Origin of the sequence: Rhizobium bangladeshense (genome assembly GCF_001662075.1) — a bacterium.
GTDB classification, from domain to species: Bacteria; Pseudomonadota; Alphaproteobacteria; order Rhizobiales; family Rhizobiaceae; genus Rhizobium; species Rhizobium bangladeshense_B.
In genome coordinates, this window is record NZ_LYPL01000020.1 from 1 (window position 1) to 99,946 (window position 99,946).

Below are 99,946 nucleotides of genomic sequence, written 5' to 3' on the forward strand. Positions count from 1 at the left end.
CTGGTGCGCGCCAATCTCATGCACCGCCGCAGGATCGACCGCCTGCTGCAACCCACCGCCACTCCGCCACACCATCTCCACCAGATGAGCCTCCAATGGTGACGAATTTAAACCGGACAGCAGTGGCCTTGTGCCGAGGATCTGCTACCCTGTTGCAGATGCTCGGGACAAGGCCGAGCATGACGAAAGAGGAGTGGCCGACTTTATCAGCAGTCTGGGAACGCCAGCTCCGCGTTCCCCTTTCGCGAGCGATCGACTACTTGCCGCCGGCCTTCAATCAGGCATTCATTTCGGCGATCTCGGCCTCCTGCGCCTTGATCACGGCTTCGGCGAGCTTGCGGATTTCCGGATCCTTGCCGTATTGAAGCTCGATCTTTGCCATGTCGATCGCGCCCTGATGGTGCGGGATCATGCCGCGGACGAAATCCACATCGGCGTCGCCGCTATATTCGATCATCATATCCTTATGCATCTTGGCATTCGCCTTAATGAAGGCGTGGCTTGCCGCGTCGTGACTGTCCATCGGCTTGCTCATATCCGTTGGCTTGTCGCGGTCTGGTGTCTCACCATGCGGCCATGACCTTATGCTCGATCCGGTAATCACGGCTCTTCTCGCCGAGCGGCGCGACCGGCCATGTCCAGATGGCCTTCGCCGGCGGCGGCGAAACGCCGTGCAGCAGGTCGGCCTCCTCATGCGTCCTGCCGTTGCGCTCGATGACGGCATAGGCGATGTCGGTCACCAGGCAATGGCGGCAGGCTAGACCCGAAAGGCCGGTCAGATGCGCCGAGATCAGCCTTTCGACTGTATCGGCAGGCATGCGGCCGTCCTCGGCTTCGTAGCGCCGTTTCACGCCCCGGCCGATCTGCGACAGGAGGTTGGCCGAAACCACGAAATCGAGATAGGGCACCGAGCGCAGGAAGCCGAGCGGTTCGGGCTCTCTGCCGGCGGCCAGATCGTCATAGCCGGAAAGATCGCGCTCGATCAGCCGGATATTGCGATAGGCTTTGGCCGACAGCCACAGGCGCACCGAGGCGAGATGAACGAGGTCGACCAGAATGACGGTGTCGAAATCGCGGGCCAGCGCCTCGATCGGTACGTCGCGCAGCAGGCCGGAGCCGAGCACGACGGCTGTCCGCTTCTGCCTGAGATCGGCCGTCGCCGCACGGATCGCATTCCGGCTCATCTCTTCATGTTCGGCCCATTCGGCGGCACATCGCCCGGCCCGCGACCAGAGATTGACGGAATAGCGGACGAACTTTCGATGCGGCTTGTCGGTCAGCGGCCATGTCGCGGCATAGAGAAGCGCTTCAGCGATCATGATGCATATCCCGCATTTCGGATGGATACCCTCGTTCAATCGATTCTGGCCGCGACATCAAGACCCCTGCGCCCTTGCCGCTCCCCGTCCAATCCGCTAGGACACCGCCACTGTCACAGCCAGCGGAAATCCCGGAAATGAACGACAAGCAGAAGAAACCGCAAAAGCTTAAGGCCCGCCTGCCGCGCGGCTTCGTCGACCGGGCGGCCGGCGATATCCGCGCCGTCAACGAGATGACGGCAAAGATCCGGGAAGTCTATGAGCATTACGGTTTCGACCCCGTGGAAACGCCGCTGTTCGAATATACCGATGCGCTCGGCAAGTTCCTGCCCGATAGCGACCGGCCGAACGAGGGCGTTTTCTCGCTGCAGGATGACGACGAGCAGTGGATGTCGCTGCGTTACGACCTGACGGCGCCGCTTGCCCGCCATGTCGCCGAGAATTTCAACGAGATCCAGCTTCCCTATCGCACCTATCGCGCCGGTTACGTCTTCCGCAACGAGAAGCCGGGCCCCGGCCGTTTTCGCCAATTCATGCAGTTCGATGCCGATACGGTCGGCGCGCCGGGCGTTCAGGCCGATGCCGAAATGTGCATGATGATGGCCGATACGCTGGAGGCCCTCGGCATCAGGCGCGGCGACTACGTCATCCGTGTCAACAACCGCAAGGTTCTGGACGGCGTGCTCGAGGCGATCGGCCTCGGCGGCGACGACAAGGCCGGCCAGCGGCTCAACGTGCTGCGCGCCATCGACAAGCTCGACAAGTTCGGCCCCGAAGGTGTCGCCCTGCTGCTCGGCCCCGGCCGCAAGGATGAATCCGGCGACTTCACCAAGGGCGCCGGCCTCGATCAGGCGCAGATCGACAAGGTGCTGTTCTTCGTCGGCATCGAGGACTATGCCGAAAGTGCTGCCCAGCTCGCCGAACTCGTTGCCGGAACGTCGAAGGGCGGCGAAGGCGTTGAAGAACTGAATTTCATCGGCGCGCTGGTTAAGAGCGCCGGCTATCAGTCAGACCGCATCAAGATCGATCCGTCGGTCGTGCGCGGCCTCGAATATTATACCGGCCCGGTCTATGAGGCCGAGCTCAGCTTCGACGTCACCAACGAGAAGGGCGAGAAGGTCGTCTTCGGCTCGGTCGGCGGCGGCGGCCGTTATGATGGCCTGGTCTCGCGTTTCATGGGCCAGCCGGTTCCGGCGACGGGCTTTTCGATCGGCGTCTCCAGGCTTATGACGGCGCTGAAGAACCTCGGCAAGCTCGGCGCCAGCGAGGTGATCGAGCCGGTGCTGGTGACCGTCATGGACGGCGATGTCGAGGCGATGGGCCGCTATCAGAAGATGACGCAGGAACTGCGCGCCGCCGGCATCCGCGCCGAGATGTTCCAGGGCAACTGGAAGAAGTTCGGCAACCAGTTGAAATATGCCGACCGCCGCGGCTGCCCCGTCGCCATCATCCAGGGCGGCGACGAACGCGCAACCGGCGTCGTGCAGATCAAGGACCTGATCGAGGGCAAACGGCTGTCCGGCGAGATCGAGGACAATGCCAGCTGGCGCGAAGCCCGTGTGGCGCAGGAGACGGTCCCGGAGGCCGACCTTGTGGTCAAGGTGAGGGAAATCCTTGCCGCGCAGGCGGAGGATCGGAAGAGGGCTGGCAATGCGCAATAGTCCCCTCCCCAACCCCTCCCCACAGGGGGGAGGGGCATTACGTGGCGCCGCTGTGCCTAACTCAACGTTCGCTTCAATGACGGCGCTCTCGATTTGCATCGACCCTGGCCGCGGGTTAGTCCCTCTCCCCTGTGGGGAGGGGTTGGGGAGGGGACTTTTCCCGGGAGCGACACAATGCCTCTGATCAACCTCCCCGAATTTGCCACCGACCTGCTCGCCGAATTCGACGCCCGCAAGGCCGAGCGCATCGACACGCCGGTCATTCAGCCGGCCGAGCCGTTCCTCGATATCGCCGGCGAGGATCTGCGCCGCCGTATCTTCATGACCGAGAGTGAAACCGGCGCCAGCCTCTGCCTGCGTCCCGAATTCACCATTCCGGTCTGTCTGCGCCACATCGAGACTGCGACCGGCACGCCGAAGCGTTACGCCTATCTCGGCGAGGTCTTCCGCCAGCGCCGCGACGGCGCCAATGAATTCTACCAGGCCGGTATCGAGGATCTCGGCGATATCAACATACCGGGCGCCGATGCCCGCGCCATCGGCGATGCCACCGGCATTCTCGCTCGCCTGCTGCCGGGTCGCCGCCTGTCGGTGACGCTCGGCGACCAGGCGGTGTTCGAGGCGGTCGTTCAGGCGCTCGGCCTGCCGCTCGGCTGGCAGAAGCGGCTGATCCATGCCTTCGGCAACATGACGCAGCTGGAAGCGCTGCTGGCCGGTCTCGTCAGCCCGCAATTCGTCACGGGGCTGGACGACGATATCGCAAAGCTTGTCGCATCAGGCGACGAGCAGGCGCTGGTCGCCCATCTCGAGCAGGAGATGCAGGCGACTGGCTATTCGACCAATGCCAGCCGCTCGCCGCTGGAGATTGCCCGGCGGCTCAAGGAAAAGCTCATTCTGTCTGAGACGCGCCTCGACGACGCCGCCTTCCACGTGCTGGAAGAGTTTTTGTCGCTCGACGTCCCGCTCGTCAATGCGTCGGCGGCGCTGGCCGGTTTTGCCGATGCAGCCGGCCTGAAGCTTGGCAATGCGCTCTCCCGCTTCAACGGCCGCGTCGGCGCCCTTGCCGATGCCGGCGTCGATCTCTCCTGTCTCGACTATCGCGCCGCCTTCGGACGGCCGCTCGATTATTACACCGGTCTCGTCTTCGAGGTGACGGTAGAGGGATCGAGCGCGGTTCTGGCCGGCGGCGGCCGCTTCGATAAGCTCCTGACCTTCCTCGGCGCAACCGATCGCATTCCGGCCGTCGGCTTTTCCTTCTGGCTCGACCGCATCGAAACCGAAAGGGCAGCGGCATGACCATCACCATCGCGCTTCCCTCCAAGGGCCGGATGAAGGACGATGCCTCGGCGATCTTCGAGCGGGCCGGCATGCCGATAACGGCCGTCGGCAACGACCGCTCCTATCGCGGCCGCGTGGAAGGCTGGGACGATGTCGAAGTGGCCTTCCTTTCGGCCTCCGAAATCTCCCGCGAGCTTGGCAACGGCACCGTCGATTTCGGCGTCACCGGCGAGGATCTGATGCGGGAAGGTTTTGCTGAAGTCGACAAACGCGTCGAATTCTGTGCCCGCCTCGGCTTCGGCCAGGCGGATGTCGTCGTCGCGGTGCCGGAGATCTGGCTGGATGTCGAGACCATGGCCGATCTCGGCGACGTCGCCGCCGATTTCCGCGTCCGCCACGGCCGGCGGCTGGCTATCGCCACCAAATATTGGCGCCTCACCCAGCAGTTCTTTTCGAGCCAGCACGGCATCCAGCTTTATCGCATCGTCGAGAGCCTCGGCGCCACCGAGGGCGCGCCGGCCTCCGGCTCGGCCGATATCATCGTCGATATCACCTCCACCGGTTCGACCCTGCGCGCCAACCATCTGAAGGTGCTCCAGGACGGCGTCATCCTCCATTCACAGGCCTGCCTGGTGCGCGCCCGCAAGGAAAGCCATGCCGACGAACCCGTCGTGCAGGCAATTGTCGAAGCGGTGCGCGCCGCTCTCTGATTGCAATGGTCAAGACACAAGAAACCCGCCGTCAATTCAATGACGGCGGGTTCTGCATGTCTGGGAGGATATCTGCTGGATCAGGCAGCCGCATAGGCGCCGCGGCGGGCGTCAATCGAATAGGCACCGGCACCGACGGTGGCGAGCAAGATGTACGCGCCGGCAAGCGTGATGTTCTTCATGACCATGATCTGGTTGAGAATATTCACGAGTTCCGCGCCACTTGCGTAGGGCAGATGGAAGGCAACGGCCGTGAAGACACAGAAGCCCGCGAGCAGCCAGCCGGCAATGCGGACCTGGAAGCCTGTGAGAACCGCAAGGCCGGCGAGCAGTTCGAAAAGGCCTGCGACATAAGCCAGCAGAGTTGCTGCCGGCAGGCCGGCACCGGCGATCATGCCCGCAGTACCGGCAGGATCGGTTAGCTTCATGAAGCCGGAAAGGACGAACATGAAAGATAGGAGAATGCGGGCAATCAGGATAAAGGCGTTCGACATGGATGTTGCTCCGTTGAATGACTCTGGAGATCTTGGTGCCCCCGGACACGCTGTGGATCTCTGATATCCCTATCTCGCCTATTTCCTTCGTTATGCAAAGGTAGACGGAAGGGGACACTTCGTTCAATAATATGAAACGACGCCCTCGCTTGCTTTTCCAGAGCCTCGTCTCCTATGGTCGGCGCCCAACATGGAGACTCAGATGGCAGATCTGTCCGCTTTTCCGATCACGAGGCGATGGCCGGCGAAAAATCCCGACGTCATCCAGCTCTATTCGCTGCAGACGCCGAACGGGGTAAAGGTGTCGGTTGCCCTCGAGGAACTCGGCCTCGCCTATGAGCCGCATTATATTTCCTTCGACGCCAACGAGCAGAAATCACCCGAATTCGAATCTCTCAATCCCAACGGCCGCATTCCGGCAATCATCGATCCGAACGGGCCGGACGGCAAACCGATCGGGCTATTCGAATCCGGCGCCATCCTGCTTTATCTCGCGGAAAAGACCGGCAGGCTCATTCCTGAGAATGCCGCCGGCCGCTATGAATGCATTCAGTGGGTGTTTTTCCAGATGGCCGGCATCGGCCCGATGTTCGGTCAGTTCGGCCATTTCTACAAATCCGCCGCCGACAAGGTCGCCAACAATTCCTATCCGGTGGAGCGCTATCGAGACGAATCCAAACGGCTGCTCGGCGTGCTCGAAGGCCCGTCAGTGGATCATGGGCGATCAGTATACGATCGCCGACATCACCACCTTCACCTGGGTCCGAGGCGCCGATATCTTCTATGGCGGCCGCGAGGAGCTCGACTATGCGAGTTTCCCCGCCGTTTCCGATTGGCTGGAACGCTGCATCGCCCGCCCGGGCAGCGCCAGGGGGCTGAATATTCCAGTCAAGCCGGAGTAGCTGACGGTTCCGGAAAGCGCAAAGGCCGCTCTCGGGAGCGGCCTCAACATATGACAACCCTAGGCTTCCCCCGCCCAACTTTATCCTCGGCCTTGTGCCGAGGATCTTGTGCCCTGTCGGCCGAGGCAGATAGTCGGGACAAGTCCAAGTATGACGAAAGAGAATGGCCGGCTTTTCAGCGGTCTGACCGCTTTCCGCGGAGACCGTTATTTCGCCCGCCTGCCTCTATTGCCGGTTAGTAATCTGCCTCGCGCCTTCGAGCTTGAAGCGCGGAAAGACGAAGACGCCGGCCATGCTGCCGCTGTATTTCTCTTCGAGCCCGTTCGACTCGCCCATGCAGAAAAGCGGCTGGCGCAAGCCGTTCGGCATGATGATCGTCGTCGAAAAGCAGAAGGAGGAGCAATGTGTTGCCGCCTGTTCGAACAGTTCCAGCACGCGACTGCGATCTCCGGAATCGTAGCATCGTATCAGGTTCAGCAGTCCGCATTCCTCCGCAGAGAGGCCGTGCAGCATGGCGCTCCACTTGCCGAGACGGAGCACGCCGCTCGACAGATCCCCTGTCCAGCTTTCTGAAACGGAAAACTGCGCCAGCATCTCGTGCTGTTGATTGTTGTCGTTCATCGAGCCGGGCAGCAACGGCACGGCTGCATTGGCTTTGGCAATCTTGAACACGGGCGTTCCCTCGTTCGCATGCGGCTCCTCCGCCGCACGCTCGGCAAACACTAGACACAGGCTTATGCAGCAGCGGGCATAATGCCCGCGCCCATACCGGCGACATTGCCGCGGCCATCCGAGCCTCCGAACCGGAGCCCTTCGAAACCGACTATTCTGGCATCGCCTTCCCGCGCTCGTCTGACAGCGAAAATGATCGCCGGGCGCGCTTCAATTGCAGCCCGGATTTATAGGAGCTTTTGCACAAACGGCAACGGCTTTTTAAGGGGCGTTCGCATCGAGATCTCTTCGACGGAGATGTCGGCGTCCCCGCGCTGCTTGGCGAGAATGGAGGCCGGGAGCTCAATTTTCGGCGCTTTTCCCCCGTTTCGCCCCACTTGGCGGGAGATATATCGCCGCAAGACGACGATCGCCCGCATGTTACGTCGAGAGAAAAACAAGCAGCGGCGCAAGCCTCGCGAAAGCTTGGCCCGCCGGCACATACGATGCACGGCACAAAATCGCGCGCAATGGATCGAATCGTTTCGAGCAAAGCCTAAGGCAAAGAAAAAGGGCGACCCGAGGGCCGCCCTTCCTGTTCCGGATGCCGGAATGAGTGCAGGCTTTCGCCTATCACATCATGTCCATTCCGCCAGTTCAGCGCGCTTGACGCGCTAAACCATCTTAGATGATGGGCGGATTCATGGACGATGCTGTGAAAGGCCGTTGGCCTATCACATCATGTCCATTCCGCCCATGCCGCCCATGCCGCCCGGCATTGCCGGAGCGTCCTTCTTCGGCAGCTCGGCGATCATGGCTTCGGTGGTGATCAGCAGCGATGCGACGGAAGCGGCATCCTGCAGGGCGGTGCGAACGACCTTGACCGGGTCGATGATGCCCATGCCGATCATGTCGCCATATTCGCCGGTCTGGGCGTTGTAACCCCAGTTGTCCTGATCCTTGTCGAGGATCTTGCCGACAACGATCGAGGCTTCGTCGCCTGCGTTCTCAGCGATCTGGCGGGCCGGAGCCTGCAGCGCGCGGCGAACGATGTTGACGCCGGCTTCCTGGTCGTCGTTGATACCCTTGGAGGTGATCTTGACGGAGGAGCGCAGCAGGGCAACGCCGCCGCCCGGTACGATGCCTTCCTGAACGGCAGCGCGCGTCGCGTTGAGGGCGTCGTCGATGCGGTCCTTCTTTTCCTTGACTTCGACTTCCGTCGAGCCGCCGACGCGGATGACGGCAACGCCGCCTGCGAGCTTGGCCAGACGTTCCTGCAGCTTCTCGCGGTCGTAGTCGGAGGTGGTTTCTTCGATCTGGGCCTTGATCTGGGCAACACGGCCTTCGATGTCGGACTTGGCGCCCGAACCGTCGACGATCGTGGTGTTTTCCTTGGAGATCGAAACCTTCTTGGCACGGCCGAGCATGTCGAGCGTGACGCTCTCGAGCTTGATGCCGAGGTCTTCGGAGATGACGGTGCCGCCCGTCAGGATGGCGATGTCTTCGAGCATGGCCTTGCGGCGGTCGCCGAAGCCAGGAGCCTTGACGGCAGCAATCTTCAGGCCGCCGCGCAGCTTGTTGACGACGAGCGTTGCAAGGGCTTCGCCTTCGACGTCTTCAGCGATGATGAGGAGCGGCTTGCCGGTCTGGACGACGGCTTCGAGAACCGGGAGCATCGACTGCAGGTTCGAGAGCTTCTTCTCGTGGAGGAGAATGAAGACGTCTTCGAGGTCGGCAACCATCTTTTCCGGGTTGGTGACGAAGTAGGGGCTGAGGTAGCCGCGGTCGAACTGCATGCCTTCGACGACTTCGAGTTCGGTCTCGGCGGTCTTGGCTTCTTCAACCGTGATAACGCCTTCGTTGCCGACCTTCTGCATGGCTTCGGCAATGTCGAGACCAACCTGGCGCTCGCCGTTTGCCGAGATCGTGCCGACCTGTGCGACTTCTTCCGAGGTGTTGATCTTCTTGGCCTTGGCCTGGAGATCCTTGACGACTTCGGCGACGGCGAGATCGATGCCGCGCTTCAGGTCCATCGGGTTCATGCCGGCGGCAACGGCCTTGGCGCCTTCGCGAACGATCGCCTGGGCCAGAACGGTTGCAGTCGTGGTGCCGTCGCCGGCGATGTCGTTGGTCTTCGAAGCAACTTCGCGGACCATCTGGGCGCCCATGTTTTCGAACTTGTCTTCGAGTTCGATTTCCTTGGCGACCGAAACGCCGTCCTTGGTGATGCGCGGCGCGCCGAAGGACTTGTCGATGATGACGTTGCGACCCTTCGGGCCGAGCGTGACCTTGACTGCATCGGCGAGAATGTCGACGCCGCGCAGCATCTTTTCGCGCGCGGTGCGGCCAAACTTGATTTCTTTAGCTGCCATGTTTGTGACTCCTGAATTCGATTTGTTCGGGCAAGGCCCGTCAGTCATTTCGGGAAAGCGGATCGGCCAATCAGCCGATGATGCCCATGATGTCGGCTTCCTTCATGATCAGAAGGTCTTCGCCGTTGATCTTGACTTCGGTGCCGGACCACTTGCCGAACAGCACGCGGTCGCCAGCCTTGACGTCGAGTGCGACGACCTTGCCGGACTCGTCACGAGCGCCGGAACCGACGGCGACGATTTCGCCTTCCTGCGGCTTTTCCTTGGCGGTGTCGGGAATGATGATCCCGCCCTTGGTCTTCTCTTCGGACTCGACGCGACGAACGACGACGCGGTCGTGAAGCGGACGGAAATTGGTGCTTGCCATTGTCTAATCCCTCGATCGAATGACATTCGCAGGCCGGAGCGGCCCACATGGATAGGTGCTAGCACTCCCTTGCGGTGAGTGCTAGCGACGTGCATTTAGGGATGGCTCCGAAAGGAGTCAATGAGAGCAATCACGAATTTTTGTGCCGGAATTGTGAAGAGACCGGAGAAATGCCGGAGATTTCGGCCGAACCCTCCGTGGCGGCCGCCGGATTGTCGTGACAAGGCTTTGCGGTGGCCGATGACGAAGAAAATGCCTTGCCATCCTCCTGCGCCTTTGCAATGTCACCGGTGACTGCAGCAACTCGGGATATTGGAATGGCCAAGCGGATAGAAACCTTCTCTGAGATCACGGATCGCTATGATGTGGTGCTCTGTGATGTCTGGGGCGTCGTTCACAATGGAGTCGATCCGTTCCCCAAGGCTGCCGCGGCCCTTCAGGCCGCCCGCGAGAGCGGCCTCGCCGTCGTCCTCATCACCAACTCGCCGCGGCTTTCCTGGCAGGTCGTCGACCAGTTGCGTCATATCGGCGTGCCCGACGACGCCTATGACCGGATCGTTACCTCGGGCGACGTCACGCGCGGGCTGATTTCCGAGGGGCCGAAGACGGTCTTTCTGCTCGGGCCCGAGCGCGACAAGGCGCTTCTCGAAGGCATCGGCGTCGAGCGGGTGCCGGCCGGCGAGGCGCAATCGCTCGTCTGCACCGGCTTTTTCGACGATGAGACCGAGAAGCCCGAGGATTACACCGACATGCTCCTGGATTTTCAGGCGCGCGCAGTGCCGATGATCTGCGCCAATCCCGACCTCGTCGTCGAGCGCGGCCACCGCATCATTCCCTGCGCCGGCGCCATGGCCGCCTATTACGAGCAGCTCGGCGGCAAGACCCGCATCGCCGGCAAACCGCACCGGCCGATCTACGAGGCGACGCTGGCGGCCGCCCGCGAACTTCGCGGCGATTTCTCCGCCGGGCGCGTGCTGGCGATCGGCGACGGCATGCCGACCGATGTCCGCGGCGCCTTGAATTTTGGCCTCGACCTTCTCTACATCAGCGGCGGGATCCACGCCAAGGAATACACCTTGAACGGCGAAACCGACGAGGCAATCCTCAACGCCTATCTCGAACGGGAAAACGCCGCGCCGAAGTGGTGGATGCCGCGCCTTGCATAAAGAGAAGCCAGCCGATGACCGTCTTCCACCGCAATGAAACCCGCGAGCCCTTGCCCGCCCATCTCAAGGGCGGGGTGATCGCCATCGGCAATTTCGACGGTGTGCATCGCGGTCATCAATCGGTGCTGAACCGCGCGCTTGAGATCGCCAGGGCGCGCGGCATTCCCGCCTTAGTGCTGACCTTCGAGCCGCATCCGCGCACGGTCTTCCGGCCGCAGACGCCGGTGTTTCGCTTGACACCCGCGCCGCTCAAGGCCCGCATCCTGGAAACGCTGGGGTTCAACGCCGTCATCGAATATCCCTTCGACTACGAATTCTCGCAGCGCTCGGCTGATGACTTCATCCATTCGGTCCTGAAGGATTGGCTCGGCGCCTCCGAAGTCGTCACCGGCTTCGATTTCCATTTCGGCCGCAACCGCGAAGGCGGCCCCGCCTTCCTGATGAATGCCGGCCAGACCTACGGATTCGGCGTCACCCTGATCGATGCCTTTCGCGACGAAAATGCCGATGTCGTCTCGTCGAGCCATATCCGCACGCTGTTGAAAGAGGGCGATGTCAGCGAAGTCGCCGGCATGCTGGGTTACCGCTATACGGTGGAAGCCGAGGTGATCGACGGCGAAAAGCTCGGCCGGCAGCTTGGCTTTCCCACCGCCAACATGCGCCTGCCGCCGGAGGCCGAACTTGCCGCCGGCATCTACGCCGTCCGCTTCCGCCGCCAGGACGGAACGCTTCATGACGCCGTCGCCAGCTACGGCCGCCGCCCGACGGTGACGGAAAACGGCGCGCCGCTGCTCGAAACCTATCTTTTCGACTTCAGCGGCGACCTCTACGGACAGCGCTGCGCCGTCTCCTTCTTCGGCTATATTAGACCGGAGCTGAAATTCGATGGCCTCGATCCGCTCGTCGCCCAGATCAAGCGCGACGAGGAGGAGGCGAGGGCGCTGCTGGCGGGTGTCAAGCCGCTCGGCGAACTCGACCGGAAGCTTTGCTTTTCCTGAGGTCGTGGTCAGCGCGGCGTGCTTCGAGTGCAAAAACCTCGGCGCCCCGGCGATCGCATCGCAGAATTCTTCTCTTCCTTTTCCGCCGAAAAACGCCTATGAACCGGCCCGATGAGAAAATTTCGGCTGGCGATCACGATGCGAATTATCGGCCCGGCCTTCCGCGCGCGCTAAGCGGCCGGGAGGTCCGGGTTTTCGGCGCTTGGATACAAGCGCTTCCGTCACCAGCTTTTTCATACCCGTTGCGCCCCTTTCTGGGCCGCCAGAAACGATTGTCCCGATATGACCGACACAGCCGAAAAAATCGATTACTCGAAGACCCTCTATCTGCCCGAAACCGATTTCCCGATGCGCGCCGGCCTGCCGCAGAAGGAGCCGGAGCTCGTCAAGCGCTGGCAGGAGATGGATCTCTACAGGAAACTGCGCGCCTCTGCCGCCGGCCGCGAAAAATTCGTCCTGCATGACGGCCCGCCCTATGCCAACGGCAACATCCATATCGGCCACGCGCTGAACAAGATCCTCAAGGACGTCATCAACCGTTCGTTCCAGATGCGCGGCTATGACGCCAACTACGTGCCCGGCTGGGATTGCCACGGCCTGCCGATCGAATGGAAGATCGAGGAGGAGAACTACCGCGCCAAGGGCAAGGCCAAGCCGGATCTCAAGGAGCCGGCGGCGATGATCGAGTTCCGCCGCGAGTGCCGCGCCTATGCCGAAAAATGGATCAAGGTCCAGGGCGACGAGTTCCAGCGTCTCGGCATCGTCGGCGATTTCGACAACCCGTATCTGACGATGAATTTTCACGCGGAGAGCCGCATCGCCGGCGAGCTGTTGAAGATCGCCGCAAGCGGCCAGCTCTATCGCGGCTCCAAGCCGATCATGTGGTCGGTGGTCGAGCGCACCGCGCTTGCCGAAGCCGAGGTCGAGTATCACGACTATGAGAGCGACACGATCTGGGTGAAGTTCCCGGTCGGGAAAGGTCCCGACGGCGTCAACGATGCCTCCGTCGTCATCTGGACGACCACGCCCTGGACGATCCCCGGCAACCGGGCGATCGCCTATTCCTCGCGCGTTGCCTACGGTCTTTACGAAGTCACTGCTGCCGAAAATGATTTTGGCCCGCGTCCGGGCGAGAAGCTGATCTTTGCCGATCAGCTGGCCGAGGAATCCTTTGCCAAGGCGAAGCTGCAGTACAAGCGTCTTGCCGATGTTACGGCTGCCGATCTCGCTGGCATCACCTGCGCGCATCCGCTCAAGGGTCTGGGAGACGGCTACGAATTTGCCGTGCCGTTGCTCGAAGGCGACCATGTCACCGACGATGCCGGTACGGGCTTCGTTCATACCGCTCCCAGCCACGGCCGCGAAGACTTCGACGTCTGGATGGCGCATGCCCGTGAAATCGAGGCGCGCGGCATCGAGACCAAGATCCCGTTCCCGGTCGACGACGGCGGCTTCTACACATCGGATGCGCCGGGCCTCGAAGGCGGACGCGTCATCGACGACAACGGCAAGAAGGGCGATGCCAATGACCGCGTCATCAAGGCGCTGATCGAGCGCAGCGCGCTCTTTGCCCGCGGCCGTCTGAAGCACCAGTATCCGCATTCCTGGCGCTCCAAGAAGCCGGTGATCTTCCGCAACACGCCGCAGTGGTTCGTCTATATGGACAAGACGCTGCCGGATGGAACGACGCTGCGCAGCCGTGCGCTCACCGCGATCGACGACACCCGCTTCGTGCCGGCCGCCGGCCAGAACCGCCTGCGCGCCATGATCGAGCAGCGTCCGGACTGGGTGCTTTCCCGTCAGCGCGCCTGGGGCGTGCCGATCTGCGTCTTCGTCGATGAGCACGGCGCCGTGCTGCAGGACGAGGCCGTCAACCGGCGCATCCTCGATGCCTTCGACGCCGAAGGCGCCGACGCCTGGTTTGCCGAAGGCGCCAAGGAGCGCTTCCTCGGCAATGAGCATGACCCGGCCAAGTGGTCGCAGGTCATGGATATCCTCGACGTCTGGTTCGATTCGGGTTCGACGCACACCTTCACGCTGGAGGACCGCCCGGACCTGAAGTGGCCGGCCGACCTCTATCTCGAGGGCTCCGATCAGCACCGCGGCTGGTTCCATTCCTCGCTCTTGGAATCGGCTGCCACCCGCGGCCGTGCCCCTTACGACGCCGTCCTCACCCATGGCTTCACCATGGACGAGAAGGGCGAGAAGATGTCGAAGTCGAAGGGCAACGTCACTGCTCCGCAGGAGGTGATGAAGGACGCCGGCGCCGACATCCTGCGCCTCTGGGTGATGACCTCGGACTATGCCGACGACCTGCGCGTCGGCAAGACGATCATTCAGACCAATGTCGACGCCTATCGCAAGCTGCGCAACACCATCCGCTGGATGCTCGGCACGCTTGCCCATGACAAGGGCGAGGAGATCGCGCTTGCCGATCTGCCGGAGCTGGAGCAGCTGATGCTGCATCGGCTTGCCGAGCTCGATCAGCTGGTGCGTGAAAATTACGACGCGTTCGACTTCAAGAAGATCGCCCGCGCATTGATCGATTTCGCCAATGTCGAGCTTTCGGCCTTCTATTTCGATGTCCGCAAGGATGCGCTCTATTGCGACGCGCCGTCGAGCCTGCGCCGGCGCGCCAGCCTGCACGTCATCCGCCAGATCTTCGATTGCATGGTGACCTGGCTTGCCCCGATGCTGCCCTTCACCACCGAGGAGGCCTGGCTGTCGCGCAATCCGTCCGCCTTTTCCGTGCATCTGGAGCAGTTTGCCCCTGTTTCCAGGGAATGGCGCAACGATGCCCTGGCCGAGAAGTGGAAGAAAATCCGCGCCGTGCGTTCGGTGGTAACAGGCGCGCTGGAAATCGAGCGCAAGGACAAGCGCATCGGCTCCTCGCTGGAAGCGGCGCCCGTCGTCCACATCGCCGATGCCGAGCTTCGCAAGGCGCTCGAGGGACAGGACTTTAGCGAGGTCTGCATCACCTCGGGCATCACCATCAAGGCGGATACCGGTCCAGCCGACGCCTTCCGCCTGACCGAAGTGCCTGAAGTCGCAGTCGTGCCGAAGCTTGCCGAAGGTGTCAAATGCGCGCGTTCCTGGCGCATCACCACCGATGTCGGCTCCGATCCTGATTATCCCGACGTCTCGGCGCGCGACGCTGCGGCATTGCGCGAACTCGGCATCCGCGCCTGAAGATATTTGCCGGGTGAATTGCCTTTATGGCATTCATCCGGTAAAAGCTGCCTGAAAATGGCCGGATTTTTGCGTCAGGGGGACGGTTGTCCGGTTGGGCAACGATTGCACCGGTGGCTGGAAGGGTTTTCATGTTCGCAACGCATTGGTTCCGTATGGGCGCCTGCCTGTCTGTTGTAGTGGCGGGATGCTCCCTGGTCTCCAGTTGCGCCAGCAGCCCGACCTACGGCACCGACAAGACCGCCATGGAGCAGTTGACCGACGACCTCGGCCAGTCCGTGTCGCTGACCGGGCCGGATCCGAAGAACAAGGGCGTCAAGTACACGCCGCGCCCGACGCTGGTGCTGCCGGCTGAGGGGCAGAGGGCGACCCTCGTTCAACCGCAGCAGACGGTTGCCAACAAGGACAATCCGCAATGGCTTGAATCGCCGGAGGAAACCCGCGCCCGCCTCGTTTCCGAGGCCGACGCGAACTCCGACAATCCGAACTACCGCTCGCCGCTCGCCAGCTCGGCCATCGAAGGCGGCCGGCGCACGACGGAAGCGCAGACCCAGGCCTATCGCGAGGCCCGCGCCCTGCAGAAGGGTTCCTACGTCGATCAGCGCCGCTATATTTCCGACCCGCCGCCCGGTTACCGCACGGTCGATGACCCGGCAAAGCTCGAGGATGTCGGCGAGCCCGAGCTCAAGAAGCAGAAGAAGCGCAAGAAGGAAGCGGCAATCGCCAACAGCGGCAAGCAGTGGTGGAACTTCCTGCAATAGCGGCTTGTCCAAGCGCATAGGCGCCGCCCCAGGAGATCGGTGAGGGCAGCCCCTCATCCGGCTGCCGCCACCTTCTCCCCGCGCGCGGGGCGAAGGGGATATGCCGCAAGCTCTCGGTCCCCGCACTAACGAAGGCCGAAGATGACGCGTGCCGCGGATTACGGCGCCTCTCTCTTTTGCGAAAAGAACGTTCGTAAAATCTCGGCCGACTGAACCTCGTTGAAGCCGGAATAGACCTCCGGGGCGTGGTGGCAGGTCGGCTGCGCATAGAATCGTACGCCATTGTCGACGGCGCCGCCCTTCGGGTCCTCGGCGCCGTAATAGAGCCTGCGGACACGCGCAAACGAGATGGCTGCGGCGCACATGGTGCAAGGCTCCAGCGTCACATAGAGATCGGCGCCGGCAAGGCGCTCCTGCCCGAGCGCTTCGCAAGCGAGCCGGATTGCGGCGATTTCGGCATGAGCGGTGACGTCATTGAGCTCGCGCGTGCGGTTTCCCGAGCGTGAAACCGCAATATCGTCGATGACGACCACAGCGCCGATCGGCACTTCGCCGCGTTCGCCGGCAGCACGCGCCTCTTCGAGCGCCATCTCCATGAAACGATTTGTCTTCACGATCGCAAGAATTTCCACTTAACCGCAGATGCATGACCTGATAGACAGGCCCAAAAGGCAGGCAAACAACAAATGACACCCAAAGACAAGCCAAAACGCCCGGGCGCAAAGCCCTTTTCACGCGACGCCGGGGCCAAGGCCGGCCCGAAAGCGGGCGGCGCGAAGCCGGCAAAGGCTGCAGCCGCGCGCCCGGCCGCGGCCGAAACCGACGGCGAGGCCAAGGCCGAACGCATTTCCAAGGTGATGGCGCGCGCCGGCGTCGCCTCCCGCCGCGACATCGAACGCATGATCATGGAAGGCCGCGTGACGCTGAACGGCAAGGTTCTCGAAACCCCCGTCGTCAACGTCACGCTTGCCGACCGGATCGAGGTCGACGGCGTGCCGATCCGCGGCATCGAGCGCACCAGGCTGTGGCTCTATCACAAGCCGGCCGGTCTCGTGACCACCAATGCCGATCCGGAAGGCCGCGCGACCGTCTTCGACAATCTGCCGGAAGAACTGCCGCGCGTCATGTCGATCGGCCGTCTCGATATCAACACCGAAGGCCTGCTGCTGCTCACCAATGACGGCGGTCTTGCCCGGGCCCTGGAACTGCCGGCGACCGGCTGGCTGAGACGTTACCGCGTCCGTGCCCATGGCGAGATCGATCAGGAAGCGCTCGACAAGCTCAAGGACGGTATTGCCGTCGACGGCGTGCTTTACGGTTCGATCGAGGCGACGCTCGATCGCACGCAAGGCTCGAATGTCTGGATCACCATGGGCCTTCGCGAGGGCAAGAACCGCGAAATCAAGAACGTGCTCGGCGCGCTCGGTCTCGACGTCAATCGCCTGATCCGCATTTCCTACGGCCCGTTCCAGCTCGGCGACTTGCCGGAAGGCCATGTCATCGAAGTGCGCGGACGCACGCTGCGCGACCAGCTCGGCCCGCGCCTCATCGAGGAAGCCAAGGCGAATTTCGACGCGCCGATCTATAACGCCCCGGCCGTTGCCGCCGAGGAAGAGGCTGAGGCCGCGGCACCCGAGAAACGTGAGCGGCCGCGCCGGGACGAGGATAAACGCGAAAGGGCGCTGAGCCGCCTCGACACCAAGCGGGACGACCGCCGCGGCGCGGGGCGCAGAGATGACGATCGCCGCGATGGCGGCCGCCGGGATGAGGAGAAGCCGAAGCGGCCTCAGCCGCTCGGCCAGCGCCGCAGCGCCAATGTCTGGATGGCGCCCGGCGCCCGGCCGCTCGGCGAGAAGGCGGCGGCCAAGGCTGCCAAGAATGCGCAGACTGCGCGCCGGCGCGGCGAGCAGGCACCGGCAAAGAGCGCTGCTTTGGATCGCATTGAGGATCGTCCGCGCACGCCGATCAACCGCGTGCGCGAAGAGGACGGCGAATGGATCCGCTCGAGCGAGCAGCCCCGCCGCAAGGATGAGGGCGAAGGCTTCGGCCGCAAGCGCTCTTTCGGGGATCGTCCGGCCCGCGAAGAACGTGGTTTCGGCGAGCGTCCTTCGCGCGGCGATCGGCCCTTCGGCGACAAGCCGCGTGGTGATCGCAGGCCGCGTGCCGATGGCGACGAGCGTCCGCGTGCCGCCAGGGCGTCCGCCGGTGAGGGCCGTTCGGAACGTCCGCGCGGCGAGCGCCCGTTCGGAAATCGGCCTTCACGCGGCGACCGGCCTTTCGGCGACAAGTCGCGGGGCGAGCGCAGGCCGCGCGAAGAGGATGGCGAACGCCCGCGGACAGCCAGAAGTTTTGCCGGCGAAGGGCGCTCCGAGCGTCCGCGTGGCGAACGGCCTTTCGCCGACAAGCCGGCGGGCGGTAAGCCTGGGGGCGACAAACCGCGCGGCAAGGGCTTCGGCGCCAAGCCCGGCGGGTCGAAGAGTTTTTCCGGCAAGCCGAAGGGCGCCAAGCCGGGGAGTGACAGGCCGCGCGGTGACAGGCCTGCGGGCGGCCCGTCCAGAGGTGGTGCTAGAGGAAAGGGAATGACGCGCGGTGCGGATCGTCGGCGGTGAGTTTCGCGGACGGCCTCTCGCCGTGCCAAAATCCAACGATATCCGGCCGACTGCCGACCGGACGCGCGAGAGCCTGTTCAATATATTGAGCCATGCTTATCCGGAATGCGTCGACGGCACCCGGATCCTCGATCTTTTCGCCGGAACCGGCGCCGTCGGCCTCGAAGCCGTGTCGCGCGGCTGTCGCCATGCGCTCTTCGTCGAAAACAGTGTCGAGGGCAGGGCGCTGCTCTGGGAAAACATCGACGCACTCGGCCTGCACGGCCGCACGCGCATCCTGCGCCGCGATGCGACCGATCTCGGCAGCGTCGGCAATCTCGAAGCCTTCGACGTGCTGTTTGCCGATCCGCCCTATGGCAAGGGGCTCGGCGAAAAGGCGATGGCGGCGGCGGCCCAGGGTGGTTGGCTCAGGCCAGGCGCGATTGCGGTGCTCGAAGAACGCGCCGATATTGTCGTTTCCGTGCATCCTTCCTATGTTTTCCTCGAGGACCGCATCTTTGGCGACACGAGGGTGCATTTCTTCCGGTATCAGCCGCAATAAGCGGGGGCGGGGCGTGCAGCAGGCAGAATTCATCAGCCCGAAACTGCCTGCGATCAGCGACCTTCCGACGGTCGCGGTCGCTTTCGGCGGCGGCGGCGCACGCGGACTTGCCCACATCCATATCATCGAGACGCTCGACGAACTCGGCATCCGCCCGGTGGCGATATCGGGCTCGTCGATGGGGGCGATCATGGGGGCCGGCATGGCCGCCGGCATGTCGGGCGCCGAAATCCGCGAACATGCGCTGACGACAGTCGGCAACAAGACGGCGGTCGTCGCCCGCATCTGGGGCCTGAGGCCGACGACGGTACGTGATGCCGTGGCCAAGGGCATCCGCATCGGCCAGTTCAATCTGGAGCGGATCCTCAAGGCTTTCCTGCCGGCCGAATTGCCGGCCCGCTTCGAAGATCTGCTGGTGCCGATGAAGGTCATCACCACCGATTATTACGGGCAGAACGAGGTCGTCATCGATGACGGCGAGCTGTTTCCGGCGCTCGCCGCCTCATCCGCCATCCCCGCCGTCTTCATGCCGGTGCGCCTGCGCGGCCGGGTGATGATCGACGGCGGCATCAGCAATCCGGTGCCCTATGAACCCCTGATGGATCTTGCCGATATCATCGTCGGCATCGATGTCGTCGGCGCGCCGGAGGGCGACGGCACCCATATTCCGAACCGCATGGAGAGCATCTTCGGCTCCGGCCAGTTGATGATGCAGACGGCGATCTCGCTGAAGCTGAAGCTCTGCCAGCCGCACATCTTCCTGCGTCCGGCGGTCGGCCGCACCGGCGTGATGGATTTCCTCAAGGCCCGCGACGTGCTGGCCATGTCGGTCGGCGTCAAGGACGAGCTGAAAATCGCCCTCGACCGGGAAATCGAAGCGCGGCTGAAGCGCTAAAGCATTATTGGGCGTGGCCTTCATGGCCGCCGCCCGCGCCGTTCGATGCTTCGTTCATCATCATGACGGTGCCCTCGAAGCTTGAGAGCAGTGCAAGTGTGGAGGGATCGATGTTCGCCTCGGCATCCCGCAGTTTCGCAGCCAGCGCAGCCGCGTCATTCGCCGAAAGCCCGATTTTCTGCAGCGTACCGGCATCCTTCAGGCTGTCGCCGCTGCAGAGATAGATGCTCCAGCCGTGATGCGTCTTTTTCAACAGGGCGCGTCCGCCACGTCCGTCCTGCCGCCAGCCGACGATCGCCCAATCGGCCTGAACGGCGACGACCGGCGTGAGCTTGAGGGGCTTGTCCGCCGTTTCGAACATCAGCTTCAGCCTTGCCGGGATGACCTGCTGCGGATCGTCGTCTGCGGACGCCACGGATGCGAGCAGGAAGCAGGCAAGAAGGGCAATGATGGTCTTCATCTCGTGGTCTCCTTCAGGCGAGAACGCGTTTCAACACGGGCACGAAGCGCACGACGATCTGGTCGAAGGCGATCATGACGACAATGGCAAGCCCGCTCATCGGGAAGGCGACGGCGAAGATTGCGGTAATCACCCACAGGCCGTAGTAGACCGAGCGCCTTGGCGGCATGGGTGGCACGCCGAGCCGGCCCGCCGGGCGCCGTTTCCACCACATGACGATTGCTGTTACGCAGCTGAGCACAATGGCGAGGCAGGTTGCGAGCATCAGCAACTGGTTAAGCCGGCCCCATTCCTGTCCCTGGTGGACATTGATACCCCATTCGATCGCCTTGCCGAGGAACGGATATTGGTTGAAGCCGATATCGATCAGCGGTTTGCCGGAATATTGGTCGATATGGATGGTCCGCTCGTCGGCGAGATCGTCGGGATAGAGCGAGGCGGTATAGACGCCGGTTTCGTCGGAGGGGATCGCCATGTCGAAACCCGGTGCCATGCCCAGCCGCTTGGCGATCTCCACAGCTCTGTCGAGGCCAATCGGCTTGGCCGATTGCGCTGCGGCGATATCGGAAAGCGGAACCGGCGCCTTCTCGACGATCCAGCCGCTCTTCGGCAGGATGTCCTCGGTGACTTTCTGCGACTTCGGCACGTCGTCCCAGAGCTGGACGGGATAGCCGAGGCCCTGTTCGGTCAGCCAGGCATTGGCATTCGCGCCCCAATAGCCCGACCATGGCATGCCTGTGATTGCCAGGAAGAAGATCAGCAGGCCGGCAAAAGCTCCTGTCACCGCATGCAGGTCACGCCAGAAAACCCGGCGGCCCGGCGTTCCCCGGACGCTGACGACACCGCCCGTCTGACGGCGCGGCCACCAGAGATAGATGCCGGTCGCGACCAGCACCATGGCAAAGCCGCCGGCAATCTCGGTCAGCCGGTTCGCCGCCTTGCCAAAATAGGCGAGGCTGTGGATGCGCTTGACGACATAATTGAACTCGGCGGTCGATCCGACCACATCGAGCACCTTGCCCTCATAGGGATTGACGAAGGCCAGCATCGCACCGGGCTCGCCGGAGAGGGTGACGATGGCCGATCGTTCGGGTCCGGCCGGGTCCTTGTAGGAGGTCGCCGTCGAGCCCGGCACGGCGGCAGCGGCGATCTCAGCAACCCGCTCCGCCGGCAGCGCCTGGCCGGCCGGCTGGACAATGTAGCGGTGGGCGAAGACGGTGCTGTTGATCTCGTCCTTGAAGAGATAAAGCGATCCGGTCACGGCCAGATTGAGCATGAAGGGAATGGCGAGAAGCCCGGCAAAGAAATGCCAGCGCCAGATGGCGCGGTAGAGCGAAACGCCGCTGGCGGCGTGCTGCACCGGTTCGGCGGCAGTAATGGTCGACATGAGAAGGGATCCGTATCCACGGGCGACTGCTGGAGCGCAGCTCGGCCGGCGTTGAAAGGCGTGTTGCGGCGCCTGCCACAACACGGAGTTCAGGCAGGGATCGGATCGGAAGGGGGCGCGCGCGGGCCGGTATTGGGCGGAAAGAGCTGGCGATGGAAGGCCTCGGCCCGGATCGGCAATTCGACCGCAACCGCAAAGCCCATCGGCGCGCCGGCCACATCCGTCGGCGCCGGCAGCAGCGTGGAGGCGCCGATCCGGCAGGCTTCGCAGCCATGCGAATGCGCCTTGTCGTGCTTGCCGGTGCCGGAGTTGTCGGTGCCAGACTCATCCGTGACGGTGACGCAAAGCGTCGGCAGGGTCCCGTCCGGAAGTGCGTATTGAGCGAGCTCGGCCGGATCGAACGTGCCTGCGGCTGAGGCGGGCGCTTGATGGGCGAGCCCGACGAAGACAAGCGCGACGGCGCACAGGATGCGCAGTGCCCATTGTTCGATGTGTTTCGTCCGCCTGACCAAATTTCCCTCTCGGATCGCGCCGATTGCCCGCTTGATAAACGCCGCCCTGCTGACAATCAATGCGTCACTTTTGCGGGCCAGCTCGTTGGACGGTCCGGACAAGACGGGGTCAGGCATCGGCCGTTGCGTCCGCGGTGCCCTCCAACGGATCGTCCTCGAAAGGATCGGCGGCGCGTTTCGGTTTGACCAGCGGTTCGGGGCGCACCGGGTGGGAAAACAGCATGTCGCGCCCGGCCTGCAGCCCTTCGGAGACCTGCAGGGCAAGCCGCGCCTCGTCGCGCTTGCGAATATCCTCGCCGATCTCATAGGCGTCGATCTCGGAGACGCCGAGCGCCTCCAGCGTCCGCCGTCCGAAGAGCAGGCCCGATTCCAGCGTTTCGCGCAGTTCGTAATCGACGCCCTTGTTGCGCAGCTCGATCGAATGGATGCGGTCGTAGGAGCGCACGTAGAGCCTTGTGTGCGGATAGTCGGCCTGCACCAGTTCCACCACCTTGTCGGTGATCTCCTTCTTCTGCGTGCAGACGAGCACGATCTTTGCCCGGTCGATGCCGGCCGAGCGCAGCACATCCTTGCGCATGCCGTCGCCGAAATAGATGCGGAAGCCGAAGGAGGAGGCCTGGCGGATGCGGTCGGCGGAAAAATCGATGACGGTGACGCTGCGCCCGCCGGCAAGCAGGATCTGGGCGGCGATCTGGCCGAAACGCGAGAAGCCGACCATCAGCACGTCGGCGCCCGCACCCTCGAAATCCTCGTCCAGCTCCTCCTGTGCGTCGCCGCTGAGCAGCCGCTTCGAAAGTGCCGCTCCGATCGGTGTCAGCGCCATCGAGAGCGTGACGACCGCCACCAGCAGCGATGCGGTGCTCGTCGACATCAGCCCGGCCGCTCCCGCCGTTGTGAACAGCACGAAGCCGAATTCGCCGCCCTGCGGCAGCAGGAAGGCAATGCGGATCGCGTCATCGTGCGGCGAGCCGGAGATCCGGCAAAGCCCGTAGATGATGGTCGCTTTGACCGTCATCACGATCGGTACGGCGACGATGACGAAGAGCGCGTTGTCGAAGAGAACGTCGAGCTCCAGCGACAGGCCGACGGCGATGAAGAAGATGGCGAGCAGTACGCCGCGGAACGGCTCGATATCGGCCTCCAGCTCGTGCCGGTAGGAAGATTCGGCCAGCATCACGCCGGAGAGAAAGGCGCCCATCGCCATTGAAAGTCCGGCAAGCTGCATCAGGCTTGCCGATCCCATGACGACGAAGAGGGCGGCCGCGATCATTGCCTCTCGCGCGCCGGTGCGGGCGATGACCTGGAAGAGCGGCGTCAGCAGGTAGCGCCCGGCGACGACCATCGCCGCGACCGCGCCGACGGCCACCGCGAAATCGGTCAGCGGTGCGTTGCTGCTTTTGCCGCTGCCGTCGAGAACGGTGATCAGCGCTAAGAGCGGCACGATTGCCAGGTCCTGGAACAAGAGCATCGAGAATGAACGCTGCCCGTATCTCGTATTGACGTCGCCGTCGCCCTCGAGGATCTGCATGGCGAAGGCGGTCGATGACAGCGCCAGGCCGAAGCCGGCGACGATGCTGCCGCGCCAGTCGAGCACTTCAGAAAACCAGGCAAGCGCGGTCAGCGCCAGCCCCGTCACCACCACCTGCGCCGTGCCGAGGCCGAAAATGTCGCGCCGCATCTGCCAGAGGCGGCTGGGCTTCAATTCCAGCCCGATGATGAACAGCAGGAAGACGACGCCGAGCTCGGCTACGCCGAGGATCTGTTCGCCATCGGTAATGCCGTGGAAAACAGGACCGATGACGATGCCGGCGGCGAGATAGCCGAGGACGGTGCCGAGTCCGAGCTGCTTGAAGATCGGAGCGGCGACCACCGCACCGCCGAGCAGCAGGATCGTTTCGGAAAAAAGGGCGTTGGGCGCTGACATGCTGACAATTTCTTTCAGATGGCGGAAGCATGCAGGCAGTCCCGATAAAGAATCGGCGGCGGCGGCCTTGATGCTTGGGAGAGTGCACAATAAATGGAAGCCGAAGGAAAGGCCAAATCATGTCCTCTGAAATCGATTCCTCGACACTTCTTTCCCGCGCAAGTCAATTGATCGATCTGGCAAGGAAGGCAGGGGCCGACGCCGCCGACGCCGTCGTCGTTCGCTCGCGGTCGCAATCGGTCAGCGTTCGTCTTGGCAAGGTCGAGGGAACGGAATCCTCCGAAAGCGACGATTTTTCCCTGCGCGTCTTCATCGGCAAACGCGTCGCCAGCGTTTCGGCCAATCCGGGCTTCGATCTGCAGGCGCTTGCCGAACGCGCCGTCGCCATGGCCAGGGTTTCCCCGGAGGATCCCTTCGCCTGCCTCGCCGATGAGGCGAGCCTTGCGAAATCCTATCCCGACCTGCAATTGTTCGATGCCACCGAGGTGTCCTCCGAGATGCTGCGCGAGGCAGCCCTTGCCGCCGAGGCGGCCGCCCTTGCGGTCAAGGGTGTGACCAATTCCTCCGGCGCCGGCGCATCCGCCGGCATGGGCGGCCTTGTTCTTGCCACCTCGCACGGTTTTGCGGGCAGTTACATGGGCTCCCGTTTCGGCCATTCCGTCAGCGTCATCGCAGGCGAAGGCACCGGCATGGAACGCGACTATGATTTCGACACCCGCCTTTATTATGCCGAGCTCGACGACCCCGCCGACATCGGCCGCCGTGCCGGCGAACGGGTGGTGAAGCGGATCAATCCGCGCCAGGTGCCGACCGGCAAGAACGTCACCGTCATCTTCGATCCGCGTATCGCCCGCGGCTTCGTCGGCCATATCGCCGGCGCGATCAACGGTGCCGCCGTCGCCCGCAAGACCAGCTTCCTGCGCGACAGGATGGGTCAGCAGGTGCTGAAGTCGGGCCTGTCGATCACCGACGATCCGCTGATCGTGCGTGGCCCCGCCTCGCGACCCTTCGACGGCGAGGGTGTGTCCGGCGAGCGGCTGGTGATGATCGAAGACGGTGTTCTGAAGCACTGGTTCCTTTCGACCTCGACCGGCCGCGAGCTCGGACTTCAAACCAATGGCCGCGGCGTGCGCGGCGGCACCGCCGTTTCGCCGTCCTCCACCAACCTCGCCCTCGAACCCGGCGACATCTCGCCGGAGGAACTGATCCGCAGCGTCGGCAGCGGCTTTTACGTTACCGAATTGATCGGCCACGGCGTCAACATGATCACCGGCGAATATAGCCGCGGCGCCACCGGCTTCTGGATCGAGAACGGCGAACTCACCTTCCCGGTGTCCGAGGTGACGATCGCCTCGAACCTCAAGGACATGTTCATGCGCCTGACGCCGGCAAACGACATCGACCGCAAGTTCGGCGTCGCCGCACCCACCTTCGCCATCGAAGGCATGACGCTCGCAGGGCAGTGAAAAAGGACAGTGAAAAAGGGCAGAAGGAAACGATTGACGCGATGAGCGATAGGGAAAAGCTCCGCTGGCAGGGCGATCTCGCCTTGATCGCCGAGGCTGCGAGGGAGGCCGGCGCGGTCGCCTTCGGCTTCTTCAACCAGTCTCCCGAGGTCTGGTGGAAGAATGACGATCGCTCTCCCGTCAGCGCCGCCGATTTCGCCGCCAACAAGACGCTGGAATCGATCCTGCGCAAGGCGCGGCCGGATTATGGCTGGTTGTCTGAAGAAACCGACGACGATGCCGATCGCCTGGGGCTCGAGACGCTGTTCATCATCGATCCGATCGACGGCACGCGCGCCTTCCTCGGCGGGCAGAAGGTCTGGTGCGTCAGCGTCGCGGTCGTGCATGCCGGCCGCCCGGTCGCCGGCGTGCTCTACGCCCCGGCGCTTGAAGAACTTTACGAAGCCGTCGAGGGCGGCCCGGCGCTGAAGAACGGCGTACCCATCACCGTTTCGGCCGCCTTGCCGGAGGAGATGCGCCGGCTGGCAATCGGCGAAGATCTGTTGAAGACCTTTCCACCGGCGTTTCGCGAACGGGTGAGGCGTGAGAAATACATTCCCTCGCTTGCCTATCGCATTGCCATGGTGGCGGACGGGCGGCTCGACGGCACGTTCGTCAAGGGCAATTCGCATGATTGGGACCTTGCCGCCGCCGATCTGATCCTGGCCTGCGCCGGCGGCTGCCTCGTCGACCTCGACGGAAATCCGATCGTCTACAATCGCGCCGAAGTTACCCACAAGGTGCTGTGTGCGGCGCCGGCGCCGCGCATCGATGAGTTCCTCGCAGCCTTTGCCGGGCGACGAGACAGTTGACGTTTCCGTCAAAATCCCGCAGATGGGGTGGCGGAGGAGAATGGGCAGAAAGAGAACAAGAAAATGACTGAGTCCGGTGACAAGAAGCAGCTTTTGCATCTCGTTTTTGGCGGCGAACTGGAAAGCCTCGATGACGTCCAGTTCCGTGACCTGAAGGGTCTCGATATCGTCGGCATCTTTCCCGATTATGCCACGGCACTGACGGCCTGGAAGGCGAAGGCTCAGCAGACGGTCGACAATGCGCATATGCGCTATTTCATTGTCCACATGCATCGTTTGCTCGATCCGCAGGAAAAGGCTGGCGGCCACTGACCTCGGCCATCGATTCTGCGCCAAGTGCCGGCGGCCGCCATCGGTCGCGCCGGGCTTCGTGTATCGGCCGTCCGTTGATCCGGATCGTTTGACGCATTCTGAACAAATTAATCGGCCATTTCGGCCGCAACGATAATCAGGGAATGGGTTTGATGTCGATCGTCTTGGATCGGAGGTTGGCGCAATGAGCTCCCGGATGGCGCGTTTCGGTCTGAGCGCATATCGTCTGGCGGGAACCGTAGCCTCTCCTGTCGTCGGCCTTTATATCACCTACCGCACGGCCAAGGGCAAGGAAGACCGCGCGCGCCGCCTGGAACGCTTCGGCTATCCGAGCGCCAACCGGCCGCAGGGCCCGCTCGTCTGGTTTCACGCCGCAAGTGTGGGCGAAACCAATGCCGTCATTCCGCTGATCCGCGAAATCCGCCGCCGCGACATCCACGTCATCCTGACGACCGGCACCATCACCTCGGCCAGGCTCGCCGCCGAGCGCCTCGGCGATGAAGCGATCCATCAATATGTGCCGCTCGACCTGAAACCGTCGGTCAGCCGATTTCTCGATTATTGGCAGCCCGACTGCGCCATCATCGCCGAATCCGAGATCTGGCCGGCAACCGTGCTGGAACTCGGCCGCCGCCGCATTCCGCAGATCCTGATCAATGCCCGCATGTCGGACCGCTCCTTTGCCCGCTGGCGCCGCCGCCCATCGATTGCCGAAGCCCTGTTCGAAAATCTCGCCCTTGTCATCGCCCAGTCGGATATCGATGCCGAGCGTTTCCGCGATCTTGGCGCCGTTCCCGTCATCACCTCGGGCAATCTCAAGGTCGATACCGACGCTCCGCCCTATGACAGCGCCGTCCTCGCCCGCTACAAGAAGCAGATCGGCGATCGTAGGACCTGGGCCGCGATTTCGACCTTCGACGGCGAGGAGAATGCCGCCGGCATCGTCCATCGCGCCCTGAAGGAACGTGATCGCCAGTTGACGATCATCGTGCCGCGCCATCCCGAACGCAGCGACGAGATCGAGGCGGCTCTGGTCAAGCAGGGCCTCAAGGTTGCCCGCCGCACCCGCGACGACGTCCTGTCGGCGGATGTCGATATTTTCCTCGGCGATACGATCGGTGAAATGGGCCTTTATCTTCGCCTGACGGAGATTGCCTTCGTCGGCCGTTCGCTGTTTGCCGAAGGCGGGCAGAACCCGCTGGAGCCGGCCATGCTTGGCTGCGCCATCCTCTCCGGCGGGAATGTGCAGAATTTCCGCGAGGCCTATCAGAAGCTCGCCCGCAGCGGCAGCGCCCGCATGGTGCGCGATACCGAAATGCTGGCCAAGGGCGTGCATTACCTTTTGATCAACGACGACGCCCGCCGCAAGATGATCGAAGCCGGCATCGCCACCGTGCACGAGATGCGCGGCGCGCTCACGGCGACGGTGAAGGGGCTGGAACCCTATATCAATCCGCTGACGGTCAAGGCGCGCCTGCTGCCCAAAGCCGTCGCCCAGCTCTGAGGAGGCGCGATGTCGGGCCCGGCTTGTATCAAAGGCATCCTCTTCGACAAGGACGGCACGCTGCTCGATTATGACGAGAGCTGGTTGCCGGTCAATCGCGAGCTTGCCCGCATCGCCGCCAAGGGCGATCCGCTTCTCGCAGACCGGTTGCTCTTGGCTTGCGGCATGGATCCTCGGACCGGCCACATCGTTCCCGACAGCCTGCTCGCTGCCGGCAATACCCGCCAGATTGCCGAGGGGCTCGTCGCCGCCGGTTCGATGGTCGATGTCGGCGAACTGACGACCCGCCTCGACGATCTCTTTTCCGGCGCTGCCGAATTTTCCGTGCCGGTGACCGACCTCGCCGGCTTCTTCGCCAGGCTGCACCAGCGTGGCTTCAAGCTCGGCGTCGCCTCCAGCGACAATGAACGCTCGATCCGCCAGACGGCCGAACGCTTCGGTTTTGCCGGTTACGTCGATTACATCGCCGGCTATGACAGCGGCTTCGGCGTCAAGCCGGAACCCGGCATGGTGCTCGGCTTCTGCGCCGCGACCGGCCTTTTGCCGGAAGAGGTTGCGATCGTCGGCGACAACAATCATGATCTGCACATGGGCCTGAATGCCGGGACGGGGCTCAGGATCGCGGTGCTGACCGGCACCGGCTCGCGGGCTTCGCTTGCCGCCGCCGCCGACCATGTGCTCGACGATATCACCGCCATCGAGACATTACTGCCGGACCTGCAGCCGGCCTAACGCGTCGCGATCTTGGCAAGGACTTGCATTTTCACCGGTTTTGGCTTCTCAATCCGGCCGGTCGAAAAGCAAGGGGCCGGTTCTGAAGCCGGGCAGGGGAGCGGGACGGCAAGATGATATCCGAAGCGCCGCCGTTCTGGTGGAGGAAAGCCGATTGGCGGGCCTGGATGCTGGCGCCGCTTTCCTTTCTCTACGGCCGTGTCGCCGGCTACCGCATGGCCCATGCGCGCCGCGCCTCCGTTTCCGTTCCCGTCATCTGCGTCGGCAATTTCACCGTCGGCGGCGCCGGCAAGACGCCGACGGCGCTGACGATCGCCCGCGCAGCCAAGGCGAAAGGCCTGAAGCCCGGCTTTCTCAGCCGGGGCTACGGCGGCTCGCTCGACGTGACGACGGTGGTCGATCCTCATCATCACCGGGCCGTCGCCGTCGGCGATGAGCCGCTGCTGCTTGCCCAGGAGGCGTTGACGGTGATATCCCGGCGGCGCATCGAGGGGGCTCGGCGCCTGGTCGCGGAAGGCGCTGACCTCATCATCATGGATGACGGTTTCCAGAGCGCCCGGCTGGCGATCGACTATGCCCTGCTCGTCATCGATGCGACGCGCGGCCTCGGCAACGGCCATATCGTGCCGGCCGGCCCGGTCCGCGCCCCGATCGGCCAGCAGCTGCGCTCGGCGACAGCTTTGCTGAAGGTCGGCGGCGGCCATGCCGCCGACAGGATCGTGCGCATGGCGGCGCGCGCGGCAAAGCCTTATTTCACCGCATCGCTCAAGGTGCGCGGCGACGATAGGCTCGCCGGCATCAGGGTGCTGGCCTTTGCCGGCATCGCCGACCCCGGCAAATTCTTCCGCACCGTCGAATCGCGCGGCGCCGAGATCGCCGTCGCCAAGACCTTCGGCGACCACGAGCACCTGACCGAGGACGAGATCGGCGATATCCTGACGACCGCCGAGCGCCAGGATCTTCTCATCGTCACCACCTCGAAGGATTTCGTCCGCCTCGCCGGCCATCACGGCAAGGCGGCGGACTTGGTACAAAAGTGCCGGGTGATCGAGGTCGATATGGTCTTCGACGATCACCTCGCACCCAGCCTGATCATCGACCGGGCGATCATTGCCTGCCGCGAGCGCCGTCTGCGGGAGATGAAACCCGGCTGAACCGCTGTAACGAGTGCTGCAAACGTGGCGAAGTTCCTTACGATCCTCTGAGCGGCGGCGACGTCACGCGATCGAGCGGAGTAACGTTTCGCGGGCGGAGGTCAGATGCGCGCGGCAAGCCTGATCGATCGAGGCGAGGTTGCGGCTTTCGAGGGCGTCGATCAGTGCGAGATGCTCCCGGATGGCGACCTCATTGCGCGTCCGCTCATCGCGCTTGTTCCACTGATAGTGATAGTGGAAGACGATGGCGATCACGTCCTGGAAGCTTTCGATAAACCGGTTTGGCGCGACCGCCGCAATGAGCCGATGGAATCGGCTGTCGAGCTCCGAGAAATCCTGAAAACGGGCGTCGATATCCGCGAGCAGCTCCAAATGTGCCGCCCGCATGGCACTCACCTGCTTCCAGATGGGCGAGCCATCGGGCAGGGTCGCGAACAATCGTGCGGAGCGCATTTCGAACATCTCCCTGATCTCGAACAATTCGAGCGCGAAATTCGCGGTGAAACCTTTGAAAACCCAGCCTGCATTCTGGCGTTTCTCGATCAGCCCATATTTCTGGAATCGATTGAGAAACTCACGCACGATCGTTGTTGCGACCCCGAATTTCCTCGCGAGTTCCGCCTCATTGATCTCGGTGCCGGGACAGGCATTGTCGCGCAGCATCCACTCCATAAAGCTCGTCTCGACCTGTTCCGAACTAGCTAAGGTCTGTTCCTTCGGAAAGCGCTCTATCTGCTGCGGGTGCTCACGGATGATCCGCCTGTGCGCTTCAGATACGATGACCCCACGAGCGGATATGCTCGCCAGCACCTTCCGCACCGTCGTTCTGCTCACGCCAAGCTGGGCGCGCAGTACGTTTTCGGACGGCAGTTCCGCTCCAAGATCGAGCGCCCGAAGGACATCGATCATTTCGTTGAAGGCCCGCTTGAAGGTCGTATCAGTTCTCATGATTCAATCCCAGGTATGATTATCTATCTATAAAAAACAAGTTGACGTACGTGTATCGTATGTTTCTTATGTATAAAAAACTGGGGAGGCTAGGGGAATTTGGAAGACTCGGGGATTCTGCCTCAGAATTCGTCCCGGCCCGGTGGTTCGCAAGATGCAACCTTCCATCCGAGACAATCTGGCATCTCATTGGGGCTCAAGCTATTGAGCCTGGGCCCACTCTTGATCCTCGTTCTCCTCATTGCCGTCGTCAGTTTGATAACGCCAGCTTTTCTAAAACCCGTCAACCTGGGGAACATCCTGGCGCAGACCGCAGTGATTGCTGTTGTGGCGATGGGGCAGCAGCTCGTCATCCTGACGCGCGGGATCGACCTGTCTGTCGGCTCGAACCTGGCGCTGGCGACGGTCATCGGCGGACTCGTCTACAAGCAGGTTGATTCCTCGATCATCGTCGTCGTGGCCATGCTGCTTGCAGGTGCTGTTGTCGGGGCGGTAAACGGCGTAGTCTTTGTCTATGGCCGGCTGCCGCACCCCTTCATTATCACAGTTGCGACCTTGAGTATTTGCCGCGGCTTGGCACTTTCATTGGCGCCCGGCCACACCACCATGCGCGGGATGCCCGATGCAGTTGCCGCGATCGGCGGTGGTACGACGCTTGGTGTGCCCAACTCCTTCTTTGTCGTCGCGATATTCGCGCTTCTTTTTCTGATCCTGACGAAGTCGATGGTCTTTGGCCGATGGCTCTATGCTGTCGGCGGCTCGCCGAATGCCGCCAGAAGCATGGGTATCCCGGTAAAGGGCGTTCTGCTCGCGACCTACGTCATCTGCGGCTTTTGTGCGGGTGTCGGCGCGGTGCTGCTTGCAGGACGGACCGCCGCTGCCTCGCCAATCTACGGCAATCTCCTGGAACTCGACACGATTGCTGCGGTGATCATCGGTGGCGCCAGCTTCCTTGGCGGGCGGGGCCATCTCGGCCATGCACTGATCGGCGCCCTTCTGATCGGTGTTATCCGCAACGCCCTTAACCTGCTCGGCGTCGACGTGTTCTTTCAAATGATCGCCATTGGGCTCGTCATCGTCATTGCCGTAGAGGCCGATGTGCTTCGCAACCATCTCGAGGCGCACGCGCGCGTGCTTCAAACGGCGAGAATGCAATGAGCGCTGGATCCACGACACCGGCACTTTCGGTACGAAACGCGCAGAAGCGCTTCGGGGCGATTCATGCCCTGAAAAATGTAAGCTTCGATGCCTACGCAGGTGAGGTAACCGCTCTTTTGGGTGATAACGGCGCCGGCAAGTCGACGCTCGTCAAATGTATCAGTGGGCTTCACAGTCTCGACGAGGGAGAAATTCTTGTCGACGGTGCGCCTGTTTGGCTCAATTCGACCGCGGCGGCCCGCCGCGCCGGGATTGAAACCGTCTATCAGGACCTGGCGCTTTTCGACAACCTGACTCCCGTCCAGAATTTCTATTGCGGCCGAGAGATCTCCTTTCCGTCTTGGCTGCCGCGTCCGCTCCGCTTCCTCAACACAGGCATGATGAGGCGGGACGCGGCAAGCGTAATCGATCGCCTCAAGGTCAAGCTGCCGAGATTCGACGCGCCGGTCGCACTGATGTCCGGGGGGCAGCGCCAGGCGATAGCGGTCGCGCGCGCCATCGTCTTTGCGCGCAAGCTCGTGCTCCTTGACGAACCAACGGCGGCCCTCGGCCTTCGCGAGGCTCGCCAGGTTCTTGATCTGATCAATCAGCTCAAGGCCGCCGGCAATGCGGTGATCTTGATCACGCACAATATGGAACATGTCGTCGAGCTTGCCGATCGGGCGGTTGTGCTGCGTCAAGGTCGCAAGGTCGGTGAACTGAAGCCAACGGAAGCGAACAAGCAGGACCTTGTCGCGATGATTGTCGGCGCCGGGGCTTGAGGGAGATCGCTGCTTGGTTGGGGCAGCGGACAACGAGATCGCTCTAGAAGAGAGCGGTCGAAACATGGGAGGTGTATCATGAAACGGCATTTCCTGCTGGGAGCTCTTGGGATTCTGGCTCTCTCTGCAGTACCGTCCTTGGCGCAGGAGCCGGTCAAGCTCGGCTTCATAACCAAATTCCCTGTACCGTTCTTCGCAACAATGGAGAACGCCGCGAAAGATTATGCGAAGAGAAATCCAGGCGTCGAGATCATTTACGGACAGGGTACGTCCGCAACCGACATCGAGGGCCAGATCGCGCAGATTGAGTCCATGGTGACGCGAGGCGTGCAGGGCATCGCCCTTACCCCCGTCGATCCCACCGTATCCACTGCCCTGGACAAGGCGGTTGCCGCCGGCATTAAGGTCGTGTTGATGGATAACAATATCCCGGACTGGAGCGGCAGGACAGCGCTTGCCACGACCAACAATTTCGCCGCAGGCAAAATCGCGGGCGAATATCTCAAAACTGTTCTTACAGCCGGCGACACGCTCGGGATTCTCGAGGGCGTGCCCGGCGTGCCGGCGCTTGATGACCGTGTGAAGGGGATGATGGAAGGGCTGAACGGCCTTGACGTCAAGATCGTCGGAAAAGGTGCGACAAACTGTACCGAGGAACTCGGGATTAATGTCGCTTTGCTCACGAAGAACCCAGACCTTAAGGCCATCTATGCCGCCTGCGGCCCGCCCGCTGCCGGCGCAGCGCGCGCAATCAAGAATGCCGGCATTGCCAATGACAAGATTGTGCTGGTCGGTTTCGACTTCTGCTGTGGCGAAGAGGAAGCGCTGAAGAGCGGAGTCGAGGACGCATCGGTAGCGCAGTTCCCAACCAAAATGGCTGAGCTCGGTGTGGATGCCCTGGTGAAATCGATTCGCGGGGAAAAGGTCGAGTCTTTGATCGACTCCGGCGCGGCCCTCGTAACGCCCGACAATATGGCAACCTTCAAGTGAACCGTCGCCCCTGTGGGGCGTCAAAGGCGCGAAGCAGTCTCACCTCGTTATCAGATTGATATCGTGGAACTCTGCGGCCCGGAGCTCTATTGGTCAGTCGATGCGGAAGGCGCGGCGATGAGCCGATGCCTTCCGGTCGTCAGCGTCCGGAGCGGATATTCTCGCTGCAACTACTCGGCGCCGCAGACAGAGAACCATCCTCCTCGCCCGGACACTCCTTGTACTCGCCTCCGCCGCAGCGTTTGCGATGTCTGTTCCGTCCTCAAAACTGCACGCTTTGAAGGTGATAGAGCGTCTTGAGCGTGCCGGTATAGGGCGGCCCCGTTCTAACGCCGCTGGTTCGGCAGCACCCCGGCGCGTTTGTCGGCTTCGATCGCCGAGATCACGTCGGCATAGGGCTCCTGGCGGGCGACGCTCCAGTAGCGCAACTCGTCGAGTGGGATTTGTTTTCCGGTCATCGCGCAGACGACGTAGGAGCCGGGCGAGAGAATCTGGAAATCGCCGTCGAGATAGCGGATCTTCGCCTCGCGGTTTCCGTGCCCTTCGAACAAATTCATGCGCTCCGTTCCCTACTGCCTGTCATGCGTCTGCCATACTCCCGCAACAGCGGCTTTGCCAGCTTTTTTAGCTTCTGCCGAAAAGCCGCTCGATATCGCTGAGCTTCAATTCGATATAGGTCGGCCGGCCGTGATTGCACTGCCCGGAGCCGGGCGTCACTTCCATTTCTCTCAGCAGCGCGTTCATTTCCTCCGGCCGCAGCCGCCGTCCGGAGCGAACCGATCCATGGCAGGCCATGGTCGCTGCCACATATTCGAGCTTGGCCGACAGGCCGGACGCCGTGTCCCATTCGGCGATCTCGTCGGCAAGCTGACGGATTAGGCCATGGGCGTCGACCTCGCCGAGCATCGCCGGCGTTTCGCGCACGGCGATCGCCCCGGGACCGAAGCGTTCGATCGCCAGTCCCAGGTCCGAAAGCTCGGCCGCATGCTGCATCAGCCGGTCGCAATCCTCCTCGGGAAGGTCGATAATCTCAGGGATGAGCAGCACCTGCGAGGCCAGCCGCTTCGAATGCAGTGCCTTGCGCATCGCCTCGAAGACCAGCCGCTCATGTGCGGCATGCTGGTCGACGATGACGAGCCCGTCTTCGGTCTGGGCGACGATGTAGTTGGCGTGGATCTGGGCCCGTGCGGCGCCGAGCGGATAGCGCCCGGTTGCTTCGGGAGAGGCCGGTTCGGAAGCGGTCGGCTGGGCCGACGGCGGCGGCTCGGCCCGCGCCGTCGGCATCGATAGCCCGTCGAAGGACGCCTGCGGCCGTTCACTGAGACCGCTTGCCGGCTGGTAGGGCCGAAAAGGCGAGGTTTCGGCCGACCATGGCGCTTGCGGCCGTTGCGCAAAAGGTTGGAAGCCCGGGCGGAAGGCGCGCAGCATGTCGCTCGCCCCTGTTGTCGCCGCCCGGCTGCCGTCGCGCGCCAGGGCCTCGCGGATGGCGCCGACGATCAGGCCGCGCACCAGGCCCGGGTCGCGGAAGCGCACGTCGGATTTTGCCGGATGCACGTTGACGTCGACGAGAGCCGGATCGAGGGTGATCGACAGCACCGCCACCGGATAGCGTCCTGAAGGAATCGTCTCGGCATAGGCGCCGCGGATCGCCGAGAGGATCAGCTTGTCCTGCACCGGCCGGCCGTTGACGAAGGCATACTGATGGGCGGAGTTGCCGCGGTTGAAGGTCGGCACGCCGGCAAAGCCGGTCAGCGCGATGTCCTCGCGCACGGCGTCGAGGAGAATGGCGTTGTCGCGGAATTCCTTGCCGAGCACCTGCGCCATGCGCGCCAAATGATCGTCGCCGGTCGCCGGAAATTCCAGCGTCGTGCGGTCCGAACCCGACAGCACGAAGCGGACGGCGGGAAAAGCGATCGCCATGCGCTTGACGATCTCGGTAATGGCGCCGGCCTCGGCCTTTTCGCTCTTCAGAAATTTCAGCCGCGCCGGCGTGGCGAAAAACAGGTCGCGCACTTCGACGATGGTGCCGGGATTGGCGGCGGCCGGCCGGAGATGCACGATCTTGCCGCCGGCAACAATGATCTCGTGGCCGCCGGCGCTGTCGCGCCTGCGGCTGGCGATGCTGAGCCTGGCGACGGAACCGATTGACGGCAGCGCCTCGCCGCGGAAGCCGAGCGTGCGGATATCCTCGAGAGTCTCGGAGATCTTCGAGGTGCAGTGGCGCCGGACTGCCAGTTCCAGATCGGCCGCCTCCATGCCGGAGCCGTTGTCACTGACCCGCAGCAGCGCCTTGCCGCCGCCTGCCGTGGCGATCTCGATGCGCGTCGCCCCGGCGTCGAGCGCATTTTCGATCAGTTCCTTGGCAGCGCTCGCCGGCCGTTCGATGACCTCGCCGGCGGCAATCTGGTTGATGAGCGTTTCGGAAAGCTGTCTGATGGCCATGGGCTATTTTCGGGGATTCGCGGGCTGGAGGGAAGGGGATTTCATAGGCTTTACAGAAGCGTGATCTGCGACTCCCCAGTTTCGACGGTCGGCAGTGTTAAGCCGGTTTTAACAGAAAAATGGCATTTTTATTCATATACCTCCGGAAGCTGCGAAAATCGAACAGATGTGGGACGCAATAGAATGAGTGCCGGCTTCGAAAAGGCGGACACGTCATCGGAAATCGACGGGACTCCCGCCGAGGCCGATCTGCAGACGGCGCTTTTCGATGTCGTGTGCGACGGTCTTTCGGCAGCGTTCATCATCTACGACAAGAACGATCACCTGATCTTCGCAAGCCGCCAGATTCTCGAATTCTTCCCGCTGCCGGCCGAGATGCTGAAGTCGGGCACGCGGCTGCGCGATTTCCTGGGCGCGATCTACGATACCGGCGTTCGCCAGCAATATGATGTCAGGCAGGGCGGCTCGCTCAGCCGCGAGGACTGGCTGTCGCAGAAGATCGCCTCGCATTGGCGCGAGCGCTTCGACGCCGTCGAGCGCCATGGCGCAGACAGCTGGGTCCGCTTCGTCAAGCGCCGGCTGCCGGGCGGTTACGGCGTCACCATCATCTCCGACATTTCCGAGGACAAGAAGCGCGAGGAGCAGTGGCGCTCGGATCTGGAACGGGTGCAGCTCACCGAGGACATTCTCGACAACCTGCCGTTTCCGCTTTTCGTCAAGGACCGCAACCTTATCTATGTCGCGGTCAACCTCGCCTTCTGCGAGAAATACCAGACCACCGCCGACGAGGTGCTCGGGCGCAAGAGCGGCGATCTTTTTTCCCCCGAGATCGCCAAACGCTTCGAAGAGAGCGACCGTCACGTGCTGGAGACCGGCGAAATGTCGATCTCCCGCCAGCGACAGATCTCCCGAGACGGCATCGAGCGCGACATCGTCAGCCGCAAGCACCGTATCGGCAAGCCCGGTCGCTATTTCCTGGTGTCGACGACGCAGGACCTGCCGCGCGACGGCACCGATCTCGAGGAGTTCGACCGCGCCTCGGCGATCACCACTTCCGCCAACCAGAGCTATCGCCGCGCCTATGTGCCGGTGCCGAGCGCGGTGGAGCGCCGCGAGCCGGCGGCGATGGAAGCGATCGTTCCGGAGAATTTCTCCGGCCGCAAGATTCTCGTCGTCACCGCCGACCTCGCCGCCGAGGCCGCGGCTTTGCGCACGCTGTCGAAATACGGTTTCGAATCCTGTTCGGTGCGCGGCGAGGACGAGGAGGAGCGCTTCCTGGAAATCGCCACCTCCTCCGGCATCTCGCTCGATCTCTTGATCATCGACAATCAGATGGGCATGCGCTGCCTCGAGCTCTCCGAGCAATACGGCATCCCGGCGCTCGTCATGGACGGCTTCCAGATCGCCAACGAGCTCACCTTCCAGATCGCCCGCCATTTCAATCGCAACAGCCGCAACAACGGCGCCGGCACCGATGCGGATTGGGACATCAGCATCTCCGACGACACGGTCGGCCTGCAGGTTCTCGTCGCCGAAGACAATGATATCAACCAGATCGTCTTCACACAGATCCTCGAGGGCCTCGGTTATCGCCACATGATCGCCGCGACCGGCGACGAGGTCGTGCGCCTCTGGGCCGAACACAGGCCGCAGCTGGTGCTGATGGATATTTCCCTGCCGGGCTTCAACGGCTTCGAAGCCGCGCGCCTGATCCGGCAGATGGAGGAAGCCGGGGTCGCAGCCCGCACCCCGATCATCGGCGTGATCACCCAGGCCTTCGAGCGCGACCGCGCCGAATGCGTCAAATCCGGCATGGACGACGTCATCATGAAGCCCGTCAGCCCCGACATGCTCGAGGCGGTATTTCAGAAATATCTGGTGGAAGAGGGCGTTCGGATTCGAACAAGCGCGTGATACTAAAAAATATGGGCCGTCTTCTCGTGACGGCATCCTGCTCTCGCCGATAACGTCAACCCCTTAAATCTGGGACGAATCGGGGTGTCAGGGCGGCTGATTTACTAGCGAATTGTTAAGAAATGCCGGTCATTCTTTGCTCGGCTGCGGAGGAAAGCTCGGGTTTGGATGATGAAATCGGCGGAAATGGCTTCCTTGACCGTGAGTCACAATGAGCTTCAGGCGATGGCCTATACCGATCCGCTGACCGGATTGGGAAACCGCAATCGCATGCGCGAGAAGGTCCTGCAGATTTCTGCCGAGCGCGCCAGCGATCCGGCTCCCTTCACCATCGGTATTGCCAATCTCGACAGCTTCAAACCAATCAACGATCTTTTCGGCTCCTCGGCCGGTGATGAAATCCTCTGCCAGGTCGCCCATCGCCTTAAGGCCTGCATTCCGGACGGCGCGCTGGTCACCCGTCACGGCGGCGACGAATTCGCCTTCGTGCTGCCGCTGATTTTCGAGCGGGCGAGCGCGGAGAAATTCGGACAGATGATCCGCGAGGTGCTGTCGGCGCCCTATGATCTCGGCGACCGCAACGTCCGGCTCTCCGCCTCCTTCGGCTTTGCCATCTACCCCTTTGCCGGAGAGGACTGCGAGGAGCTGCTGAAGAGCGCTGAAACGGCGCTGTATCGGTCCAAGCGCCGCGGCCGCGGCCAGATCACCGTCTATTCGCGTGAGATCGCCCAGGAGATGAAGCGCGCCACGCAGCTGGAGCAGGCGCTGAGAAACGCCATCATATCGGACGCGATCGACGTGCATTTCCAGCCGATCGTCTCGTTATCAAACAATCAGGTCGTCGGCTTCGAGGCGCTGGCGCGCTGGAACGATCCCGATCTCGGCTTCGTTTCGCCCGGCGTCTTCGTGCCGCTCGCCGAAGAGCGCGGTTTCATTGACGCCCTGTCGGAAACGCTGCTGCGCAAGGCCGCGGAAGCAGCGCTTTCCTGGCCGCGCGAACTCTTCCTGTCGTTCAATCTTTCTTCGGCGCAGCTGATGGATCCCGGCACGAGCGGCAGCATCCTGTCGATCCTCGGCCGGGTCGGCTTCGATCCGCATCGTCTGGAACTGGAGATCACCGAGACCGCGGTGATGGGGTCGGCCGACACCGCCCACCGCATCATCGCCGATCTGCGCGCCGCCGGCGTGCGCATCTCGCTCGACGATTTCGGCACCGGCCAGTCGAGCCTCGGGCGCCTGCGCGACTTTATCTTCGACAAGATCAAGATCGACCGTGCCTTCGTCTCGCGCATCAATTCCGACCGCGCCTCCGAACACATCATCAAGGCGATCCTTGCCATGTGCGACGGCCTGGAACTGGAAGTCGTGGCCGAGGGGATCGAGGATTACGCCGAGGCGGTGAAACTGCGCACGCTCGGCTGCGGCATGGGTCAGGGCTATCATTTCGGCCGCCCGGCCGATGGCATTGCGACGCTGCGTTTTCTGCACGAGAACTATTACGACACGGCGATGACCGAGCGCGTCAGCGCATAAGCAATACCGCTTGCAATTGCGCAATGAAACGGGCCAACAAAGTGATGGCGCCCCTAGGAGCGCCATCACCTACGCTATGCTACCGCGCGCGGTTTACTTAGGCGTGGTCGAGCCGGTTGCCGTCGTATCGGTACCGGGTGCGGCCGGGGCCTTTTCTGCTGACTGCATTGCCAGCGTCTTGAACTCAGGCGCAGCCTTCAGCGATTCAGCCGTCTCGGTGGTCGTCAGCTTGAGGCTGCCGTCCTGGGTGTTCTGAGCGATGGCAATCTTATCCATCGGCACCGCGACGTTCTTTTCGCCGATGCCCAGGAAGCCGCCGACGCCGACGATCGCAGCAACGATGCCGCCGTCCTTCTTGAGGATGAGGTCGTTGATGCTGCCGATGCTTTCATTGTTGGGGTTATAGACCGACTGGCCGATATAGGTGTTGGCGCTGATCTGATCCGCAGCCTGCTCCGTCAGATAGCTGCCCTCAGCCACATCCGTGCTCGGTGTTGCGGCCGGAGCCTGTGCGGCATCGCCTGCGGGTTTGGTGACGTCAGGGGTGACCGGCTTGGGAGCAGCCGGATCAGCCGGCGCTGTCTGGGTCGGAGCGGCGGGATCCGCAGGCTGCGGCGCGGTCTGCGAGAATGCTGCCGGTGCGAAAGCCGTGGCAAACAGCGCGCCAGCGGCAACGGTCGTCAAAAGTTTGCGTGTCATTTCGAACCTACTTTCATTTCCCTAGAGTGAGCGCTGACCCGGCATGGGTATTCCTTGCCGCGCCGGTTCGTAGGGAAAATGAGCGGTGGGCCGATTGGTTCCGGTTGAAAACACGGAAAATTTCTCGATTCTCACGGAACTTTTATGGAGGCATGGCCGCCGAAACGAAAAAGGCGCCCCCGCTCGGGAGCGCCTTGCATGGCGGTCGTCAGCCGCCGTCTTCAGATCACATAGACGGGATCAAATACACCCTTGACCCCGATGCCGAGTTCGAGCAGCGCGCCGGCCGAGGGCTGGGCCGACCGGGCGTCCTCGTCGAGCCCTTCCCAGGCTGTCGTCACCGCCAGCCGGTCGGCATTGACGCCGATGAAGGCGGGGCAGGATGGCTGGACGGCGGGAACCTTGTAGCGCGAGATGCGCAGACCGTCGGGATTGTAACGATCGACGACGCCGGCGCCCCAGCGGGCGTTCCAGATATAGCCGTCGGCATCGACCACCGAGCCGTCGATGTCTCCGGGCTCGTTCATGCTGTCGACGAGCACGATCGGCTCGCCCGCCGGCAGGCCGGTATGAGGGTCGACCATGACGCGCATCAGCCGGTTTATGCGGGAATCCGTATAATAGCCGATCGTGCCGTCGGGCGAGAAGCAGATCGAATTCGGAATGCTGATACCGTTGAAGATCTTCGTCACCTTGCCGCCGGCGACATGATAGATGGCGCCGGCCTGGTTTTCCGCCCGTTTGCTCATCGTGCCGATCCAGAGCGCACCGCAAGGGTGGGTGCGGCCGTCGTTCGAGCGGTTTTCCGGCCGGTCGTTTTCGAGCGCGGCGTAGAAGGTGAGATTGCCGCTTGTGAGATCGCGCACGAAAAGTCCTTCCTCCGTCGCGATCAGCTGCCGTCCGGCGTCGATGCGGGCCAGCACGCTTGCCATCACCGGCAACGGGTGCACCTTTTTCTCCCCCGTCGCCAGTCTGAGTTCGTGCAGCTCCTTGCCGAGGATATTGAACCACCAGACCGTATTGCTGTCCGGATCATAGGTCGGCCCTTCGCCGAGGACGGAATTGGTGTTGCAAAGGGTCTTGCCTTCGAACTCGTAGATGTCGGTCATACGCTCACGCTCCCATGGCTGCATCATAGGCGTAAATGGTCGTCTTGGCACGCTCGGCAACCTCTGCGGCGGTCATTCCCGGCTTGTAGAGGCTGGTGCCGAGGCCAAAGGCGAGGATGCCGGCCTTGGTGTAATCGGCGAAATTCTTGTCAGATACGCCGCCGACGGCGGCAATCGTCAGTTCCGGCGGCAGAATCGCGCGGATCGCCGTGATCCCGGAAGGACCGAGCACGCTCGCCGGAAAGAATTTGAGCCCGGTGGCGCCGGCCCGCGCCGCAGCCAGCGCCTCGGTCGGCGTGAACACGCCCGGCATCGTCACCATGCCATAGTCGCGCGCTCGGTTGATTACCTCGGGTTCGACATTCGGCGTCACCAGCAGCTTGCCGCCGGCCGCATTGAGGCTGTCGACCGCCTCGACCGTCAGCACCGTGCCGGCGCCGATCAGCACCTCAGGCGGCGCCATTTTTGCGGCGATCTCGATCGATTTGAACGGCTCCGGCGAGTTGAGCGGAATCTCGATCGCCGTCAGGCCGTTGTCGATCAGCGCGCCGACGACGCTTTCGGTCTCGTCCGGCCGGATGCCGCGCAGGATGGCGATCAGCGGGCGCTTCATGTCGGGGAAGGGGATACGGTTCATCGGGTCAGCTTTCTCAATTCGGCCAGATGGCTTCGGCGGCGGCCGACAGCCCGCGGCGCACGGCGGCGTCCGCATCGATGGCGGTGAAGGCAAGGGAGAGGGTTTTAAAAGCCTGTTCGTAGAGCGCCTGCAGGCGCCCGGAGGCGACGAGGGTGATGCCTGAGTTGGCGGCATCCTGCAGCGCGCCGGCGATTTCGAGGCCGATCAGCGTGCCGGAGAGCCGGGCTTGCGCGGCAGCGGCGGAGATCCCGTGCAGCAGCTGGCCGGAGCGGGCGGTAAACAGCAGGTTGGAGGCAAGGGCCGGTTGCGCGAAGGCGGCCGAGACCGCCGCCTCGAAGGCTGCCGCATCGGCCGGCTGCGCCTCGGCTTCGGCAACGGCATGCGCAAGGATCGTGTGTTTGCTGATCGCGTCAAAGAGCTCGCCGGTCATGAAGGTGGAAAAGCCGCTGACCTTGCCGTCGCTGACATGCACCCATTTCGAATGGGTGCCGGGCAAGCAGACCGCTTGGGCGCCGGCGCTCGTGCTGCCGAGCGCGCCGAGAAGCTGGGTTTCCTCGCCTCGCATGACGTCGGGCGTCGCCGCCTGCCGCTGGGCAAGGCCCGGCAGAATGCGGATATCGCGGCTTTCGCCGGGCACGGAAACCGCGCCGGTGAGGATGGCGGCAAGCGGCGTGGGCACGTCGATATAACCGGCCTCGATCCAGCCCTGCCTGGCGCCGGCCATGCCGCAGACGATCACCGGCAGGTTTTCCGGCGCCTCGACAGCGGCGAGATGGCTGGCAAGCACCGCGGAAAAGCCGGTTTTTGCCGCGCTCGTCATGCCTTCACCGCTGCGGCGCTCGGCAAGGACGCTGCCGTCCCGGCCGATCAGCCACAGCCGGAAGCTGCTGGTGCCCCAGTCCACCGCGACATAAGCGGGATTCGTCATTACAGAATGCCTCCATCGACAATCAGGGACTGGGCGGTCATTCCAGCCGCGCAGTCGGATGCAAGAAACAGACACGGACCGACGATCGCATCGGGTTTGAGCGGGACTTTCAGGCATTGCTGCTCGACCGAGTGGGCGATGCTCTCTTCGGTCAGCCAGAGCTGCATCTGCCGTTCGGTGACGACCATGCCGGGCAAGACGCAGTTGACCCGGATATTCTCCGGGCCGAGCCTGCCGGCCATGCTCTTCGTCAATCCGACGACCGCGGCCTTCGCCGCCGCATAAGAGGGAAAACCGCCCATGTTGAGCTTGAAGGCGATCGACGACATATTGATGATCGCGCCGCCGCCGGCGGCCCGCATCGATGGCGCCACCGCCTGCGAGGCGAAAAACACATGCCGCAGGTTGACCGCCTGGTTGTTGTCCCAATAGGCCTCGGTGACCGCGTCGAATTCGTGGCGGTCGTCCCAGGCGGCATTGTTGACGAGCACGCGGATCGGCCCGGAAGCGGCAACGACGGTATCGACGGTGCGCCGGATCGCCTCGATGTCGCGCAGGTCGGCATGATAAAAGGAAACCGGATGCGCCGTCTCCCGCGACAGCCTCTCGGCGAGTTCGCGGCCGGCAGTCTCGGCGATGTCGATGAAGGACACCTTGGCGTTCTGGCGCGCGAAACCTTCGACGATCGCCGCACCGATACCCGATCCGCCGCCGGTCACGAGCACGGTTCGGTCTTTGAACTCCGGAAACTGGGCTGACGTCGCGGTCATCATCTTCTCCCGAAGTATCGTTCCATTATTTGGAACTTGATTTGACTATATGGAATTATCGAATTATGCTGCCCTTTCTGTCAAGGGCGGATGAGACGATGGATGCAAACGGCGAGGGCATGGCGCAAGCCCGCGAGACCGGCACACTCGGCAAGCTGATGGTGCTGCTCGATCTCGTCACCCATGCGGATGCGCCGCTGCGTTTTACCGATATCCTGTCGCTTGCCGGCCAGCCGCGTGGCACCCTGCATCGCCAGCTCAGCCACCTGGTCGAGGAGGGGTTGCTCGAACTCGACGGCGATGGCCGCTATGCGCCGGGCCTGCGCCTGCTCGATTTCGCCGCCCGCAGCTGGGCGCGCAACGAATTCCGCCTGATCGCCGAACCGCATCTTGTCGATCTGCAGCATGCGACCGGCGAGACCGTGCATCTCGGCGTTCTCAGGGGGCAGTCGATCATCTACCTCGACAAGGTCGAGGGCCGCCAGCCGGTGCGCATGTATTCGCAGATCGGCAATGCCTCGCCCTGTTACTGCACCGGCGTCGGCAAGGCTGCGCTTTCGCTGCTTCCGGCCGAAAGCCTGGTCGATCTCCTCGCCGGCGTCAATTTCACCCGCTTTACCGCCGCCACCCACGCTTCGCCAGCAAGTCTGCTCGCCGAAATCCGTGAGATCGCCGATCAGGGCTATGCTTTCGATCGTGAGGAGCATGAGGCAGGCATCCGCTGCGTCGCCGCACCCATCTGGTCGGAGGATCGGACTTTTCTCGGCGGCGTATCGATCACCGGCCCTGCCTACCGCCTGTCGATGGAACTACTCGCCCAATGGGTCGTTCCGGTTCAGCGCGCAGCCGGAAGGATCATGGAAGGCATGCGCATCCGCCTCGGCCCGCGCCGCTAGCCTGAGGCGATGAGCAGGGCCCGGGGAAGCGCATGTATAAGACAAAAGACTGAAACGGAAAAAATTGAGATTTGCCGGCGAATCACCACAACTGGAAATAGTCCGCGAAATCGACTACACCACCGGCCGGATGCGTAAATGCCGCGGTCGATTGTATTGACCCATGGCAATCATCATTCCCCGATGCAAGCGAACGGCCGCCGCGCCGAAGATGAAGAAATGTGATGGAACCCTTGTCGCAAACATCCACGGAAGAAGAAGACGGTTACATCAAGGAAATTGCGGGCCTGAAGACCCAGTTCGACATTTTCCGGTTCATGAAACGCGTGACCGAAGCCTATCGCTGCCGCGCCTTCATGGTTCTCAATCTGCCGCCGATCACATCCCTCGACCTTCAGGGCAACACCGTCATCACCAGCTGGCCGGCTGAGCTTCTGGCGCTCTACGACCAGGAGGGGTTGATGGTGAACAGCCCGGTTCTGCGGCGGCTGAGAACATCGGCGCGGCCCTTCTTTTTCGACATGTCTCGACAGAACTGGCCGCGCGACGACGGCAAGTCCGCCCTCGTCGTCGGGCTGTTCGAACGTTTCAGGATGACGCGTTGCGCCTATTTCCCGACGCATGAGCCCTCCGGCCTGCGCGGCGCCGTCTCCTTCGCCGGCGATCGCGAGCTCTTTAGTCCGGCCGAGATGCGCGAGCTTTGTTATATCGCCATCCATGTCTTCGACAGGCTTGCCGAGATCCGCAACCTCGATACCCGTATAACCGATGCGCTCACCGACCGCGAGATCGATTGCCTGAACTGGACGGCGGCCGGCAAGACCAGCGCCGAGATCGCCGAAATCCTGGCGCTGTCCGAGCATACGGTCAATCATTACCTCAACCGCGCCACCAAGAAGCTCGACACCGTCAACCGCACCCAGGCTGTCGCCAAGGCGCTGCGGATCGGCCTGATCAAATAAGTTGCAAAGACGGCGATCCACTCCGACCGGCCGCCCAGCGCGTAGGCAGATCGGAGCGTGATCCGGCACATTCGACCGCGTTTCCCGCTTTTTCCATCTGGCACGCTTTCTGCATCTCTTCTGCCAGAGGTCCGGAGGGGACTTTGATGACCAGCGCCAGCAAATGGCGCGGCCGACACACCACCGCCGACGCCGATGCCGCTTCTCTCCCGGCCCTCGGCGTCGGCGGCGGTTGTTGCCTTTCGGCACCGCTTCTTGCGCAGCTGTTCACGATTTCCTGCTGCCGGTCACTTTTTTCTGGCCTTTTTTTCGGCTTGCGCTACTTCGCCCCGCATTGCGCCGGTTCTCGGGGAGAGTGACCGTTGCGGCCATCAGGGCGAAAGCCCGGCGGACTTGATGGCCGCAACGGATTTCGAATCCCGGCCGGCGTTTTCCAAAGCCGGCAAATCGATTTTCCTCCCGATGTTTTTGTTTGGCGAAGACGTGCGCCTCCACTATCTCTACCGCATGATTTAGCCTTGGCCGGAATCGACCAAGGCTAAATCATGCGGCAAGGTGCCATGGCGTCCTTTCTCGTCCTGAAAGACGCGTCGTGGACTGCAAGAAGAAGCAGTGAGGGTGGAATGACCGACGTCACCAAGGAACAGGTTCTCGAAACGCTGAAGACCGTGCGCGGACCGGATCTCGAGCACGACATCGTCGCGCTCGGCATGGTCTCCGATGTTTTCATCTCCGACGGCAAGGTTTATTTCTCCATCACCGTCCCGGCCGAGCGCGCCAGGGAGCTGGAGCCGATGCGGCTCGCCGCCGAGCGCGTCATCAAGGAAATGCCGGGCGTCAAGGGTGCGCTCGTCACACTGACGGCGGACAGGAAGGCGGCGGCCGCAGCACCTGCTGTCCGCCCCGCCCCGAACCCGCCGCACGGCCATGCCGGTCATGATCATGACAGCCATGATCACCAGCATCACGCCCAAGCGCCCCAGCAACAGGCGCCGCGGGCCGGCAAGATCGGCGTTCCCGGCATCGGCGCCATCATCGCCGTCGCCTCCGGCAAGGGCGGAGTCGGCAAGTCCACCACCGCCGTCAATCTGGCGCTCGGCCTGCTCGCCAACGGCCTTCGCGTCGGAATTCTCGATGCCGATATCTACGGGCCTTCCATGCCGCGGCTCCTGAAGATATCCGGTCGCCCGACGCAGATCGACGGCCGCATCATCAATCCGATGGAGAATTATGGCCTCAAGGTCATGTCGATGGGCTTCCTCGTCGACGAGGAGACGGCGATGATCTGGCGCGGGCCGATGGTTCAGTCGGCGCTGCTGCAGATGCTGCGCGAAGTCGCCTGGGGCGAGCTCGACGTCCTTGTCGTCGACATGCCGCCCGGCACCGGCGATGCGCAATTGACCATGGCCCAGCAGGTTCCGCTTGCCGGCGCCGTCATCGTCTCCACACCGCAGGATCTCGCTTTGATCGATGCCCGCAAGGGCCTCAATATGTTTCGCAAGGTCGAGGTGCCGGTGCTCGGCATCGTCGAGAACATGAGCTATTTCATCGCGCCCGACACCGGCACCCGTTACGACATTTTCGGTCACGGCGGCGCCCGCAAGGAGGCCGAGCGCATCGGCGTGCCCTTCCTCGGCGAAGTGCCGCTGACGATGAATATCCGTGAAACCTCCGATGCCGGCACCCCGCTCGTCGCCTCCGACCCGAACGGCGTCGTCGCCGGCATCTATCGCGGCATCGCCGCCAAGGTCTGGGAGCAGCTCGCCGGCCAGTCCCGGCGCCCGGCGCCGGCGATTGTCTTCGAATAGCGCAGAACCGGCGTGGGGACATAGAGAAAGGCCAAGCGCCGAATCACCGCCGCGATCACCCCAATTGTGGGGGAAACGTGGTGAAAAGCCGCGGTTCACGGAAGATGTCTTGATTATTTCACGGCTTTGCTGCATATGCCGCGGCGCCATGATGGCGTTGCTGCAGATGCTCAATGACGGCCGTCCTTCGTTTCGAAGGGTCTGGCCCACCTGCAAGATCGAAGGATTGGTAACTGCGATGCGGTGGAGCACAATGCGCATGCTGGCCTTGAAGGCCGGATGCAGCCGGAGTTTTATGAACTTTCTTGATCCGCTTCCGTTTGGACCTGGGACGAGCGCCCTTCGCGGCGCCGCGATGGGCGGCCGCATGGCGATGGCCACGAAGCGTCGTGAGCATCGGAGACGCTGCCGGTGATCACCGCTTACTGCTCCAATTGCAAAACGGTCGAGATCCGCGATCTCCCGCAGCCCGCATCCTTTCCCGAGGATGTCGTCTGGATCGATATGGTCGAGCCGAGCCGCGAGGAGGAGCTTTATGTCGAAAAGGTTCTCGGTATCGAGGTTCCGACCCGCGAGGATCTCAAGGACATTGAACCTTCGGCTCGCCTCTACATCGAAAACGACGCCGTCTTCATGACCGCGTCTCTGGTCTGGAAGGCGGAAACCGACGCGCCGACGCTGACCGATGTCGCCTTCATTCTGACCGGAAACCGTCTGGTCACCATCCGTTACGCCCACCCAAAATCTTTTGCGCTGTTCATCGCCGCCCTTCACCGGCTGCCGGAAAACTGGCGGAGCGGCGCGGCCCTTCTCGCCAAGCTCTTGGAGACGATCGTCGACCGCACCGCCGAAATCCTCGAGACCTCCGTCTCGCGCATCGACATTTTGTCGACGCATGTCTTCGGCCGGGCGAAAAGGGTGCGCAAGCCGTCGAACTACCTCGAGCAAAAGCTGCGCGATATCGCCGGTCATCACCGCATGATCAGCAAGCTGCGCGATAGTCTCGGCTCGCTGTCCCGGCTTCTGACATTCTTTCACACGATCCCGGCGATCCAGCAGGACCACGAGGCGAAGGAGCTCTGCCGCACCATCTCGCGCGACATCCAGTCGCTGTCGGAGCATGCCTCCTTCGTCGCCGCCAACGTCACCTTCCTGCTCGACGCCTCGCTCGGCCTGATCAACATCGAGCAGAACTCGATCATCAAGATTTTCTCGATCGCCTCGGTCGTGTTCCTGCCGCCGACATTGGTCGCCTCCATCTATGGCATGAACTTTCAGTTCATGCCGGAGCTGGCCTGGGCGGCGGGTTACCCCTACTCCTTGGCTTTGATGGTGATATCAGCCGTGATCCCCTTCTTCTTTTTTCGCTGGAAAGGCTGGCTCTGAGGAGCCTGTTGAAATTTCATGTCCGAAGAGAGCCATCCGCACGGCCGCCATATGACGCCGCGCAAGCTTTTTTATCTCGCGCTCGGTTCCGTAGGCGTCGTCTACGGCGATATCGGCACCAGCCCGCTCTATGCTTTTCGCGAGGCGCTGAAGCCCGTCGCCCATGACGGCGTCACCCGTTTTGAGATCATCAGCCTGATTTCGCTGATGATCTGGGCGCTGACGATCATCGTCACCATCAAATATGTGCTCTTCCTTCTGCGCGCCGATAACGAAGGGGAGGGCGGCACGCTGTCGCTCCTTGCGCTTCTGATGAAGACCGCCAACGGTCATACCGCCATACTGATGCTGCTCGGCCTGATGGGGGCTGCCCTCTTCCTCGGCGATGCGATGATCACGCCGGCGCTGTCGGTGCTGTCGGCGGTTGAGGGCCTGAAGCTCGTCACACCAAGGCTGTCGGAATATATCGTGCCGATTTCGGTGGTGATCCTGGCGCTGCTCTTCGTCGTGCAGTCGCGCGGCACCGGCGCCGTCGCCAGGTTCTTCGGCCCGATCACCGCCGCCTGGTTCCTGGTCATGGCCGCCGCCGGCATTTCCCATATCTCCGATGACTACGGAATCCTCGCCGCCTTCAATCCCTATTATGCCGTCGCCTTCCTGCTGCATGAGGGCTTTTATGGCGTCGTCGTGCTCGGCGCCGTCTTCCTGACGGTGACGGGCGCCGAGGCGCTTTATGCCGATCTCGGCCATTTCGGGCGCCGCCCGATCCAGTGGGCCTGGTTCCTGCTGGTATTCCCGGCGTTGACGCTGAACTATCTCGGCCAGGGCGCTCTCGTTCTCGGCAATCCGATGACGATGTCCGATCCCTTCTATCTGATGTATCCGAAATGGGCGCTGCTGCCGGTCGTCATCCTGGCAACCGCCGCGACGATCATCGCCAGTCAGGCGGTCATCACCGGCGCTTTCTCGATGGTACGCCAGGGCATCAATCTCGGTTTCCTGCCGCGCATGGAAATTCTCTTCACCTCGGAAACCAATACCGGGCAGATCTTCGTGCCGTCGGTCAATGCCGTGCTGTTCTTCGGTGTCATCTTCCTGGTATTGGGCTTCAAGACCTCGGACGCGCTGGCGACCGCCTACGGCATTTCCGTCACCGGCGCCATGGTCGTCACCTCGATCATGGCCTTCGAATTCGTTCGCGCCCGCTGGAACTGGTCGCTGCCGGTTGCTGTGATCGCTCTGGCGCCGCTGCTCGTGCTCGAATTGATCTTCCTTGGCGCCAACCTGTTGAAGATTCACGACGGCGGTTATATCCCGATCCTGATCGCCACCGCCTTTACCGTCGTCATGTGGACCTGGCGCCGCGGCACCGCGATCCTGCTGGAAAAGACCCGCCACACCGATATTCCGCTCGCCTCCTTCGTCAGCTCCATCGAGCGCAAGAGCGAGCATTCGCCGGCCCAGGTTCCCGGCACGGCGATCTTCCTGACCAGCGATCCCGAATCGGCCCCGGCCGCCCTCTTGCACAATCTCAAGCACAATCACGTGCTGCACGACCGCAACGTCATCCTGACGATCCGCACCGTCAACAAGCCGCGCGTGCCGAGCCACGACCGCTACAAGGTCGAGCCGATCTCCGAGCGTTTCTCCCGCGTCGAACTGCTGTTCGGCTTCATGGAATCGCAGAACGTTTCGCAGGCCCTGGCGACGCTGCGCAAGACCGGGCTGAAGTTCGACATCATGTCGACCTCCTTCTATCTCGGCCGCCGCAAGCTGGTGCCGGACGCCAAGTCCGGCATGCCCCATTGGCAGGACCGGCTCTACATCGCGCTCGCCAACGCCGCCACCAATCCCTCGGATTACTTCCGCCTGCCGGCAAACCGCGTGGTGGAGCTTGGATCGCACGTTATTATTTGACGGGCGAGGACGAATCCTGACGCGGGTTTCCGCGCTGTCTTGCACTTCCGTCACCTCGTCCTCCGTCGTGCTCGGCCTTGAGCCGAGCATCCACACGGCACCCACCATCAGCCGCGGCATGGATCCTCGGCTCAAGGCCGACGGAGATTGGGGGATGCGTCCCGTCAACCCAGCCACATTCGAAATATCCAAAACCGCCGATGGTCACATTCCGGCACGGCTCGTTAACCGGACGTCAAGGTTAATAAGGGATTTTCGATGGAATGTTCCCGCGTTCCATGCCCGGAGTTCGTGTTGCGTCGAAAGAGCCCTTCCCGTAGCAAGCTGCGTCGTCTTCCCGAGAACTGGGTGTCACCGGTCATCTTCGGGCTCGCCGGCTGGCTGATCTTCCCGAGCGTTGCCTCCCACGCCGATCTCGCCACCATGCTCGCCGGTCTCGATCGGGAGGGCGAGAGCTGGCGCATGGTTCTGACCAATTCTCCGGCCGGCTCCATTCATCAGGCCGAACTCGCCTTTGCCGATCCTGATGTGACGGGCTCGATCTCGTCGGGCGCCGGCGTGGTGCTGCCCGATGGCCGCAAGGTCGCTTTCTCTGCCCAGGACAAGGGCACGGCCAAGAAGAACGGCCACGAGGACACGCCGGACGAGGATCGCGTCAACCGCGGCATGAAGAGGGGCCGCATCGTCGCGGTGGAAAAGATGCAGCCGCCGAAGGATTTTTCCGCTGGCTCCATTCTCGAGCGCACGAAGATGCTCTTCACTCCGAGCTTCGACCTCAAGGACCGATCGGCCTTCGTCAAGCCGAAGATCCAGGGCAAGGAAATCGAGATCGCCACGTCTTTCTATAAGAAGCAGCCGGTGATTGAGGACAGCGGCGTGCCGGCAATGCTCGCAAGCCTGATCACCCGCAACAAGGCCGATGTGCTGGCCACGGCTTACGCGCCGGCAGCACCCGACTATGCCCGCCAGTCCCCGTTCGATTCGATCCTGAGCGAGCCGGATAGCGGCCGCTTCGTCCCGGAGATCGGCCCGCGTGATCACGCCTGGGCCGCAAGCGTGCTGCCGCCGAGCGTCTTTTCCGCCCGCGAGCAGCAATGTCTTGCCTCCGGCATCTATTTCGAGGCGCGCGGAGAATCGGTGAAAGGGCAGGCGGCCGTCGCCCAGGTCATTCTCAACCGCGTCCGCAACCCGGCCTATCCGAAGAGTATCTGCGGCGTCGTCTATCAGAACGAAGATTGGCGCAACCGCTGCCAGTTTTCCTTCGCCTGCGACGCCATCAAGGACAGGGTGAATTCGGAATATCACTGGCGGGTCGCCCGCGACGTGGCGATGGCGGTGACATCAGGCAAGATCTGGCTGCCGCAGGTGGGCTCGGCGACGCACTACCACGCCGTCTACGTCCGCCCGAAATGGGCAAAGACCATGGAAAAGGTCGGCCGCATCGGTCTCCACGTCTTCTACCGCACCTATGGCGGCGGCTGGAGCTGAGATAAATCGTCCGGGTCCGGCCGATTTCCGGCCCCGAAAAGCGGATTCTTTCCGTCGAATTTGCGCGATCGACCTATAATCGCTTTATCCCTTTGATTCGACGGGGTTATTTTCTCGCTGGACAGAAGCCGTCTACGCCTTGACTATACCAATCCCTAAAACTATGTTGCGCGCGACTTCAGAACGGGCCGGAAGGGTCTCAACCTTCGCGTCCGGGGTCCGAATGACCGGGGTAGCGGGAGTGCGGGCGACGGGCAGGCGAGGAGAGATCCATGGCGGACGACCGCGAGGAAAGTCTTGATAAGCGCCGTGCGCAGCTGGAAGCGGAACTCGCGACCAAGCGCGTCGAGGCGAAAGTGGACGAGGCAAGCGAAGCTCGCGCCGAGGTAAGCCGCAAAGGTTATGCCCAGGCGATGAAGCTTTCCAGCGAGTTCATTTCAGCCATCGTCGTCGGTGCCGTCCTTGGCTATCTCCTCGACCGTTTTGTTGGCACGGCGCCTTGGGGGTTGATTGTTCTTCTGCTTCTCGGATTCTGTGCCGGCGTTCTGAACGTGTTGCGTTCTGCGGGGGTGGTGGCCCATCCCCTGAACGACAAGGACGACAAGAAATAAGGACCGGTCCCGGTCCAGTGCAATGACCCCGCGTCCTGCGGGCCAAAGAGAGAGAACAAGCGGTGTCTAACGATCCGACTCATCAGTTCCTGATCCAGAAGATTGTCCCGATCGAAATCGGCGGAATTGATTTTTCGTTCACCAATGCATCGCTGTTCATGGCCGCTTCGGCTGCCGTTGCCGCAGGCTTCCTCTATTTCGCCACCTCGAACCGCGCCATCGTGCCGGGTCGTTCGCAGTCGGTCGCGGAAATGTCCTATGAATTCATCGCCAATATGCTGAAGGAAGGCGCGGGCAAGCAGGGAATGAAGTTCTTCCCGCTGGTCTTCTCGCTTTTCATGTTCGTCCTGACGGCGAACCTGCTCGGCATGTTCCCCTATTTCTTCACGGTGACGAGCCAGATCATCGTGACCTTCGCGCTGGCGATCCTCGTTATCGGCACGGTCCTGGTCTACGGCTTCTATAAGCACGGCTTTCACTTCCTGAACGTCTTCGTGCCCTCGGGCGTGCCGGGCCTTCTGCTGCCGCTGGTCGTCCTGATCGAAATTATTTCCTTCCTGTCCCGTCCGATTTCGCTCTCCGTTCGTCTTTTCGCAAACATGCTCGCCGGTCATATCACGCTGAAGGTGTTCGCAGGCTTCGTTGCCTCGCTTGGAGCCCTCGGTGCAGTCGGTATCGGCGGAGCCGTTCTTCCCCTCATCATGACCGTCGCCCTGACCGGTCTCGAGTTCCTCGTTGCCTTCCTCCAGGCTTACGTCTTTGCGGTGCTGACGTGCATGTACCTCAACGACGCGATCCACCCGGGCGGGCACTAAGGATAACGACATCGACGTCAAAGGGCGTCAGTCATTCGCCGCAACAACCATTTCAAAGGAGTTCAACATGGAAGCGGAAGCAGCAAAGTTCATCGGTGCAGGTCTGGCTTGCTTTGGTATGGCCGGTACGGCTCTCGGCCTCGGCAACATCTTCGGCAACTACCTCTCCGGCGCTCTGCGCAATCCGTCTGCCGCTGACAGCCAGTTCGGCCGTCTGGTATTCGGCTTCGCCGTTACGGAAGCTCTGGGCATCTTCTCGCTGCTCGTCGCTCTCCTCCTCCTCTTCGCCGTCTGATATCGGCGGATAGATGGATCACGGCCTGCGACCGCAAGCCGTGATCCTTTGCATTTGCAGTCCACCTGGAGGTGAGCATGTTTTTTGTGACCCCGGCTTACGCTGAGGAAGCACCGGCGGCAGCGACCGGCACGGATGCGCATGGCGCTCCGGCCGCAGGCGAGGTCCATACCGAGACCGGCGTAGCCGAAGGCGAACACGCCCGTGGCCCGTTCCCGCCCTTCGATTCGACGACCTTCTCGTCCCAGCTGCTCTGGCTGGTGATTACGTTCGGGGTCTTCTACCTCCTTATGCAAAAGGTCATCGCGCCGCGCATCGGGGCCATTCTCGACCAGCGCCACACGCGCATCTCCCAGGACCTGGAAGAAGCAGGCCGCCTGAAGGCGGAAGCTGACGCTGCCGTCCAGACCTACGAAGGCGAACTGGCGGCTGCCCGCGCCAAGTCGAATGCGATCGGCTCCGCCGCCCGTGACGCCGCCAAGGCCAAGGCCGAAGAGGAACGCCGCGCTGTCGAGACGAGCCTGTCTGAAAAGATCAAGGCTGCCGAAGTCCGCATCGCCGACATCAAGGCGAAGGCTTTTGCCGATGTCGGCACCATTGCCGAAGAAACGGCGGCTGCCGTCGTCGAACAGCTGATTGGCGGCAACGCTGCCCAGGCTGATGTCGCCGCCGCCGTCGCGGCCGCCAAGAAGGAGGCTTGATCGATGGAATTTGCTTTTGACGCGACTTTCTTCGCTTTTGTCGGCCTCGTTCTCTTCCTGGCGCTGGTTGTCTACCTGAAGGTCCCCGGCATGATGGCACGGTCGCTCGACGACCGCGCCGACCAGATCCGCAACGAGCTGGCCGAAGCCAAGCGCCTGCGCGAGGAGGCCCAGCACCTGCTCGCCGAATACCAGCGCAAGCGCAAGGAAGCGGAAGCCGAAGCGGCGCACATCGTTGCCGCCGCCGAGCGCGAAGCCGAGATGCTGACTGCCGAAGCGAAGAGGAAGACGGAAGAATTCGTCGCCAATCGCACGGCGCTCTCCGAGCAGAAAATCCTGCAGGCCGAGGCCGAAGCGATGAAGGCGGTCCGCTCCGCCGCCGTCGATCTGGCGATCGCGGCCGCCGAAACGGTGCTCGCCAAGAAGGCGGATGGCAAAGTCCAGTCCGAGCTCTTCGGCAATGCCGTCGGCCAGGTCAAGACGCGGCTCAACTGAGCGGTATCGAATGGAATGAAGAAAGGCCGGGCATGTCCCGGCCTTTTGTTTGTTGATGAAGACTCAGTCGCGGTCGAGGGCATGCCGCTCCCTCTCGATTCCCTCTTCTCCCCTCGGGGGTCCGAAGGACGGGTCGAGACACGTGGCTCGGCACGTCGGTGCCCGTAGGGCGGATGAGGGGGCCGAGGAAGCCTCTCTTTCCAAATAAAGCGATGCGGGCTTCGACCGCTCCGGCCTGGTATCGACCGTGCTCAGGGCGGTGGGGCGTTACCGCTGGCGTGGCGGAGAGGTTTTCCGTGAGGGGTGTGCCGTGCAGCCCCCTCATCCGCCTGCCGGCACTTCCTCCCCACCGGGGAGAAGAGGATATGCAGCGGCCTCTCTTTTCCTCGCGCGCCTCTTCCCGTGCTCGTCCGGCTTCTCATTGCCCGGTTTTCTGTGGGCGGCCTATTCCGGTATCAACTCATCCGTCTCAGGCCCGTCCTCGCCCTTGCGCAACGGCCGAAAACTCATTCGGTGCAGGGAGCAGGGGCCGTGTTTCTCGATGCCGGCGCGGTGCTGTGCCGTGCCGTAGCCGGCATGCGCGGCAAAGCCGTAGTCCGGAAAGACATTGTGGGCGCGGGCCATCATCCGGTCGCGCGTCACCTTGGCGACGATCGAGGCGGCGGCGATCGAGACCGAGCGGGCGTCGCCCTTGACCACGGCCTGCCCGGGGCAATCGAGGCCGGGCGGCACGTCGAGGCCGTCCGTCAGGACGTAGCTTGCCGGGACGGCAAGACTGCAGATGGCGCGGCGCATGGCGTCGAGGCTTGCCTTGCGGATATCCGTCTCGTCGATGCGCGTCGAGCTGGAAGAAGCGATCGAGACGGTCGCGGTCGCGAGAATCTGCACGAACAGTTCCTCGCGCCGCTGCGCCGAAAGCTGCTTGGAATCGTTGAGGCCCTCGGGGATGCGCTTCGGGTCGAGGATAACGGCGGCGGCGACGACCGGCCCGGCGAGCGGTCCGCGGCCAGCCTCGTCGGCGCCGGCGACCGGCCAGTGGCCGGCCTTGCGGGCTTTGAGCTCCAGGCGGAAGTCCGGCACCAGCGGAGCCGCGTCGAAAAGCAGGGGAGAATCGGGTGGCGTGCGAGGTTTCATGCGGCTGAACCTCGCACGCCAACCCGATTTCCCGCAAGTCCCCGGATCAGGGCGGCAGCCGGGGACGGTCCGGCGGATGGTAGCGGTCAGGGCCATCCGCGGGAATTGCGCTCGGGCTCGAAAACAGGGCGGTTTCTCGATGGGCCGATGCGCAAATTCTATAAATCAGAGCAGCGACAGCTGGACGCCGCTGCCATCGGGCGGCACGAACAGATCGTCGCGCAGCGGCAGACCGCGCCGCGTCAGGCCGAAGCGCCTCGCCGCCATTTCGAAGCGGCGGGCGATCTGCCACGCATAGGGACCGGCGCCCTTCATACGCTTGCCGAATTCTGCATCGTAATCCTTGCCGCCGCGCATCGAGCGCACCAGCGACATCACATGCCGGTAACGATCGGGATAATGCTGCAACAGCCAGTCACGGAAGAGCGGGCTGACCTCGAGCGGCAGCCGCAGGATGACATAGCTGGCCTCGACGGCGCCCGCCGCCTTGGCCGATTCGAGGATGCGCTCCAACTCGTGATCGTTCAGCGCCGGGATCAGCGGCGCGGCCATCACGGCCGTTTGGATCCCTGCTTCCGACAGCGTGTGAATGGTCTCCAGCCGACGCGGCGGCGTGGCGGCGCGCGGCTCCATCGTTCGGGCAAGCTTGCGGTCGAGCGTAGTCACGGAGATGCCGACGCGTACCAGATTCTTCGCCGCCATCTCCTGCAGAATGTCGAGATCCCGCAAGATCATCGCCGACTTGGTGACGATCGAGACCGGGTGGTTTGCCTTGTTCAAAACCTCGAGAATGCCGCGCATGATGCGCCATTCCTTCTCGACCGGCTGATATGGGTCGGTATTGGTGCCGATCGCGATCGCCCGCACCTTGTAGCCCGGCTTGGCGAGCTCCCGCTCCAGCAGCTTAGCCGCATCCGGCTTGGCGAACAGCTTCGTTTCGAAATCGAGCCCCGCCGAAAGCCCCATATAGGCGTGTGTCGGCCGGGCGAAACAATAGATGCAGCCATGCTCGCAACCGCGATAGGGATTGATCGAGCGGTCGAAGGCGACGTCGGGCGATTCGTTGCGGGTGATGGCCGTGCGCGGCTTTTCGATCTGCACCTCGGTCTTGAACGGCGGAAGCTCTTCCAGCGTCTGCCAGCCGTCATCAAAGGTCTCCCGCTGCAGCCCCTCGAAGCGGCCGGTCGGGTTCAGTCCGGCGCCGCGCCCGCGCCGCCGGTCGACCTCGACCCTCAGCCCGGAGGAGACGATCATCGCATCGGCAACATCTGCCGTATTGGCAGGCGCGAATGCGGCCTGCCCTGCCAGGGACTGCTCTCTCATCGGATTCTCCCGCAGCGGGAAGCTATCGCCTCCGCCCGTTTTGATGATTAAATTCCTATCGGCAAATAGAGAACAATGCAAGAACAAAATGCGGAAAACGCCGCTGGCAAAAATTTGTGCGGCGCATTATGACTAGGCAATGTTGACGGTTGTTCTCGAATGTCAGGATCAGGAATCTGAGCTGGCGCAGACCCTATCGGTCTTGGTGGCAGGCGCAGTGGAGGGACTCGTCGGCGATGTGGTCGTGCTCGATCACGGCTCGCTCGACGGCACCTCGCGGGTCGCCGACGCGGCCGGCTGCCGGTTTCATTCACAATGGGATATCAAGGACATCGTCTCTTCCGCCCGCGGCGACTGGCTGCTCTTCGTCGAGCCGGGTGCACGCCCGCAGGCGGGCTGGATCGATGAAGTTGCCGAATATATCGCGCTCAACAAGGCGCCGGCCCGCTTCACCGCCTCGCGCGGCTACCGGCGCCCGTTTTTCGAGCGCATAGGCCGCGCCGCGCCGTTGCTGGAGCTTGGTCTGCTGATGCCGAAGAGTCAGGCGCTCGCCGTCGCCAGGAGCGGTATGCGCCTTGCCGAATTCGCCAAGGGCCGGAAGCCGCGTAAACTCGCAAGTGAATTGATTCCGTCCTGGGTGGCGCGTTCGGCGCGGTGAAGGATTTCTCCATCTTGCTCTGGGCTGATCACGCATGTCTAGTTGGCGCCGAAAACTGCCCCTCACCCTAACCTTTGCCGGGGTCGAGCCATTGGTCTCGACCCTGTTGGCGGCGGCACCCGGATGAGGGGCTGATTCGCCGCAAGCGCGCTTTGGCGATCCTCTCCGACATCGCGCGCAAAAAATGGCGCCCAATCAGATTTCGCGCTATAATTCGCCCATGGCGCCGCCGAAGCGCCGCGCTTCGCAACGGATGGCCACGAATGCCGGTGGACGGCAGAACAGGTCGGCGAAAATCTCCTTTTCTGCCGGGTTCCGGCGAAAGGAGGTGCGTCATGATCCGCCATATGCTTTACGGTCTTGTGGCCGTCATATCGGTGACGTTGATGATCGCGCATCCGCATTCGGCGGCATCGCAGGCGATGCTCAGTTGCGCAGGCCGATCCGACGTCGTCAAATTCCTGGACAAGAATTTCGCTGAGAAGCTGACGGCGGTCGGGCTGGTCAACCAGAACTCCGTCCTCGAGGTCTATGCCGCCGACAGCGGCACCTGGACGCTCGTCGTCACGGATGTTCACGGCATAAGCTGCATTCTGCTGTCGGGTGACAGCTGGGATTCGATGCCGGCTCTGCCGGGTATTGCCACCTAAATCGGGTCGCGATCGTTCGGGTTGGCTTCTCGTGAAATTCTATTTCTGTGCCCCGCGTTTCAGATGCTCGTCGAGACGCGGCATGATCTCGACGAAGTTGCACGGCGTGCTGCGGTAGTCGAGTTGCCCCTTCAGAATGCCGTCCCAGGCATCCCGGCAGGCGCCGGGCGAGCCCGGCAGAGCGAAGATGAAAGTGGCATTGGCGACACCTGCCGTGGCACGCGACTGGATCGTCGCCGTGCCGATCTTGTCGTAGGAGATGCGGTGGAAGACGGCGGAAAAGCCGTCCATGCGCTTTTCGAACAAGGGCTCCAGCGCTTCCGGCGTCACATCACGGCCGGTAAAGCCGGTGCCGCCTGACGTGATGACGACATCGATATCGTCCCGCTCGGTCCAAGCCTTGACCTGCGCGGCGATTTTGTCCCGGTCGTCAGGCACGATCGCCCGGTCGGCCAGCCGGTGACCCGCTTCGGTGATCCGCGCCGCCAGCGTATCGCCGGATTTGTCGGTTTCCGGCGTGCGGGTATCCGAGATGGTGAGGACAGCGATTCCGACGGCGATGAACGGCCGCTTTTCGTCCAGACCTGCCATTACATGCCTCCCGAAACCGTTTCCGTCGCTTGGACATACCAGTCGGGCCGCTCGCCGTGAAGAGCTGACGCTGCCTCTTGCGCCGCCGCCATGCTCGTAAAAACGCCGAAGCAGGTGGCGCCGGAGCCGGACATGCGGGTTATGAGTGCGCCATGGGCCCGCAGCATCTGCAAGATCACGGTAATCTCCGGCACCAGCTCGCGCGCCGGCGCCTCCAAATCGTTGCGGGCCGAGCCGATCGCTGTCAGCCAGCCGGAAGTCCCGGACAGACCGGGAGCAAGGTGCAGGGCCGGATTGTTCTTTGCCGCCAGCCGGCGGAAGACCTCGGGCGTCGACACGCCTTTCAGCGGATTGGCGAGCACCATGGCAAACGCCGGCAGCTGAGGCACGGCTTCGATCCTTTCGCCGATGCCGCGGGCAATCAGCGGCCTGCTTTCAAGGCACATCGGCACATCGGCGCCGAGCTTCAGCGCGAGGCTGGAAAGCGATTCCACCGGCAAGCTCATGCCCCAGAGCCGCATCAGTCCGCGCAGCGTTGCGGCCGCATCGGCCGAGCCGCCGCCGATGCCGGAGGCGATCGGCAGGTTCTTTTGCAGGTGGATATGCACGGGGAAGGCGAGGGCGCCGAGCGTCTCGCGCAGGAGGTCGCGGGCCCGCAGCACCAGGTTGGTGCCGCTGTCGCCGGCAAGCGTCTCGCCGAAGGGGCCCGACAGCGTGAAAGCGTCGGCTTGCGCAGGCAGGAAGCCCAGCCGGTCGCCGCATTCGGCGAAGGTCACCAGCATGTCAAGCAGATGATAGCCATCCGCCCGCTGGCCGGTCACATGCAAAGCGAGGTTGATCTTCGCGCGCGCCTCTTCGGTGACGCCCGAGCATGATGCCGAAAAGTGTGAGCGGTTTTCGGACGACATCATGCTCTATTTCTTTGATTCACCCTCGGCCAGGCCTTCTTCAGGCATGTTTGCCGCCCGTCAGGATTTCTTGTCGACCGGCGGCGGGGTGACGGGTGCCGGATCCGGCTGCTTCTTGTCGGCCGCCTTGGCATCGTCGCTTGCAGGAGGCAGGCCGTTGGCGACCTTGTCCTTGATCTTCGGAATTTCGGCGGCTTCCGGCTCGGAGGCGAGCGCCCGGTTCCACTGATAGACAGCCTCGAGCTTGCGGCCGACGCGCCAGTAGGCGTCACCGAGATGGTCGTTGATCGTCGCGTCGCCGGCCTTGATCTGTGCGGCCCGCTCCAGCTCGTCGACGGCATCGTCGAAGCGGTTGAGGCGGAAATAGGCCCAGCCAAGCGAATCGATGATGTAGCCGTCGTCGGGGCGAAGCTCGACGGCCTTCTTGATCATGCTCAGGCCCTCGTCGAGGTTCCGGTTCATGTCGATCCAGGAATAGCCGAGATAGTTCAGCACCTGCGGCTGATCGGGATTGAGCTCCAGGGCCTTGCGGAAGTTCGGCTCCGCCTGGTCCCACTTCTTCAGCCGCTCATAGGCGATGCCGCGCTGGAAGAAGACGCTCCAGTTGGCGCGGCCGGGAATCGGGCCGATCACTTCGACCGCCTTGTCGTAATTGGCAGCCATCGCCGCGTAGTCCTTGGCGTCGGAGAGCACACTGCCATAGGCGAGGTAGCTGCGGATGTCCTTCGGGTCGGAGGCGATCAGCGCCTGCAGGTGCTTGCGCGCCTCGTCCACCTTGCCGCCCTGGGCAAGGGCAAGGCCGAGCTGCAGCTCGGAGATGCGCCGCATCGGTGAATTCTCCGGCACCTTCTTGTAGAGCGCGATGGCGCGGTCCATCTGGTTCTGTTTCTCGGCGATGCCGCCGAGCAGCACCAGCGTATCGGCGCTGTTCGGGTCGAGCGCCTTGGCCGTCTGCAGGTAGAGCGAAACGATATCCTCGGCGCCGTCGCGGTTCAGCGCGCCGCCGACCGAAAACAGCACCCCGGCGGCCCCTTCTGCTGCTGTCTTGACCTGCTGTTCCTGCTTCTCGCCTTTTTCGATACTGTCGCGCAGCGCGTTCAGCGGCGCGTAATTCGGCAGCAGGTTGTCGCCGACGGAAACGGCGTCGAGCGCCTTCTGCTTGTTGCCCTGTGTCGCTTCGAGGCGGGCAAGCGCCATGACGGCCCGCATGAAGGTATCGGGCGCGGTCGCACCCCCCTCCTTGTCGAGCACGGCGTCGTTCAGATGCTTTCGGGCGGATTTCACGTCGCCGATGGCGATGGCGATCGCGCCGGCATTGTAATTCTGGAAGATGCGGAACCAGTCCGGCCCCTTCATCTTCTCGACCATGGTAAGTGCTTCCTTGCCGCGGCCGGCGCCGACGCGGGCCCAGGCAAGCAGCAGGTCGTTCATCATCCGGTCGAGATCGTTCGGGCCCTTGTATTTCAGGATGGATTCGGCGGTCTTGTAGTCGTCGCGGCGCACGGCATCCATGCCGCGCACGATCGTGGTGATGCGCTCGACGGAGGGGTCGCCCTTCAGATCGTTGGCATATTTGACGCCTTCCTTGATGTCGCCGTTGAGCAGCAGCGAGATCATCAGCCGCTGGCGGATCTCCGGATTGCCGGGCTCGATCAGCAGCGCCTTCTTGTAGAGCGCGATCGCCGTTTCATAATCATGATCGACATCGGCCGTGCGTGCGGCGAGGAAGGCGCCGGAGAATGTGGTGACGCTATCGGCATCGAAGGTCTCGGTTTTGCCGGCATCGCCCGCCGTCTTGGCCGCATCCTCGGCGTTCACGCCGGCGACGACGCCGAGCGAAAGAACAGCCGCCAATGCTGCGCTCGTAAGAAGACGGATGGCAATTCTCTGCCGCATGAGGAAACCTTTCTTCGAGAGCGCCCGACCATGATGCCGGTCGCAAATCAGTTGGGATCACTGATTCATAACAGGATGGCTTTTTTGAAGCGGCGCCGCAAGAAAATCAGCCTGCTATCGAGAACGTTTGGTCAGTTGACGCGCTCGATGCAGAAGTCGATCACTTCCATCAGGGCGGATTTCCACACCGTATCGGGAAGCGGCGCCAGCGCGTCGCGGGCGATCGTGCCATAATGGACCGCCCGGCCGATCGTGTCGCTGAGCGTGCCGTATTTGGTGATCAGCCCAAGCGCCTTATCCAGATTGGCGTCGCTGCTGTTGCCGGCCTCGATCGCATCGCGCCAGAAGGCGCGTTCGTCCTGCGTGCCGCGGCGATAGGCGAGGATGACGGGAAGCGTGATCTTGCCTTCGCGGAAATCGTCACCGACATTCTTGCCGAGATCGGCGGCCTTGCCGCCATAATCGAGCGCGTCGTCGACGAGCTGGAAGGCGAGCCCCAGATTCATGCCGTAGGATTTCAGTGCGTTGCGGCCGGAACGGCCGGCTTCGGCGACGATCGGCCCGACCTCGGCGGCAGCGGCAAACAGGGCGGCCGTCTTCGCGCGGATGACGGAGAGGTAATCGTCCTCGGTCGTCTCCATGTTCTTGGCGACGGAAAGCTGCAGCACCTCGCCCTCGGCGATCACGCAGGCGGCGGAAGACAAGACGTCGAGCGCGTCGAGCGAGCCGACTTCGACCATCATGCGGAAGGCCTGGCCGAGCAGGAAGTCGCCGACCAGCACGCTTGCCTGGTTGCCCCAGATCATCCGCGCCGTCGATTTGCCGCGGCGCAGGTCGCTTTCGTCGACGACGTCGTCGTGCAGCAGTGTCGCCGTGTGCATGAACTCGACGGAGGTCGCGAGCTTGACGTGATTTTCGCCGCGGTAATCGAAGAGCGAGGCGGCCGCCAGCGTCAGCATCGGCCGCAGCCGCTTGCCGCCGGACGAGATCAGATGGTTCGCCACTTCGGGGATCATCTGCACGTCGGAGCCGGCCTTGGATAGAATGAGCTGGTTCACCCGCTCCATATCGGCCCTGGTGAGATCGACCAACGGCTTTATGGATGCCAGTTTGTTTTTGCTTTCTTCAAGCGGTATGACCACGCCCAACGACCCGGACTCCTGTTCATTCATTGCAGCTGACAATAGAAAGGGGCGATGGACGCGGCAAGAGGTGAATTGTCGCGCCACGGCGAAATTGGAAGGAAAATGACGGCAAATGCATGAACTTATCCGCGCCAACGACCCCGTTCTGCTCTCCTTTGCGGAGAGTTTGATGAAGGATGCGGGCATTCATTGCTTCATCGCCGATCAGGGCATGAGCGTGCTCGAAGGCTCGCTCGGCATGCTGCCGCGCCGGCTGCTGGTGGACGAGGAGATGGCCGACCAGGCCCGCCGCATCCTCATCGACGCCGGTCTCGGCGGCGAATTGCGCGACAGGAGGTGAGGGTGGGATGACCGGGGAGCCTGCCCAAACTATCGATGCCTTCCATCGCGGCGCCTTTCATCTGGTGCAGCCGAAGGGCAGGGGCCATCGCGCCGGCATGGATGCGATGCTGCTTGCCGCCCTCGTTGCCGACGATCGTCCGGTCAGGGTGGCCGATCTCGGCGCCGGCGCCGGTGCGGCCGGCCTTGCCGTTGCCTCGCGCCTCAACAACGCGGACGTGGTGCTGTTCGAGCGGTCGGCCGAGATGGCCGATTATGCCCGTCGCAGCATCCTCCTGCCCGAAAATGCCCATCTCGCCGGCCGCGTCAGAGTCGTCGAGGCGGATGTGGCGCTGACCGCCAAGGCGCGCAACGATGCCGGCCTCATCGATGAGAGCTTCCACCACGTCATCATGAACCCGCCCTTCAACGATGCCGGCGACCGGCGCACGCCTGATGCGCTGAAGGCCGAAGCCCATGCGATGACCGACGGCCTGTTCGAAAGCTGGATCCGCACGGCCGGCGCCATCATGATCCCGGGCGGGCAATTGTCGCTGATCGCCAGGCCCCAGTCGATCGCCGAGATCATCGATGCCTGCGGCCGGCGCTTCGGCGGGATCGAAATGACAGCCATCCATCCGCGCGCCGGCGAAAACGCCGTGCGTATCCTGGTCACGGCGATCAAGGGATCGCGTGCGCGGCTGTCACTGCGCGCGCCGCTCTTCATGCACGAAGAGGGGAGCCACAAGTTCTCCCCCCTCGTCGACGATTTCAACAATGGTCGGGCGGCTTATGCCCGGCTTCGAACCTCAGCGGCCAGAGCATGAGTGTGAGCGGTTTTCGGACGACATCATGCTCTAACTCTTTAATGTAGAACAGGATTCAGATTTTAGGCCGACCGGGCCTAAAATCATCCTGTTCTAGCCGGTGACGAAGTCCAAGAGCAGCTTGACGTTCAGCCCGGCGATGACGACGGCGATCACATAGGCGATGCCGCTCAGCCAGCGGGGCGCCACAAGTTCGCCCATCTTGGCCTTGCTGGCGGTGAACATCACGAGCGGGAAGACGGCGAAGGAAAGCTGCAGGCTGAGCACCACCTGTGTCAGGATCAAAAGCTCCGCCGTGCCCTGGTCGCCATACCAGATGGTGACGATCGCCGCCGGCACAATGGCGATGGCGCGGGTGATCAGCCGGCGCATCCACGGCTGCAGCCTAATCTTCAGGAAGCCTTCCATGACGATCTGGCCGGCAAGCGTCGCCGTCACCGTCGAGTTGAGGCCGCAGCAGAGCAGCGCGATGCCGAACAGCGTCGGCGCGATGGCGAGACCGAGCAGCGGCGACAGCAGCGAATGCGCCTCGCCGAGTTCGACGATGTCGGTTCTGCCATGCGCATTGAAGGCGGCAGCGGCCAGGATTAGGATCGAAGCGTTGATCAGCAGCGCAAAGCAGAGCGCTACCGTCGAGTCGATCGTCGCATAGGTCAGCGCCTCCTTCTTTTCGGGCACCGTATGGCCGTAGGCGCGTGTCTGCACGATGCCGGAATGAAGATAGAGATTGTGCGGCATGACGGTCGCGCCGAGGATGCCGAGCGCCAGATAGAGCATCTCAGGATTGGTGACGATCTCGGTGGTCGGGAAGAAGCCGGTGATGACGGAGCCCCATTGCGGGTCGGCAAGCAGGATCTGCACGCCGAAGCAGAGCGCGATGACGCCGAGCAGCGCGATGATGAAAGCTTCCACCCAGCGGAATCCGAGTTTCTGCAGAAAGAGGATCACGAAGACGTCGAGCGCGGTGATCAGCACGCCGAGTTCGAGCGGAATGCCCATCAAGAGGTTGAGGCCAATTGCCGTGCCGATCACCTCGGCGATGTCGGTGGCGATGATGGCAATTTCGGCAAAGGCCCAAAGCGGCACCGAAACCCATTTCGGATAGGCGTCGCGGCAGGCCTGCGCAAGGTCGCGGCCCGAGGCGATCGCGAGACGGGCGCAGAGCGATTGCAGGACGATCGCCATCAGGTTGGAAAGCAGGGCGACGGTGAGCAGCGCATAGCCGAATTTCGAGCCGCCGGCGAGCGAGGTCGCCCAATTGCCGGGATCCATATAGCCGACGGCGACCATATAGCCCGGCCCGGCAAAGGCCGCCGCCCTGCGCCACCTCGAGCTGTGACGCCCGGTTCCGACGGTGCGGTAGACATCCGACAGCGACGCCTCGCCGCGTTCGTGCCGCCAGCCGCTTGTTACCTTGGGGTTGAGGGCGTCCATGCCATTTCCACCTGTTTATCGTGAGCGCACTATGACGAACTAGAATGACAATGCAAGTCATTCGCAACAAGAAAGACCATTCTCGATGTTTTGCAAACGCGGCCATTGCGTTTGTCGTTCCAGCGCATACATGGATGCCGATCGTAGATTGACGATCGGGCGACCCGAAGCGAAGGATGGGAAATGGCCGGATTCTGGAAAAAATTGCTGCCGAAACGGTTCCGCAAGGAAGGCGTCACCATCCCGGTCGTCAGATTGCAGGGCGCGATCATCAGCGGCGGCGGCCAATTCCGGCCGACCCTCAATCTCGCCAATGTCGCTCCGGTCCTGGAAAAGGCCTTCGCCATGAAGGGCTCGCCGGCGGTTGCCATCGCGATCAACTCGCCGGGCGGCTCGCCCGTCCAGTCCCGGCTGATCTTCACCCGCATCCGCGAGCTTGCCCGCGAGAAGCAAAAAAAGGTTCTCGTCTTCGTCGAGGACGTCGCCGCTTCCGGCGGTTATATGATCGCGCTTGCCGGCGATGAGATCATCGCCGACGCCACCTCGATCGTCGGTTCGATCGGCGTCGTCTCCGGCGGTTTCGGCTTTCCGGAACTCCTGAAGAAGATCGGCGTCGAGCGCCGTGTCTATACGGCGGGCGAAAACAAGGTGATCCTCGATCCGTTCCAGCCGGAAAAAGAAAAGGACATCGAATATCTGAAGAGCCTGCAGCTCGAGATCCATCAGGTCTTCATCTCGATGGTGCGCGAGCGCCGCGCCGGCAAGCTGAAGGATGACGCCACCGTCTTTTCCGGCCTATTCTGGAGCGGCACCCGCGGCCTCGAACTCGGCCTCGTTGACGGCCTCGGCGACATGCGCCAGGAGCTGAAGCGACGCTACGGCCAGAAGGCGAAGCTGGAGCTCGTCACCGCCAGCCGCGGCCTGCTTGGCCGCCGCATTCCCGGCGTGTCGCCGGTCTCTCTCGAAGGTGCTGCCTCCGGCCTCGCGACGGGGCTTGTCGAAGCGGCCGAAGAGAGAGCATTGTGGAGCCGCTTCGGACTTTAGGAGGAGCAAGAGAGGGGCATGGCACAGCTTATCACCATCCTGGTCCTGGTCTTTTCGGCCTGGTGGCTCTACCGCCGCTTCGTCTCCGACGCCCGCAGGCTGGCCGAAAAATCGCGCCGCGCCGAGAAGGAGCGCCAGACCGGCGCGATCGGCACCTTGGTCAAGGATCCCGAAACCGGGGAATACCGGCTGAAGCGGGATGAGGAATAAAATGAAGGGCGTCGCCACTGCTCTGTCCATCCGGCATCCTAGACCCCTCCCCACAAGGGGGAGGGGCTTAACTCGCCGCACCCGCTTTCCAGATGTTCGACGTTTCGGGAGAAGCGAGGCGGGAGATCCGGGTTAACCCCTCCCCCTTGTGGGGAGGGGTTGGGGAGGGGCCTTAGATCTCGCGGCCCCCGCAAAACCCTTGACCCCTGCGGCCCTCCATGGCACCTGTCGCGCCGATAATCCCTAAGCAATCGGTGCCGTTTCATGTCAGCTATTCCAGACCATATGAACCCGAAGCGCTCCTTCCAGGCGCTGATCCTGACCCTGCATAACTACTGGGCGGACAAGGGTTGCGCGGTGCTGCAGCCCTACGACATGGAAGTCGGCGCCGGTACCTTCCACCCGGCCACCACGCTGCGCGCCCTCGGCCCCAAACCCTGGAAGGCGGCTTACGTCCAGCCCTCCCGCCGCCCGTCGGATGGCCGCTATGGCGAAAACCCGAACCGCCTGCAGCATTATTATCAGTACCAGGTCATCCTGAAGCCGAACCCGCCCAATTTGCAGGAGCTTTATCTCGGCTCGCTCGCTGCGATCGGCCTCGATCCGCTGCTGCACGACATCCGTTTCGTCGAGGACGATTGGGAAAGCCCGACGCTCGGCGCCTGGGGCCTCGGCTGGGAATGCTGGTGCGACGGCATGGAGGTCTCGCAGTTCACCTATTTCCAGCAGGTCTGCGGCATCGAATGCGCGCCGGTCGCCGGTGAACTGACCTACGGTCTCGAGCGCCTGGCCATGTATGTCCAGGGCGTCGACAATGTCTACGATCTGAACTTCAACGGCCGCGAAGGCGACGAGAAGATCAGCTACGGCGACGTCTTCTTGCAGGCCGAACAGGAATATTCGCGTCACAATTTTGAATTCGCCAATACCGAGATGCTGCATCGCCACTTTGTCGATGCCGAGAAGGAATGCCGGGCGCTGCTCGATGCCGGCGCGCCTGGCGACAGCGCCAACCAGCGCCTGCACAAATGCGTCTTCCCGGCCTATGACCAGTGCATCAAGGCCAGCCACGTCTTCAACCTGCTCGATGCCCGCGGCGTCATCTCGGTGACCGAGCGCCAGAGCTATATCCTGCGGGTGCGCACCCTCGCCAAAGCCTGCGGCGAAGCCTTCCTGCTGACCGATGCCGGCGGCGTCAACCTGTCGAAAGAGGCGGCGTGACGCAAAAGCCTGCCAGCCGTATCGTCCACATCAACAGCTGGCCAGGCACCGGCAAGCTGACGGTCGGTCGCTTGCTGGCGAAAAGGCTTGGCGCGCGGCTCATCGACAATCACATGCTGCTAAATCCAGCAGAGGCTCTTTTCGCTCGCGGCAACCCTCTGCATGCATCACTGCGCGAGCAGATTCGCCGAGCGGTTTTCGACCACGCTGCGCGCGCCGATCCGGCTGAAAGCTTCGTCTTTACCGATGCCCTTTCGGACGACGCGGATGATAGTGCGATGTTCTCCTGGTATCTCGATCTGGCTGCCGCCAGAGGCGCGGATCTGGTCGCGGTTCTCCTCGACTGCGCGCCGGAGGAGAATGCCAGGCGCCTCATCTCGCCGGGCCGGTCCGAGGCGCTCAAGCTGACGGATACGGCGAAGCTGCAACGGCTCCGGGCAAACTATAAACTGTTGCGCGGGCTGGCTGAACACACAGTAGAAATTGATACGACGGAGCTTTCACCGGAAGGGACGGCGGCACGGATTCTCGCGCATATCGGTGTTTGACGACAGCCGGGAAACCTGCACTCCATATTGTCTTCGTGATGCCGTCGGCGTCAATCTGACGAGGCACATCCAAAAAAAGTCCTGCGCTCCAGGGACAGGCTTCTTTTGTATTGCGCAAACCATCGCTACGTTATCATCTGGTGTTGCGACAACGTAAGCTTCGGTATCTCTTTTGAAGAGCGATATTTTTTACTTTAAAATTTCATATGAAAATTCCGTCTCCAGTATGTTGCGCCTTTTATCATGGCCGATCTTATGCGCCATGCTGCTCGCGCTGACCTCGTGCAGCAATTTCGACCGAGAGTTCACCGTCCAATCGGTAAACAGTACGGTTGAGGTCTACACCGACGGCACTGCCTTTGTGTCGGAGTTCTTCGACATCGAGGTCAAAAGGGCGGAAAATTACGGCGGCGTTTACGTTGATATCCCTCAACGTTTCACGGATGCGTCAGGTGGTGTCCACTGGCGCGATTTCCAACTGGCCGCAGCTCGGCGCGGCGGACTCGATGAATATTTTTCCATGGAAAACAATGTGCCGGGCTATTCGATTTATATAGGAATGGAGCACTGCAAAAGTTGCTCTGCAGATCTGCCCAAGGTTCCTACAAAGATCCAGATCGCTTACTGGCTCGGACGCCTGGTTCGCCAGGAAGGCGATCGCGAGATTCTCTTCCTGCCGGCCTATATGGGCCGCGTGCATGGCCAGGGAGCCAAAAAAACGCTGACCCTGAAGCTGCCGCCGGGCGGAACGTTACGCCCTTCGCAACAGGATCGGGCGGCGGCCTATGACGTCACGCGCATCGCGCCGAATGAGCTCTTGGTGGCTATTCCAGCAGGCAAGGGGGATAGAGTCCTGCCTGATATCGAGATCGAATATCCCGCAGGGACCTTTGTGACCATAACGACCGGCAAGCGGGTAGAGTGGTGGCTTTCCGATCACTTTCTTCCATTCATCGCCATTTTGGGACCTCTCGTCGCCGGTCTGTTTGTCCTCACGAGATTGGGGCAGGGTTGGCGATTGCCTGCTCCGATAGCCGTCGACATCAAAATGTCGAAGAGCATATCCCCGGCTCTGGCAGCCTATCTGTTCCGGAATTGGAAGACAGATGCGACAAAAGCAGCCTTCATGGCGTCCGTCTGCCAGCTCGCAGTAAGGCGAATGCTTCGCATTTCCAGCCTGGATGAAGATGCGGAGGCTTCGAACTTATTCACAAAGCAAGAGCGCAAGAAGGGCAAGCCGGGTCGTTCCAGATGGTATGCTCTTCCAGCAGCGACGCGCTTGGTATTCGGCCAAATTGAAGGAGAGCGGCCTGTCGGCGATCGGCGTAGGGTTGTAGCTGCCCGCCGCACGTTGAGCGATGAATTGCTTAAAGCCGTCGCTGAGGAATATCGGAAGTCCAGAGGCAAAGACCGATGGAGTTTGGCGACTTCGGCGACGATTCTGGGTCTTGGCGTTGCCGTCGCCTATATTACGGGCCTTTTGCTCTATTCCGCCGCCATCTTAGGGTTATTGTTCATTGTTTTTCTGGTCGTAACCATGTTCCGCCATCCTGAACGGTTTCCCGTGGCGACCGGCACCGCCGCGCAGTTCAAACAGGCGCTTGCTTTGATGGTGGGTCTTCCGGCGATGGTGATTGTTGCACTTGTCTATATCGGTACGACTGAGGTGGTCAGCGAACAGGTGCCATATCTGATGGCGATCTTGCTGCACGTTGCCGGCATTATTGCGGTTTTGGCGATGTTGCGCATTCCAACGTCGAAGCAGCAGCAGATCCGCAATAACATCCTCAGTTTGAATGGTTATTTCCGCGGCGAGACAGATGGCCCGGTAATGTCGGTTGAATGCTACGAGCATTATCTGCCGTTCGCCGTTGCACTTGATGTCGAGCAACGCTGGACCGAGCGCTTCAATCTATGGCGAGAGAGCGAAAAGATGGAGACCTATGCTCCGGATTGGCGGAGTAGTTCTTAGGGGGCGGCGATATCCAAGTCTGTTTGAATTCGGTAGAAGACAACCGCGCCAAGATGACTTTCCCCCGCTGAATCACTAACGTGCGATCATCGAATCGGGGAGCCCATCTGCATGTATGTAATACTGGCTGTTGCCGTTGTTATCCTGCTTTACATCGTCTTCATCTATAATGGCCTGGTACGCTCCCGGCAGATGGCTGAGGAAGCCTGGTCGGGCATCGATGTGCAGTTGAAGCGCCGCGCCGATCTGATCCCGAACCTGATCGAGACCGTCAAGGGTTATGCCGCCCATGAGAAGTCGACGCTCGAGGAGGTGGTTGCCCTCCGCAACAAGGCGCAGGCCGTGCCCGCGGGCGATGTCGCCGGCAGGGCGCAGGCAGAAGGGCTGCTCGGCCAGGCGCTGGGGCGCGTCATCGCGCTCGCCGAGGCCTATCCGGATCTCAAGGCCAACCAGAATTTTGCCGAGCTGCAGGCCTCGCTCGAAACCATGGAAGGCGAGCTGCAGATGTCGCGGCGTTATTACAATGGTGCGGCCCGAGACTTGAACGTCAAGGTGGAAAGCTTCCCCTCCAATCTCGTCGCCGGCCAGTTCGGTTTTGCCAAGCGGGATTATTTCGAAATCACCAATGAGGCCGATCGCGCCGTCCCCAGCGTGAAATTCTGACGATCGGCATTTTGCCTTTGCCAGAAAGCGATTAAGAGCAAGGGCAGAATGCGGCCGGCAATGGTCGCTCCATGGAAGAAACAACATGACACGCACAGCCAAACTCACGATCATCCCGCCTGCCGGGCCGCTTTCGGGCCGCGCCATGCCGCCGGGTTCGAAGTCGATCACCAATCGGGCACTGCTGCTCGCCGGCCTTGCCAAGGGCACGAGCCGGCTGACCGGCGCGCTGAAGAGCGACGACACGCGTTATATGGCCGATGCGCTGCGCGCCATGGGCGTTTCGATCGACGAGCCCGATGAGACCACCTTCGTCGTCACCGGCAGCGGCAGGCTTTTGCCGCCGAAGGCGCCGCTCTTCCTCGGCAATGCCGGCACGGCGACACGCTTCCTGACGGCGGCCGCCGCGCTCGTCGACGGCACCGTCATCGTCGATGGCGACGAGCACATGCGCAAGCGCCCGATCGGCCCGCTGGTCGAGGCGATGCGCGCGCTCGGCATCGATGTGAGCGCCGAGACCGGCTGCCCGCCGGTCACCGTCAGGGGTACCGGCCGCTTCGAGGCCGACCGCATCCTGATCGATGGCGGGCTGTCCAGCCAATATGTTTCGGCGCTGCTGATGATGGCGGCCGGCGGCGACCGTCCTGTTGACATCGAGCTCGTCGGCGAGGATATCGGCGCGCTTGGCTATATCGATCTCACCACGGCGGCGATGAAGGCCTTCGGCGCCAAGGTCGAAAAGACCAGCCCCGTCACCTGGCGCGTCGAGCCGACCGGCTACCGCGCCGCCGATTTCGTCATCGAGCCGGATGCATCGGCCGCCACCTATCTCTGGGCGGCCGAGGTGCTGAGCGATGGCAAGATCGATCTCGGCGTGCCGAACGATGCCTTCACCCAGCCGGATGCCAAGGCCTACGAGACGATCGCCAAGTTCCCGCATCTGCCGGCTGAAATCGATGGTTCGCAGATGCAGGATGCCGTTCCGACGATCGCCGTGCTTGCCGCCTTCAACGAGACGCCGGTCCGCTTCGTCGGCATCGCCAACCTGCGCGTCAAGGAATGCGACCGTATCCGGGCGCTCTCGACCGGGCTTAACAATATCCGGCAGGGCCTGGCCGTTGAGGAGGGCGACGATCTGATCGTCCATTCCGATCCTGCTCTCGCCGGTCAGACGCTGCCGGCCGCGATCGACACCTTTGCCGATCACCGCATCGCCATGAGCTTTGCGCTCGCCGGCCTCAAGATCGATGGCATCACCATTCTCGATCCCGATTGCGTCGGCAAGACCTTCCCGGCTTACTGGCGCACGCTCGCCGCACTCGGCGTGACATATCGGGACAAGGATTGACGGAAAGCGCAGTCGAGGCGGGGAGACAGGGATGGGGCGTCGGTTTTTCGGTTTTTGCTTGGCGCTCATCTGGATGCTCGCCGCTCCGGCGGCCTTTGCTGCCGAAGTGATCGAGAGTTTCGCCTCCTTGATCATCCTCGAAAAGAGCGGCGCGATGACGGTGGCGGAAACGATCACCGTCAATGCCGAGGGCAATCGCATCAATCACGGCATCTTCCGTGATTTCCCGCTCTATTTCACCGATACTGAAGGCCGTCGCCGCCGCGTCGATTTCGACGTTGTGTCGGTCAAGCGCGATGGCAAGGATGAACCTTGGCATACCGAATTGATCACCGCCGGCATTCGCATCTATGCCGGTTCGGCCGATGTGACGGTGGCGCCGGGCCGTCATCAATATGTTTTCACCTACAGGACCAACCGTCAGATCCGCTATTTCGACGATCATGACGAGCTCTACTGGAATGTCACGGGCAATGGCTGGATTTTCCCGATCCGCTCTGCCACCGCGACGGTGAAGCTGCCGACAGGTGTCGCCGCCACTGAGACGACATTCTTCACCGGCCCTGAAGGCGCGACGGAGAAGAATGCCCGTGTCAGCGAACCCGGCGGCGGCCTTCTGTTTTCCACGACTGCGCCGCTTGATGCCAATGAAGGCCTGACCTTCGCGATCAGCATGCCAAAAGGCTCGATTGATCCGCCGAGCGCGGACATGGAAAGCACATGGTGGCTCAAGGACAACCGCAATTATTTCATCGGCTTCGGCGGCTTGATCCTGGTTTTCGCCTATTATCTCAGATCGTGGCTGAAGGTCGGCCGCGATCCCGCCCGCGGCGTCGTGGTGCCGCGCTGGGATGCGCCGGATGGCATCTCGCCGGCGCTGGTCAACTATATCGACAATAAGGGCTTCTCCGGTGGCGGCTGGACGGCGCTTGCCGCCACCGCGCTGAACCTTGCGGTTCGCGGCTACGTCAAGCTCGAAGACCTCAAGAATTCGATCGTCATCCGCGGCACCGGCAAGCCGCTCGGCAAGGAGAAATTCCAGGCCGGCGAGAGCGAACTGCTGAAGGCCGTCGGCGGCGCTGGCGCGACGCTGCGGATCGACAAGGCGAATGGCGAACGGGTGAAATCCGTTGGCCAATCGTTCCGCTCGGCGATCGAGAAGGAGCATCGCGGCAAATATTACAATTCGAATCTCGGTTATACCGGCGGCGGCATCGCGCTCAGCGCCGCCGCTCTGGTGGTGTTGTTCGTCTACGGTTCGCTGGAGCCCGACACGATTGCGCTGATGCTGATCCCGATTGCCGTCTCGGTCTTTGTTGCCGTCTTTGCCGCCGGCCTCGTCAAATCGCTGCATCGCGGCGGGTCGCTGTTCGGCAAGATCATGGCCGTCATCGCCGCGGCGGTCGGCGTTTTCGTCGGTATCGGCATTCTGGCGATCATGGTCCTGATGCTCACCTCTTCGCTGGTGGAACTGCACGAAACCCCGATGCTGTTTGCCGTCGGCGGCATCGTGCTGCTCAACATCCTCTATTTTTTCATCATGGGCGCGCCGACCCCGCTCGGCGCTAAGATGATGGACGGCGTAGATGGCCTGCGGCAATATCTGACGCTGGCCGAAAAGGACCGCATGAACATGGCCGGCGCGCCCAAAATGTCGCCGCAGCATTTCGAGACGCTGCTGCCTTATGCGGTGGCGCTCGGTGTCGAAAAACCCTGGTCGCGCACCTTTGAGACCTGGCTTGCGGCTGCGGCGGCCGGTGCGGCCGCGGCCTATGACCCCTCCTGGTATTCCGGCGATTTCGACAGCGGCCGCTTTTCCGATCGTGTCGACGACTTTTCCTCTTCGATGGCCTCGACCATCGCCTCGACGATACCGTCGCCGCCGCCGTCGAGCTCATCCTCCGGTTTTTCCGGCGGTGGCTCCTCCGGCGGAGGGGGTGGAGGCGGTGGTGGCGGCGGCTGGTGAGCTTTCCCGCTTGACCTTTCCACCCTTCGCCCTTAACCGCCAGAGGCAAAAGGAAAGGGTGGCGCATGAAGGTTCTGTTGATCGGATCGGGCGGACGCGAGCACGCGCTCGCCTGGAAGCTGGCGCAATCGCCGTTGCTGAGCGAATTCTATGCCGCACCCGGCAATCCCGGCATTGCCGAACACGCCATCCTCGCACCCGTGAGTATCGACGATCATGAAGCCGTCGCCGCTTTCTGCCGGGAGAAGGCGATCGAATTCGTCGTCGTCGGCCCGGAGGCGCCGCTCGTTGCCGGCCTTGCCGACCGCTTGCGCGCCGATGGCCTGGCCGTCTTCGGACCGTCGGCCGCCGCCGCCCAGCTCGAGGGCTCCAAGGGCTTCACCAAGGATATCTGCGCCCGCTACGACATTCCCACCGGCGCCTATCAGCGCTTCAACAACGCGCCGAAGGCCAAGGCCTATATCCGCGCTCAGGGCGCGCCGATCGTCGTCAAGGCTGACGGCCTTGCCGCGGGCAAGGGCGTGACGGTCGCAATGACGCTGGACGAGGCGTTGGCCGCCGTCGACGACTGCTTCGAAGGCGCCTTTGGCGCGGCCGGCGCCGAAGTCGTCGTCGAAGCCCATCTCGATGGCGAGGAGGCGAGCTTCTTCTGCCTCTGCGATGGCAGACATGCGCTGCCGCTCGCCACCGCCCAGGACCACAAGCGGGTGGGCGAGGGTGATACCGGCGTCAATACCGGCGGCATGGGCGCCTATTCGCCGGCGCCCGTGATGACCGCCGAAATGGTCGAGCGCACCATGAGGGAGATCATCGAGCCGACGATCCGTGGCATGGCCGAAAGCGGCCATCCCTTCTCCGGTGTGTTTTTTGCCGGGCTGATGATCACGAAGAAAGGGCCGGAGCTCATCGAATACAATGTCCGTTTCGGTGATCCCGAATGCCAGGTGCTGATGATGCGGCTGAAGAGCGATCTGCTGCCGCTGCTGATGGCTGCCGCCAACGGCACGCTCGACCAGGTCAGCGCCGAATGGAGTGACGATCCGGCACTGACTGTCGTCATGGCGTCGAAGGGTTATCCCGGCGCTTACGAGAAGAACACGCCGATCCTCTCCCTGCCGCAGGCGGGCGACGGCGAGAAAGTGTTTCATGCCGGCACGGGCATCAAGGACGGCGCGCTGGTTGCAACCGGCGGCCGCGTGCTGAACGTCACCGCCACTGGCGGCACGGTTGCCGAAGCGAGCACACGCGCCTACGCACTGCTCGACAAGGTCCGCTGGGAAAACGGCTTCTGCCGCCGCGACATCGGCTGGCGGGCGATTGAGCGTGAAAAGGCCTGATATCCGGTTACAAACCGGCACCTTCGTTAAATTTTTACCCTTTCCCCTGACGGGATGGAAACAAAGCCGCGTTATACCGCTCTCATAGTAAGACGGAGCGGCTTCATGCGTCAGATTTTCCTCGGTGCGGCAATCCTGCTGATGGCGGGTTCGGCAACGGCCTCCTCGATCGAGGTGATCGGCAAAGCTACGCCGCGCGCTACCGAGGGCAGCATCGTCACCGAAAGCTGCACCGACTGCCCGCCGCTGCAGGCCGAGGTCACCAAAAAGGATTATATGGTGCCGGAACTGAAGCCCGGCGCCGTGCAGGCGACCGAGATCCGAGATGTCGGCGGCGAAAAGAAGATCTACCGCACCGAAGCCTGGATGGGCGGTTCGCCCGTGGTCTTCGTCAGCAAAGCCACCCCGGAAGCGATGCTCGCCGCCGTCCCGCCGGCTCCGTCGACCGATGGCATCGATATGAACGCCACCACCGCCGCCGTCATCGGCAGCGATGCCAAGCCTGTTGCCGCCGGCATGGCGGAACAACCGGCCGGCCTTGACGTTTCCGACTTCAAGCTGCGTTTCTAACGCCGGTTTTCCCTCGGAATTGCTTTGAAACAACAAGTTCCCTGCCCCCGCCTGATCAAGGTTTCGATCGTTTGGGGTTCCACCGCCGGTGGACTGGATGCACCCTCGATGAGCAGCGAGGGTGCATTCATGGTTTGACGGGCATGGAAACGAACGCCGCCGGGGTTGAAGAAGCCGGGCATCTGCCGATCCAATGCAAGCTAAGAATTCAAAAGCATGGTATTCGGCCGGAAAAACCTGCCGTTTTCAGTTTGGTCGTTCCACCCCTGGATTTTTAGGGAAATCCGTGTCGCGAATTGTAAAATTAAAGCTTTATTATCGGCTGAGATCTAATTGTTACTGACCCGGTCGCAGCATGTTTATTTTAGCAGCGGTAGACGCGTCGTCTCAGTGGCGCGCTCGCACAGGCGGTAGAAGACCGCACCGGAATGAACCCACCATTCCCGTTGCGAGGCGTCATGAAAAATCTGAAAATATCCAAACAGCTCATATTGCTGGTCGCCGGACTGATGATCGCCTTCGCGGTCGCCACGTCCCTGCAGATTCGCTCCTCGGTCGATGCGATTTACAAGGAGCGTTACGACATGCTCCGCGCCGAGGTTCAGTCGGCGGTCTCCGTTCTGAAGCTCTACCAAGCCAAGGTGACGGCGGGCGAGATGACGCTGGAAGACGCCCAGAAGCAGGCCTACACCACCGTCAACGGGATGAAATACGACCCGGACGGCTATTTTTTCGGGTATAGCTACGACGTCAAGATGTTGTTCCACTACGATGCCGCTAAAGTGGGGCAGAACCTGAAGGGCCAGCCGGACAGCAAAGGCAAGCTCTATCGCGAAGAGTTGGTGAAGCTCGGGCAGCAAGGCGGCGGTCTCGTCGAATTTTATTCCACCAGCAAACCGGGCCAGCCCGCCGGTGATTTCCGCAAGACGGCCTACGGGCAGGCTTTCGATCCGTGGAAGGTCGTCGTCGTCACCGGCGTCTACATGGATGATCTCGATGCTCAGATAAACAGCACGATCCTGACCGCACTGACCGGTAGTATCGTTCTGTTCTTTCTTGCCATGACGGCCGCCTACATCGTCATCCGCGGCATATCGGGGCCCCTCAACAACGTCCATGCCGCCCTGAAGGCGGTAGCCGAGGAGGACGTTTCCATCGCGATTCCGCACACGGCCATGAACAATGAAGTCGGGATGATGGCCAAGGCGACGTTGTCGCTGCAGGAAAAGATCAGGGAGCGCCATCAGATGTCGGATCGCGAGGCGGCCCAGCAGCTGGCGCTCGAAAACGAGCGCGAAAACAACCTTCGCCAGCAGCAGGACGAGGCGGCCCTCCAGGCCCGCGTGGTGACGACGATCGGCCAGGCCCTGGAGCTGATCGCCCGCGGCGATCTCACCGTCCGCTGCGCCGAACTTGGCCAGAAATACGCCGCCCTTCGCGACAATTTCAACGATGCGCTGGCGCATCTCGAAGCCGCCATGGCCAAGGTCAGCGCCAAGGGCGTGGATATCGGCACGAGCAAGGAAGAGATCCGCCGCGCCTCCAACGAGCTGTCGCAGCGCACCGAGCGCCAGGCCGCCAGCCTGGAAGAGACGTCTGCCGCCCTCGACGAGCTCACCGTCGCCGTCCGCCAGACGGCCGATGGCGCTCATGAGGCGAGCAAGCGCGTCCACGCCGTCAGCACCGAGGCCACCCATAGCGACGCGATCGTCGGCCAGGCGATCGAGGCGATGAGCGGGATCGAGAAGTCATCGTCGGAGATCACCAAGATTATTGGCGTCATTGATGAAATCGCCTTCCAGACCAACCTGCTGGCGCTGAATGCCGGCGTCGAGGCCGCCCGTGCCGGTGAAAGCGGCAAGGGGTTTGCGGTCGTAGCCCAGGAAGTGCGCGAGCTCGCCCAGCGCTCGGCCGCCGCGGCAAAGGAGATCAAGGACCAGATCGCCCGCTCCTCCAGCCAGGTCGATCATGGCGTCCGGCTGGTCGGCGAGGCAGGTGCGGCGCTGAAACGCATCTCCGACCAGGTCAAGGCGGCCAACGAGATTGTGGCAAAGATCGCCCACAGTGCCTCCGAACAGGACACGACGCTGCGCTCGATCTCCTCGTCGATGAACCAGCTCGACGCCGCCACGCAGCAAAATGCCGCCATGGCCGAAGAGACCACGGCCTCGGCCGAGACGCTCGCCAGCGACACCGACGAGCTGATCGACCTGATCCGCGGCTTCCGGGTCAATGACCAAAGCGCTGCCCCGGCAATGCATCAGGGCCGCCGCGCCGCCTGAACGGCGCGCGGGCGACCGGGATCTTTCATCAGCAAAGCCTCAGCGGCCGTCGGGTTTCCGGCGGCCGTGCCCTCTTTGGATGATCACTCGGAAACGAGCTCGACCAGTCGCTCGATTTCGCCATCGGAAAACACCTCGATACCGGCCGCTTTCAGCGCGGCGGCCGTCACGCCATCGCCGGCCTGCTTGCGGCCGGAAAAACTACCGTCATAGATGAAGTCCGAGCCACAGGACGGGCTGCCGTCTATGAGCAGGGCATAGCGGCAGCCGGTTTGCCGTGCGAGCGCCACGGCATTTTCCGCCGCCTGCAGAAACTCTGCCGTCACATCGCCGCCCGTCAGCTCTACGACCCGAGCTGTGCCGGCCAGCACCTCTTCGCCGGTTGCCGCGCCGGCGATCTCCGCCGGCGGCCGCGGCACTGGCATACCCGCCGACATTTCCGGACAGATCGTCACCAGCCGCCCTTCGGCGCGCCATCTGTCGATTGCCGGATGAAGCAACGGCTTCGCCCGCCCATCATACCGGACGGCGTGCCCCATGAGGCAGGCGCTGACGAGAATCTTGTCTTGCATGCCTTTTGGATAACGCCACGGCGGCGATAGTGCCAGCTTTGGATGACGTCGAATTGCGTGATCATCCCGCGGCGGTGGCGCCCGAAGATCCTACTGCACCATTGAGCGCCAGAGGCATGGGTCCTGGGCTCAAGGCCGAGGACGACGGAGGGCAGGGGTAGGTTCCGCCAAACGCACCGGCATGGTGCATCGCACTTCTTTCGCTTTCCGCAGTACGTGTGCCTCGATTGCCCTTACTCTCGATAGGACGGCACACCTCTCCTCCGTCGTCCTCGGGCTTGACCCGAGGACCCATGGCCGCATGTATTGCGTTTCCGTTAAGGCGCCCAGCCGAAAACCGGCTCTCACCCCGAAATCTTCGAGAAATCCGCAACCGTTCCCGTCGCTTCTCGGATCAGCCGGAGCAGGGCGAGGCGGTTGGCGCGGATGGCGACGTCCTCGTCATTGACCAGCACCTCTTCGAAGAAGCGGTCGACCGGACCGCGCAGCTTGGAAAGTGCTTCCATCGCCGCGCGGAAATCTTCTCCGGCCACGGCGCCCGCCGCATCCTTCGAGGCGCTCGAGATGGCGGCAAACAGCTCCTTCTCGGCGTCGAGCTTGAGGAGCGCCGGTGAAACGCCGTCGGCGATGACGGTGCCCTTCTTCTCCTCGGCGGCGAGCAACTGCGTCGCACGCTTTGTGCCGGCAAGCAGGTTCTTGCCGTCTTCTGAGGTGATGAAGGCGGTCAGCGCTTCGACGCGGCGCGCCACCATCAAGAGGTCGTCGGCATCGGGCGTCAGCACTGCGTCGATGAGATCGTGGCGGGCGCCCTGATCGCGCAGATAGACCTTGAGGCGGTCGTGGAAGAAGGAGAGAAGATCGCCATCCCTTGTGCTCGCCAGAAGTGGCAGGCGGATCCCTCGCTCCAACAGGATGCGGACGACACCGAGGGCTGCCCGCCGCAGCGCAAACGGGTCCTTGGAGCCTGTCGGCTTTTCGTCGATCGCCCAGAAGCCGGTCAGCGTGTCGAGTTTGTCGGCAAGCGCCAGCGTGATCGCCACCTTGTCTTCCGGCACCCGGTCGGACGGGCCTTGCGGCTTGTAGTGATCCTCAACGGCCGTAGCAACCGAGGCGTTTTCGCCCTGCAGCACCGCATATTTGCGGCCCATCAGGCCCTGCAGTTCCGGAAATTCACCAACGGCCTCGGTGCGCAGGTCGGCCTTGGCAAGCACGACGGCGCGATCGGTGAGAGCGGTGTCCGCGCCGGTGACAGCAGCCAATTCCTTGGCCAGCGCCCGGATGCGGGCGACACGCGCGCCCTGGGTGCCGAGCTTGGCATGGAAGGTCACGTCGAGCGCGTCGAGCTTGGCCATACGCTGATCGAGCGGCTTCTTCAGGTCGAGGCCGAATTTAGCTGCCGACGCTGCAAGCGTCTCGAGATCGGGCATATCGCCCTGGTCGCGGTTCCAGAAATGCAGCGCGTCCGAAAGCCGGGCCCGCACCACCTTGCCATTGCCGTGGACGATTTCCTTGCCGCCGTCATGCGCCTGGATGTTGGAGACGAGGATGAACCGGTTCGACAGCGTGTCCTCGCCCTGCTTGCGCGTGACGAAGCACTTCTGATTGGTTTTGATCGTCAGCCGGATGATTTCCGAGGGGATGGAGAGGTAATCCTCCTCGAAGGAGCCCATCAGCACCTGCGGCCATTCGACCAGGCCGGAGACTTCCTCCAGCAAGCCTTCGTCTTCCACCAGCTCGAGCCCGTTGGCAAAAGCGATGTCGCGGGCATCGTGCAGGATGATGTCCTTGCGCCGCTCGGCATCGAGGATGACCTTCGCCCTTTCCAGGCTCGCCGCATAATCGTCGAAGCGCCGCACCGTGATCGCCTCGGGCGCATGGAAACGATGGCCGTAGGTGACGTTGGAGGCGGTGATGCCGTCGATCTCGAAGGGGATGACGGTGGTTTCCTCATGTTCGGGGCCGAAGGTGCAGACGATCGACTGCAGCGGCCGCACCCAACGCAGCGCGCCGGACTTGGAGGAGGCCTTGCCCCAGCGCATCGACTTCGGCCAGGGGAAATCGCGGATGATGCCGGGCATCACCTCGGCGACGATCTCTTCCGCCGCGCGGCCGGGCTTGGAGATGACCGCGACGTAGAAATCGCCCTTCTTCGGATCGCTGACCACCTGCGCCTCGGAGACTGAGGAAAGGCCGGCGCCGCGCAGAAAACCTTCGATCGCCTTCTCATTGGCGTCGGTGCGCGGTCCCTTGCGTTCCTCGCGCACATCGGCCGAACGTGCCGTCAGGCCGTGAATGTCGAGCGCCAGCCGCCGAGGCGTCCAATATTCGCGCGCGCCCTCATAGGACAGACCCGCTTCGACGAGCGCATCGGTGACGAGCTTCTTCAGGTCGCCGGCAGCCTTGCGCTGCATGCGGGCCGGAATCTCTTCGGAGCGGAGTTCGAGAAGAAGGTTTGGCATGTCACACTTTTCCTTGCGCCCGCGGGCAGGGCGATCCAAAACGTTGCTTCTGCTATCAAAGAATGCCGCATCTGCACAACCGCAAAAACGGAGGAGCGCGATGGGGTGGATGGTTGGTAGGCGCTGTGCCGTGTGGCCCCCAATCCAATAACTTCCGCTGTGGAAACCACGCTCGGGCATTGCCTTGCCGCTTTTCGCCGCTATGGTCCCGCAACTTTCGTCGACACAGGGAATCCCATGGCCGCTGACCTCCGCTTTCTCGCAGCCCGCATCGCGGCCGAAATCAATGCCCGGCCGGATCAGGCCAAGGCCGCCATCGAGCTGCTCGACGAGGGCGCCACGGTGCCCTTCATCGCCCGCTACCGCAAGGAAGTGACCGGTGGGCTCGACGACACCCAGCTACGCAATCTCGCCGAGCGGCTGGTCTATCTGCGCGAGCTCGAGGCCCGGCGCGCCGCGATCGTCGAATCGATCACCGGTCAGGGCAAGATGACCGACGAGCTGATGGGGAAAGTGGCCGGCGCCGAAACCAAGGCGGAGCTCGAGGATCTCTATCTGCCCTACAAGCCGAAACGCCGCACCCGCGCCGAAATCGCTCGCGAACGCGGCCTCGGCCCGCTTGCCGAGGCGATCCTTGCCGACCGCGGCCGGGAACCGGCGGCCCTCGCCGAGGGCTTCGTCACCGCTGACGTGCCCGATGTGAAGACGGCGCTCGAAGGCGCGCGCGACATCATCGCCGAAGGCATTGCCGAAAATGCCGATCTGCTCGGCAGGTTGCGCGCCCATATGCGCCAGGCATCGCTGCTGAAGGCCAAGGTCGTCGACGGCAAGCAGGCGACGGGCGAGAAGTTTTCCGACTATTTCGAGCATTCCGAACGCTGGGCGACGGCGCCCGGCCACCGGGCGCTCGCCATGCTGCGCGGCTGGAACGAGGAAGTGCTGACTCTGACCATCGAGGCCGACGCCGAGACCGCCTCGCCCAACAAGCCGGTCGAACGCATGATCGCCGCCGCCTACGAAATCGGCGCGAGCCGCCCCGGCGACCGCTGGCTGATGGAGGTCGCGAGCTGGACCTGGCGGGTGAAGCTCTCCATGTCGCTGTCGCTCGACCTGATGCGCGAGTTGCGCGAAAGGGCCGAAGAAGAGGCGATCCATGTTTTCGCCCGCAATCTCAAGGATCTGCTCTTGGCCGCACCCGCCGGTTCGCGCGCGACCATGGGTCTTGATCCCGGCATTCGCACCGGCGTCAAGGTCGCTGTCGTCGACGGCACCGGCAAGGTGGTGGCGACGTCGACCGTCTATCCCTTCCAGCCGAGGAATGACGTGCGCGGCGCCCAGGTCGAGCTCGCATCGCTGATCCGCAAGCACAATGTCGAGCTGATCTCGATCGGCAACGGCACCGGCAGCCGCGAAACGGAAAAGCTGGTGGCCGACATGCTGGCCGAGCTGCCGGCGCCGAAGCCGACCAAGGTCATCGTCTCGGAAGCCGGCGCCTCGGTCTATTCCGCCTCGGCGACCGGTGCGGCCGAGTTTCCCGATCTCGACGTGTCGCTGCGCGGCGCCGTCTCCATCGCCCGGCGCCTGCAGGATCCGCTCGCCGAACTCGTCAAGATCGAGCCGAAGTCGATCGGCGTCGGCCAATATCAGCACGATGTCGACCAGCAGAAGCTGTCCCGCTCGCTTGATGCCGTCGTCGAAGATGCGGTGAACGCCGTCGGTGTCGATCTCAACACGGCGTCTGCGCCACTGCTCGCCCGCGTTTCCGGCCTCGGGCCCTCGATCGCCGAGGCCATCGTCCGCCACCGCGACAGCGAGGGCCGTTTCGAGACGCGGCGCGATCTGCTGAAGGTCGCAAGACTCGGCGGCCGCACCTTCGAGCAATGCGCCGGCTTCCTGCGCATTCCGAACGGCAAGGAGCCGCTCGACGCATCCTCGGTCCACCCGGAGGCCTATGGCGTCGCCAAGAAGATCGTCGCCGCCTGCGGCCGCGACCTGCGCGCGCTGATGGGCGACAGCGCCGTCTTGAAATCGATCGATCCGCGTCAATTCATCGACGAGAAATTTGGTTTGCCGACGGTGAAAGACATCATCGCGGAACTGGAAAAGCCCGGCCGCGATCCGCGTCCGAGCTTCAAGACCGCGACCTTTGCCGAGGGCGTCAACGAGATTTCCGATCTCAAGCCCGGCATGATGCTGGAAGGCACGGTCACCAATGTCGCCGCTTTCGGCGCCTTCGTCGATATAGGCGTGCACCAGGACGGCCTGGTGCATGTCTCCCAGCTTGCCGATCGCTTCGTCAAGGATCCGCATGAGGTCGTCAAGGCGGGTGATGTCGTCAAGGTGCGGGTCGTCGAAGTCGACGCCAAGCGCAAGCGCATCGCCCTGTCGATGAAACGCGATGACGGTTCTGCAGCACCGCCGCCGCGCGGTGATTCTCGCGGCAACCAGGGATCGCGACCGCAGAACGAAAGACGGCCGGCCACGCCGAAACAGGAGAGCCAGGGTGCCTTCGGCGCCGCACTGGCCGAAGCGATGAAGCGAAAATAAGGGTTTAGCCGGAATTTCGGCAAAAATGCAACAATTTGGCAGCGTTCTGAACGGAGTGCTAAATCCGGCGCTTGTAAGGCGAAAGAGATCGCTTAAGTTGATGTGACCATCCTGTCACATTTGCGAGGCGTCCATGGCGTCGGCTTTCTTATCGATCGTCCAGCAAATCATCCGCAAGGGTTCGTTGAAGCTTACCCTGGCCAATGGCGAGACCCATATGATCGGCGACGGCACCGGAGACATGGTCGTCGCCCGGCTTGCCGATCAGGAGGCGGAGGACGCCATCCGGCGCGACCCGACCATGAAGCTCGGCGAAATGTACATGCAGGGCCGGTTCGTTCTCGAACAGGGCAACATCTATGATTTCCTGTCGCTGGTGAAACAGAACACCACCAACGAGATCTTCGATTTCAAGATGGCAGCACTGCTCGTCGGCCGCATTGCCTGGCAGCAGTTGAAGAGCCGCCTGCCGGTCAATCGCAACAAGCACAACGTTGCGCATCATTACGATCTGTCGGCCAAGCTCTTCGATCTTTTCCTCGACGAGGACTGGCAATATTCCTGCGCCTATTTCGAACCGCCGGGCATCAGTCTCGACGAGGCGCAGCTCGCCAAGAAACGCCATATCGCCGCCAAGCTCCTGCTCAAGCCCAACCAGCGTATCCTGGAGATCGGCTCCGGTTGGGGCGGCATGGGCATGTATCTGACCGAGGCGACGGAGGGCGCCAAATTCACCGGCATTACGCTGAGCGAAGAACAGCTGAAGGTCTCTCGAGCCCGCGCCGAAAAACGCGGCCTTGCCGACCGCGTGCGTTTCGAGCTGCAGGACTATCGCAGTATGAACGGCCGCAAGTTCGACCGCATCGTCTCGGTGGGGATGTTCGAGCATGTCGGGATCGGCAATTACGGCAACTTCTTCCGCAAGGTCTCGGATCTGCTCGACGACAACGGCGTCATGGTGCTGCATTCGATCGGCCGCCCGAAGCCGAGCTTCGGCACCAATGCCTTCATCGAGAAATATATTTTCCCCGGCGGCTATATCCCGTCGGTCGGCGAAGTCGTGCCGCCGCTCGAAAAGGCCGGGCTGCTGGTCAGGGATATCGAAATCCTGCCCATGCATTATGCCTACACGCTGCGCCATTGGCGCGAGCGTTTCGTGGCGCGCAAGGCCGAAGCGGTGGCGCTGTACGACGAGCAGTTCTTCCGCATGTGGGAGTTTTATCTTGCCGGTTCCGAAATGGGCTTCCGCTGGGATGAGCTCTTCATCCTTCAGATCCAGATCGCCAAGCACCAATTCGTCGTTCCCGACAACCGCAATTACATCGTCGAGAACGAAGCCAGGCTGAAGGAATTCGAGGCGAGACGCGCGCCGCTGGAAAAGGTGACCTTCTAAGCGGCAGTGGCCGGACGCAATGAAAGGGCATGCCGATGAGCAGTGCGTTTCCCGAGATCTACCTCGTCCGCCACGGCGAGACCGAATGGAGCCGCTCCGGGCGCCATACCGGACGCAGCGACATTCCACTGACTGACGTGGGCGAGGCCGCCGCCCGCAAGCTTGCCGAGCGGCTCTCGGGCCCCTCCTTCGCTGCCGTCTGGTCAAGCCCGTCCGCGCGCGCCCGCAAAACCTGCGCGCTCGCCGGCTTCGGATCGGGCGCGGTGAACCGTGAGGATCTCGCCGAATGGGACTACGGCGCCTATGAAGGCATCACTACCAAGGAAATCCTGGCGGGCCGCCCCGGCTGGCAGCTCTTTCGCGACGGCTGCCCGGATGGCGAAACACCCGCCGATGTCGGCGCCCGCGCCGACGCCGTCGTCGAGGCGCTTCGCCAGGCGGCCGCCCCCATCCTGATTTTCTCGAGCTCGCATTTCTTGCGCGTGCTCGCTGCCCGCTGGCTCGGCCTTCCGCCTGAAGGCGGCGCGCATTTCGTGCTTGATACGGCTTCCATCAGCGTGCTCGGTTTTGAGCACGATCTGACGGAGCCGGTCATTCGCCGGTGGAATCAGCGGTAGGGATGCGGGTGAGCTTCTTGTTGGGATCCGTAGGCTGCCCCTCACCCTAACCCTTGCCGGGGTCGAGCCACGGGTCTCGGCCCGTCCTTCGGACCCCCGTTGAAACGGGGAGAAGGTGGCGGCAGCCGGATGAGGGGCACCCTCGCGGGTCTCCTAAATATGGATGCCGCGTAGTCTCGTCCCCGTGGTTAACATTGGGGTAACAACATCGGGATAAGTCTAGCCACCGCCGCCCTCCGCGGCTTTGTTTTTGCGTTTTCTGGAGTGCGGACGTGTTTCATCGATCAGTCGTATCGATCTCTTTCCTTATTGCCTTTTCATCCATCGCTCCCGCGGTCGCGCAGGACAGCGGCCAGCATTTCTGGTCGGGTGACTGGTATCTGAATGTCGGCGTCGCCGGCTTTTCCGCTCCGAAATTCGAGGGCGCCTCGCGCAACGAGTTCAAGTTCAGCCCGTTGATCTCGGTCGGCCGGCAGGGCGCCGGCCCGCGCTTTTCCTCGCGCAACGACAATCCCTCCTTCGCCCTGATCGACAAGGGCGCCTTCCGCGCCGGCATCGTCGGCAGGTTCGTGCCGTCGCGCGATGACGGCGATGGCCATGAGCTCAAGGGCTTGAGGAAGGTCAAATGGGGTGCTGAGGCCGGCGGTTTTGTCGAGGTCTATCCGACCGATTTCCTGCGCGCCCGTGCCGAAGTTCGCCAGGGCATCCGCTCCCATGACGGCGTCGTCGCTGATCTTGCCGTCGATGCCTTCACCGATATTGCACCCGACTTGCAGCTGTCGGGCGGTCCGCGCGCGACATTTGCGACAAGCGGCTATTACGACGCCTATTACGGCGTCAGCGCCAAGCACGCCGCAGCAAGCGGCCTCGATCCCTACAAACCCTCCTCGGGCATTCAGTCCTATGGCGCCGGCGCGGCGCTGACATGGAAGGCGACCGAAAACCTGTCGGCAAGCTCCTTCCTTGAGTACAAGCGGCTGGCCGGTCCCGCCGCCGACAGCAGCCTGGTGCGCGAGCGCGGCTCGAAGAACCAGCTCCTGATCGGCGTTTCGGCGACCTACAAGTTCAATTTTTCGCTGCAGTGATTACCTGCGCCCGCGCGTCTCTTCAGTTGCGCGGGCGCTGCAGGATTTGAATCGCCGCATAATTAATCTCTGAATCGAGTCCGATCCAAAAGGCATGCACGTGACAGGCAGCGATCTTCTTGACCGGATCGCCGGCCGGTCGCTAGATGGCGGCATGCAAGATACTGGCGACTTCAACGACCGCGTTTCCGACGCGCCTTCCGACAACTGGGTCTACCGGATCCTGCCGCCATGGCTCTGGCCCTATGCGCAACTCGCCCGCTGGGATCGCCCCATCGGCTGGCAGTTGCTGATGTGGCCGTGTTTCTGGTCGGCGACCCTTGCCGCCAATGCGGCGATCGACGAGGGGCTCTATTCCGGCAGCCTGCTGGTCTCCCACCTTTTCCTCTATTTCATAGGCGCCGTCGCCATGCGCGGCGCCGGCTGCACCTACAACGATCTCGTCGATCATGAGATCGACATGCAGGTGGCGCGCACCCGTTCGCGCCCGCTTCCCTCCGGCCGCGTCACACGCGCCCACGCGAAAATTTTCATCGGCCTGCAGGCGCTGGTCGGGCTTTTCGTGCTCTTGCAGTTTAACTGGTTCACCGTCTTCCTCGGCCTGCTCTCGCTTGGCATCGTCGCACTGTACCCCTACGCCAAACGCTTCACCGACTGGCCGCAATTCTACCTCGGCCTTGCCTTTTCCTGGGGTGCGCTGATGGGCTGGGCCGGCATTCTGGGCGAAATATCATTCGCCTCCGTCCTGCTTTATGCCGCCTCCGTCGCCTGGACGATCGGTTATGACACGATCTATGCCCATCAGGACAAGGAGGATGACGAACTGATCGGCGTCCGCTCCACCGCCCGTCTGTTCGGCGACCGGACAAGGGCGTGGCTGATCGGCCTTTACGGGCTGACGCTGGTGCTGATGTTTGCCGCCTTCGCGCTTGCCGGCGCCAATCTGATCGCGTTTCTGGCGCTGCTCGGCGCGGCCGGCATGTTCGCCTGGCAGATCGTCCGGCTCGATATCGACGATGCCGCCCAATGCCTGGCGCTCTTCAAGTCGAACAACCGCGTCGGCCTGATCATCTTCTTCGGCCTGTTCGTCTCGCTGCTCTTCGCCATTCCCTGAATGGAGCGACCCGAAAATCGACAAAACCCGGCGCGGGCGCCGGGTTTCAAAGGCTTGCCAAAACGCAGTGTCGCCAAATCGCTCAGTTGCGGGCGATGATTTCCTTGCCTTCGATCCGCATGGCGACGCCGAGCTGGCCGGTGGTGCGGCGCACCAGGAAGCGCGGACGGCGATTGGCGAAGTAGGAATGGCGGCGACGCGGCTTCAGATCGCCGGTGCGCAGGGCGCCGATATGATCTTCGAGCGGCCGCGCGACGCCGTCGGCCTCGACCATCAGCATCGGAATGCGGAAGGCCTCGGACCAGCTGCGCCAGTCGGCGGCGATATCGCTGAGATCATGGGCGACCAGCAGCGGAATGCAGAGCTCCGGGTCGGCATGGTGGAGTTCGAGCGTGACGGTCACCTCGCCGTCGCCATGGTCGATGGCGCGGGCGGCGACACCCTTGAAGACACGCTTCGGCAGGGCAATCGAAAGCGGCAGGCCGCTGGAGGGAAGGACTTTACGCAGCACCGCGCCGCGTTCGTCGATGGTGATGCTGACGTCATCCGAACAATCATGGATGGCGTAGCTGACCTGCTGCGGGAAGCGGGACGGATCGAGACGCAGCGTCGTGCCAGCCCAAGCGGGCTTCAAAACGGGATTGTTCATTTCATTCTACCCTTGTCTTACCTGAGAGCCGGTTTGCGGTCTTCTCCTCGGGACTTTTCGTCCTCTATGGCCGACAATAGGCGGGGGCCCTTCCGTACAGCTTAAAAATTGCGGTTAAGAAAACTTTGCCTCCCCTGATGGTTATCAAAACCGAATCCGGCAGGGTTTCCGGAAGGTGAACGGTGTGCCGTCCCGAAATGACGCAACCCGGAGGTAAGTCTCGGGTAAGTTTTGCGTGGCAAAATGGGCTTACCGGCAGTTTGTCATTCTTTTAGAGATTTTGCCAAAGGGCGCTTTTGATGATTACGGCTTCCCTCGCTTATTCGATCCTGTCGAAGGATATGACGTCGAGCCTCAACAAGGTTGCGTCGCAGGCGACAGTCAAGAAGGATGCCCAGTACTACGCAGACCATATCAACAAGGTCACGAATGTCGACGATTTCCTCGGCGACTACAAGCTCTACAGCTATGCGATGAAGGCCTATGGTCTTGAGGACATGACCTATGCCAAGGCCTTCATGAAGAAGGTGCTGGAGAGCGATCTGACCGACCCCGACAGCTACGCCAACAAGCTCTCCGATACGCGCTACCGCGAATTCGCCGCCGCCTTCAATTTCAACGCGCCCGAGAAGGACGTGCAGACGGATGCGCAGGAGGACGAGCTCATCGGCCTCTACAAGCAGTCCTTCGTTGATGCCGACAAAGCTGCGGCTACCGAGAGCACCTATTACAGCAACAATATCGACAGCGTGCAGACCGTCGACGACCTGGTCAACAACACGCGCCTGCGCACCTATGTGCTGAAGACGTTCAAAATCGATCCCACCTATGCGTCGAAGGATTTTCTGCGCCAAGTGCTGACGAGTGATCTCAGCGACCCCACGAGCGTCGTCAACACGCAGGGCGGCGACAAGTACAAGGCGCTTGCCGCCCAGTTCAGCTTCAATGCCGATGGTACGGTCACCGGCACGGCGCAGACGGCGGCGCAGAAGGCGTCGGTCATCGAGACCTACACGCTGAATTCCCAATCGGTCATCATCGACAATTCGGTCGGCTCCGACGTCTACTATGTCGGCAAGACGGCTGCCGAATACAACAAGGCCTACTACACCGCCAAGATCGGTACGATCACCAATGTCGACGATCTGGTCGCCGACAACCGCCTGACCTCCTACATCAAGACGGCCTACAGCATGGGCGCCGACTTCACCTCGGCCGCGCTGCGCACGGTGCTGACCGATCCCGGCTATGCCCAGCTCATGGGCTTTACCAACGTCTACAATGCCTTCAACTTCAAGGCCGACGGTTCGACCTCGAATACGGCGCGCGCCCAGTCGGTCGAGCAGGCGAACCAGCTGAAGTCGGCCGCGTCAAGCACCACCAATTATTATAGCGTGACCTCGCAATCGAGCAGCATCACCAATGTCGACGACCTGCTCGCCGACAGCGTGCTGGCGCGCTACATCAAGGACGCCTATGGCCTCGGCGTGAATTTCAGCAATGCCGAGCTGAAGAACATCCTGACCGACTCGGCCTATGCCGCCGCTCAAGGGAAGGCCGGCCTCAATGCCGACTTCAACTTCAATGCGGATGGCTCGATCAACGGTTCGGTGATCCAGACCGATACGCAGCGCAAATCGACCACCGACAAGTCGGCGGCGAATGCGACCCACTTCAACAGCATGATCGGCAGTGTCACCAATGTCGACGACATCATGTCCGATCCAGTTGCCGTCAGCTATGTCAGAAACAGCATGCAGATCGCAGACAGCGTCTCCGATGCGACGTTGAGAACCTTCCTCATTGATCCCGCGGCGGCGAGCGCCCAGGGCTACAGCGATGTCAACGATCTCTTCAACTTCAAGACGGACGGCTCGGTCGCGACCCTCTATGCCTCGCAAACGGCCACGCAAAGCGCGAGCACGTCAAGCAAGGCCGATGACGCGGCCGTCTATTACCAGGCGACCATCGCCGGTATCTCCAACGTCGATCAGCTGCTGGCCGACCAGAAGCTGAACAATTTCGTCCGCAACGCCTTCGGCATTCCGTCAACCGTCACCGATCTCGCTCTTCGCGATATCCTGACCGATCAGAGCGGCACCGGCACCTATGCCGACGTTGCCGCCGCCTTCAATTTCAAGGCGGACGGCACGCTCGAGGACGGCATGCCGGCGCAAACGGACAGCCAGGTCACCAACATCAAAATTGCCGCCACAGCGCGCACGAACGACTATTCCGCCAGGATGGGGACGATCGCCAATGTGGATGATCTCATCGCCGATCCGGCCATCACCAATTTCCTCAAGAGCACCTACAATCTGCCGTTCGATATCTCGGACGCCGAACTGAGGAGCATTCTCACCGATGCGACGGCGGCCGCCGCAGCCGGCCACGCTGATCTCAATACCGATTTCAATTTTGCTGCTGATGGCTCGCTTCCAGCCGTCAGCTCGGTCCAGACCGCTGCTCAGGCGCAGACCACCAATGACAACTATATGGCGCGCTATGACGACGAGCGCGACGAGGCCATCGCCGAGGTCGCCTCCAACTACAAGAGCATGATGGCCGACAGCACCAGCCTGCTCGATTTCTCCGAGATCAAGAGCGTCAACGATTTTCTGCGCACCAATTCTTCGGCCGATTTCAAGAAGAGCAACGACAATCTGCCGGATCCCTTTCATGTGGCGCTACAGGCCTTCGGCCTGACCTACCAGGACGTGTCGCGCTCGATGATGCGCAAGATCCTGACGAGCGATGCCTATGACCCGGACGGCTATGTCGCGTCGCTGAAGGACGAACGCATCACCAATCTCGCCCGCGCCTTCAATTTTGGCCCGGACGGCAAGGCGGCGTCACCCTTCCAGGCGCTGCCCGACGCGACCATGGCCAAATACGCCACCGACTACAAGGCGCATATGACCATGCTGCTGAAGGCCGGCCCGGTAAAGGACAAGGCGGCGAAGGACGCGACTGCCGAAGTGGATTATTTTGCCAAGGGCATGGCGAAGGTGAAGTCGCTTGACGATTTCCTGGATGACAGCCGCCTCACCGATCTGGTGTTGAAGGCGAACAACCTCGATCCCAAGGATTACGACAAGGCGACGCTGAAGAAAATCTTTACCTCCGATCCCGACGACCAGAAGAGCTATCTCAACACCAAGGCCGATGCCCGCTTCAAGGATATCGTCGCCGCCTTCAACTTCGACAAGGACGGCAATCTGACCCGCGCCAAGATAGGCGCCATCCAGAATAAGGCGGCTGAGGAAAATACCCAGGAGCTTTATCTTCAGCAGACGCTGGAAACCCAGCAGGGCGAAAGCAATGACGGCGTGCGCCTGGCATTGTATTTCAGCCGCAAAGCCCCCAGCATCACCTCGATCTATTCGATCCTTGGCGATAAGGCGCTCTATCAGGTGATCACGACAGCCTATAGTCTGCCCTCGCAGATTTCAGGCATGGACGTCGCCAAGCAGGCCGACCTCATCAATCGCTTCGTCAAGCTCGAGGATCTCCAGGATCCGAAGAAGGTCGACAAGCTCTTGCGCCGCTTCACCGCGATGTACGATGTCCAGAACAGCACCCAGCAATCGCCGGCGCTGCAGATCCTGACCGGCGGCGGCTGATAGCTGTCCTAATTGCGCTTCAGGTTTCAGTGATTTGCGCATCACCCTTGCCGGGGTCGAGCCACGGGTCCCGACCCGTCCTTCGGACCCCGCGCGCGGGGAGAGGGGACGTGCCTTGCGAGTGGGGCAGGGAACGGCGAGCTGCTCGGCCCCGGTCGGTGCCCGCAGGCGGATGAAGGGCTGCCCCGACCGCCACCTTCAAACGTCGAGGCTGACGACCTTTCCCGGATTCATGACGCCAGCCGGATCGAAAGCGCGTTTGATGCGGCGCATCAGCTCGATTTCGATCGCCGGCCGGATCGCCGCCAGTTCGTCGCGCTTCAGCTGGCCGATGCCGTGTTCGGCCGAGATCGAACCGCCATGGGCGAGCACCAGCCCGTGCACGATGTGGTTCATTTCGCGCCAGCGGGCGATAAAGGCGGCCTTGTCGGCGCCGATCGGCTGGGAAATATTGTAATGGATGTTGCCGTCGCCCATATGGCCGAAGGCGCAGATGCGGGCTCCGGGCATCGCCGCCATGACGGCCTCTTCGGCCTCGGCGATGAAATGCGGGATCCTCGACACCGGCACGGACACGTCGTGCTTGATCGATCCGCCTTCCGGCTTCTGGGCATCCGACATGCTCTCGCGCATGTGCCAGATGGCCTTCTGCTGGGCCACGGATGAGGCGATCGCTGCATCGAGCACCAGACCGGCCTCAAAACCCTGTTCGAGCACGCCGTTCATCATCCGCTCCGCCGTCTCGGCCGAATCCGACGTCGAAATATCGATCAGCACGTACCACGGATAGGCCGCTTCCAGCGGATCGCGCACGCCGTCGATATGGCGCGTGGTGATCTCGACGCCGAACCGCGGCATCAGTTCGAACCCGGTGAGCGAGGTGCCGCAGAGGCTGGCGGCAAGGTTGAAGAGAGCAAGCGCGTCTTCGACCGAATTGAGGCCGGCGAATGCCACCTGATGGCCGAGCGGCTGGGGAAACAGCTTCAGCACCGCCCCGGTGATGATGCCGAGCGTGCCTTCGGCGCCGATGAAGAGATCGCGCAGGTCGTAGCCGGTATTGTCCTTCTTCAGCCGGCGCAGTCCATCCCAGATCTCGCCGGTCGGCAGCACCACTTCGAGGCCGAGGCAGAGCTGGCGCATATTGCCGTAGGCCAGCACCGCCGTGCCGCCGGCGTTGGTGGAGAGATTGCCGCCGATGCGGCAGGAGCCCTCCGAGCCGAGCGACAGCGGAAACAGCCGTCCATGCGCCTCGGCCGCTTTCTGCACATCGGCAAGGATCGCGCCGCCGTCGGCGACCAGCACGTTGGCCACCGGATCGACATCGCGAATCCTGTTCATGCGCTCCAGCGACAGGATGATATCGGACTGGCCCGCGCGCGGCGTCTGGCCGCCGACGAGGCCGGTATTGCCGGTCTGCGGCACGATTGCGGTTCCGGTCTCGGTGGCGAGCTTCATGATATCCGAGACCTCCTCGACCGAGCCGGGCTTTAAGAGGAGAGGGGAGGAACCGTGATAGAGCCCGCGGTTTTCGATCAGATGCGGCGCCAGGTCGGCCTCGCCGCGCAACGCGTATTTGTCGCCGACGATGGCGGCGAAGCGGTCGAGAAGATCCGTGGAAATGCCGGGGCTGCTCATCGGTTCGATCCTCTGTCGCTTCTATCAGTTCTATCAATCGCGCGGGGCGGCAGCCCTTTGCAGGCGATCGTTGATCGCCTCGCCCAGGCCGTCGTCGGGAATGGGCGAAAAGGCGATGCTCGAAACGCCGCTGGCATCGGCCCGCTTCATGTAGTCGAAAAGATTGGCCGCCGCTTCCGCAAGGTCGCCGCGCGGGCTGAGGTCGAGTACGATGCGTGCGTCGCGCGCGCCTTCGACCGCCGCACCGCCGAAGGCGATCAGCGCTTCGCCGGGTTCCACGGCGCTCGCATTGAGACGCACGCTGGCCCCCGGCGCATAATGCGAGGCGAGCATGCCCGGCGCCTCGATGGCCGCCGATGCCTTCTTGGCGCGCAGCAGCGGCCTGCCGGCGACACGCTCGATCTCGCGCGCCGCGAGGCCGCCCGGCCGAAGCAGCCTCACCCGGTCGCCTTCCACCTTGACGATCGTCGATTCGACGCCGACCGTGCTTGGGCCCGCATCGAGGATCAACGGAATCTTCGCGCCGAGATCGGCCTCGACATGGGCAGCACTCGTCGCGCTGATGGCGCCCGAGGTATTGGCGCTCGGAGCGGCGAGCGGCCGCCCGAAGGCGCCGATCAGGGCGCCGGCGAACCCTTTCGGGACGCGCACGCCGACGCTGTCGAGACCGGCGGTCGCCAGCGAATGGATCGGGCTTTCGGCCTTGAGCGGCAGCACAAGCGTCAGCGGGCCGGGCCAGAAGGCTTCGGCGAGCGCCCGCGACACCGGATCGAACTCGGCATGATGTTCGGCCATGGCAAGATCGGCCATGTGGCAGATCAGCGGATTGAAGCGCGGCCGGCCCTTCGTCTCGTAGATGCGGGTGATGGCGGCGGGGTTGGTGGCGTCGGCCGCAAGGCCGTAGACGGTCTCGGTCGGCATGGCGATGGCAAAGCCGTCGGCAAGAGCGGCGGAGGCCGCTTCGAGCGCCGCCTGCCTGTCTGCCTCTATGTCGATGATGCGTGCCATGTGCTGCCCGAATTTGATCCCGGCAGTCATTAGGCTTTCCGCCGCCGCCGATCAATCGCTGTTATAGCTGCCGGATGATTTCACGCAGCTGTTCGTTGCGGGCGCCGAGCAGCAGGACGTTGCGGATCGCCGCCTGTGGGTCGTGGGTGCGGAAGAGCAACCCATTGCCGCGTACCGACCGATCGATGGTCATCCTTTCGGAGGAATCCTCGCCCGGTTTTATCGCGACGGCGAAATACATGCGGGAATAGCCGACGTCGATGCGCTGGAAGAAATTGTCGTTGTCGCCGATGTCGGAATAGAAATTCGCAATATAAAAGGCCCAGCTCACCTCGTCATAATGGGCGAACTTGGTGCGCGCGGCAGTGACATGGCAATAGCCGAGATGCGGGCTGTCCTCCAGCGTCCGGTGGAAGACCATCTTCGGAAACTGGATCGAGTGGTGAAAGCCGTTGATGTGCTGATGCGTTTTTTCGCCAGCCACCTGCAGCTTGCGGCCCGTCTTTGCCGCGACCTCGTCATGGGTGAGGTAGCGCTTTTCCTCTGCCAGCCAGTGCCGCCGTTCGCGCGGGATGCGGCCGGTGCGCAGGAATTCGGAATGGGCGGCGATCGGCTGCCGCTCACGCAATCTGCTGGTGTCCTTCGCATCGAAATAGCGGAGTCTGGCCATGGTTCGCGTTCTTCGGTCGGTCTGATTCATCGCAAGGATAGGGTCCTATGCTTAAGGCGGTGTTAACGCGGTTCCGGCTGCGCCACGCTGCCGGCAGGTGTGAAAGGATGTCGCAAATGCGACGGTGATCGGCATCCGGCAACCGGCCCCTTTGCGAAACGGGGCTTTACGCCATGTCGCAATTGACGATAATTGCCCGGAGAGTCGGCGATGCGATCGAGCGGGGCGGGCCGTCACAGCCTTGCCGCATCCTGTCGTCAATTTCGAAGCCGATGTCGCATTGCAACCAAGCCGCAGGCGGGCTCGGTGATTAAATGACGCCATGAACAATTCTCCAAGAGGAGAAGGAAGCGGGCGCGCTTCCGCGGTTTTTCCCGCTTAACGGCGGCAGCCGGATGCACGAGGATATGAAGATGGATATTCGCAGCAACGTTTTGCGTCAGCTCAAGAACCGCCGTGAGGGCTTCAGCCTCGAGCAGCCGTTCTATATCGACGAGGATTATTTCCAGCTCGACATGGAGATGATCTATTATCGCGACTGGCTGTTCATGGGCCATGATTGCGAGCTGCCGAAGCCGGGAGCCTATTTCACCGTCCAGATCGGCAGCTATCCCGTCGTCATCGTGCGCGGCCGCGACAATGTCATCCGTGCCTTCCACAACAGCTGTCGCCATCGCGGCTCGCGCGTCTGCACCAAGGAGCGCGGCTCCTCCGTGCGTCTCGTCTGCCCCTATCATCAGTGGACCTATGATCTCGACGGCAAGCTCGCCTTCGCCCGCCATATGGGCGATGATTTCGACAAGACCGGCTTCAACCTGAAGCCCGTCCATTGCGAAAGCGTGGCCGGCTATATCTTCATCTGCCTCGCCGACACCGCCCCGGATTTCCAGACGGTGCGCGACAAGATCGAGCCCTATATGGCGCCGCATCGGATCGGCGAGACCAAGGTCGCCTTCCAGAGCACGATCATCGAGAAGGGCAACTGGAAACTCGTCTGGGAAAACAACCGCGAGTGCTATCACTGCGCCGCCAATCACCCCGAACTCTGCCGCACCTACCCCGAAGCGCCGAGCGTCACCGGCACCGACGGCGGCGCCGACGATCCCGAAATCGCCGGCCATTGGGCGCGCTGCGAGGCCGCCGGCCTGCCGAGCAAGTTCCAGATTTCCCCGGACGGTCAGTTCCGCACCGCCCGCATGCCGCTGATCGAGGATGCCGAGAGCTACACCATGTCCGGCAAGCCGGCCGTCAAGCGCCGGATCGCCGACGATATCTCGATCAGCCATGTCGGCACCATGCTGCTCTTCCACTATCCGACGACCTGGAACCACCTGCTCGGCGACCATGCCATCTCCTTCCGCGTGCTGCCGCTCAGCGCCAATGAGACGGCGGTGACGACCAAGTGGCTCGTCCATAAGGACGCGGTCGAGGGCGTGGATTACAATCTCGAGGAACTGACACACGTCTGGACCGAGACCAACGATCAGGATCGCCGCATCGTCGAAGAGAATGCCTTCGGCATCCACTCGCCCGCCTACGAACCCGGCCCCTATTCTTCCCTGCACGAGGGCGGCGTCATGCAATTCCTCGAATGGTATTCGAACTTCATGGTGAACCGGCTGCAGGGCGACCAGGCGAAGATCTCCGCCGTCGCCTGATGCATGTCGCCTGCAACTAAGGCGGGTTCAGGCCGGCCGATCTAAAACAGAAAAGCAGCCGGTCGCCGGCTGCTTTCGGAACCATTCAGCCACCAACGCGTTGCGTGGCAGGCGGTGATCGCCGTTGAATGGGAGAGAAGAATGATCGGGCTGAAAAGCAAAATCGCGACTGCAATTCTCACTGCCGCCGTCGTGCTCACGGGCTTTGCCCCGTCGCAGGCAATCCAGATGCCGACCGCCCCGCAGGTGGAGAAATCCTCCGCCGTCGAGGAGGTCCAATACCGCCGCTACTATCGCCGCGACTATTACCGGCCCGGCTATCGCCCCGGCGCCTATTACCGCCCCGGCTGGTACGGCGGCTATCGCGGCTACAGCTATTACCGCCCGGGCTATCGCCGCTATAACGGCTACTGGTACCCGCTCGCCGCCTTCGGCGCCGGCGCGGTCATTGCCGCCCCGCGCTACGTTGCGCCCGCGCCGCGCTATGGCTCGGCGCACGTCGCCTGGTGCGCCAACCGCTACCGTTCCTATCGGGCCTACGACAACACGTTCCAGCCCTATAACGGCCCGCGCCAGCAGTGCTATTCGCCGTATTGAGGTGAGGCAAGGGAAGCGCGACGCGAGTTGCTTCGGCAGAGGGAGTTGGCCGGACCATCACCCCACCCTCCGGATGACGGAAGGTGGGGGAAGCTCTGCGGCTAATACGTCGCCCGCGAAGCTCAGTGAACGACAGTGATAACCGACATGCCAGCTTCGTCGGCGGCACGGATAAGCGCTGCCCGCGCGTCCTGCGCCGGAATTTCTCCATGAATTGCATCCCGGCATGCCCTGATTGCAATAAGATATTCGTCTCCATCGTCGATCGGCCAGCCAACCGTCAGCATCTCGGCAGCCTGCACAAGGGTTGCAACAAGCTTGTATTTTTCCGGCCCACTCACAACGAGCATCAGAGGGGCAAATTCTTCCGATGTGCACCACTTCATGACATTAGGTCTCCCCACGGTAAATATATTAGTAACCGTGCAAGAACCGTTCCAGGCGAGGCGGCTGCATGAACCAGCTGTCCGTCCGAGCGTCGATCGCTGAGATTACCCGCCATCGCCGAGGCCAAACATCTGATGGAGGAAGCCGTCGCAAGACTGAAAGTGACCGCGACAGCCGTGCATTCGTAGTATTGAGGTGAGGTAAGGGAAGCGCGACGCTTGCTGTTTTCGGCAGAAGAGTTGGCCGGAGCAGCACCCCACCGTCCGTCATCCTCGGCCTTGAGCCACTGCTGTCCGGTTTAAATTTGGTGGACATGGCGCACGGTGTTGATTCTACTCGTATTCGGATGTTTGGCGACAATCCCGGACACGAAAGAGGAGCAACACCGTGCGCCATGAGAATAGCGTCT

General features: G+C 62.5%; 89 protein-coding genes and 1 pseudogene. 57 read left to right on the top strand and 33 right to left on the bottom strand.

Annotation, left to right across the window (positions count from 1 at the left end):
• Positions 1 to 277 precede the first annotated feature (277 nt).
• Positions 278 to 604 carry a CopM family metallochaperone gene (gene copM, locus A7X77_RS27940; protein ID WP_082928876.1) on the bottom strand — a complete coding sequence of 109 codons (327 nt, stop codon included), beginning with the start codon at positions 602 to 604 and terminating at the stop codon, positions 278 to 280.
• Positions 564 to 1,319, bottom strand: a complete 756-nt coding sequence (locus A7X77_RS27945) for a hypothetical protein (protein WP_064686094.1) — start codon at positions 1,317 to 1,319, stop codon at positions 564 to 566. Before A7X77_RS27945 ends, copM begins: the two co-directional genes overlap by 41 nt.
• 137 nt (positions 1,320 to 1,456) lie before the next feature.
• Between A7X77_RS27945 and hisS the strand changes: the two genes are divergently transcribed.
• From hisS to hisG, 3 genes are all read left to right on the top strand, one after another.
• Positions 1,457 to 2,980, top strand: coding sequence for a histidine--tRNA ligase (gene hisS, locus A7X77_RS27950; protein WP_064686095.1), 1,524 nt, complete (start codon positions 1,457 to 1,459; stop codon positions 2,978 to 2,980).
• Positions 2,981 to 3,154: 174 nt separating this feature from the next.
• Positions 3,155 to 4,276 carry an ATP phosphoribosyltransferase regulatory subunit gene (locus A7X77_RS27955; RefSeq protein ID WP_064686096.1) on the top strand — a complete coding sequence of 374 codons (1,122 nt, stop codon included), beginning with the start codon at positions 3,155 to 3,157 and terminating at the stop codon, positions 4,274 to 4,276.
• The gene (hisG, locus tag A7X77_RS27960) at positions 4,273 to 4,968 is read left to right on the top strand and encodes an ATP phosphoribosyltransferase (RefSeq protein WP_064686097.1); all 696 of its coding nucleotides are present in this window, start codon (positions 4,273 to 4,275) and stop codon (positions 4,966 to 4,968) included. The genes A7X77_RS27955 and hisG overlap by 4 nt, the downstream gene beginning before the upstream one ends.
• A gap of 80 nt (positions 4,969 to 5,048) precedes the next feature.
• Here the strand turns inward: hisG and A7X77_RS27965 are convergent, their stop codons facing one another.
• Positions 5,049 to 5,462 (bottom strand): DoxX family protein, encoded by a 414-nt coding sequence (locus A7X77_RS27965; protein ID WP_064686098.1) that lies wholly within the window; start codon positions 5,460 to 5,462, stop codon positions 5,049 to 5,051.
• A gap of 202 nt (positions 5,463 to 5,664) precedes the next feature.
• On the opposite strand from A7X77_RS27965, the pseudogene A7X77_RS27970 reads away from it, so the two are divergent.
• Positions 5,665 to 6,364 (top strand): annotated as a pseudogene (locus A7X77_RS27970) (glutathione binding-like protein).
• Positions 6,365 to 6,589: 225 nt separating this feature from the next.
• On the opposite strand, the gene A7X77_RS27975 reads toward A7X77_RS27970, so the two are convergent.
• From A7X77_RS27975 to groES, 3 genes are all read right to left on the bottom strand, one after another.
• Positions 6,590 to 7,036 (bottom strand): hypothetical protein, encoded by a 447-nt coding sequence (locus tag A7X77_RS27975; protein ID WP_064686168.1) that lies wholly within the window; start codon positions 7,034 to 7,036, stop codon positions 6,590 to 6,592.
• Between the two features lie 713 nt (positions 7,037 to 7,749).
• On the bottom strand, positions 7,750 to 9,387 hold the full coding sequence (groL, locus tag A7X77_RS27985; RefSeq protein WP_038687103.1) for a chaperonin GroEL: 1,638 nt from the start codon (positions 9,385 to 9,387) through the stop codon (positions 7,750 to 7,752).
• A gap of 70 nt (positions 9,388 to 9,457) precedes the next feature.
• The gene (gene groES / locus A7X77_RS27990; protein WP_004675403.1) at positions 9,458 to 9,754 is read right to left on the bottom strand and encodes a co-chaperone GroES; all 297 of its coding nucleotides are present in this window, start codon (positions 9,752 to 9,754) and stop codon (positions 9,458 to 9,460) included.
• A gap of 317 nt (positions 9,755 to 10,071) precedes the next feature.
• Here groES and A7X77_RS27995 point away from each other — a divergent pair, with 317 nt between their 5' ends.
• The 4 genes from A7X77_RS27995 (at position 10,072) to A7X77_RS28010 (ending at position 15,868) form a co-directional block, all read left to right on the top strand.
• Positions 10,072 to 10,920 (top strand): TIGR01459 family HAD-type hydrolase, encoded by an 849-nt coding sequence (locus A7X77_RS27995; RefSeq protein ID WP_064686100.1) that lies wholly within the window; start codon positions 10,072 to 10,074, stop codon positions 10,918 to 10,920.
• Between the two features lie 14 nt (positions 10,921 to 10,934).
• A complete protein-coding gene (locus A7X77_RS28000) occupies positions 10,935 to 11,918 on the top strand; it encodes a bifunctional riboflavin kinase/FAD synthetase (protein ID WP_064686169.1) in 984 nt (327 codons plus the stop codon).
• Between the two features lie 282 nt (positions 11,919 to 12,200).
• The gene (gene ileS, locus A7X77_RS28005) at positions 12,201 to 15,107 is read left to right on the top strand and encodes an isoleucine--tRNA ligase (RefSeq protein ID WP_064686101.1); all 2,907 of its coding nucleotides are present in this window, start codon (positions 12,201 to 12,203) and stop codon (positions 15,105 to 15,107) included.
• A 131-nt stretch (positions 15,108 to 15,238) separates the two neighbouring features.
• Positions 15,239 to 15,868: a hypothetical protein gene (locus A7X77_RS28010; RefSeq protein WP_064686102.1), complete on the top strand. Its 630-nt coding sequence runs from the start codon at positions 15,239 to 15,241 to the stop codon at positions 15,866 to 15,868.
• Between the two features lie 158 nt (positions 15,869 to 16,026).
• Here the strand turns inward: A7X77_RS28010 and A7X77_RS28015 are convergent, their stop codons facing one another.
• Entirely contained in the window at positions 16,027 to 16,464 is a 438-nt protein-coding gene (locus tag A7X77_RS28015; protein ID WP_064686103.1) for a nucleoside deaminase, read from the bottom strand.
• A 90-nt stretch (positions 16,465 to 16,554) separates the two neighbouring features.
• On the opposite strand from A7X77_RS28015, the gene A7X77_RS28020 reads away from it, so the two are divergent.
• Genes A7X77_RS28020 through A7X77_RS28030 form a run of 3 tightly spaced genes read left to right on the top strand, consistent with a single transcriptional unit; the run spans position 16,555 to position 19,913 of the window.
• Positions 16,555 to 18,477, top strand: a complete 1,923-nt coding sequence (locus A7X77_RS28020) for a pseudouridine synthase (RefSeq protein ID WP_064686104.1) — start codon at positions 16,555 to 16,557, stop codon at positions 18,475 to 18,477.
• Positions 18,458 to 19,018 carry a 16S rRNA (guanine(966)-N(2))-methyltransferase RsmD gene (gene rsmD / locus A7X77_RS28025; protein ID WP_064686105.1) on the top strand — a complete coding sequence of 187 codons (561 nt, stop codon included), beginning with the start codon at positions 18,458 to 18,460 and terminating at the stop codon, positions 19,016 to 19,018. Before A7X77_RS28020 ends, rsmD begins: the two co-directional genes overlap by 20 nt.
• A 13-nt stretch (positions 19,019 to 19,031) precedes the next feature.
• Positions 19,032 to 19,913 carry a patatin-like phospholipase family protein gene (locus A7X77_RS28030; RefSeq protein ID WP_064686106.1) on the top strand — a complete coding sequence of 294 codons (882 nt, stop codon included), beginning with the start codon at positions 19,032 to 19,034 and terminating at the stop codon, positions 19,911 to 19,913.
• Between the two features lie 4 nt (positions 19,914 to 19,917).
• Here A7X77_RS28030 and A7X77_RS28035 read toward each other — a convergent pair whose 3' ends face one another.
• The 4 genes from A7X77_RS28035 to A7X77_RS28050 all read right to left on the bottom strand — a co-directional run bounded on the left by A7X77_RS28035 (position 19,918) and on the right by A7X77_RS28050 (position 24,196).
• Complete coding sequence (locus tag A7X77_RS28035) at positions 19,918 to 20,373, bottom strand: copper uptake system-associated protein (protein WP_064686107.1); 456 nt, start codon at positions 20,371 to 20,373, stop codon at positions 19,918 to 19,920.
• 13 nt (positions 20,374 to 20,386) lie between these two features.
• Positions 20,387 to 21,760, bottom strand: a complete 1,374-nt coding sequence (locus A7X77_RS28040) for a PepSY-associated TM helix domain-containing protein (RefSeq protein WP_064686108.1) — start codon at positions 21,758 to 21,760, stop codon at positions 20,387 to 20,389.
• An 89-nt stretch (positions 21,761 to 21,849) separates the two neighbouring features.
• Entirely contained in the window at positions 21,850 to 22,272 is a 423-nt protein-coding gene (locus A7X77_RS28045; protein WP_064686170.1) for a DUF2946 family protein, read from the bottom strand.
• Positions 22,273 to 22,381: 109 nt separating this feature from the next.
• Positions 22,382 to 24,196, bottom strand: a complete 1,815-nt coding sequence (locus A7X77_RS28050) for a monovalent cation:proton antiporter-2 (CPA2) family protein (RefSeq protein WP_064686109.1) — start codon at positions 24,194 to 24,196, stop codon at positions 22,382 to 22,384.
• Between the two features lie 119 nt (positions 24,197 to 24,315).
• Here A7X77_RS28050 and A7X77_RS28055 point away from each other — a divergent pair, with 119 nt between their 5' ends.
• From A7X77_RS28055 to lpxK, 6 genes are all read left to right on the top strand, one after another.
• Positions 24,316 to 25,662, top strand: a complete 1,347-nt coding sequence (locus A7X77_RS28055) for a TldD/PmbA family protein (protein ID WP_064686110.1) — start codon at positions 24,316 to 24,318, stop codon at positions 25,660 to 25,662.
• A gap of 41 nt (positions 25,663 to 25,703) precedes the next feature.
• Complete coding sequence (locus A7X77_RS28060; protein WP_064686171.1) at positions 25,704 to 26,513, top strand: 3'(2'),5'-bisphosphate nucleotidase CysQ; 810 nt, start codon at positions 25,704 to 25,706, stop codon at positions 26,511 to 26,513.
• Between the two features lie 63 nt (positions 26,514 to 26,576).
• The gene (locus A7X77_RS28065) at positions 26,577 to 26,825 is read left to right on the top strand and encodes a DUF4170 domain-containing protein (protein ID WP_004673745.1); all 249 of its coding nucleotides are present in this window, start codon (positions 26,577 to 26,579) and stop codon (positions 26,823 to 26,825) included.
• Between the two features lie 184 nt (positions 26,826 to 27,009).
• Positions 27,010 to 28,329 carry a lipid IV(A) 3-deoxy-D-manno-octulosonic acid transferase gene (gene waaA, locus A7X77_RS28070; RefSeq protein WP_064686111.1) on the top strand — a complete coding sequence of 440 codons (1,320 nt, stop codon included), beginning with the start codon at positions 27,010 to 27,012 and terminating at the stop codon, positions 28,327 to 28,329.
• Positions 28,330 to 28,338: 9 nt separating this feature from the next.
• On the top strand, positions 28,339 to 29,061 hold the full coding sequence (locus tag A7X77_RS28075; RefSeq protein WP_064686112.1) for an HAD family hydrolase: 723 nt from the start codon (positions 28,339 to 28,341) through the stop codon (positions 29,059 to 29,061).
• 113 nt (positions 29,062 to 29,174) lie between these two features.
• The gene (gene lpxK, locus A7X77_RS28080; protein WP_064686113.1) at positions 29,175 to 30,215 is read left to right on the top strand and encodes a tetraacyldisaccharide 4'-kinase; all 1,041 of its coding nucleotides are present in this window, start codon (positions 29,175 to 29,177) and stop codon (positions 30,213 to 30,215) included.
• Between the two features lie 63 nt (positions 30,216 to 30,278).
• Here lpxK and A7X77_RS28085 read toward each other — a convergent pair whose 3' ends face one another.
• A complete protein-coding gene (locus A7X77_RS28085) occupies positions 30,279 to 31,163 on the bottom strand; it encodes a GntR family transcriptional regulator (RefSeq protein WP_064686114.1) in 885 nt (294 codons plus the stop codon).
• Positions 31,164 to 31,262: 99 nt separating this feature from the next.
• Here A7X77_RS28085 and A7X77_RS28090 point away from each other — a divergent pair, with 99 nt between their 5' ends.
• The 3 genes from A7X77_RS28090 (at position 31,263) to A7X77_RS28100 (ending at position 34,072) form a co-directional block, all read left to right on the top strand.
• The gene (locus tag A7X77_RS28090; RefSeq protein WP_197486903.1) at positions 31,263 to 32,321 is read left to right on the top strand and encodes an ABC transporter permease; all 1,059 of its coding nucleotides are present in this window, start codon (positions 31,263 to 31,265) and stop codon (positions 32,319 to 32,321) included.
• Entirely contained in the window at positions 32,318 to 33,082 is a 765-nt protein-coding gene (locus tag A7X77_RS28095) for an ATP-binding cassette domain-containing protein (protein WP_064686116.1), read from the top strand. Before A7X77_RS28090 ends, A7X77_RS28095 begins: the two co-directional genes overlap by 4 nt.
• Positions 33,083 to 33,160: 78 nt before the next feature.
• On the top strand, positions 33,161 to 34,072 hold the full coding sequence (locus A7X77_RS28100) for a sugar ABC transporter substrate-binding protein (RefSeq protein ID WP_064686117.1): 912 nt from the start codon (positions 33,161 to 33,163) through the stop codon (positions 34,070 to 34,072).
• A gap of 326 nt (positions 34,073 to 34,398) precedes the next feature.
• Here A7X77_RS28100 and A7X77_RS28105 read toward each other — a convergent pair whose 3' ends face one another.
• Positions 34,399 to 34,629, bottom strand: a complete 231-nt coding sequence (locus tag A7X77_RS28105) for a DUF2093 domain-containing protein (protein ID WP_003588271.1) — start codon at positions 34,627 to 34,629, stop codon at positions 34,399 to 34,401.
• Between the two features lie 67 nt (positions 34,630 to 34,696).
• Positions 34,697 to 36,514: a DNA mismatch repair endonuclease MutL gene (gene mutL, locus A7X77_RS28110; protein ID WP_064686118.1), complete on the bottom strand. Its 1,818-nt coding sequence runs from the start codon at positions 36,512 to 36,514 to the stop codon at positions 34,697 to 34,699.
• A 183-nt stretch (positions 36,515 to 36,697) separates the two neighbouring features.
• Between mutL and A7X77_RS28115 the strand changes: the two genes are divergently transcribed.
• Both A7X77_RS28115 and A7X77_RS28120 read left to right on the top strand, forming a co-directional pair.
• Positions 36,698 to 38,428 carry a response regulator gene (locus A7X77_RS28115; protein WP_064686119.1) on the top strand — a complete coding sequence of 577 codons (1,731 nt, stop codon included), beginning with the start codon at positions 36,698 to 36,700 and terminating at the stop codon, positions 38,426 to 38,428.
• A 168-nt stretch (positions 38,429 to 38,596) separates the two neighbouring features.
• Complete coding sequence (locus tag A7X77_RS28120; protein WP_064686120.1) at positions 38,597 to 39,961, top strand: putative bifunctional diguanylate cyclase/phosphodiesterase; 1,365 nt, start codon at positions 38,597 to 38,599, stop codon at positions 39,959 to 39,961.
• 93 nt (positions 39,962 to 40,054) lie between these two features.
• Here the strand turns inward: A7X77_RS28120 and A7X77_RS28125 are convergent, their stop codons facing one another.
• The 5 genes from A7X77_RS28125 to A7X77_RS28145 form a co-directional block, all read right to left on the bottom strand.
• A complete protein-coding gene (locus A7X77_RS28125; protein WP_064686121.1) occupies positions 40,055 to 40,660 on the bottom strand; it encodes a PRC-barrel domain-containing protein in 606 nt (201 codons plus the stop codon).
• Between the two features lie 221 nt (positions 40,661 to 40,881).
• A complete protein-coding gene (locus tag A7X77_RS28130; protein ID WP_064686122.1) occupies positions 40,882 to 41,769 on the bottom strand; it encodes an SMP-30/gluconolactonase/LRE family protein in 888 nt (295 codons plus the stop codon).
• Between the two features lie 4 nt (positions 41,770 to 41,773).
• Complete coding sequence (locus tag A7X77_RS28135) at positions 41,774 to 42,406, bottom strand: 2-dehydro-3-deoxy-6-phosphogalactonate aldolase (RefSeq protein WP_064686123.1); 633 nt, start codon at positions 42,404 to 42,406, stop codon at positions 41,774 to 41,776.
• Between the two features lie 13 nt (positions 42,407 to 42,419).
• Positions 42,420 to 43,334 carry a 2-dehydro-3-deoxygalactonokinase gene (locus tag A7X77_RS28140; protein ID WP_064686124.1) on the bottom strand — a complete coding sequence of 305 codons (915 nt, stop codon included), beginning with the start codon at positions 43,332 to 43,334 and terminating at the stop codon, positions 42,420 to 42,422.
• Positions 43,334 to 44,104: an SDR family NAD(P)-dependent oxidoreductase gene (locus A7X77_RS28145; RefSeq protein ID WP_432431355.1), complete on the bottom strand. Its 771-nt coding sequence runs from the start codon at positions 44,102 to 44,104 to the stop codon at positions 43,334 to 43,336. The genes A7X77_RS28140 and A7X77_RS28145 overlap by 1 nt, the downstream gene beginning before the upstream one ends.
• Before the next feature lie 98 nt (positions 44,105 to 44,202).
• On the opposite strand from A7X77_RS28145, the gene A7X77_RS28150 reads away from it, so the two are divergent.
• The 12 genes from A7X77_RS28150 (at position 44,203) to A7X77_RS28210 (ending at position 55,478) form a co-directional block, all read left to right on the top strand.
• The gene (locus A7X77_RS28150; RefSeq protein ID WP_064686172.1) at positions 44,203 to 45,000 is read left to right on the top strand and encodes an IclR family transcriptional regulator; all 798 of its coding nucleotides are present in this window, start codon (positions 44,203 to 44,205) and stop codon (positions 44,998 to 45,000) included.
• A gap of 224 nt (positions 45,001 to 45,224) precedes the next feature.
• Positions 45,225 to 45,962, top strand: a complete 738-nt coding sequence (locus A7X77_RS28155; RefSeq protein ID WP_064686126.1) for a helix-turn-helix transcriptional regulator — start codon at positions 45,225 to 45,227, stop codon at positions 45,960 to 45,962.
• A gap of 146 nt (positions 45,963 to 46,108) precedes the next feature.
• Positions 46,109 to 46,321, top strand: a complete 213-nt coding sequence (locus A7X77_RS28160; protein WP_064686127.1) for a hypothetical protein — start codon at positions 46,109 to 46,111, stop codon at positions 46,319 to 46,321.
• A 264-nt stretch (positions 46,322 to 46,585) separates the two neighbouring features.
• A complete protein-coding gene (locus tag A7X77_RS28165; RefSeq protein WP_064686128.1) occupies positions 46,586 to 47,770 on the top strand; it encodes an Mrp/NBP35 family ATP-binding protein in 1,185 nt (394 codons plus the stop codon).
• Positions 47,771 to 48,181: 411 nt separating this feature from the next.
• Positions 48,182 to 49,156, top strand: a complete 975-nt coding sequence (locus A7X77_RS28175) for a magnesium transporter CorA family protein (RefSeq protein WP_064686130.1) — start codon at positions 48,182 to 48,184, stop codon at positions 49,154 to 49,156.
• An 18-nt stretch (positions 49,157 to 49,174) separates the two neighbouring features.
• A complete protein-coding gene (locus tag A7X77_RS28180; protein ID WP_064686131.1) occupies positions 49,175 to 51,073 on the top strand; it encodes a potassium transporter Kup in 1,899 nt (632 codons plus the stop codon).
• Positions 51,074 to 51,331: 258 nt separating this feature from the next.
• Positions 51,332 to 52,561 carry a cell wall hydrolase gene (locus A7X77_RS28185; RefSeq protein WP_064686132.1) on the top strand — a complete coding sequence of 410 codons (1,230 nt, stop codon included), beginning with the start codon at positions 51,332 to 51,334 and terminating at the stop codon, positions 52,559 to 52,561.
• A gap of 272 nt (positions 52,562 to 52,833) precedes the next feature.
• Entirely contained in the window at positions 52,834 to 53,172 is a 339-nt protein-coding gene (locus A7X77_RS28190) for an AtpZ/AtpI family protein (RefSeq protein WP_064686133.1), read from the top strand.
• 62 nt (positions 53,173 to 53,234) lie between these two features.
• On the top strand, positions 53,235 to 53,987 hold the full coding sequence (locus tag A7X77_RS28195; RefSeq protein ID WP_064686134.1) for a F0F1 ATP synthase subunit A: 753 nt from the start codon (positions 53,235 to 53,237) through the stop codon (positions 53,985 to 53,987).
• A 67-nt stretch (positions 53,988 to 54,054) separates the two neighbouring features.
• Positions 54,055 to 54,282 (top strand): F0F1 ATP synthase subunit C, encoded by a 228-nt coding sequence (locus tag A7X77_RS28200; protein ID WP_010026583.1) that lies wholly within the window; start codon positions 54,055 to 54,057, stop codon positions 54,280 to 54,282.
• Between the two features lie 77 nt (positions 54,283 to 54,359).
• On the top strand, positions 54,360 to 54,983 hold the full coding sequence (locus A7X77_RS28205) for a F0F1 ATP synthase subunit B (RefSeq protein ID WP_064686135.1): 624 nt from the start codon (positions 54,360 to 54,362) through the stop codon (positions 54,981 to 54,983).
• A 3-nt stretch (positions 54,984 to 54,986) separates the two neighbouring features.
• A complete protein-coding gene (locus tag A7X77_RS28210; protein WP_064686136.1) occupies positions 54,987 to 55,478 on the top strand; it encodes a F0F1 ATP synthase subunit B in 492 nt (163 codons plus the stop codon).
• A gap of 444 nt (positions 55,479 to 55,922) precedes the next feature.
• Here A7X77_RS28210 and A7X77_RS28215 read toward each other — a convergent pair whose 3' ends face one another.
• Together A7X77_RS28215 and A7X77_RS28220 are read right to left on the bottom strand one after the other, a co-directional pair.
• Positions 55,923 to 56,612, bottom strand: a complete 690-nt coding sequence (locus A7X77_RS28215; RefSeq protein WP_064686137.1) for a ribonuclease HII — start codon at positions 56,610 to 56,612, stop codon at positions 55,923 to 55,925.
• Positions 56,613 to 56,777: 165 nt separating this feature from the next.
• Complete coding sequence (locus A7X77_RS28220) at positions 56,778 to 57,935, bottom strand: PA0069 family radical SAM protein (protein ID WP_064686138.1); 1,158 nt, start codon at positions 57,933 to 57,935, stop codon at positions 56,778 to 56,780.
• Positions 57,936 to 58,074: 139 nt separating this feature from the next.
• Between A7X77_RS28220 and A7X77_RS28225 the strand changes: the two genes are divergently transcribed.
• Positions 58,075 to 58,593 (top strand): hypothetical protein, encoded by a 519-nt coding sequence (locus A7X77_RS28225; protein WP_064686139.1) that lies wholly within the window; start codon positions 58,075 to 58,077, stop codon positions 58,591 to 58,593.
• A 335-nt stretch (positions 58,594 to 58,928) separates the two neighbouring features.
• On the top strand, positions 58,929 to 59,243 hold the full coding sequence (locus tag A7X77_RS28230) for a hypothetical protein (protein WP_064686140.1): 315 nt from the start codon (positions 58,929 to 58,931) through the stop codon (positions 59,241 to 59,243).
• A 39-nt stretch (positions 59,244 to 59,282) separates the two neighbouring features.
• Here the strand turns inward: A7X77_RS28230 and moaB are convergent, their stop codons facing one another.
• The 4 genes from moaB to A7X77_RS28250 form a co-directional block, all read right to left on the bottom strand.
• On the bottom strand, positions 59,283 to 59,834 hold the full coding sequence (gene moaB, locus A7X77_RS28235) for a molybdenum cofactor biosynthesis protein B (RefSeq protein WP_064686141.1): 552 nt from the start codon (positions 59,832 to 59,834) through the stop codon (positions 59,283 to 59,285).
• Entirely contained in the window at positions 59,834 to 60,745 is a 912-nt protein-coding gene (locus A7X77_RS28240) for a 4-(cytidine 5'-diphospho)-2-C-methyl-D-erythritol kinase (RefSeq protein ID WP_064686142.1), read from the bottom strand. The genes moaB and A7X77_RS28240 overlap by 1 nt, the downstream gene beginning before the upstream one ends.
• Positions 60,746 to 60,802: 57 nt before the next feature.
• The gene (locus A7X77_RS28245) at positions 60,803 to 62,638 is read right to left on the bottom strand and encodes a tetratricopeptide repeat protein (RefSeq protein ID WP_064686143.1); all 1,836 of its coding nucleotides are present in this window, start codon (positions 62,636 to 62,638) and stop codon (positions 60,803 to 60,805) included.
• 131 nt (positions 62,639 to 62,769) lie between these two features.
• Positions 62,770 to 63,786, bottom strand: a complete 1,017-nt coding sequence (locus A7X77_RS28250; RefSeq protein ID WP_064686144.1) for a polyprenyl synthetase family protein — start codon at positions 63,784 to 63,786, stop codon at positions 62,770 to 62,772.
• A 109-nt stretch (positions 63,787 to 63,895) separates the two neighbouring features.
• Between A7X77_RS28250 and A7X77_RS28255 the strand changes: the two genes are divergently transcribed.
• Entirely contained in the window at positions 63,896 to 64,123 is a 228-nt protein-coding gene (locus A7X77_RS28255) for a DUF2007 domain-containing protein (RefSeq protein WP_064686145.1), read from the top strand.
• Positions 64,124 to 64,130: 7 nt separating this feature from the next.
• Positions 64,131 to 64,928: a tRNA1(Val) (adenine(37)-N6)-methyltransferase gene (locus tag A7X77_RS28260; protein ID WP_064686146.1), complete on the top strand. Its 798-nt coding sequence runs from the start codon at positions 64,131 to 64,133 to the stop codon at positions 64,926 to 64,928.
• A gap of 93 nt (positions 64,929 to 65,021) precedes the next feature.
• Here the strand turns inward: A7X77_RS28260 and A7X77_RS28265 are convergent, their stop codons facing one another.
• Complete coding sequence (locus A7X77_RS28265; RefSeq protein WP_064686147.1) at positions 65,022 to 66,362, bottom strand: Nramp family divalent metal transporter; 1,341 nt, start codon at positions 66,360 to 66,362, stop codon at positions 65,022 to 65,024.
• A 183-nt stretch (positions 66,363 to 66,545) separates the two neighbouring features.
• Here A7X77_RS28265 and A7X77_RS28270 point away from each other — a divergent pair, with 183 nt between their 5' ends.
• The 11 genes from A7X77_RS28270 (at position 66,546) to A7X77_RS28320 (ending at position 79,523) form a co-directional block, all read left to right on the top strand.
• Positions 66,546 to 67,406, top strand: a complete 861-nt coding sequence (locus A7X77_RS28270; RefSeq protein WP_064686148.1) for a S49 family peptidase — start codon at positions 66,546 to 66,548, stop codon at positions 67,404 to 67,406.
• A gap of 18 nt (positions 67,407 to 67,424) precedes the next feature.
• Positions 67,425 to 67,616, top strand: a complete 192-nt coding sequence (locus tag A7X77_RS28275) for a hypothetical protein (RefSeq protein WP_064686149.1) — start codon at positions 67,425 to 67,427, stop codon at positions 67,614 to 67,616.
• Positions 67,617 to 67,880: 264 nt separating this feature from the next.
• Entirely contained in the window at positions 67,881 to 68,837 is a 957-nt protein-coding gene (locus tag A7X77_RS28280; RefSeq protein WP_064686150.1) for a glycine--tRNA ligase subunit alpha, read from the top strand.
• The gene (locus A7X77_RS28285; protein ID WP_064686151.1) at positions 68,834 to 69,385 is read left to right on the top strand and encodes an AAA family ATPase; all 552 of its coding nucleotides are present in this window, start codon (positions 68,834 to 68,836) and stop codon (positions 69,383 to 69,385) included. Before A7X77_RS28280 ends, A7X77_RS28285 begins: the two co-directional genes overlap by 4 nt.
• A 226-nt stretch (positions 69,386 to 69,611) precedes the next feature.
• Positions 69,612 to 71,357 (top strand): DUF2207 family protein, encoded by a 1,746-nt coding sequence (locus A7X77_RS28290; RefSeq protein WP_064686152.1) that lies wholly within the window; start codon positions 69,612 to 69,614, stop codon positions 71,355 to 71,357.
• Positions 71,358 to 71,468: 111 nt separating this feature from the next.
• Positions 71,469 to 72,020: a LemA family protein gene (locus A7X77_RS28295; RefSeq protein WP_064686153.1), complete on the top strand. Its 552-nt coding sequence runs from the start codon at positions 71,469 to 71,471 to the stop codon at positions 72,018 to 72,020.
• A gap of 85 nt (positions 72,021 to 72,105) precedes the next feature.
• Positions 72,106 to 73,368: a 3-phosphoshikimate 1-carboxyvinyltransferase gene (aroA, locus tag A7X77_RS28300; RefSeq protein WP_064686154.1), complete on the top strand. Its 1,263-nt coding sequence runs from the start codon at positions 72,106 to 72,108 to the stop codon at positions 73,366 to 73,368.
• A gap of 31 nt (positions 73,369 to 73,399) precedes the next feature.
• Complete coding sequence (locus A7X77_RS28305; RefSeq protein WP_064686155.1) at positions 73,400 to 75,334, top strand: DUF2207 domain-containing protein; 1,935 nt, start codon at positions 73,400 to 73,402, stop codon at positions 75,332 to 75,334.
• A 65-nt stretch (positions 75,335 to 75,399) separates the two neighbouring features.
• Positions 75,400 to 76,671, top strand: coding sequence for a phosphoribosylamine--glycine ligase (purD, locus tag A7X77_RS28310; RefSeq protein ID WP_064686156.1), 1,272 nt, complete (start codon positions 75,400 to 75,402; stop codon positions 76,669 to 76,671).
• A 105-nt stretch (positions 76,672 to 76,776) separates the two neighbouring features.
• Complete coding sequence (locus A7X77_RS28315; RefSeq protein ID WP_064686157.1) at positions 76,777 to 77,241, top strand: plant virulence effector HPE1-like domain-containing protein; 465 nt, start codon at positions 76,777 to 76,779, stop codon at positions 77,239 to 77,241.
• A 458-nt stretch (positions 77,242 to 77,699) separates the two neighbouring features.
• The gene (locus tag A7X77_RS28320) at positions 77,700 to 79,523 is read left to right on the top strand and encodes a methyl-accepting chemotaxis protein (RefSeq protein ID WP_064686158.1); all 1,824 of its coding nucleotides are present in this window, start codon (positions 77,700 to 77,702) and stop codon (positions 79,521 to 79,523) included.
• Between the two features lie 83 nt (positions 79,524 to 79,606).
• Here A7X77_RS28320 and A7X77_RS28325 read toward each other — a convergent pair whose 3' ends face one another.
• Positions 79,607 to 80,095, bottom strand: coding sequence for a DUF523 domain-containing protein (locus A7X77_RS28325; RefSeq protein ID WP_064686159.1), 489 nt, complete (start codon positions 80,093 to 80,095; stop codon positions 79,607 to 79,609).
• A gap of 344 nt (positions 80,096 to 80,439) precedes the next feature.
• The gene (glyS, locus tag A7X77_RS28330; protein WP_064686160.1) at positions 80,440 to 82,554 is read right to left on the bottom strand and encodes a glycine--tRNA ligase subunit beta; all 2,115 of its coding nucleotides are present in this window, start codon (positions 82,552 to 82,554) and stop codon (positions 80,440 to 80,442) included.
• 237 nt (positions 82,555 to 82,791) lie between these two features.
• Between glyS and A7X77_RS28335 the strand changes: the two genes are divergently transcribed.
• The 5 genes from A7X77_RS28335 to ubiA all read left to right on the top strand — a co-directional run bounded on the left by A7X77_RS28335 (position 82,792) and on the right by ubiA (position 89,310).
• Positions 82,792 to 85,101 carry a Tex family protein gene (locus A7X77_RS28335; RefSeq protein ID WP_064686161.1) on the top strand — a complete coding sequence of 770 codons (2,310 nt, stop codon included), beginning with the start codon at positions 82,792 to 82,794 and terminating at the stop codon, positions 85,099 to 85,101.
• A gap of 133 nt (positions 85,102 to 85,234) precedes the next feature.
• Complete coding sequence (locus A7X77_RS28340; protein ID WP_064686162.1) at positions 85,235 to 86,494, top strand: SAM-dependent methyltransferase; 1,260 nt, start codon at positions 85,235 to 85,237, stop codon at positions 86,492 to 86,494.
• Positions 86,495 to 86,529: 35 nt separating this feature from the next.
• The gene (locus A7X77_RS28345; protein WP_064686173.1) at positions 86,530 to 87,111 is read left to right on the top strand and encodes a histidine phosphatase family protein; all 582 of its coding nucleotides are present in this window, start codon (positions 86,530 to 86,532) and stop codon (positions 87,109 to 87,111) included.
• Between the two features lie 272 nt (positions 87,112 to 87,383).
• Positions 87,384 to 88,196, top strand: a complete 813-nt coding sequence (locus tag A7X77_RS28350; protein ID WP_064686163.1) for a MipA/OmpV family protein — start codon at positions 87,384 to 87,386, stop codon at positions 88,194 to 88,196.
• A gap of 154 nt (positions 88,197 to 88,350) precedes the next feature.
• Positions 88,351 to 89,310 (top strand): 4-hydroxybenzoate octaprenyltransferase, encoded by a 960-nt coding sequence (ubiA, locus tag A7X77_RS28355; RefSeq protein WP_064686174.1) that lies wholly within the window; start codon positions 88,351 to 88,353, stop codon positions 89,308 to 89,310.
• A gap of 82 nt (positions 89,311 to 89,392) precedes the next feature.
• On the opposite strand, the gene A7X77_RS28360 is transcribed toward ubiA, so the two are convergent.
• On the bottom strand, positions 89,393 to 89,959 hold the full coding sequence (locus A7X77_RS28360) for a DUF6101 family protein (protein WP_038687219.1): 567 nt from the start codon (positions 89,957 to 89,959) through the stop codon (positions 89,393 to 89,395).
• 299 nt (positions 89,960 to 90,258) lie between these two features.
• Between A7X77_RS28360 and A7X77_RS28365 the strand changes: the two genes are divergently transcribed.
• Positions 90,259 to 93,582: a DUF1217 domain-containing protein gene (locus A7X77_RS28365; protein ID WP_064686164.1), complete on the top strand. Its 3,324-nt coding sequence runs from the start codon at positions 90,259 to 90,261 to the stop codon at positions 93,580 to 93,582.
• Between the two features lie 198 nt (positions 93,583 to 93,780).
• Here the strand turns inward: A7X77_RS28365 and A7X77_RS28370 are convergent, their stop codons facing one another.
• From A7X77_RS28370 to A7X77_RS28380, 3 genes are all read right to left on the bottom strand, one after another.
• On the bottom strand, positions 93,781 to 95,217 hold the full coding sequence (locus A7X77_RS28370) for an FAD-binding oxidoreductase (RefSeq protein WP_064686165.1): 1,437 nt from the start codon (positions 95,215 to 95,217) through the stop codon (positions 93,781 to 93,783).
• Between the two features lie 33 nt (positions 95,218 to 95,250).
• Positions 95,251 to 96,225: an L-threonylcarbamoyladenylate synthase gene (locus A7X77_RS28375; protein ID WP_064686175.1), complete on the bottom strand. Its 975-nt coding sequence runs from the start codon at positions 96,223 to 96,225 to the stop codon at positions 95,251 to 95,253.
• A 61-nt stretch (positions 96,226 to 96,286) separates the two neighbouring features.
• Positions 96,287 to 96,895, bottom strand: coding sequence for a DUF6656 family protein (locus tag A7X77_RS28380; protein ID WP_010030774.1), 609 nt, complete (start codon positions 96,893 to 96,895; stop codon positions 96,287 to 96,289).
• Between the two features lie 413 nt (positions 96,896 to 97,308).
• On the opposite strand from A7X77_RS28380, the gene A7X77_RS28385 reads away from it, so the two are divergent.
• Positions 97,309 to 98,553: an aromatic ring-hydroxylating oxygenase subunit alpha gene (locus A7X77_RS28385; RefSeq protein WP_064686176.1), complete on the top strand. Its 1,245-nt coding sequence runs from the start codon at positions 97,309 to 97,311 to the stop codon at positions 98,551 to 98,553.
• A gap of 141 nt (positions 98,554 to 98,694) precedes the next feature.
• Positions 98,695 to 99,150: a BA14K family protein gene (locus tag A7X77_RS28390; RefSeq protein WP_010026411.1), complete on the top strand. Its 456-nt coding sequence runs from the start codon at positions 98,695 to 98,697 to the stop codon at positions 99,148 to 99,150.
• 122 nt (positions 99,151 to 99,272) lie between these two features.
• Here A7X77_RS28390 and A7X77_RS28395 read toward each other — a convergent pair whose 3' ends face one another.
• The gene (locus A7X77_RS28395) at positions 99,273 to 99,536 is read right to left on the bottom strand and encodes a DUF982 domain-containing protein (protein WP_064686166.1); all 264 of its coding nucleotides are present in this window, start codon (positions 99,534 to 99,536) and stop codon (positions 99,273 to 99,275) included.
• Positions 99,537 to 99,946: the final 410 nt, after the last annotated feature.

Excerpts from the sequence above, each read along its gene's own strand:
- A7X77_RS28060 (WP_064686171.1), top strand. The coding sequence starts at position 25,704 with ATGAGCGATAGGGAAAAGCTCCGCTGGCAGGGCGATCTCGCCTTGATC.
- A7X77_RS28375 (WP_064686175.1), bottom strand. The coding sequence starts at position 96,225 with ATGGCACGCATCATCGACATAGAGGCAGACAGGCAGGCGGCGCTCGAA.
- A7X77_RS28205 (WP_064686135.1), top strand. The coding sequence starts at position 54,360 with ATGTTTTTTGTGACCCCGGCTTACGCTGAGGAAGCACCGGCGGCAGCG.
- lpxK (WP_064686113.1), top strand. The coding sequence starts at position 29,175 with ATGATATCCGAAGCGCCGCCGTTCTGGTGGAGGAAAGCCGATTGGCGG.
- A7X77_RS28145 (WP_432431355.1), bottom strand. The coding sequence starts at position 44,104 with ATGACCGCGACGTCAGCCCAGTTTCCGGAGTTCAAAGACCGAACCGTG.
- A7X77_RS27995 (WP_064686100.1), top strand. The coding sequence starts at position 10,072 with ATGGCCAAGCGGATAGAAACCTTCTCTGAGATCACGGATCGCTATGAT.
- A7X77_RS28065 (WP_004673745.1), top strand. The coding sequence starts at position 26,577 with ATGACTGAGTCCGGTGACAAGAAGCAGCTTTTGCATCTCGTTTTTGGC.
- A7X77_RS28370 (WP_064686165.1), bottom strand. The coding sequence starts at position 95,217 with ATGAGCAGCCCCGGCATTTCCACGGATCTTCTCGACCGCTTCGCCGCC.
- A7X77_RS28105 (WP_003588271.1), bottom strand. The coding sequence starts at position 34,629 with ATGAATTTGTTCGAAGGGCACGGAAACCGCGAGGCGAAGATCCGCTAT.
- A7X77_RS28165 (WP_064686128.1), top strand. The coding sequence starts at position 46,586 with ATGACCGACGTCACCAAGGAACAGGTTCTCGAAACGCTGAAGACCGTG.
- A7X77_RS28380 (WP_010030774.1), bottom strand. The coding sequence starts at position 96,895 with ATGGCCAGACTCCGCTATTTCGATGCGAAGGACACCAGCAGATTGCGT.
- A7X77_RS28315 (WP_064686157.1), top strand. The coding sequence starts at position 76,777 with ATGCGTCAGATTTTCCTCGGTGCGGCAATCCTGCTGATGGCGGGTTCG.
- A7X77_RS28275 (WP_064686149.1), top strand. The coding sequence starts at position 67,425 with ATGGCACAGCTTATCACCATCCTGGTCCTGGTCTTTTCGGCCTGGTGG.
- A7X77_RS28185 (WP_064686132.1), top strand. The coding sequence starts at position 51,332 with ATGGAATGTTCCCGCGTTCCATGCCCGGAGTTCGTGTTGCGTCGAAAG.
- A7X77_RS28140 (WP_064686124.1), bottom strand. The coding sequence starts at position 43,334 with ATGACGAATCCCGCTTATGTCGCGGTGGACTGGGGCACCAGCAGCTTC.
- A7X77_RS28210 (WP_064686136.1), top strand. The coding sequence starts at position 54,987 with ATGGAATTTGCTTTTGACGCGACTTTCTTCGCTTTTGTCGGCCTCGTT.
- A7X77_RS28150 (WP_064686172.1), top strand. The coding sequence starts at position 44,203 with ATGGATGCAAACGGCGAGGGCATGGCGCAAGCCCGCGAGACCGGCACA.
- A7X77_RS28385 (WP_064686176.1), top strand. The coding sequence starts at position 97,309 with ATGGATATTCGCAGCAACGTTTTGCGTCAGCTCAAGAACCGCCGTGAG.
- A7X77_RS28320 (WP_064686158.1), top strand. The coding sequence starts at position 77,700 with ATGAAAAATCTGAAAATATCCAAACAGCTCATATTGCTGGTCGCCGGA.
- hisG (WP_064686097.1), top strand. The coding sequence starts at position 4,273 with ATGACCATCACCATCGCGCTTCCCTCCAAGGGCCGGATGAAGGACGAT.
- A7X77_RS28305 (WP_064686155.1), top strand. The coding sequence starts at position 73,400 with ATGGGGCGTCGGTTTTTCGGTTTTTGCTTGGCGCTCATCTGGATGCTC.
- A7X77_RS27945 (WP_064686094.1), bottom strand. The coding sequence starts at position 1,319 with ATGATCGCTGAAGCGCTTCTCTATGCCGCGACATGGCCGCTGACCGAC.
- purD (WP_064686156.1), top strand. The coding sequence starts at position 75,400 with ATGAAGGTTCTGTTGATCGGATCGGGCGGACGCGAGCACGCGCTCGCC.
- A7X77_RS28225 (WP_064686139.1), top strand. The coding sequence starts at position 58,075 with ATGTTGACGGTTGTTCTCGAATGTCAGGATCAGGAATCTGAGCTGGCG.
- A7X77_RS28155 (WP_064686126.1), top strand. The coding sequence starts at position 45,225 with ATGGAACCCTTGTCGCAAACATCCACGGAAGAAGAAGACGGTTACATC.
- moaB (WP_064686141.1), bottom strand. The coding sequence starts at position 59,834 with ATGGCAGGTCTGGACGAAAAGCGGCCGTTCATCGCCGTCGGAATCGCT.
- A7X77_RS28390 (WP_010026411.1), top strand. The coding sequence starts at position 98,695 with ATGATCGGGCTGAAAAGCAAAATCGCGACTGCAATTCTCACTGCCGCC.
- mutL (WP_064686118.1), bottom strand. The coding sequence starts at position 36,514 with ATGGCCATCAGACAGCTTTCCGAAACGCTCATCAACCAGATTGCCGCC.
- A7X77_RS28085 (WP_064686114.1), bottom strand. The coding sequence starts at position 31,163 with ATGAGAACTGATACGACCTTCAAGCGGGCCTTCAACGAAATGATCGAT.
- A7X77_RS28135 (WP_064686123.1), bottom strand. The coding sequence starts at position 42,406 with ATGAACCGTATCCCCTTCCCCGACATGAAGCGCCCGCTGATCGCCATC.
- A7X77_RS28020 (WP_064686104.1), top strand. The coding sequence starts at position 16,555 with ATGACACCCAAAGACAAGCCAAAACGCCCGGGCGCAAAGCCCTTTTCA.
- A7X77_RS28395 (WP_064686166.1), bottom strand. The coding sequence starts at position 99,536 with ATGAAGTGGTGCACATCGGAAGAATTTGCCCCTCTGATGCTCGTTGTG.
- A7X77_RS28050 (WP_064686109.1), bottom strand. The coding sequence starts at position 24,196 with ATGTCAGCGCCCAACGCCCTTTTTTCCGAAACGATCCTGCTGCTCGGC.
- A7X77_RS28035 (WP_064686107.1), bottom strand. The coding sequence starts at position 20,373 with ATGAAGACCATCATTGCCCTTCTTGCCTGCTTCCTGCTCGCATCCGTG.
- A7X77_RS28340 (WP_064686162.1), top strand. The coding sequence starts at position 85,235 with ATGGCGTCGGCTTTCTTATCGATCGTCCAGCAAATCATCCGCAAGGGT.
- A7X77_RS28115 (WP_064686119.1), top strand. The coding sequence starts at position 36,698 with ATGAGTGCCGGCTTCGAAAAGGCGGACACGTCATCGGAAATCGACGGG.
- A7X77_RS28345 (WP_064686173.1), top strand. The coding sequence starts at position 86,530 with ATGAGCAGTGCGTTTCCCGAGATCTACCTCGTCCGCCACGGCGAGACC.
- A7X77_RS28160 (WP_064686127.1), top strand. The coding sequence starts at position 46,109 with ATGACCAGCGCCAGCAAATGGCGCGGCCGACACACCACCGCCGACGCC.
- A7X77_RS27955 (WP_064686096.1), top strand. The coding sequence starts at position 3,155 with ATGCCTCTGATCAACCTCCCCGAATTTGCCACCGACCTGCTCGCCGAA.
- A7X77_RS28125 (WP_064686121.1), bottom strand. The coding sequence starts at position 40,660 with ATGACACGCAAACTTTTGACGACCGTTGCCGCTGGCGCGCTGTTTGCC.
- waaA (WP_064686111.1), top strand. The coding sequence starts at position 27,010 with ATGAGCTCCCGGATGGCGCGTTTCGGTCTGAGCGCATATCGTCTGGCG.
- A7X77_RS28280 (WP_064686150.1), top strand. The coding sequence starts at position 67,881 with ATGTCAGCTATTCCAGACCATATGAACCCGAAGCGCTCCTTCCAGGCG.
- A7X77_RS28325 (WP_064686159.1), bottom strand. The coding sequence starts at position 80,095 with ATGCAAGACAAGATTCTCGTCAGCGCCTGCCTCATGGGGCACGCCGTC.
- A7X77_RS28010 (WP_064686102.1), top strand. The coding sequence starts at position 15,239 with ATGTTCGCAACGCATTGGTTCCGTATGGGCGCCTGCCTGTCTGTTGTA.
- A7X77_RS28000 (WP_064686169.1), top strand. The coding sequence starts at position 10,935 with ATGACCGTCTTCCACCGCAATGAAACCCGCGAGCCCTTGCCCGCCCAT.
- A7X77_RS28055 (WP_064686110.1), top strand. The coding sequence starts at position 24,316 with ATGTCCTCTGAAATCGATTCCTCGACACTTCTTTCCCGCGCAAGTCAA.
- ubiA (WP_064686174.1), top strand. The coding sequence starts at position 88,351 with ATGCAAGATACTGGCGACTTCAACGACCGCGTTTCCGACGCGCCTTCC.
- A7X77_RS28265 (WP_064686147.1), bottom strand. The coding sequence starts at position 66,362 with ATGGACGCCCTCAACCCCAAGGTAACAAGCGGCTGGCGGCACGAACGC.
- groES (WP_004675403.1), bottom strand. The coding sequence starts at position 9,754 with ATGGCAAGCACCAATTTCCGTCCGCTTCACGACCGCGTCGTCGTTCGT.
- A7X77_RS28255 (WP_064686145.1), top strand. The coding sequence starts at position 63,896 with ATGCATGAACTTATCCGCGCCAACGACCCCGTTCTGCTCTCCTTTGCG.
- A7X77_RS28260 (WP_064686146.1), top strand. The coding sequence starts at position 64,131 with ATGACCGGGGAGCCTGCCCAAACTATCGATGCCTTCCATCGCGGCGCC.
- ileS (WP_064686101.1), top strand. The coding sequence starts at position 12,201 with ATGACCGACACAGCCGAAAAAATCGATTACTCGAAGACCCTCTATCTG.
- A7X77_RS28365 (WP_064686164.1), top strand. The coding sequence starts at position 90,259 with ATGATTACGGCTTCCCTCGCTTATTCGATCCTGTCGAAGGATATGACG.
- A7X77_RS28290 (WP_064686152.1), top strand. The coding sequence starts at position 69,612 with ATGTTGCGCCTTTTATCATGGCCGATCTTATGCGCCATGCTGCTCGCG.
- aroA (WP_064686154.1), top strand. The coding sequence starts at position 72,106 with ATGACACGCACAGCCAAACTCACGATCATCCCGCCTGCCGGGCCGCTT.
- A7X77_RS28040 (WP_064686108.1), bottom strand. The coding sequence starts at position 21,760 with ATGTCGACCATTACTGCCGCCGAACCGGTGCAGCACGCCGCCAGCGGC.
- A7X77_RS28190 (WP_064686133.1), top strand. The coding sequence starts at position 52,834 with ATGGCGGACGACCGCGAGGAAAGTCTTGATAAGCGCCGTGCGCAGCTG.
- A7X77_RS28095 (WP_064686116.1), top strand. The coding sequence starts at position 32,318 with ATGAGCGCTGGATCCACGACACCGGCACTTTCGGTACGAAACGCGCAG.
- A7X77_RS28220 (WP_064686138.1), bottom strand. The coding sequence starts at position 57,935 with ATGAGAGAGCAGTCCCTGGCAGGGCAGGCCGCATTCGCGCCTGCCAAT.
- A7X77_RS28335 (WP_064686161.1), top strand. The coding sequence starts at position 82,792 with ATGGCCGCTGACCTCCGCTTTCTCGCAGCCCGCATCGCGGCCGAAATC.
- A7X77_RS28200 (WP_010026583.1), top strand. The coding sequence starts at position 54,055 with ATGGAAGCGGAAGCAGCAAAGTTCATCGGTGCAGGTCTGGCTTGCTTT.
- A7X77_RS27965 (WP_064686098.1), bottom strand. The coding sequence starts at position 5,462 with ATGTCGAACGCCTTTATCCTGATTGCCCGCATTCTCCTATCTTTCATG.
- A7X77_RS28100 (WP_064686117.1), top strand. The coding sequence starts at position 33,161 with ATGAAACGGCATTTCCTGCTGGGAGCTCTTGGGATTCTGGCTCTCTCT.
- A7X77_RS28015 (WP_064686103.1), bottom strand. The coding sequence starts at position 16,464 with ATGGAGATGGCGCTCGAAGAGGCGCGTGCTGCCGGCGAACGCGGCGAA.
- A7X77_RS28270 (WP_064686148.1), top strand. The coding sequence starts at position 66,546 with ATGGCCGGATTCTGGAAAAAATTGCTGCCGAAACGGTTCCGCAAGGAA.
- A7X77_RS28075 (WP_064686112.1), top strand. The coding sequence starts at position 28,339 with ATGTCGGGCCCGGCTTGTATCAAAGGCATCCTCTTCGACAAGGACGGC.
- A7X77_RS28180 (WP_064686131.1), top strand. The coding sequence starts at position 49,175 with ATGTCCGAAGAGAGCCATCCGCACGGCCGCCATATGACGCCGCGCAAG.
- groL (WP_038687103.1), bottom strand. The coding sequence starts at position 9,387 with ATGGCAGCTAAAGAAATCAAGTTTGGCCGCACCGCGCGCGAAAAGATG.
- A7X77_RS28130 (WP_064686122.1), bottom strand. The coding sequence starts at position 41,769 with ATGACCGACATCTACGAGTTCGAAGGCAAGACCCTTTGCAACACCAAT.
- A7X77_RS28240 (WP_064686142.1), bottom strand. The coding sequence starts at position 60,745 with ATGATGTCGTCCGAAAACCGCTCACACTTTTCGGCATCATGCTCGGGC.
- glyS (WP_064686160.1), bottom strand. The coding sequence starts at position 82,554 with ATGCCAAACCTTCTTCTCGAACTCCGCTCCGAAGAGATTCCGGCCCGC.
- hisS (WP_064686095.1), top strand. The coding sequence starts at position 1,457 with ATGAACGACAAGCAGAAGAAACCGCAAAAGCTTAAGGCCCGCCTGCCG.
- A7X77_RS28215 (WP_064686137.1), bottom strand. The coding sequence starts at position 56,612 with ATGAAACCTCGCACGCCACCCGATTCTCCCCTGCTTTTCGACGCGGCT.
- A7X77_RS28295 (WP_064686153.1), top strand. The coding sequence starts at position 71,469 with ATGTATGTAATACTGGCTGTTGCCGTTGTTATCCTGCTTTACATCGTC.
- A7X77_RS28120 (WP_064686120.1), top strand. The coding sequence starts at position 38,597 with ATGATGAAATCGGCGGAAATGGCTTCCTTGACCGTGAGTCACAATGAG.
- A7X77_RS28245 (WP_064686143.1), bottom strand. The coding sequence starts at position 62,638 with ATGCGGCAGAGAATTGCCATCCGTCTTCTTACGAGCGCAGCATTGGCG.
- A7X77_RS28230 (WP_064686140.1), top strand. The coding sequence starts at position 58,929 with ATGATCCGCCATATGCTTTACGGTCTTGTGGCCGTCATATCGGTGACG.
- A7X77_RS28360 (WP_038687219.1), bottom strand. The coding sequence starts at position 89,959 with ATGAACAATCCCGTTTTGAAGCCCGCTTGGGCTGGCACGACGCTGCGT.